The 115,343-nt window shown below is 29.7% G+C and carries 103 protein-coding genes, 1 tRNA gene, 1 pseudogene and 2 CRISPR repeat arrays (1 of these 107 cut by a window edge); of the genes and pseudogenes, 39 read left to right on the plus strand and 66 right to left on the minus strand.

Going from position 1 to position 115,343, the window contains the following annotated elements:
* The 3 genes in view from C4N20_RS14090 to C4N20_RS14100 are tightly spaced (at most 18 nt apart) and all read right to left on the minus strand, a layout consistent with a single transcriptional unit that may run on beyond the window.
* On the minus strand, positions 1–458 hold the beginning of the coding sequence (locus tag C4N20_RS14090; protein WP_005977447.1) for an aspartate-semialdehyde dehydrogenase. Its footprint begins 562 nt before the window's first position; 458 of the gene's 1,020 nt are visible here — the first part of the coding sequence; it begins with the start codon at positions 456–458; the stop codon falls past the left edge of the window.
* Positions 459–470: 12 nt separating this feature from the next.
* On the minus strand, positions 471–1,793 hold the full coding sequence (locus C4N20_RS14095) for an aspartate kinase (protein WP_005977445.1): 1,323 nt from the start codon (positions 1,791–1,793) through the stop codon (positions 471–473).
* Positions 1,794–1,811: 18 nt separating this feature from the next.
* Positions 1,812–2,984, minus strand: coding sequence for a homoserine dehydrogenase (locus C4N20_RS14100; protein ID WP_005977443.1), 1,173 nt, complete (start codon positions 2,982–2,984; stop codon positions 1,812–1,814).
* A gap of 114 nt (positions 2,985–3,098) precedes the next feature.
* Here C4N20_RS14100 and thrC point away from each other — a divergent pair, with 114 nt between their 5' ends.
* From thrC to C4N20_RS14115, 3 genes are read left to right on the plus strand one after another with little or no spacing between them, the layout of a single operon-like run.
* Positions 3,099–4,577 carry a threonine synthase gene (thrC, locus tag C4N20_RS14105; RefSeq protein WP_005977441.1) on the plus strand — a complete coding sequence of 493 codons (1,479 nt, stop codon included), beginning with the start codon at positions 3,099–3,101 and terminating at the stop codon, positions 4,575–4,577.
* Entirely contained in the window at positions 4,574–5,449 is an 876-nt protein-coding gene (gene thrB, locus C4N20_RS14110; protein WP_005977439.1) for a homoserine kinase, read from the plus strand. The genes thrC and thrB overlap by 4 nt, the downstream gene beginning before the upstream one ends.
* A 9-nt stretch (positions 5,450–5,458) precedes the next feature.
* Positions 5,459–5,896, plus strand: a complete 438-nt coding sequence (locus C4N20_RS14115; RefSeq protein ID WP_005977437.1) for an ACT domain-containing protein — start codon at positions 5,459–5,461, stop codon at positions 5,894–5,896.
* 84 nt (positions 5,897–5,980) lie between these two features.
* Here the strand turns inward: C4N20_RS14115 and ptsG are convergent, their stop codons facing one another.
* Positions 5,981–7,474, minus strand: coding sequence for a glucose-specific PTS transporter subunit IIBC (ptsG, locus tag C4N20_RS14120; RefSeq protein WP_005977435.1), 1,494 nt, complete (start codon positions 7,472–7,474; stop codon positions 5,981–5,983).
* A 206-nt stretch (positions 7,475–7,680) separates the two neighbouring features.
* On the opposite strand from ptsG, the gene C4N20_RS14125 reads away from it, so the two are divergent.
* Positions 7,681–8,799: a Mu transposase C-terminal domain-containing protein gene (locus tag C4N20_RS14125; RefSeq protein WP_005977433.1), complete on the plus strand. Its 1,119-nt coding sequence runs from the start codon at positions 7,681–7,683 to the stop codon at positions 8,797–8,799.
* Positions 8,800–9,099: 300 nt separating this feature from the next.
* A CRISPR array of direct repeats spans positions 9,100–10,223; the repeat unit is 29 nt; unit sequence ATTTAAAAACTTCAAAGTTACTGTTATAC.
* 170 nt (positions 10,224–10,393) lie between these two features.
* Here C4N20_RS14125 and cas2 read toward each other — a convergent pair.
* The 16 genes from cas2 to C4N20_RS14205 all read right to left on the minus strand — a co-directional run bounded on the left by cas2 (position 10,394) and on the right by C4N20_RS14205 (position 30,075).
* Positions 10,394–10,678, minus strand: a complete 285-nt coding sequence (gene cas2 / locus C4N20_RS14135; protein WP_005977429.1) for a CRISPR-associated endonuclease Cas2 — start codon at positions 10,676–10,678, stop codon at positions 10,394–10,396.
* Entirely contained in the window at positions 10,679–11,680 is a 1,002-nt protein-coding gene (gene cas1b / locus C4N20_RS14140; RefSeq protein WP_005977427.1) for a type I-B CRISPR-associated endonuclease Cas1b, read from the minus strand.
* A gap of 9 nt (positions 11,681–11,689) precedes the next feature.
* Positions 11,690–12,172: a CRISPR-associated protein Cas4 gene (cas4, locus tag C4N20_RS14145; protein WP_005977425.1), complete on the minus strand. Its 483-nt coding sequence runs from the start codon at positions 12,170–12,172 to the stop codon at positions 11,690–11,692.
* 13 nt (positions 12,173–12,185) lie between these two features.
* Positions 12,186–14,771, minus strand: a complete 2,586-nt coding sequence (locus C4N20_RS14150; protein ID WP_005977423.1) for a CRISPR-associated helicase/endonuclease Cas3 — start codon at positions 14,769–14,771, stop codon at positions 12,186–12,188.
* Between the two features lie 7 nt (positions 14,772–14,778).
* On the minus strand, positions 14,779–15,534 hold the full coding sequence (gene cas5b / locus C4N20_RS14155; protein WP_005977421.1) for a type I-B CRISPR-associated protein Cas5b: 756 nt from the start codon (positions 15,532–15,534) through the stop codon (positions 14,779–14,781).
* 2 nt (positions 15,535–15,536) lie between these two features.
* Entirely contained in the window at positions 15,537–16,481 is a 945-nt protein-coding gene (locus C4N20_RS14160; RefSeq protein WP_005977419.1) for a type I CRISPR-associated protein Cas7, read from the minus strand.
* A gap of 2 nt (positions 16,482–16,483) precedes the next feature.
* Positions 16,484–18,268 (minus strand): hypothetical protein, encoded by a 1,785-nt coding sequence (locus tag C4N20_RS14165; RefSeq protein WP_005977417.1) that lies wholly within the window; start codon positions 18,266–18,268, stop codon positions 16,484–16,486.
* A gap of 18 nt (positions 18,269–18,286) precedes the next feature.
* On the minus strand, positions 18,287–18,982 hold the full coding sequence (gene cas6 / locus C4N20_RS14170) for a CRISPR-associated endoribonuclease Cas6 (RefSeq protein WP_005977415.1): 696 nt from the start codon (positions 18,980–18,982) through the stop codon (positions 18,287–18,289).
* A gap of 205 nt (positions 18,983–19,187) precedes the next feature.
* Positions 19,188–20,703: direct repeats of the CRISPR family, unit length 29 nt; unit sequence ATTTAAAAACTACTCAGTTAATATTCTAC.
* A gap of 181 nt (positions 20,704–20,884) precedes the next feature.
* A complete protein-coding gene (locus C4N20_RS14175) occupies positions 20,885–21,496 on the minus strand; it encodes a hypothetical protein (protein WP_005977413.1) in 612 nt (203 codons plus the stop codon).
* The gene (locus C4N20_RS14180) at positions 21,493–22,146 is read right to left on the minus strand and encodes an epoxyqueuosine reductase QueH (RefSeq protein ID WP_005977411.1); all 654 of its coding nucleotides are present in this window, start codon (positions 22,144–22,146) and stop codon (positions 21,493–21,495) included. The genes C4N20_RS14175 and C4N20_RS14180 overlap by 4 nt, the downstream gene beginning before the upstream one ends.
* Positions 22,147–22,223: 77 nt before the next feature.
* On the minus strand, positions 22,224–22,652 hold the full coding sequence (locus C4N20_RS14185) for an N-acetyltransferase (protein ID WP_005977409.1): 429 nt from the start codon (positions 22,650–22,652) through the stop codon (positions 22,224–22,226).
* Positions 22,645–22,812 carry a hypothetical protein gene (locus tag C4N20_RS16545; protein WP_005977408.1) on the minus strand — a complete coding sequence of 56 codons (168 nt, stop codon included), beginning with the start codon at positions 22,810–22,812 and terminating at the stop codon, positions 22,645–22,647. Before C4N20_RS16545 ends, C4N20_RS14185 begins: the two co-directional genes overlap by 8 nt.
* A gap of 99 nt (positions 22,813–22,911) precedes the next feature.
* Positions 22,912–23,262 (minus strand): arsenate reductase family protein, encoded by a 351-nt coding sequence (locus C4N20_RS14190; protein WP_197712123.1) that lies wholly within the window; start codon positions 23,260–23,262, stop codon positions 22,912–22,914.
* Between the two features lie 6 nt (positions 23,263–23,268).
* Positions 23,269–26,067, minus strand: a complete 2,799-nt coding sequence (locus tag C4N20_RS14195; protein ID WP_005977406.1) for an AAA family ATPase — start codon at positions 26,065–26,067, stop codon at positions 23,269–23,271.
* Entirely contained in the window at positions 26,054–27,235 is a 1,182-nt protein-coding gene (locus C4N20_RS14200; RefSeq protein WP_005977404.1) for a metallophosphoesterase family protein, read from the minus strand. The genes C4N20_RS14195 and C4N20_RS14200 overlap by 14 nt, the downstream gene beginning before the upstream one ends.
* A gap of 2 nt (positions 27,236–27,237) precedes the next feature.
* A complete protein-coding gene (locus C4N20_RS14205; protein ID WP_106878599.1) occupies positions 27,238–30,075 on the minus strand; it encodes an ATP-dependent helicase in 2,838 nt (945 codons plus the stop codon).
* A 153-nt stretch (positions 30,076–30,228) separates the two neighbouring features.
* Here C4N20_RS14205 and C4N20_RS14210 point away from each other — a divergent pair, with 153 nt between their 5' ends.
* The 4 genes from C4N20_RS14210 to C4N20_RS14225 all read left to right on the plus strand — a co-directional run bounded on the left by C4N20_RS14210 (position 30,229) and on the right by C4N20_RS14225 (position 32,038).
* Positions 30,229–30,420 (plus strand): hypothetical protein, encoded by a 192-nt coding sequence (locus tag C4N20_RS14210; protein WP_005977402.1) that lies wholly within the window; start codon positions 30,229–30,231, stop codon positions 30,418–30,420.
* A 211-nt stretch (positions 30,421–30,631) separates the two neighbouring features.
* On the plus strand, positions 30,632–31,315 hold the full coding sequence (locus C4N20_RS14215) for a YoaK family protein (RefSeq protein ID WP_227371751.1): 684 nt from the start codon (positions 30,632–30,634) through the stop codon (positions 31,313–31,315).
* 11 nt (positions 31,316–31,326) lie between these two features.
* Complete coding sequence (locus C4N20_RS14220; protein ID WP_005977398.1) at positions 31,327–31,521, plus strand: hypothetical protein; 195 nt, start codon at positions 31,327–31,329, stop codon at positions 31,519–31,521.
* 10 nt (positions 31,522–31,531) lie between these two features.
* Positions 31,532–32,038, plus strand: coding sequence for a GAF domain-containing protein (locus C4N20_RS14225; protein ID WP_005977396.1), 507 nt, complete (start codon positions 31,532–31,534; stop codon positions 32,036–32,038).
* 43 nt (positions 32,039–32,081) lie between these two features.
* On the opposite strand, the gene C4N20_RS14230 is transcribed toward C4N20_RS14225, so the two are convergent.
* The 4 genes from C4N20_RS14230 to C4N20_RS14245 form a co-directional block, all read right to left on the minus strand.
* Positions 32,082–34,253: a transglycosylase domain-containing protein gene (locus C4N20_RS14230; RefSeq protein WP_005977395.1), complete on the minus strand. Its 2,172-nt coding sequence runs from the start codon at positions 34,251–34,253 to the stop codon at positions 32,082–32,084.
* A 26-nt stretch (positions 34,254–34,279) separates the two neighbouring features.
* On the minus strand, positions 34,280–35,335 hold the full coding sequence (rlmN, locus tag C4N20_RS14235; protein WP_172453956.1) for a dual-specificity RNA methyltransferase RlmN: 1,056 nt from the start codon (positions 35,333–35,335) through the stop codon (positions 34,280–34,282).
* A 52-nt stretch (positions 35,336–35,387) separates the two neighbouring features.
* Positions 35,388–36,512 carry an alanyl-tRNA editing protein gene (locus tag C4N20_RS14240; protein ID WP_005977392.1) on the minus strand — a complete coding sequence of 375 codons (1,125 nt, stop codon included), beginning with the start codon at positions 36,510–36,512 and terminating at the stop codon, positions 35,388–35,390.
* Between the two features lie 269 nt (positions 36,513–36,781).
* Positions 36,782–37,573, minus strand: a complete 792-nt coding sequence (locus tag C4N20_RS14245) for an HAD-IIA family hydrolase (protein WP_005977391.1) — start codon at positions 37,571–37,573, stop codon at positions 36,782–36,784.
* Between the two features lie 267 nt (positions 37,574–37,840).
* Between C4N20_RS14245 and C4N20_RS14250 the strand changes: the two genes are divergently transcribed.
* Positions 37,841–38,452 carry a nitroreductase family protein gene (locus tag C4N20_RS14250; RefSeq protein WP_005977390.1) on the plus strand — a complete coding sequence of 204 codons (612 nt, stop codon included), beginning with the start codon at positions 37,841–37,843 and terminating at the stop codon, positions 38,450–38,452.
* Positions 38,453–38,493: 41 nt separating this feature from the next.
* Here C4N20_RS14250 and C4N20_RS14255 read toward each other — a convergent pair whose 3' ends face one another.
* Positions 38,494–39,507: a toxin-antitoxin system YwqK family antitoxin gene (locus C4N20_RS14255; protein WP_005977389.1), complete on the minus strand. Its 1,014-nt coding sequence runs from the start codon at positions 39,505–39,507 to the stop codon at positions 38,494–38,496.
* 113 nt (positions 39,508–39,620) lie between these two features.
* Positions 39,621–40,193: a hypothetical protein gene (locus tag C4N20_RS14260; protein WP_005977388.1), complete on the minus strand. Its 573-nt coding sequence runs from the start codon at positions 40,191–40,193 to the stop codon at positions 39,621–39,623.
* Between the two features lie 295 nt (positions 40,194–40,488).
* Here C4N20_RS14260 and C4N20_RS14265 point away from each other — a divergent pair, with 295 nt between their 5' ends.
* Both C4N20_RS14265 and C4N20_RS14270 read left to right on the plus strand, forming a co-directional pair.
* Entirely contained in the window at positions 40,489–41,373 is an 885-nt protein-coding gene (locus tag C4N20_RS14265; RefSeq protein WP_005977387.1) for an RluA family pseudouridine synthase, read from the plus strand.
* 51 nt (positions 41,374–41,424) lie between these two features.
* Positions 41,425–41,511, plus strand: a tRNA-Leu gene (locus tag C4N20_RS14270).
* Between the two features lie 360 nt (positions 41,512–41,871).
* Here the strand turns inward: C4N20_RS14270 and C4N20_RS14275 are convergent.
* Positions 41,872–42,159 carry a hypothetical protein gene (locus tag C4N20_RS14275; RefSeq protein ID WP_005977386.1) on the minus strand — a complete coding sequence of 96 codons (288 nt, stop codon included), beginning with the start codon at positions 42,157–42,159 and terminating at the stop codon, positions 41,872–41,874.
* A 2-nt stretch (positions 42,160–42,161) separates the two neighbouring features.
* Entirely contained in the window at positions 42,162–43,226 is a 1,065-nt protein-coding gene (locus C4N20_RS14280; RefSeq protein ID WP_005977385.1) for a hypothetical protein, read from the minus strand.
* 290 nt (positions 43,227–43,516) lie between these two features.
* Here C4N20_RS14280 and C4N20_RS14285 point away from each other — a divergent pair, with 290 nt between their 5' ends.
* Positions 43,517–45,064, plus strand: a complete 1,548-nt coding sequence (locus C4N20_RS14285) for a HEAT repeat domain-containing protein (RefSeq protein ID WP_005977384.1) — start codon at positions 43,517–43,519, stop codon at positions 45,062–45,064.
* A 381-nt stretch (positions 45,065–45,445) separates the two neighbouring features.
* Here the strand turns inward: C4N20_RS14285 and C4N20_RS14290 are convergent, their stop codons facing one another.
* The 7 genes from C4N20_RS14290 to C4N20_RS14315 all read right to left on the minus strand — a co-directional run bounded on the left by C4N20_RS14290 (position 45,446) and on the right by C4N20_RS14315 (position 50,333).
* Complete coding sequence (locus tag C4N20_RS14290) at positions 45,446–45,958, minus strand: toxin-antitoxin system YwqK family antitoxin (RefSeq protein WP_005977383.1); 513 nt, start codon at positions 45,956–45,958, stop codon at positions 45,446–45,448.
* Positions 45,959–46,286: 328 nt separating this feature from the next.
* A complete protein-coding gene (locus C4N20_RS14295) occupies positions 46,287–46,892 on the minus strand; it encodes a hypothetical protein (RefSeq protein WP_005977382.1) in 606 nt (201 codons plus the stop codon).
* Between the two features lie 183 nt (positions 46,893–47,075).
* A complete protein-coding gene (locus tag C4N20_RS14300) occupies positions 47,076–47,582 on the minus strand; it encodes a hypothetical protein (protein WP_005977381.1) in 507 nt (168 codons plus the stop codon).
* Positions 47,583–48,195: 613 nt separating this feature from the next.
* Positions 48,196–48,318 carry a hypothetical protein gene (locus C4N20_RS16805; protein WP_005977380.1) on the minus strand — a complete coding sequence of 41 codons (123 nt, stop codon included), beginning with the start codon at positions 48,316–48,318 and terminating at the stop codon, positions 48,196–48,198.
* 374 nt (positions 48,319–48,692) lie between these two features.
* Positions 48,693–49,187 (minus strand): hypothetical protein, encoded by a 495-nt coding sequence (locus C4N20_RS14305; protein WP_005977379.1) that lies wholly within the window; start codon positions 49,185–49,187, stop codon positions 48,693–48,695.
* Positions 49,187–49,759, minus strand: coding sequence for a chromate transporter (locus C4N20_RS14310; protein WP_005977378.1), 573 nt, complete (start codon positions 49,757–49,759; stop codon positions 49,187–49,189). Before C4N20_RS14310 ends, C4N20_RS14305 begins: the two co-directional genes overlap by 1 nt.
* A gap of 1 nt (position 49,760) precedes the next feature.
* Complete coding sequence (locus C4N20_RS14315) at positions 49,761–50,333, minus strand: chromate transporter (protein WP_005977377.1); 573 nt, start codon at positions 50,331–50,333, stop codon at positions 49,761–49,763.
* 131 nt (positions 50,334–50,464) lie between these two features.
* Here C4N20_RS14315 and C4N20_RS14320 point away from each other — a divergent pair, with 131 nt between their 5' ends.
* Positions 50,465–51,337, plus strand: coding sequence for a LysR family transcriptional regulator (locus C4N20_RS14320; RefSeq protein WP_005977376.1), 873 nt, complete (start codon positions 50,465–50,467; stop codon positions 51,335–51,337).
* A gap of 87 nt (positions 51,338–51,424) precedes the next feature.
* The gene (locus C4N20_RS14325; protein ID WP_005977375.1) at positions 51,425–52,009 is read left to right on the plus strand and encodes a DUF4240 domain-containing protein; all 585 of its coding nucleotides are present in this window, start codon (positions 51,425–51,427) and stop codon (positions 52,007–52,009) included.
* Positions 52,010–52,117: 108 nt separating this feature from the next.
* Here C4N20_RS14325 and C4N20_RS14330 read toward each other — a convergent pair whose 3' ends face one another.
* The 5 genes from C4N20_RS14330 to C4N20_RS14350 all read right to left on the minus strand — a co-directional run bounded on the left by C4N20_RS14330 (position 52,118) and on the right by C4N20_RS14350 (position 56,973).
* Positions 52,118–52,645, minus strand: coding sequence for a Hint domain-containing protein (locus C4N20_RS14330; protein WP_005977374.1), 528 nt, complete (start codon positions 52,643–52,645; stop codon positions 52,118–52,120).
* An 88-nt stretch (positions 52,646–52,733) separates the two neighbouring features.
* On the minus strand, positions 52,734–54,749 hold the full coding sequence (locus tag C4N20_RS14335) for a hypothetical protein (protein WP_005977373.1): 2,016 nt from the start codon (positions 54,747–54,749) through the stop codon (positions 52,734–52,736).
* A 19-nt stretch (positions 54,750–54,768) separates the two neighbouring features.
* On the minus strand, positions 54,769–55,170 hold the full coding sequence (locus C4N20_RS14340) for a hypothetical protein (RefSeq protein WP_005977372.1): 402 nt from the start codon (positions 55,168–55,170) through the stop codon (positions 54,769–54,771).
* 483 nt (positions 55,171–55,653) lie between these two features.
* Positions 55,654–56,436, minus strand: a complete 783-nt coding sequence (locus C4N20_RS14345) for an SDR family NAD(P)-dependent oxidoreductase (RefSeq protein ID WP_005977371.1) — start codon at positions 56,434–56,436, stop codon at positions 55,654–55,656.
* 18 nt (positions 56,437–56,454) lie between these two features.
* Complete coding sequence (locus C4N20_RS14350) at positions 56,455–56,973, minus strand: shikimate kinase (protein WP_005977370.1); 519 nt, start codon at positions 56,971–56,973, stop codon at positions 56,455–56,457.
* A 146-nt stretch (positions 56,974–57,119) separates the two neighbouring features.
* Between C4N20_RS14350 and C4N20_RS14355 the strand changes: the two are divergent.
* The 4 genes and pseudogenes from C4N20_RS14355 to C4N20_RS14370 all read left to right on the plus strand — a co-directional run.
* Positions 57,120–58,151, plus strand: a pseudogene (locus C4N20_RS14355) (asparaginase); the annotation flags it as partial.
* 607 nt (positions 58,152–58,758) lie between these two features.
* Entirely contained in the window at positions 58,759–60,180 is a 1,422-nt protein-coding gene (locus C4N20_RS14360; RefSeq protein ID WP_005977368.1) for an aspartate ammonia-lyase, read from the plus strand.
* Positions 60,181–60,661: 481 nt separating this feature from the next.
* Positions 60,662–62,236, plus strand: a complete 1,575-nt coding sequence (locus tag C4N20_RS14365) for a sulfatase family protein (RefSeq protein ID WP_005977367.1) — start codon at positions 60,662–60,664, stop codon at positions 62,234–62,236.
* Positions 62,237–62,275: 39 nt separating this feature from the next.
* Positions 62,276–63,997 (plus strand): solute:sodium symporter family transporter, encoded by a 1,722-nt coding sequence (locus C4N20_RS14370; protein ID WP_005977366.1) that lies wholly within the window; start codon positions 62,276–62,278, stop codon positions 63,995–63,997.
* Between the two features lie 446 nt (positions 63,998–64,443).
* Here the strand turns inward: C4N20_RS14370 and C4N20_RS14375 are convergent, their stop codons facing one another.
* Positions 64,444–65,625: an ROK family transcriptional regulator gene (locus C4N20_RS14375; protein WP_005977365.1), complete on the minus strand. Its 1,182-nt coding sequence runs from the start codon at positions 65,623–65,625 to the stop codon at positions 64,444–64,446.
* 191 nt (positions 65,626–65,816) lie between these two features.
* Between C4N20_RS14375 and C4N20_RS14380 the strand changes: the two genes are divergently transcribed.
* From C4N20_RS14380 to C4N20_RS14415, 8 genes are read left to right on the plus strand one after another with little or no spacing between them, the layout of a single operon-like run.
* Positions 65,817–66,779 carry an AAA family ATPase gene (locus C4N20_RS14380; protein ID WP_005977364.1) on the plus strand — a complete coding sequence of 321 codons (963 nt, stop codon included), beginning with the start codon at positions 65,817–65,819 and terminating at the stop codon, positions 66,777–66,779.
* A gap of 17 nt (positions 66,780–66,796) precedes the next feature.
* The gene (locus C4N20_RS14385; RefSeq protein ID WP_005977363.1) at positions 66,797–67,609 is read left to right on the plus strand and encodes a DUF58 domain-containing protein; all 813 of its coding nucleotides are present in this window, start codon (positions 66,797–66,799) and stop codon (positions 67,607–67,609) included.
* Positions 67,606–68,322 (plus strand): hypothetical protein, encoded by a 717-nt coding sequence (locus C4N20_RS14390; RefSeq protein WP_005977362.1) that lies wholly within the window; start codon positions 67,606–67,608, stop codon positions 68,320–68,322. The genes C4N20_RS14385 and C4N20_RS14390 overlap by 4 nt, the downstream gene beginning before the upstream one ends.
* Positions 68,322–69,281 (plus strand): vWA domain-containing protein, encoded by a 960-nt coding sequence (locus tag C4N20_RS14395; protein ID WP_005977361.1) that lies wholly within the window; start codon positions 68,322–68,324, stop codon positions 69,279–69,281. The genes C4N20_RS14390 and C4N20_RS14395 overlap by 1 nt, the downstream gene beginning before the upstream one ends.
* Before the next feature lie 6 nt (positions 69,282–69,287).
* Positions 69,288–70,265: a vWA domain-containing protein gene (locus C4N20_RS14400; protein ID WP_231940507.1), complete on the plus strand. Its 978-nt coding sequence runs from the start codon at positions 69,288–69,290 to the stop codon at positions 70,263–70,265.
* Positions 70,255–71,331, plus strand: coding sequence for a tetratricopeptide repeat protein (locus tag C4N20_RS14405; protein WP_005977359.1), 1,077 nt, complete (start codon positions 70,255–70,257; stop codon positions 71,329–71,331). Before C4N20_RS14400 ends, C4N20_RS14405 begins: the two co-directional genes overlap by 11 nt.
* A 9-nt stretch (positions 71,332–71,340) precedes the next feature.
* Positions 71,341–72,975 (plus strand): BatD family protein, encoded by a 1,635-nt coding sequence (locus C4N20_RS14410; protein WP_005977358.1) that lies wholly within the window; start codon positions 71,341–71,343, stop codon positions 72,973–72,975.
* Positions 72,972–73,163 carry a DUF4250 domain-containing protein gene (locus C4N20_RS14415; protein WP_005977357.1) on the plus strand — a complete coding sequence of 64 codons (192 nt, stop codon included), beginning with the start codon at positions 72,972–72,974 and terminating at the stop codon, positions 73,161–73,163. The genes C4N20_RS14410 and C4N20_RS14415 overlap by 4 nt, the downstream gene beginning before the upstream one ends.
* Before the next feature lie 34 nt (positions 73,164–73,197).
* Here the strand turns inward: C4N20_RS14415 and C4N20_RS14420 are convergent, their stop codons facing one another.
* Complete coding sequence (locus C4N20_RS14420) at positions 73,198–74,469, minus strand: sensor domain-containing diguanylate cyclase (RefSeq protein ID WP_005977356.1); 1,272 nt, start codon at positions 74,467–74,469, stop codon at positions 73,198–73,200.
* 309 nt (positions 74,470–74,778) lie between these two features.
* Between C4N20_RS14420 and codB the strand changes: the two genes are divergently transcribed.
* Together codB and codA are read left to right on the plus strand one after the other, a co-directional pair.
* The gene (codB, locus tag C4N20_RS14425) at positions 74,779–76,032 is read left to right on the plus strand and encodes a cytosine permease (protein WP_005977355.1); all 1,254 of its coding nucleotides are present in this window, start codon (positions 74,779–74,781) and stop codon (positions 76,030–76,032) included.
* Between the two features lie 195 nt (positions 76,033–76,227).
* Positions 76,228–77,463, plus strand: a complete 1,236-nt coding sequence (gene codA, locus C4N20_RS14430; protein WP_005977354.1) for a cytosine deaminase — start codon at positions 76,228–76,230, stop codon at positions 77,461–77,463.
* 335 nt (positions 77,464–77,798) lie between these two features.
* Here codA and C4N20_RS14435 read toward each other — a convergent pair whose 3' ends face one another.
* The 3 genes from C4N20_RS14435 to C4N20_RS14445 all read right to left on the minus strand — a co-directional run bounded on the left by C4N20_RS14435 (position 77,799) and on the right by C4N20_RS14445 (position 80,528).
* Positions 77,799–78,236, minus strand: a complete 438-nt coding sequence (locus tag C4N20_RS14435; RefSeq protein WP_005977353.1) for a GNAT family N-acetyltransferase — start codon at positions 78,234–78,236, stop codon at positions 77,799–77,801.
* A 120-nt stretch (positions 78,237–78,356) separates the two neighbouring features.
* On the minus strand, positions 78,357–79,742 hold the full coding sequence (locus C4N20_RS14440) for an aminopeptidase P family protein (RefSeq protein WP_005977352.1): 1,386 nt from the start codon (positions 79,740–79,742) through the stop codon (positions 78,357–78,359).
* A gap of 27 nt (positions 79,743–79,769) precedes the next feature.
* Positions 79,770–80,528 carry a YdcF family protein gene (locus C4N20_RS14445; protein WP_005977350.1) on the minus strand — a complete coding sequence of 253 codons (759 nt, stop codon included), beginning with the start codon at positions 80,526–80,528 and terminating at the stop codon, positions 79,770–79,772.
* A gap of 140 nt (positions 80,529–80,668) precedes the next feature.
* On the opposite strand from C4N20_RS14445, the gene C4N20_RS14450 reads away from it, so the two are divergent.
* Positions 80,669–83,029 carry an autotransporter outer membrane beta-barrel domain-containing protein gene (locus tag C4N20_RS14450; protein ID WP_005977348.1) on the plus strand — a complete coding sequence of 787 codons (2,361 nt, stop codon included), beginning with the start codon at positions 80,669–80,671 and terminating at the stop codon, positions 83,027–83,029.
* A gap of 126 nt (positions 83,030–83,155) precedes the next feature.
* Here C4N20_RS14450 and C4N20_RS14455 read toward each other — a convergent pair whose 3' ends face one another.
* Together C4N20_RS14455 and fusA are read right to left on the minus strand one after the other, a co-directional pair.
* Positions 83,156–83,617, minus strand: coding sequence for a GNAT family N-acetyltransferase (locus tag C4N20_RS14455; RefSeq protein WP_005977346.1), 462 nt, complete (start codon positions 83,615–83,617; stop codon positions 83,156–83,158).
* Between the two features lie 71 nt (positions 83,618–83,688).
* Positions 83,689–85,749, minus strand: a complete 2,061-nt coding sequence (gene fusA, locus C4N20_RS14460; RefSeq protein ID WP_005977343.1) for an elongation factor G — start codon at positions 85,747–85,749, stop codon at positions 83,689–83,691.
* A gap of 310 nt (positions 85,750–86,059) precedes the next feature.
* Here fusA and C4N20_RS14465 point away from each other — a divergent pair, with 310 nt between their 5' ends.
* From C4N20_RS14465 to C4N20_RS14480, 4 genes are read left to right on the plus strand one after another with little or no spacing between them, the layout of a single operon-like run.
* Positions 86,060–86,563, plus strand: a complete 504-nt coding sequence (locus tag C4N20_RS14465; protein WP_005977341.1) for a GNAT family N-acetyltransferase — start codon at positions 86,060–86,062, stop codon at positions 86,561–86,563.
* A complete protein-coding gene (locus C4N20_RS14470) occupies positions 86,563–86,976 on the plus strand; it encodes a YchJ family protein (protein WP_005977339.1) in 414 nt (137 codons plus the stop codon). Before C4N20_RS14465 ends, C4N20_RS14470 begins: the two co-directional genes overlap by 1 nt.
* A gap of 59 nt (positions 86,977–87,035) precedes the next feature.
* Positions 87,036–87,398 (plus strand): hypothetical protein, encoded by a 363-nt coding sequence (locus C4N20_RS14475; protein WP_005977338.1) that lies wholly within the window; start codon positions 87,036–87,038, stop codon positions 87,396–87,398.
* 42 nt (positions 87,399–87,440) lie between these two features.
* A complete protein-coding gene (locus C4N20_RS14480; protein WP_005977336.1) occupies positions 87,441–87,938 on the plus strand; it encodes a toxin-antitoxin system YwqK family antitoxin in 498 nt (165 codons plus the stop codon).
* 89 nt (positions 87,939–88,027) lie between these two features.
* On the opposite strand, the gene C4N20_RS14485 is transcribed toward C4N20_RS14480, so the two are convergent.
* The 8 genes from C4N20_RS14485 to C4N20_RS14520 all read right to left on the minus strand — a co-directional run bounded on the left by C4N20_RS14485 (position 88,028) and on the right by C4N20_RS14520 (position 97,241).
* Complete coding sequence (locus C4N20_RS14485) at positions 88,028–89,089, minus strand: alanine racemase (RefSeq protein ID WP_231940508.1); 1,062 nt, start codon at positions 89,087–89,089, stop codon at positions 88,028–88,030.
* 1 nt (position 89,090) lies between these two features.
* Positions 89,091–89,825 carry a transporter substrate-binding domain-containing protein gene (locus C4N20_RS14490; protein WP_005977331.1) on the minus strand — a complete coding sequence of 245 codons (735 nt, stop codon included), beginning with the start codon at positions 89,823–89,825 and terminating at the stop codon, positions 89,091–89,093.
* Positions 89,826–90,154: 329 nt separating this feature from the next.
* The gene (locus tag C4N20_RS14495; protein ID WP_005977329.1) at positions 90,155–91,894 is read right to left on the minus strand and encodes an ABC transporter ATP-binding protein; all 1,740 of its coding nucleotides are present in this window, start codon (positions 91,892–91,894) and stop codon (positions 90,155–90,157) included.
* Entirely contained in the window at positions 91,887–93,677 is a 1,791-nt protein-coding gene (locus C4N20_RS14500; protein WP_005977327.1) for an ABC transporter ATP-binding protein, read from the minus strand. Before C4N20_RS14500 ends, C4N20_RS14495 begins: the two co-directional genes overlap by 8 nt.
* Positions 93,678–94,031: 354 nt before the next feature.
* On the minus strand, positions 94,032–95,243 hold the full coding sequence (locus C4N20_RS14505; RefSeq protein ID WP_005977325.1) for a diaminopimelate decarboxylase family protein: 1,212 nt from the start codon (positions 95,241–95,243) through the stop codon (positions 94,032–94,034).
* A gap of 26 nt (positions 95,244–95,269) precedes the next feature.
* Positions 95,270–95,620 carry an antibiotic biosynthesis monooxygenase family protein gene (locus C4N20_RS14510; RefSeq protein ID WP_005977323.1) on the minus strand — a complete coding sequence of 117 codons (351 nt, stop codon included), beginning with the start codon at positions 95,618–95,620 and terminating at the stop codon, positions 95,270–95,272.
* A 109-nt stretch (positions 95,621–95,729) separates the two neighbouring features.
* Complete coding sequence (locus C4N20_RS14515) at positions 95,730–96,032, minus strand: MGMT family protein (protein ID WP_005977321.1); 303 nt, start codon at positions 96,030–96,032, stop codon at positions 95,730–95,732.
* A gap of 255 nt (positions 96,033–96,287) precedes the next feature.
* Complete coding sequence (locus C4N20_RS14520) at positions 96,288–97,241, minus strand: helix-turn-helix domain-containing protein (protein ID WP_005977319.1); 954 nt, start codon at positions 97,239–97,241, stop codon at positions 96,288–96,290.
* Between the two features lie 154 nt (positions 97,242–97,395).
* Between C4N20_RS14520 and C4N20_RS14525 the strand changes: the two genes are divergently transcribed.
* Positions 97,396–97,758, plus strand: a complete 363-nt coding sequence (locus C4N20_RS14525) for a YbaN family protein (RefSeq protein WP_005977317.1) — start codon at positions 97,396–97,398, stop codon at positions 97,756–97,758.
* Between the two features lie 118 nt (positions 97,759–97,876).
* On the opposite strand, the gene C4N20_RS14530 is transcribed toward C4N20_RS14525, so the two are convergent.
* The 10 genes from C4N20_RS14530 to C4N20_RS14575 form a co-directional block, all read right to left on the minus strand.
* Positions 97,877–98,767, minus strand: coding sequence for an ABC transporter substrate-binding protein (locus tag C4N20_RS14530; RefSeq protein ID WP_005977315.1), 891 nt, complete (start codon positions 98,765–98,767; stop codon positions 97,877–97,879).
* The gene (locus tag C4N20_RS14535) at positions 98,764–99,555 is read right to left on the minus strand and encodes an ABC transporter ATP-binding protein (RefSeq protein WP_005977313.1); all 792 of its coding nucleotides are present in this window, start codon (positions 99,553–99,555) and stop codon (positions 98,764–98,766) included. Before C4N20_RS14535 ends, C4N20_RS14530 begins: the two co-directional genes overlap by 4 nt.
* Entirely contained in the window at positions 99,555–100,526 is a 972-nt protein-coding gene (locus tag C4N20_RS14540) for a FecCD family ABC transporter permease (protein ID WP_005977311.1), read from the minus strand. Before C4N20_RS14540 ends, C4N20_RS14535 begins: the two co-directional genes overlap by 1 nt.
* Before the next feature lie 26 nt (positions 100,527–100,552).
* On the minus strand, positions 100,553–102,583 hold the full coding sequence (locus C4N20_RS14545) for a TonB-dependent receptor (protein WP_005977309.1): 2,031 nt from the start codon (positions 102,581–102,583) through the stop codon (positions 100,553–100,555).
* 36 nt (positions 102,584–102,619) lie between these two features.
* Positions 102,620–103,888, minus strand: coding sequence for a coproporphyrinogen-III oxidase family protein (locus C4N20_RS14550; protein ID WP_005977307.1), 1,269 nt, complete (start codon positions 103,886–103,888; stop codon positions 102,620–102,622).
* Positions 103,889–104,297: 409 nt separating this feature from the next.
* Positions 104,298–105,194: an ABC transporter substrate-binding protein gene (locus tag C4N20_RS14555; RefSeq protein ID WP_005977305.1), complete on the minus strand. Its 897-nt coding sequence runs from the start codon at positions 105,192–105,194 to the stop codon at positions 104,298–104,300.
* Positions 105,191–105,982 (minus strand): ABC transporter ATP-binding protein, encoded by a 792-nt coding sequence (locus C4N20_RS14560; protein WP_005977303.1) that lies wholly within the window; start codon positions 105,980–105,982, stop codon positions 105,191–105,193. Before C4N20_RS14560 ends, C4N20_RS14555 begins: the two co-directional genes overlap by 4 nt.
* The gene (locus tag C4N20_RS14565) at positions 105,982–106,953 is read right to left on the minus strand and encodes a FecCD family ABC transporter permease (protein ID WP_005977301.1); all 972 of its coding nucleotides are present in this window, start codon (positions 106,951–106,953) and stop codon (positions 105,982–105,984) included. The genes C4N20_RS14560 and C4N20_RS14565 overlap by 1 nt, the downstream gene beginning before the upstream one ends.
* Before the next feature lie 22 nt (positions 106,954–106,975).
* Positions 106,976–109,069 (minus strand): TonB-dependent receptor family protein, encoded by a 2,094-nt coding sequence (locus C4N20_RS14570; RefSeq protein ID WP_005977299.1) that lies wholly within the window; start codon positions 109,067–109,069, stop codon positions 106,976–106,978.
* Between the two features lie 46 nt (positions 109,070–109,115).
* Positions 109,116–110,384, minus strand: coding sequence for a coproporphyrinogen-III oxidase family protein (locus C4N20_RS14575; RefSeq protein ID WP_005977297.1), 1,269 nt, complete (start codon positions 110,382–110,384; stop codon positions 109,116–109,118).
* 218 nt (positions 110,385–110,602) lie between these two features.
* On the opposite strand from C4N20_RS14575, the gene C4N20_RS14580 reads away from it, so the two are divergent.
* Genes C4N20_RS14580 through C4N20_RS14595 form a run of 4 tightly spaced genes read left to right on the plus strand, consistent with a single transcriptional unit; the run spans position 110,603 to position 112,910 of the window.
* Entirely contained in the window at positions 110,603–111,109 is a 507-nt protein-coding gene (locus C4N20_RS14580; RefSeq protein WP_005977295.1) for a flavodoxin family protein, read from the plus strand.
* Positions 111,110–111,136: 27 nt separating this feature from the next.
* Complete coding sequence (locus tag C4N20_RS14585; protein ID WP_005977294.1) at positions 111,137–111,757, plus strand: MotA/TolQ/ExbB proton channel family protein; 621 nt, start codon at positions 111,137–111,139, stop codon at positions 111,755–111,757.
* 2 nt (positions 111,758–111,759) lie between these two features.
* Positions 111,760–112,155 (plus strand): ExbD/TolR family protein, encoded by a 396-nt coding sequence (locus C4N20_RS14590; protein ID WP_005977292.1) that lies wholly within the window; start codon positions 111,760–111,762, stop codon positions 112,153–112,155.
* Positions 112,156–112,172: 17 nt separating this feature from the next.
* Positions 112,173–112,910, plus strand: a complete 738-nt coding sequence (locus C4N20_RS14595; protein WP_005977289.1) for an energy transducer TonB — start codon at positions 112,173–112,175, stop codon at positions 112,908–112,910.
* Positions 112,911–112,980: 70 nt separating this feature from the next.
* On the opposite strand, the gene nagE is transcribed toward C4N20_RS14595, so the two are convergent.
* Positions 112,981–114,432, minus strand: coding sequence for an N-acetylglucosamine-specific PTS transporter subunit IIBC (gene nagE, locus C4N20_RS14600; RefSeq protein ID WP_005977287.1), 1,452 nt, complete (start codon positions 114,430–114,432; stop codon positions 112,981–112,983).
* Positions 114,433–114,809: 377 nt separating this feature from the next.
* Here nagE and C4N20_RS14605 point away from each other — a divergent pair, with 377 nt between their 5' ends.
* Positions 114,810–115,202 (plus strand): adhesion protein FadA, encoded by a 393-nt coding sequence (locus tag C4N20_RS14605; protein ID WP_005977285.1) that lies wholly within the window; start codon positions 114,810–114,812, stop codon positions 115,200–115,202.
* Positions 115,203–115,343: the final 141 nt, after the last annotated feature.

A 115,343-nucleotide genomic window follows, 5' to 3' on the forward strand; every position in this document is an offset into this window, starting at 1 on the left:
GATACTATCATTCTTTCTATTTCAGAATATTTATTTAGTTCATTTACTGCTACCAGCCCTATTATAGTTGCACAGTTAGGATTTGCAATAAGCCCTTTATGATTTTCTACAGCTTCTGGATTTACTTCAGGAACTATAAGAGGAACATCATCTGCCATTCTGTAGGCACTGCTGTTATCAATTACCACTGCACCATTTTCTATTGCAGATGGTATAAACTCCTTAGCCTGTTCATTCTCCACTGCTCCCAGTAATATATCTATTCCTGTGTAAATTCCTTTTTTAGCTTCCTCTATCTCATATTCTTTTCCTTTGAAAAACATTTTCTTACCTGCACTTCTCTTACTTGCAAAAAGTCTTATATTTTCTACTGGGAATTCTCTTTCTTCTAATACTTTCAGCATCTCTCTTCCTACTGCTCCAGTAGCTCCCAGTATTCCTACATTATATTTTTTCATCTCTGCATCTCCTTAAATAACAAAGTTATTGTATATAACATTTATAGCCTTTTCAAAGTCTTCATTTTCAACTCCAACTATAATGTTTATCTCGTCTGACCCCTGAGATATCATTCTGATATTTACTCCACTGTTTCCAATTGCAGCAAATAGTTTTCCAGACATTCCAGGTCTGTCAGCCATATTTCTTCCTACAGTAGCTATAAGACTTATGTTGTCTATAACTTTTACTTCTGAAGGTTCACATTCCTTTTTAATCTCTGCTACTATCTCATAAAGATATTTCTTTATATTTTCAGTAGCAACAACCAAGGAAAATGTATCTATTCCAGTTGGAATATGCTCTATGCTTACCTTATATTTCTCAAATATCTCCAAAGCTTTTCTTATAGCTCCTATCTCCCCTGACATATGGTCTTTATATATTGATATAACAGAGAAGTCCTTTTTTCCTGCTATTCCAGTTATAAAATAGTTTTTAGCATTTTTCAGCAGCTCATTATTCTCATCAACAATTATAGTTCCAGGGTTTTCTGGAGCATTTGTATTTTTTATATTGATAGGAATATTAGCTCTCTTTGCTGGTGCTACTGCATCTGTATGGAGAACATTAGCTCCCATGTATGAAAGCTCTCTCAATTCACTGTATGTTATTATTTCTATTCTCTTAGGGTCTTTAACTACATTAGGGTCAGCCATTAGTATTCCTGATACATCAGTCCAGTTTTCATAGATGCTGGCGTTTATACAATCTGCAACTATTGCCCCTGTTATATCTGATCCCCCTCTTGAAAAAAGTTTTATCTCACCATTTGGCAATGTTCCATAAAATCCTGGAATAACTCCCTTAGGGCTTCTTTCTACAGCTTTCTCCATTGCTTCTCTTGTCTTTGCTATATCCACTTTTCCATTATAATCAAAAAATATTACATTTTCAGCATCTATAAAATCATATCCTAAGTATTCTGCCATGAGCATCCCAGCAAGATATTCTCCTCTGCTCACCAGATAATCTCTGTTCATTCCCTTTTTCATTCTGCTTTTTATTATTCTGAATTCACTTTCCAGATTACATTTTAATCCCAGCTCATCCCTTATTTCCAGATATCTGTTTTCTATAATAGCAAACATACTCTCATAAGAAACTGAATACTTTATATGTGCATAACAAAGATACAGCAGATCAGTTATTTTGTTGTCCTCTTTAAATCTTTTTCCTGCTGCTGATACTACTACAATTCTTCTATTTTCATCATTTTCTATTATATTCTTAACTTTTTTAAACTGCTCTGCATCTGCTAATGATGATCCACCAAATTTTGCTACTTTTATCATTCTATTCTCCTTTAATTTCTAGTCCTCAAATCTAGCATAAAATATTCCCTCTTTTATATACTTTTCTGCTGTCTTTCTCATAGTATAACAGTCAATTTTTTTTGTTATATAAATAAGGTTTCCTGAATTCTCCAATTTTCTCTCAATAATATCTGAATTTTCTTTTTCAAATTCTTCATTATTAATTCTTACATAATATTTTCCAGATACAAGAGAACTGTCTTTAGTGAGTTTCTTTTCAAATTTTCTCTCTTTCAGCTTCCCTTTAGCCTCAATAATATCAATTATATCTTGTACTATTGCATTTCCAGTTGGGAGTTTTCCTGCTCCCTGTCCATAGAATTTAAGTTCTCCTATAGTTTTTCCATAGATAGTACCTATATTAAAATTTTGTGGTACTGCTGCTTCTATTCTTTCATTTTTAAAAATTACTGGCTCTACCACAGCACAATATTTATCTTCATATTTTTTACCTGCTGCAATAAGCTTTACTGTACAGTTAATATTTTTAAAATATTCTATATCTGTTTTCTGTATATTTCTTATTCCAAAGACATCTATTTCTTTTTCTGATACCTCACATTCAAAAGCCAGACTGGAAGTTATCAATAGTTTTCTCATTATATCTATTCCATCTATATCAGCAGAAGGATCACTTTCAGCATATCCTTTTTCCTGTGCTTTCTTCAATATTTCCTGAAACTCATATCCTTCCTTAGTCATATTATCTAATATAAAGTTGCTTGTTCCGTTAAATATTCCATATACCTCAGTTACTTCATCTATTCTCTTTACCTTCTCTAAAGACTTTATCCATGGAATACCCCCACAGACACTTGCTTCATATTCAAATGATACTCCATTTTCATAAGCTGTCTTGGTAAACTCCTTCAAATATGCAGCTACTACTGCTTTATTTGCAGTTACTACACTCTTTTTATTCTTCAAAGCTTTCATTATATACTCATATGCTGGGTGAATTCCTCCCATTACCTCAACTACTAGATCAATTTCTTTATCATTCAATATCTCTTCTGCATCTGTAGTTATTATATCCATAACTTTATCTTTCTCATCTTTTACAAGAATTTTTTTTACTTCTATGTCATCAAAAAAACAGGTTGAGGTGCTCTTAACTATCTCATATACTCCACTTCCTACTGTTCCAAAACCTAATAAACCTATTTTCATATTTTACCCCTTTCAAATTATTTTTTGTTTTTATCAGAAAAACACTTGTATTTATTTGAAAAACATTATATCATAGCAAGTAGGTAAATGCAATAAGAATTTGGAGGAAAATTTATGAACAGCAATTTTGAAAGTACAAGAGAAAAGAAAATACAATGCTCAGCTTCACAAGCTGTAATAAAAGGGATTGCCAATGATGGAGGCCTTTTTGTAAGAAGAGATATGGACAGTTTAAAAATAAATATCTCTGATTTAAAAAATAAAAAATACACTGAAATAGCTGAGATAATTATTTCTAAAATATTAGATGATTATCCAAAAGAGAGTATAAAATATTGTGTAGAAAATGCTTATGATAAAAAATTCAGCTCTGATGATATCACTCCACTAGTTAAAGTTGGAAATGATTATGTGTTAGAACTTTTTCATGGGCCTACTTCTGCTTTCAAAGATATGGCTCTGTCTATACTTCCTTATCTTTCTACAGAAGCTTTGAAGTTAAATGAAATAAAAGAAAAGATCCTTATACTTACAGCTACTTCTGGAGATACTGGAAAGGCTGCACTGGAAGGATTTAAAAATATTGATGGAATAAAAATATTAGTATTCTTCCCAAATGATGGTGTAAGTAAGGTACAAGAAAAGCAGATGGTATCACAGGAAGGAAATAACACATATGTCTATGCTATAAATGGTAACTTTGATGATGCCCAAAGTGAAGTAAAAAAAATATTTACTGATGAAGAAATCAGAGAAAAATTAAAAAAGAAAAATTATTCTCTTTCATCAGCCAACTCTATTAATATAGGAAGATTGGTTCCTCAAATAGTATATTATTTTTATTCATATATGAAATTAGTTGAAATGAATGAAATTACTTTAGGAGAAAAAGTTAATTTTACTGTTCCCACTGGAAACTTTGGAGATATCCTTGCTGGATATTATGCTGAACTTATGGGACTTCCTGTAAATAAACTTATATGTGCTTCCAATGAAAATAATGTCCTCTATGACTTTATAAAAACTGGTACATATGACAGAAACCGTCCATTCCACAAGACATTGTCTCCATCTATGGACATATTAATTTCCAGCAATCTGGAAAGACTTATCTATCATTTGAGTGGAAGCAATAATGAATATATCAAGTCACTTATGGACAAATTAAAATCCGAAGGAAAATACAGTGTATCTGATGAGATAAAAAACAGTATAGATAATTTATTCTATGCTGGATATACTAAGGGTTTACAGACAAGTGAAACAATTAAAAAAGTTTATGGAGAATATAATTATCTTTTAGATACTCATACTGCTGTGGCATATAGTGTTATGGAAGAATTTAAGCAGAAAGATCCTCACCATAAAAATATAGTCTTGGCTACTGCCAGTCCATATAAATTCAGCAAAGCTGTTTATGAATCTCTTTTTGGAGAAAATAATGCTGATGAGTTTAAAATTATGGAGCTGTTAAATGAAAAAACTAGAGTTCCTATCCCTGAAAATCTTAAAACTTTAAAAGATAAAAAGGATATACATACTTCTGTTATAAACAAAGAGGATATGAAAAACTGCTTTGAGGTGATATTATGATTACTATAAAAGTGCCTGCTACTACAGCAAATATAGGTCCTGGATTTGATACTTTGGGACTTGCTTTTAAGCTCTATTCATATTTTACATTTAAAAAGATAGAATATGGCATAAGAATTCTTGGATGCGAAGAAAAATATCAGAATGATTCTAACCTTGTATATACTTCATTCAAAAAAACTCTGGAAATTTTGAAGTATCCTGTACCTGGTATTGAGATAACTATAAAAAGCGACATTCCTGTATCAAGAGGACTGGGAAGCAGTGCTGCCTGTATTGTTGGGGGTGTAATGGGTGCAAATATAATTGCTGGAAGCCCACTATCTAAAGATGAAATATTTAAAATATGCAATGATATTGAAGGGCATCCAGACAACATAGCTCCAGCTCTTTTTGGAGGACTTACAGCTTCTTTGGTGGAAGAAGGTATTCCTTATACTGTTCAGTATAATATCAATGAAAATCTTTACTTCTGTGCATTGGTACCAGATTTTAGATTATCTACAGCAGAAGCAAGGAAGGTACTCCCTTCTGAAATTCCATATAAAGATGCAATATACAATATATCAAGGATTGCTGTCTTATTGAAAGCTCTTGAAAATGGAGACGACCTTCTCATAAAGAAATCACTTTCTGATACACTTCACGAAAAGTATAGAAATATTCTCATTCATGAATACGAAGAAGTAAAAGAAATTTGTGAGAAAAATGGAAATACTGCTCTTTTTATCAGCGGTTCAGGTCCTACTTTAATGAACATTGCTAAAACTAAAGATTTTCAATGGAAGATAGAATATGAAATAAAAAATCTAAAAAACAGCTGGATTATCAGAACATTAGATATAGATATGAAAGGAGCAGTTGTTTTATAGGAGGATATCATGAAAGAAAAATACCTTATAGTCAATAAAAAAATCCTTCCAGATTATTTTGAAAAAGTAGTTGAAGCAAGAAATCTTTTAACTGAAGGAAAGGTAAAAGGAATAAGTGATGCTGTAAAAATGGTTGGAATCAGCAGAAGTACTTATTATAAATATAAAGATTACGTTTTTCTTCCCTCTGATAACAGTATAGGGAGAAAAGCCCTTGTATCTATGATGCTTGAACATAAAAAAGGAGTGTTGTCTGAAGTTTTGAATTATCTTTCTTCTGTAAATGGGAATATAATCACAATAAATCAGAATATTCCTATTAATGAAGTGGCATCAGTTGTTATATCTCTGGATATTTCAGATATAACTATTCCTATTGAAGATATTATCAGTGGAATAGAGCAGATAAATTATGTAGGTTCAACAAAACTTCTTTCTTTAGAATAAAAATAAAAGAGGAGAATTTTAAAATAAAATTTATTTTAGTTCTCCTCTTTCTATTTAATGGAACAATCCCATTTCCCTTTTTTCTTAAATTCCTGTCATCTTTTTCAAATCATTACATATAAATTGTGCTTTTGAACCAAAAATAGCCTGAACTCCATTAGTTCCTACTTTCAGCACCCCAGAAGCTCCCAATTTTTTCAAATCTTTGTCACTTACTGTTTTTGTATCTTTTACTTCTACTCTCAATCTTGTTATACATGAATCAAGAGATACAAGATTATCTTTTCCACCTAAAGCTTCTAAAACTCCTACTGCAAGTTCATCTGATTTTATTTCATTACCTGAAGCTGAAACCTCTTCTATCACCGCATCTTCTCTACCTGGAGTCATCAGATTAAATTTTCTGATAGCAAATCTAAATCCAAAAAAATATACTACTGACAGACATAGTCCAACTACTATTACTAAATACCAGTTATTCTGGAATCCACTTGTTCCTGGAAGTACTCCAAAAGCTATATAGTCAATAAGTCCACCAGAGAATGTCATTCCAATTCTTACATTAAGCATATTCATCAACATAAATGACAGCCCTGCAAATATACAGTGTATTCCATAAAGAATAGGAGCAACAAATAGGAATGAGAATTCCAATGGCTCTGTTATTCCAGTCAGAAATGAAGTAAGAGCTGCTGAGAACAATATTCCTCCTACCAGCTTCTTATTAGCCGGCTTAGCTTCCTGATACATTGCTAAAGCTGCTGCTGGCAGTCCAAACATCATAAACACAAATTTTCCTGTAAGGAATTTCCCTGCCCCTTGATAAGTAGCACTTGAGAAATTAGTAACTCCATCTTTCAACATAGCAAACCATATTGCCTGATCTCCATTAACCACTTGCCCTGCTGCATTTGTATATTCCCCAAACTGATACCAGAAAGGTGCATAGAAAATATGGTGCAATCCAAATGGAATAAGTGATCTCTCTATTACTCCAAATATGAAAGTAGATACATTTGTATTTGTTTCATTAGCTAAATACGATAATTTTGCAAGCCCTATTTGAACTGGCTGCCATATAACCGGCATTGCAAGCCCTATTACAAAAGCTGCTACTGCTGTAACGATAGGTACTAATCTTTTTCCTGCAAAGAATCCTAAAAATGCTGGAAGTTCTGTTTTATAAAACTTCTTATAACATACTGCTGCAATTATACCAGCTATCAATCCTCCAAAAACTCCTGTCTGAAGTGTAGGTATTCCTAATACCATTGCATAAGACATATCTCCTGCTGCTATTCCAGCAGCTGCCCCTGATACGATTCCCATTGTTGTATTCATAATAAGTATTGCTACTACTGCTGATAGTGCTGCTACTCCGTCTCCTCCTACGAGACCAATAGCTGCTCCTATTGCAAATAGTAATGGAAGGTTGCTGAATATTACCTGCCCTGCTTGTTCCATCAGTGTAAATTGCAACTTGTTTCCAAAAGCAAGGAATAGTCCAGCAGCTGGTAATATAGCAACTGGTGTCATCAATGCTTTTCCAATTTTTTGTACTTCTGCAAAAATTTTCATTTCTCCTCCTGTTTATTCTACCCTTTTTTTATTTATTCTCTGTAATTGAAATAATAATATTTTTTCAAAAAAATGTCAAGTTTTTTTCAAATAAAATGAGCTCTTTTCAAAACAAACTATTCATTATAGAATGATTTGCATTTTTTCCCTAAATATAGTATTATCTATATAAGCAATATTTCAAAATATATTCTGGGAGAAAATAAATGGATACAGAAAAAGAATTACAATTACAGCGTTTCAAAATAATTGAGCCTTTTTTAAGAAAAGAAAAAAAATTAAAAGAGATAGAAGAAGAAACTGGTGTGTCATATGCTACACTAAAAAGATGGGTTAATGCCTACAAGAAAAACGGTATACTTGGACTTGATAAAAAACAAAGAACTGATAAAGATTCATATAGAGCTATTGATGAAGATGGAGTAGAATTTATAGAACAAATTTGTCGTGAAAGTAAGGAAACTAAAATTTCAAAACTTTATTCTTTCTGCAAAGAAAAGCTTTCAAGTAAATATAATATAAGCTACCCTACCTTCTATAGAATAGTTAGTAATTTAGATGGGTTTTTCAATAAATCTTCAAGCCTTCATATGAAGAAAATAAAAAAGGAAAATCAAGTTTATCTAGTTCTTGAAATTCCATTATATATCCTAGTATCTGAAGAGGAAAGTGAGCATAAAATAGTTCCTCAATTATTAATTTCTATTGATGTGGCTACATTAAAACCTATCAATCATGCTTTAAACTACAATACTTCAAGTATATATACCCTTTTGAGTTTTATCAGAGAGAGTATGCTTAAAGTATCAGTTAAGTCTGGAAAACTTGTAAAGCCGCAAGAAATTCTTGTTTCCTCTGAAAACATAAACAACAAGAAAATATTAAAAGAAATATATGACAGTACCTCAATAAAAATTACTGAATATTTTAGTGAAAATGAGGAAATCAGAAAGTTTGTTTCTTTTCTGGAAGAGGATATAGAAAAATTCTATTACCAAAATAATAAAATACTTTCTTATCAAAATTTAAAAAGTTTTCTTGATTCATATATTTATTTAGATAATCAAAAATATGATTTTGCTCTTAAATATGAGATGATAGAAGTTATTCCTTCTATTCGTGAACTTGATATTTTTCTTCAGGAAGCTAGTAGAAAAATAAGTAAATCTTCTTTGAGATTTAATAATTTTATCTACACTAACAATTCTTTAAATACTTTAGAAGGAAAAAAGGTTATTGTTAAATACAGCCCTCTTGATACTGAGATTTTGTATTTGTTTTTTAGAAATCAATTCTTAGGAACTGCTAATATTTCAGCTGGATAAAAATATACTGCACCTAAAATCTTAGATGGCTAAGATAAAGAGTGCAGTTTTTTAGTTGATTTAAAATAGCATATTTATTGAAACTATGGTAATATACCTTAAAGAGGTGAAATTATGAAACTATTAAAAAATATATTGATAGGTTTAGCAATCTTATGGTTTGCATGGGTATTCCTATTGCAAAGATTAGGAGAACTCCTGTTCTTTTTTAATGCCCCACCAGCATTACAAATAATAATAGTAGTTGCTATAATTATTATAATAAGGCTAATATGGGTAGATAAAAATAATAAACATTATTAAGAAAAACTTCAAAGTTACTGTTATACTCTGCATATACTCTTGTGGATCAAATGGATTTAAAAACTTCAAAGTTACTGTTATACAAAATTAGAAGTGCTGATGACCCAGCTCCTGCTGCATTTAAAAACTTCAAAGTTACTGTTATACTATATCTCAAAAACCTGTAACTTTAAAATGTTTAAGATTTAAAAACTTCAAAGTTACTGTTATACTTGGAGTAGAAACAGATGTAAATGAGCTAGATGATATTTAAAAACTTCAAAGTTACTGTTATACCAGTCTTTCCAGTTGAATGTCCTGAGGTAACAACAGATTTAAAAACTTCAAAGTTACTGTTATACTTTACCATAGCTCTATACCTACCTTTTTGTCGGTCATTTAAAAACTTCAAAGTTACTGTTATACTTAGGAATAGATATAATGCTGAATCCTGAAGCAGAAGATTTAAAAACTTCAAAGTTACTGTTATACAATTTTCACAAAGGATATCTTCCAATAGATGATTAATTTAAAAACTTCAAAGTTACTGTTATACGATATTTTGCTGCATAGTGCATAGAAAGGAGAAATAAATTTAAAAACTTCAAAGTTACTGTTATACTGGAGAAGAGAATTCAAGGGAAGTTGAAAATGATAAATTTAAAAACTTCAAAGTTACTGTTATACAAAGTCTTATTTTCCAACCTCTTTCCCCCAAAAAAGATTTAAAAACTTCAAAGTTACTGTTATACATAGTTACTTGTAAAAAAGAACTTGAAGAAAATGCTTATTTAAAAACTTCAAAGTTACTGTTATACTTTACACTGCTTTTTAAAGCAGAAGCTCCAAGAAGATTTAAAAACTTCAAAGTTACTGTTATACCCTTACAGTTAAATTTATATAGTTTATTATTTCTGATTTAAAAACTTCAAAGTTACTGTTATACAAGCAGAAGAGGTGGAAATTAAAATATCTGAAAAATATTTAAAAACTTCAAAGTTACTGTTATACTAGTAGAATATTAACTGAGTAGTTTTTAAATGCCAAATTTAAAAACTTCAAAGTTACTGTTATACTAGAAAATAATCTTACTTCACATTTTAAAAATATTATATTTAAAAACTTCAAAGTTACTGTTATACCTTCATCAAATAAGCATTTTATTTATTCTTTTCCATTCTTAACAAAGAATTTAAGAATTTTTTACCACTTTTTTTCCAAGAGAGAGAAAAAATTCAGCAATTAATTTTTTTCTTCTCATTCTCCTTTAAAATCATCACTTCATAAATTCATCTGTTTTTTAACTTGGAAATCATATAAACATATTTTCATCATCTTTCCAAGGTGTTCCTATTATTTCCTCATCAAAATAATGTTCACTTACCAGTTTCACAATGCTTATAAAATCTTCCTTTTTATCAATTATATCCTTCAATTCTAAACGTAGTTTTATTAAATTACTAGGTGTAATCTCTCCACGAAATACAGATCTTTGATGGTGACTCAAATATTTTTTACATATTTTGAAAACCTTATTTACTCTCTTTTCATTTATATCATAGAAAAGAAATATATAGTTATAGTTTTTACCTTTCATCTACATCTTTTCCTTTATAGAGAACGGAACAAACTCTTTTCCCTCTAATAAAAATTTTATTAGCTTATATGCATCATATTTTACAGCAGTTATATAGCTAACCTTTCTCTTCAAAATAGGGTGTTCAAAAGTTTCATTCATCCTATCTTCCAAAGCACCTAAAAATATTTTTTTACCATCTTCATTTAAAATACAATAATTCAAACTCTTTTCAAAATGTTTTTCTACATTCAATTTTCTGTTATTTACACATTCAAAAATTGTTCTGAATACAATGATTGGTTTAAAAACCTCTGATAAATCTAAAGATAATGAGAATCTTCTCTCAGATGGTGAATGTAAAAAGCTTATTGTCTGCTCTAAGTGTGTTTGATAAATTTGCCCAATAGTTTTAGTATATAGAATTGAATTTCCAAAAGAAATTAAAGCATTTATCGGATTATCTGGTGGCCTTTTAACCCTTTTATTCATAATAAAATCCTCTCTTAAAAAGATTTTAAAACTATCATAAAATTTTGCCCAAATCTCTCCTTCTACTGCCATTATCTCATTTATATCATTACTCTCATTCAATCTTCTTTCTACATCATTAGAAAGCCACTCTAAATATTCTTTTAACTCTTTTTTATCATGACGATAATAGTGATAAAGTAGTTCATAAATATTTTTACCAATTCCCTGTACAATACTTTTTGCTATAGTTTCTTTATGATTCTTATGAGCTTCTACCTGTTTTATTACTAACTTTCCACTGACATATTTCTCTCTTGGATAAAATGTTCCAGAATATCCCTCGTAGTGATTAAAAAAATGTAATGTAATACCATGCTTAGCTAAAAAATCAAAAAGCTTTGTATTCACAGAAATTTCGTCTAATGCAAATATCTCTTTAACTCCTTCAATAGGAATATATGTTGTTTTACTTTCGTTTTTAAAACACAGCGAATTGTCTTTTCTTTCAAGACTTCCTTTACTCAAAATATACTTTGTTCCAGCTCCCATATACACTCCTTAAATATAGCAATATGAATAATATGCACATTTTTTACATTTATTATTTTTTTCAACTGGTGGTAATTCATCCTGCTCAACTAATTTTTCTATTTCCTCTATTATATTCTTGATATATGTCTCATTTTCAGCAGTAAGTTCAATCTCATAGCTTTTTTTCGAAGATTTATTTTTTTCTATTACTTCTATTTTCCCTTTTTTATCTATTCCTTTTTCTTTTAATTTCAAGAGATAATAAAGTACCTGCATTTTTGCTGCTTCAATATCTGCATCTGATTTTTTTATCTCTATTAAATAATCTTTTTTTATTTTATCTACTTTGATATTTTCTACAGTTATTTCATCAGTCTTTTTCTCTTCATGCATAGCTTTTCCAATTTTTACTAATTCACTTTCATCTTCCATATTTATTCTATTGTAATGCATATAGCATTGCCTTTTACAATGAATAAAATAATTTATAATTGTTCCATTTATAGGCATAGACCCTCCATAGTTACAATATCATTTCAGTATCTTCATCTGATTGTAGCTTCTTTCTATCAAATTTTCCATTTACAAAATATTTTTCTCCATCTCCAATATACCTAATATTATCTCCAATACTTTCCTGATAAGATAATTTACGTGTCATTTCCACAGGAATATTATATGAAAATAGATCTACTTTCTCCATTACTTTAGATAATTTTACCCTTCTTTCAGCATATCCCATTTCATTATTTAAAAGTATTTCTTTAAAATCATTCCATACTTTATTTCCTAATATCTCTTCTCCTTCTATATTTATGTTTCTAGAGAGAAATATCATTTTTGTTCTTCTATCATCTGCTATTAATTTTAATCTTTTATATATTTCCTCAAAATTTAGTTGGACAACTTTGTCTTTTCTAAAATCATCTATATTTTCTTCTTTATTTTCATCCTTAGAAAATTTTTCTAACGCCTCTAGAATTATAGTATAGTATTCATTAAAATTCTTATTTTTAAGAATCTCTCTCATCTCTTCATTCATGAGTGTAAATCTATCCTGTATTCTCACATCTCCTTTATAGATATCTCCTCCATCATCTAATTTGAAAAAATAGGCTTTACAATTTTTTTTCTTACAAGAACGATTAATTCTTCCTAAAAATTGTTCATCAGCATCCAATATAGATATATTTTTGAATCCAATATCCATATCTATATCCACTCCTGCTTCAATTACCTGAGTTGCTACTAATATCATACTTTTTCTTTCTTTATTTTTTGCTTCTTTTATTATTCTTTTTCTTTCAGCTTTATTATCATCACCAGTTATTAAGAAAATATCTTCTTTGCATACTTCATTGCTTTCTAATAATTTCTTGTAGAACTCAAAAGCAGAAGCTTTTTTAATAAATTCCACTACTACTTTTTGGTTCTTATGTTTTTCAAAAATAATTTTTTCTATTTTTTTTAATAGTTCTTCTCTCCCATATTCTTTCTCTAAAAGACAGAAATCCAAAGACACCCTTTCTCTAAATATTGAATTACTATAGTACTTTTCTCTGTTAGTTATAAGAGATGGAATTTTTGCCTCTTGGTCTAGTAAAAATGATAAGTTTGGAAGTGTTGCAGACATAATAATTATTTTAATATTTAAAATATCTGCATATTTTTTTAAGAATATAATTATCTCTTTCCAGATTTTATTTTTATAACTTTGTATTTCATCCATTATCACTACACTATTAGCTAAATGTGGGAGAGCAAAACTACTCTCCCTGTCAATTCCAAATAAAGTTTCAAAAAAATGGACATGAGTTGTCAAGACTATTGGAGAATGTATAAATTGTCTGTTTAATAGTGATCTTTCATAATCAATATTATCTTTTTTATACTCTTCTTCACTTTCAACTTCTTTTATAGGAGTTATTGAATTTATTACTGAAATACTCTCTTCTAAAGGTGAATTTTGAAATATTTCCCTCAAAGATGAATTTGTTTGCTCTACTAAAGTATTAAATGGAAATATGTAGAATATTTTATTCAATTCTCTATTTTTTTCCAATAATCTCAATGCCAGATTAACAGAGGTAACAGTTTTCCCCGAACCAGTTGGAGCTTCTAAAAACACAATATTCTCTTTATTAACCATTTCTAAATTTTTTTCTGCTTCTATAAACATTTCGCTTCTATAGCAGTTTATATTATCTTTTTTAAAATATTTCCCTGTTTCCTGATGTAATTTGATCCCTTTATATATTTCTGTACTATTAAAAACAGATCTATATTCATCAATATTTGTCAAAAGATTTAAGTTATCTATTGGCTTTCCAGAGCTATACTCACTTGTAGCATAGAAATCTGATGATACTAATAAAGAATACAATAGTTTTGTGTAAATATAGTAGTCAATAGAATTCCAGTCTTTATTTTCAACATATTTATTCCATTTTTCCCCATTTATTTTTAATTTTTCAAATATTTTAAAAAACTTTCTACTTGCTTTTATTGAAAGTTTTAAATTAGGACAATAATTATTTACCTCATCAAACAGTTCTTTATATCTTTCATAATTTGTTGTTATCTCACAAAAGAAATCCTCATTTAAATTTTTAGTTGAAGAATGGTGTCTTGATATAACATAAGAATTCAATACAATAAAGACAAAACATTTAAAAATATCATCATTATTCAATTTATTTTCTGAACATAACTTAATAAGCTTATTAGCAAAATAATCAATATATATTCTTGCAGATAAGTTAGAGTGTCTTTTACTTTGACATAAAAGAACTCTTTCAAATATATCATTTCTCATTTTATCAATTTGGAAATTTATATTTAATTTACCAATATCATGCATACAAGATGCATTAATTATCATTTCATTCCAAAATTTTTTCACAGTTTCATTTTGACCAAAAAATTTTTCTGCGAGTTTATCAAAAACTATTTTTAAATTTTTATCTTCATATATTTTTTTATTATATTTTACGACTAAATCGGAATGTTCTAATAATGTCTCTGAATTCTTTCTATCTGATATATGAGCTAAAATTTTATCTTCATCTTTTACATATTTTTCTATTGAAAAAAGTTCTTCTTCAAACATGTTCCTCCTAATAGAATTCTATTATTTGATTATTTACTTTTGCAAAATTACTTTTATCCTTTAAAATACATTTTTTATTAGTAAAAATTAAAGTCTCAACCACATATTGATTAGAAATATTATGAAGGGAAAGAGGTAATTTTTCTTCATATTTATAATCATATTTTATCTCATCTTCTTCTGGTGCCAGAAAATCAAGTTCCTCTTCCTCAGAAAATCCTTCTATACTTTTTTTCATAAATAGAGAATTTATCTCACTTTCATCTTCTAAAAAGTTTTCTCCTTGAAGTATCTCTACATCATTTATTGTTGCCAAATGATCATTCTTTCCAAGATATACTGTATATTCAAAATTATAGTTCTGCATTCTTTCTTTCAATTCTTTATGAATATCTGTATCCTCTATTTTTATAAAAATATCCCATTCTACATCTTCCAGCCACTGCTCTTTAACAATCAGATTTCCACCCTCTTCGTTACTTGCATATCCTACTGAATTATTAAAAAACTGGATTTTTTTTGAAAAACTTCCATTAGTATTTTTAGGCATGATAGAAATTTTGATATCTTTTAATTTTTCATAAAACTCTGGATATTCCTTTTCTCCTTGTGAATTATATCCTCCATAGCCCATTACAGCTCCTAATAGCCCCAATAATGAAACCTTATGTATGTGTCCATAAGAAAAATATACATAAGAATTGACTTCTGGAATTTTAAAAAAAGCTGTTCTTCCACTTAAGGTAAATTTTAATATCTCCATGATTATACCTCTTTTCTAGTAAAGATATTATATTCTTTAGCTCCTTTTATATCATGTTTTACTTTCACATTTAAAGTATTGTAATATATCTCTACAGATAAAATATTATCTTTGAATTGATTTATAAGCTCATCAAATCCTAATTCTATTACATCACAATTTTTTTCTTTAGAAAATTTTATATATTGAGCCAGTTCTGGAAGATAATATCCCTCTTTTACTTCTATAAACAACGCAAACTCATTTTCACATCCTAATTTTGAGTTTGAATTAAAGAAAGTAGCTGAAGTTAGAGCTGCATCTTTAAATTTCTTATAGTCCTCTTCTGTGTATCCTTCAGTCATTCCCATTTTTACAAAATCTCTATACACTTGTGGATTAATCACAAATGGATAAAAATAGTGAGCCTCATTGCTTACTATCTTTGTTCCCAAAGTTGATTGACTAGCTTCTCCCATTATTCCATCCTTGCTACCATCTCTAAATGGTGACAATATTTGTTGTTCTTCTGTATATGTATCTGCATATTTATTAAATCCTTGTCCTATCTGAACTGCCCCTGTAATAGATACATTATTTTTTTCTTCCGCAAAAGTTGCCCCAAAATTCTTTACATCTATTGCTTTAAAAAGATTTTTTATTACATTAGTTTTATCTTTTTCTACTTTTAAATTAGCTTCAAATATTTCATCATATCTCTCTCTTAATGATTTAGGTCTTACTCCTATTTCTCCTTTTTTTCCTTCTCCACTATCTACCTTCATACTTTTTATATATAGAACCTTTTCTCCCATACTTTCCCACATTTTTTTCATTGGATATTTCAGGGCCTTATCACTTCCAAATACTTCTCCTGATGAAGTTGTTTTAGGAAATCCTGTAAAATCTGCATTCCAATTGGCCATCATTGATCTTATTCCTATTACACCATATATTCTATTTTTCATAATTATTCATTCTCCTCCCCATTAGTTTCTTTAGTTTCATTATTAGCTTCATTTTCTTCTTTAGCTGATTTTTCATAAATCAATGAGTCAGCTAAATATCCTCCTAATAACCTATCCATATTTATTTTTTCACTCTCAGTCTCATATCCTAATACTCTTTCATAAAGAGTATTAAATTTTATACTGTAAAAACCTATATCATAAGCATATTTTCTAAAAAGTTTATAAATTTCTCTTTTTAACCCTTCAATATCTCTATTTTCAATAATTCTTACTGCCAATTCATGTGTTTTTACAGTTATTTTATTTCTAGAAATTAAAAATTTTGCTAATTGCCCTAAAGCGAAGAAATATTCTTCATCATTTTCTATTTCTCCTACACCAGTTTCAAATATATTTCTAAACTTTTCTTTTATTTCTTGATGTTTATTCACAGTCATACCCCTTTCTTTTTTTATACTATCGTCTATACTAGTCATTAAATTAAACATGTCATATGCTTCTGTTATATAATCTTTTTTACACAAAGAATTTTTTATAAGTTCTAAAAATATTTCTTTATAATTATCAGCAAATTTTTTCATGTCTCCTTTATATATTAGTTCAAAAAAGATTTCTCTATATCTATTTGCCACATTTCTTATTCTTTCATCAAATACTTCTAATTCTCCAAAAATCATTCCATAAAGTTTTCCATCAAATAAAAGACTATTCAATCTAGCAGCTAATTCAAAGTTTTTACTTATTGAAATTCCATATTCTAATTTACTATTTTCCCCATTTCCTAAGCAGTCTAATATTTTTATTTCAGGATAAATTTCAGCTTTATAATTTGGAATAATATCATATCTCTCTATTGCACTTTCACTTTTATCTTTTCTTATTCTTAGATAGTACCCAGTGAAATCATCACTCAAAGACTCTCTATTTCCCAAAGGAATTATTTCTTTTTTATCAGATGAAATATATATATTTCTTTTTCCTGAATTTGCCATATTATAGATATAGTCAAAGAATTTTTTTTGCTTAAATACCTCTTCTTCATTCAATAAATAAGGAACAGTATATTTTTCTTTTCTTGTTTTATTTTCTAAATATGGTTTTTTAGAATTCAAATTGAGATTATTATTTGGCAATCCATAAGTTTCATCATTTATTATTACATTATAGTCTACACTGTTGTATATATTAGGAATAACATATCTCTCATTCTCTTTCTTATACTCTTCTATATCTTCATCAAAGAATATCTTGATATATTCCTTCCCATCTTTTATTTCTTCTTTTATCTTATATAGATTTTCTTTAATCCATTCATAATTTTTTTGAATCTTTTCTTCTGAAGGTTTTCCTAACTTTTCTTCAAGTTGTGCATATACCCTTTTCTTTTCCCCTTTATCATATTTGAGAAATGGATTTTTTAAAATTTCATAATACTTCTCTATACTTTCTTCTAATTCTTTTTTCTTTTCACTTAGAACATTATTCTTAACAAAAAAAGATAGATAATTGTTAGAATGAATTTGTTTTTTTCCATCAATTGGTTTATTCATATCTAATAATCTACTTAAATAATCTCTTTCTGCTAAATATTCATAATCTTCTATAGTTCTTCTATTTAAATTTTCTTCTATTTTTTTTGTTCTTTCTATTTTTGTATGCCTATAACTTCCATTACTTTTAACTATAAAATAGTCACCTGGCTCTAATTCATAGCTGTCTGTTATAAATCTTTCTCCTTTTTCATTGTATATTTCAGTAAAGATTTCAACACATTCTCGTAACAAATAATCTCACCTCCTCTATTATACCCATCTTGGATTCACATAAGAAAATCCTCTTGCATTCATCTCTCCCAGCCCTACGCTCAGGCATAGAAAAGCTAATTTTTGAGCAGTTTCATTTTTAGCAATTCCCAGAACAAGCTTATCTCCAAGTAGATTAATATTCTTGTATTTTACTTTCACAGGAACTCTATTTTTAAATTCAATAAAATTAAATAAATCAATATTTTCATCTAATTCCTCATTAAAAATAGAATTATATTTTTTTATTATATTTAGCTTTAATCTATTTTCATACTCTTCCAATGTAATATTCTTTTTCCAATATCCATTTTCTGTTTTCAGTATCGTAGGTGTAACAGAAACAAGCTTATCAATATATCTATATTCCATTTCCCTCTCTTTGATTACTAATCCTTTTAATTCCTTCGTTATATTATCTTTTAAATATTTCATAAAATGCTCTTTTAATTTTTCAGAAATAGTTCTTATCTGTATTGTATATATTTCTCCAGCATTATACTTTTTAGTATTAACTTTTACTGGATAAAAAGAATTAAAACAATACTCTTTCACTTTTCTATCTTTATGATACTCTTTCCAGTACTCATCCTTATCAAAAGTAGAATCTATAAAAGCAGCTATTTTTTCTATGGTTTTATATGGTTCTATATCTTCTAATAAAAAGACTTTCAATTCTAGAATCCAACTTTTCATTTAATCCCTCCCTTTTAGTCCTCAATAATAATTATACCTCATTTTTTGATAAATAATAGACTTTAATTCGAAAATTTTAATTTTTTTTATTTGGTTTATCCTCTCCTTTGATTTTAAATTTTTTAATGTGAAAAAGATTGTTTCACACTTTTTCTTTACTATTCTATTTGGCTGTTTTTTACAAATAAGTTTTTGCTTAAAGTATATTTAAAAACTACTCAGTTAATATTCTACTCAGAAGCTTTTAAAAATCTAGAATTTGGAATATAATTTAAAAACTACTCAGTTAATATTCTACTAATTATAGTTCAGAAAATTTTAATAAAGAATTGAAATTTAAAAACTACTCAGTTAATATTCTACTGGCTACATATTTACTAGAATAATCTATAAGCGAATTTAAAAACTACTCAGTTAATATTCTACCCCTCTATAAAATAGAGGAGATAGCTTCTAAAACTTATTTAAAAACTACTCAGTTAATATTCTACAATAACTGCCTTTCAAGAGTGCTTAATGTTAACACAATTTAAAAACTACTCAGTTAATATTCTACTGCTTCACAATTCCGAAAAAGCTTTCTGGAAAGATAATTTAAAAACTACTCAGTTAATATTCTACGTGTACTCATAGCCAAAGTACTTCATAGAGCTTTTTATTTAAAAACTACTCAGTTAATATTCTACGTCATTGATCCACTTGCCATGGCCGTTGCTATAGAATTTAAAAACTACTCAGTTAATATTCTACAGAGAAATAATCATGGACACTCTACCCTAAATACATATTTAAAAACTACTCAGTTAATATTCTACTTTTACAAATTTTTTCTCAACAGAACTTTTTTTCTCATTTAAAAACTACTCAGTTAATATTCTACGAACTGATATAAACGAAATTTTAAAGGTATCTACATTTAAAAACTACTCAGTTAATATTCTACGTTAGGAATAGGATTTGTTTATTTATATAAAAAATCATTTAAAAACTACTCAGTTAATATTCTACAGCTACTGGAGCAGTAAGGACAATAGGAGATTTTTTATTTAAAAACTACTCAGTTAATATTCTACTTTTTTGCTTTTTCTCTCTCTTTTCCCCAGTAATAAATTTAAAAACTACTCAGTTAATATTCTACACCTTTTAGATTCTCTAATTTGTCAGAATTTTGTTTATTTAAAAACTACTCAGTTAATATTCTACAGAAGAGAAGTTATCAAGACAGCAAAGAACTTTGGCATTTAAAAACTACTCAGTTAATATTCTACTATGAAAGAGATTAAACATGATGATGAATGGCTTTGATTTAAAAACTACTCAGTTAATATTCTACATATTAAAAAATTAAATTTATAAAAAAATTAAGGAGATTTAAAAACTACTCAGTTAATATTCTACTAATAATATAAAATAATTATTTAAGAGACTAAAAAATTTAAAAACTACTCAGTTAATATTCTACGGGTAATATCCCCAGATAAACTAGCAGATATAGAAAATTTAAAAACTACTCAGTTAATATTCTACTTAGTCCATGTTACAGGATTGTTCAAAGTTCCTAATATTTAAAAACTACTCAGTTAATATTCTACTGGAGAATATAAGTTTATAAATGCAATAGAAGTCAAATTTAAAAACTACTCAGTTAATATTCTACTCTTCACTTGTAACATTCCCAAGTGCCTCTACCCCATTTAAAAACTACTCAGTTAATATTCTACGCTCATAAAATCAAACTTCACAATATTTATCAATCTCTCTATTCATGATTTTATCAAGCTTTTCCTTCTTTTTTTCCAAGTGCAGTAAAATTTTTATAAAATAATTTTTTCCTTCCAAATTGCTCTTAAAATATACCTTAGAAAAAATATTCAATTTTCCAGCTTGGAAACTTCTTTATTTTTAATCTACTAAATTCACTCCATACATAATTCCTAGTGACCCTTTTTTTATCTTAATATTCATAGTCTTTTTCCCTAAATATTTATCATAAAAATCCTTTTCAATAAGGAATTTTACTTCCTCGCCATTTACATCTGCTATCATATAGTAAAAATTTATATAATATTTACTTCCTGGTTTTTTAAAATATTTTTTCTGCTCTATAATCATTTTTATAATTTTATAGTCTTTTTGCTCTCCCTTGCTCCCTATTCTATTGATAAAAAACTTTATTCTCATATAGATATATTTAGCAATAAAGCTTCCCAGCCATAATCCTATACAGAGTGATATCGTTCCTTTTAATGCAATTACCTCTTTTGTTGATACAACCTCTCCCTGTAAGTAATACTGGCAGTAGAAGATAAAGGCTGAAACTAAAAGCCCAATTACAATAGGGGAAAATCTTCCTATTCTGTCTTCAAACATAACTACTTTCCATGTAGAAAAATATATCATTATTGGGATTATCATCAATCCAAAGTAATAGTGATGATTAATACCTAGTAATAAAAATAGCAATAAAAAGCAAATTGAAATGTTTTTTACAGTTTTTTCTGAAAAGTTTTTCATCTTTCTCCTCCATCTTTTTCTTTCTTCTCTTTTTCTATTTTTTCTCTTTCTACCTTGGAAAATATACAGCCACAATAGTCTTGTCTGTACAATTCATATTCCTTTGAAATTTCAATTGATCTCAAATATCTGCTTTTCTTTTTGAAATCTCCATTGAGAAATTTGATACCATATTTTTTTCCAAGTTCTTCTCCTATTTCATTTATCCATTGAGCATTTTTCATAGGACTTATGCTCAACACAGTTGTAAAATAGTCATAACCCAACTCCTGAGCTTTTTTCGCTGTTTCTTCCAGCCGGAGATTATAGCACTGATGGCACCTTTTCCCTCCTTCTCTTTCATTTTCCAGTCCCTTTACCTTTTGAAAAAAATCAATCTCAGGATTATATTCACCTTCAACTACATTTATTTTATATCCTCTTTTTTTATGATACTCTTTCTGTTCCTCAAGTCTTTTCAGATATTCCTCTTCAAAGGTTATATTAGGATTAAAAAAATATACTGTTATTTCAAAATACTCCTGTAAAAATTCTAAAATTGCAGAACTACATGGAGCACAACATGAATGAAGTAAAAGTCTAGGCTTATTTTCACTTTTTTTTATTTCTTGCAATTGATTTTCCATTGCTAAATCATAGTTAATTTTCATTATTTAAACCTCCAATATTGATTATATCATAGGTTTGTTTTTTATCAAAGTTCTCCAACACAAAAATGGAAGAGAGTTTATCTCTTCCACTCCATTAAATGTTCTTTTTCATTTGTCTTTTCATCAATCTCTGTATTAGTTATTTTAAATCCTGATTTAAGATAGAAATTCATTGCTCTTACATTTCTATCATATACTGCCAGCTGTAATTTATCATGATCTGCCTTTAAAAAATCAATTATTTTACTTCCAATACCTTTTCTCTGGCAGTCTACTTTTAAGAATAATCCACCTATGAATATATTTTCTATCAAACTTACAAAACCTTTTATCTCTCCATCTTCTTCAGAAACATAAGTATCTGAATTTGGCAGATAATTATTTTTTACATTATCATAATTTTCCAGCCAATATTCATCTGGAATAAAGTTTTGAGCCTCCATTGTTGATTCTTTCCATAATTCCATAACTATATCAATATCATCATTTCTTAAATTTCTAATCATTCTTCTCCTTTTTCATCTTTTTTAATTCTTCTATTTGGGCACTTAATTTCTTATATTTTTTGAGAAGAGCATTTCTTTCTGGTTCATAATCACACTCATGTAGTTCTTCTTTCAGTTCATCGATCATTTTTTCCAGTTTTTCAATTTCTTCTTTACTCATCTTCATCATCCTCCACAAGATTATTTACCCTAATATCTTATATACCTTTGGAAATGTAAAAAATCAATAGCCTTTCTTAATTTATTTTAAATAAAAATTTTACTTTAATTTTGCTATCCATTCTTTCCATATTTCAGGCTGATAACCTAATGTTGCTTCATTTTTAAATCTTCCAATAGGACTTTTAAATAAAATCGGATTTTCCAGTAAAGTTTCTTCTAAATCAAATACCATATACTGAAGATTTCTTTTTTTATATTCTGTTCCCTCTGTATCAATTAATTCTTCAAGAGGATATTTATTAATTATACTTTTTAATTCTCCTTTAGATGGAGCTTTTTCTTTTAAGTTTATAAATTGGATTTTTATTCCTCTCTCCTTAAAAAATCTCTCAGCTTTCTTTGAATCATTGCAATTTTTCTTTCCAAAAATCTGTATTATTATATCAATCCCCTCCTATAGCTCTATGACTTTCTGTGCCATCTCCCTAAAAGTATCATCATGTGTTACTATTATGCTCTGTTCCAGATTTTTTAATATCTCTCCAATAGAATCAGCCAAACTTCTTCTTCTTTCTGTATCCAGATTGTTAGTAGGCTCATCAAATATTGAAAATTTGCTTTCTGTAAATAGCTCGCTCATTGCTCCTCTTATGGAAATAGCTACTGCAACCTGTTCTCCCCCTGAAAGCTGTTCAAATTTTAATTCTCCTCTGTCTCCATCTAAAAATACAACATATTTATTTTTATCTTCATTAGACCAGACTATCTTTTCTCCTCTTCCAGTTATTTTTCTAAAATTTTCAGTTGCAAGTATTTCAATCTCTTTAAGCATATTTTTAGAGACTTCCTTACCCATTGATTTTATTTTTTCTCTAAATATCTTAGTAAGTTCCAATTTCATATTTAATTTTTCTAAATATTTTCTTTTATTTTTCAGTAAATCTTCATATTTCTTTATTTCATCTAATTTCATTTTTAAATTTTCTATTTCCCTGTTTACTGCCCCTAATTTCTCTCTTATTTCTTCAATATCAAATGTAACTTTGAGGTCTTTCTCTTGAAGGGTTTTCAGATCTATCTTTTCCATCTCTTCTCTTTTTAATTTTATCAAGATATTTTTTTCCTGAAATCTCATTTCACTATTCTTGATGGTAGTTTTGATACTTTCAAGATTCTTTTCCAGTTTGCTCTTCTCCATAGCTTTTTTATAGTTTTCAAGATAGAGATTATTACTATTTTCCAAAGTATCTATTTTCTTTTCTATTTTATCAATTTTTTCATTGATACTTAGAAGTTCATCAGAAAAAATTCTATTGTCATTAATGAACTTTCTCTTTTCATCTATAGATTCTATATTTTTTCTGATTTCTATATTCTGCAATTCTATATTCTTTAGTTCCATCCCTATACTTTTATTCAAACTATCTATTTCTTTTTCAAGTTCATTTTTTACAGCTTCAGATTTTTCTAAATCTAAATTATCAATTTTTGTTTTCAGTGTTATTTTTATCTCAGAAAGCTTTTCTTTATTTTCAATACTGTTTTCCAGCTTAAAGTTTTTTAATTTTAACTTTTCATTTTCAATTTTAGATTTCCCTGTTTCCAGCTTTAACTTCTCTTGGATGAATTCTACTTCTTTCTCAGTTATTTCTTTAGATAAAGTATCTAATCTTATTATTTTTTCTATGATTTCATTTTTATTTGTGAGATTTTCATTTATTTCTTTTACAGAATTTTTCTTGCTTTCTATCTCTTCTATATATTTCTCTCTTTTATCCTTAAAATACTCATCTATATTTTTTCCATCAAGGTTTTTACATTGTTCTTTTAAATATGGACAATATGAAGTTTTCAACATCTCAAAAGCTTCTTCATTCTCTTTTAGTAAGAGTTCCTTTTTCAATATGTCGTCTTCCAAAATCTTTTTCTTCTTTTCAGACTCTTCTATTCCAGAAAGCTGTTTATCAAGATTTTCATCCGTGAGATATTCTCTTTTAGCTTTTTCTTTATTAATCTCTTCCAGTTTCTCTTCTAATTTTATTTCAAAGGTTCTGATATTATTTTCTCCAGCTTCAAGTTTTCTTTCAAACTCTTCCAACTTTACTAAAAGAGGTATTATTTTATCTAATTCAGATTTATACTCAACAGCTTTTTCCTTTTTCTCTATTATTTCTTTTTCTATTTCAAATAATTTATTTTTTCTTTCTAGGAGCAGAGATTCATTATTCTCTTTTTTATTCTCAAAGACTTTGATCTCTCCATCAATTTCTGAGTTCAATTTCTCCAGAATATTTATCTCTTTTTCCTTTAAAAGACACTCTTCTTTTATCTTTTCTAACTCTTTTTTTCTAATTTTTAATCTATTTATTTCTAAAGAATATTTTTGATACTCCTCATATTTTTCTTTATTTTCTTTTACTATTTTTTCTGAAATTTCACTCTCTTTTATAGAGGCAGAAATCTTCCCCAGCTCTTCATTTTTATTTTTTATATTTTCAGATAGAGCATTTATTTCTCCAGTAAGTTTTTCTATCTCTAAATTTGTAATATTATATTTATTTAGGAGTTCTTTTATTTTATTTTTTTCCTCATTCAATAGATTTAGACTTAGATTATATTCTTTAGCTCTTTCTTTTTCAAAGTCCAGTTTTTCCTTTATATCAGCAGGATCTTCCATTATCTCTGATATATTTTCCATACTGTTTTTTTCTATTTCAATATCTTTCTCATATTTATTTACAGCATCTCTTGAGTATCCTTCATATATTTTTTTATATATGTCAGTATTAAAAACTTTATTAAATATTTTTTCCCTCTCATTATCCTTTTCTTTAAAGGAAGATATAAATTCATTTTGTTTAGCAACTATTACATTGTCATATATTCCTTTTAGATCTCCTTTAATACCACACAACTCTCTTATTCTTTCTTCTTTTCCTACGAGCTGAAGTTCAGGATTATCTTTTTTGTATATACTGGTAGCTCCAGGAATTTTTCTTGTAACTATATATTCTTCTCCATCTATTCCAGTAAATTCTATTTCTATCTTTGCACTTTTCTTTCCATATTTTATAGCTTCTCTTTGATTTCCTCCTCTCAATTCAGAATCAAAAAGAGCATAACCTATTGCTTCAAGAATAGATGACTTCCCTTTTCCATTTTCTCCAAGAAGAAGATTTATTCCACTATCAAATTCAACATCTAATTTATCATGAATCCGGTAATTTTCCAGATGTATTCTATTTATTTTCATTTCCTATCTCCTCCTCAAGCATGGCATCGAAAAGCTCAAAGAAATCTTTTTCTCTGTCATTTTCCTCTTGGTATTCTTTGAATTTTTGAAGATAAGCTGTTACCTTTTCAGCATCAGAAAATTCTTCCCATTGATTTATAATTTCCTTCTCTACATCTCTTACAGAATAGCATCCCTCTTCTCCCAGATTCCTGTCAAAAATAGAGTTAGGATATCTCAATTTTATATAACCTTTCAATGCTCCACTATTTTCCAGTATCTTTTCCAGTTCATTTACATTTATATAACCACTGTCTTTCAGTTTTACATTGACAATAACCAGCTCTTCTCCAGTGAGCTCCAAAGCTTTTGTAAACTCTTCAAACTCCTGTAAAATATCCCCCTCATATATAAATTCCTTTTCAATTCTCTTTCTTGGGGATAACTCGGAAAATTCATATTCTAAAGTATCTGTATCAAAAATTATAACTCCCTTAGAGTTATTTTTTTCATTTAAAACATTCCAGAACTCAGTAGAACCGGGAATGAAAAAATATGGGTTATCCTTAGGATAACTTACAAAGGAATGAAGATGCCCCCCTGCCATATATATGACTTTATCTTTAAATTTCTTTATTATATCAGTATTTACCAGTCCCGGAAGAAACTCTGAGCCTCCCAATGCAGTATGCACCATTACTATATTTTTTTCATTTTCATCTAAATTTTCACTTAACTTTTCAAGGACTTCATCTACAGCAAACCCAGGATATCCTACTCCATAAAAATTAACATCTTCTATTGTTATTTTTTCAAAGTCATATCCTTCATTTGAAGCTTTATATTTTCCTCGTCTTACATACCCTTTTCTTTCCAGATACCCAAGCCATGAATTTATCTCATCATATCCTGATATATTATCATGATTCCCTTCTATAAGCAGAACTTGAATATTATTATTTTTTAGTTTCAAAAATACTTTTTCACATCTATCTAAAGTATCTGGTGAAAGTTCTTTTTTATCAAACAAATCTCCAGTTATTAGAAAAACATCTACTTTTTTCTCTATTCCTCTATCTGCTGACTGTTCAAAAGCATTGAAAAAATCCAGATATCTTTTTTGAGAAAATTCTTTTGTTCCAAAAGGTCTTTTTCCTAAGTGTATATCTGAACAATGAAGTATTTTCATTTTTACTCTCCTCTGCAATAATCTTTAAATTCACATTCACTGCATTTTTCTTCTGAATATTCTCGTCTATTAAACTCTTTATTCAGTATTTTTTTTACTGTATTATCAAAATTTGAAATAGTTTTATCTATCTTATCTTTTTTCAGTGGTATTTCTACCATAGGTTCATTTCTATTTCCAGTGTAGTAGAGATAAGCTTTCAGATTTTCCAAATCATATTTTTCTCTCAGCATATGTGAATATATTTCTATCTGTCTCTCATAAGAAATATATCTGGCATCTTCATATCCTGAAAATCTTCCAGTTTTAAAATCTATCAATTCTATTTTATCTCCCTGTTTTCTCAAAAGGTCAATTGTCCCTTCTAAGATATAGCTATTTTCTACACTATACTCTTTTTCTTCTGAGCTTATTATATTAGCCCAATTATTTTCTGCACTGTCTACATATCTCTTAATCTGCTCAAATGCTCTTTCTCTTATATTCTCCCCAAGAAACACTCTGATATTTTTCTTTAACATATTATAGTTCTTCTCAATAAGCTCTTTTAGTTCTTCATCAGAATATTTCTTTTCAGTATCAGCTTTTACCTCTTTATGAATATTTTCAATGGATTTATGCACCAATATTCCAAAAGATGTCTTGTTAGTTTTTAGAGGTTTAAATTCAAATTCCTTATAAAATCTATATCTCAAAGGGCAGTCTTCATAGATCAGTATATGCCCTGTATATGATAAAAATTCCTTAGTATCTGCCTCTTTTAATTTAGAAATCTGAAGTCTTTCAAAATGAAAACTTTCGTCGTTCCAATAAGGTATAGTTTCATAAACAGGTTTAAAAATCTTTGATGGAAGTTCCTTTCCTCCTGCTCTATTTTCTATACTTGTAAGCACAAGAAGATTCTGAGCTCTTGAAAAAGCTGTGTAAAACACTCTCCAGAAATCAAAAATATTCTTCCTGTCTTTTGGCTCAAAATCATTTCCTAAAGTGATGATATCTTCCAGTCTGTCTTCCTCTGTAGGCTCTCTGTTGTCAGGTTCAGACTCTAAAGATCCCACTATGACCACTGGAAATTCCAATCCTTTTGCCTGATGAATAGTCATAAATGACACTGCTCCCAGCAAAGTCTCTTTATTTTCATATTCATCTATCCCTTTTTCAAAAAGGAGTCTGATATGTGTTACAAATAGATATCTTACTACCTTCTCTATATTTTCCTTTGTAATATATTCTATTCTGCTCAAATTTTCAAATTTATCAAATATCTGTGAAAGAATTCCCAGATTATATATCTCTCTTCCCTCTTTAGCACCATTTTTATTTAAGTCTATCAATTCTTTAAAAGTTTTAAATTCAAAAAGAGAATAAAAGATTCTGCTTATATTTTCGCTTTTCTCTTCTCCTAAATCTCTGTTTTCCTCTCTCTTCTTTAGTATCCACTCATATAGCTCTTTATCTTTGCTCAGATGTTTTTTCAATACATTGATGCAGTCATTATAGTATGCAGCTGTTTTTCTTATATAGACATCATCCAGCACCAGAGGTTTACTTTGTGGAAACAATACAAGCAAGGCTCCCAGTACTAGCTTTACCTCATTTCTGTAGAAAAAGTTTTTAGAACGAGGAGAATAAGCTGGTATTCCTCTATCCTCAAGGTAATCTATCAGTTCCTTTACTCTTGAAAATCTCACTGATTTAAATAAAAATGCCACCTGACTGTAATCTTCAATCTTCCCTGTTGTCTTTAAGTTTTTTATAAACTTGTATATATTTTCTTTCCATTGAGTTTCAGAGCCTCCACCTATTCTGATGACTCCAGGATTATCAACAAATTCCTTCTCTGGTGGGGGCTGTATATCTTTTTGATATCTGAAGTTTTTCCAGTTTATAAGACTTATCCATCTATTACAGAAAGTTATTATATCTCTGTGAGAACGATAATTTATATCCAGTGTTATTATTTTACATTGATTTTCTTCAAATTTCTCTGGAAATTCTAATATATTTTTTACTGACGCCCCTCTGAATCTATATATTCCTTGGTCGTCATCTCCTACTACACATATATTTTTTCTGGTTCCTCCTAGTTCAAAGATTATTTTCTCCTGAATAGAGTTTGTATCCTGATATTCATCTATCATTATGTATTGGATTTTTTCTCTTATCTCTTCTGCTACAATTTCATTATTTAGAAGCATTCTGTAAATTTCTCTTTGTATAGAAGCAAAATCTATCACATTGTCTTCAATTAATAATTTCTGATACAACTCATGAGCATTCTTCAAAAATGTTATTTTCTTATCCTGTTCCTCTTTGACATAGTCCAGACTTCTTCCCTCTTCATTTATTCTGTTTACCCATTTTTGAATTTTTCCAGCTTTTCCCCAGTTATTAGCTGATGGAATCTCTTTAAAAAACTCATTATATCCTTCCAGTTCCTTAAATTCTTTTGTCTTGGAAAAAATAAAAAAATGCTGCTCTAACTCATCCAATACCTGATAACCTTCAGAAAAATCAGAATATTCTATATATTCATCTATCAAACGAAGACATATAGAATGTAAAGTTCCCATATATATGTCATTTATATTTACTTTTAAATCATAATCTTTTATTCTTTCAGAGATTCTTCCAATAAGTTCTTTTGAAGCTCTATCTGTAAAAGTTGATACCATTATTTTTTCTGGAGAAATTTCTTTTTCTGTAAGCATATGGACTACTCTTTCCACCAATGTCCTTGTCTTTCCAGAACCAGGTCCTGCAATTACCAAAAGAGGCCCTTCCGTATGAGTTACAGCCGCCTTTTGCTCTCTATTTAAATTTATCTCTCTATTTTCCATATACTCAACTCCATATTTTCTCTACCTCTATCTATATACAGATTATATCATATATTCTCTAACTAAAAAATTTTATTTTGCTAAAAGTGTTGACCTAATCTTAAAAAAGGTCTACAATATATTTACTGGAGAAATACAGGGAGATGGTCTTAAATGAAAGAACATAAATATGTAAATTTTTCTCAGGATTATGATGTAAACTATATTATCAATAGGTATCCTAAGAAAGCTCATGACACAGTCAAGGAATACCTTGAAACGTTAAAATCTCAAAAAAATCTTACTCACGAAGATGTTTTTAGTCTGATAGAGAAAAATTTAAAGTTAAAAAAAATAACTAAATAATCTATCTTTGATTGATTTTAATATTTTGATAATTTTTAAATAATATCTCCAGTTACAAAAGAGCAGTCTAAATATTTGGACTACTCTTTTTTACACTCAGCATAATTCAATTGAAAAATATTTTTGTTCAATATAAATTAACTATTGTCAATTTTGATAAAAAGTTGTAATATCTAATTGTTAGAATAATCATATGCTGGGGATGATTTAAATGAAGGTATTAAACAAAATGTTGCTCAATTGGATTTATATGCTTTGTTTCTTGGGTGGGTATATTAATGCTATCTGTATTGTAAAATATTCCTATACAGTTTCACATTTTACAGGAAATATTTCTAAAGCTGCTATCAATATTTCTCAGGGAAACTTTAGTGAAGTATTTAAAGTACTGACTATTTTAATAGCTTTTGTTATTGGAACTACTATTTCTGGCTCACTTGTAGATGGGAGGGAATTTAATCTCAAAAGACGTTACGGATATGCTTCAATAATTTTAGGAACTGGGCTTTTGGTTTTATATTCATTTCTCTATGATACTCTTCCATTTTTTTACTATCTGCCATTTATGGTTGGAGTAGAAAATGGGTTATTTATCTCATATAAAGGAGTAGTAGTAAGAACTTCACACATCACAGGAAGTCTCACAGACATGGGAGTATATATAGGACATTGTATCAAGGGAAAAACTGAAGATAAGTGGAAAGTATATTTTTGCTTATTTACTATTCTGGCTTTTATGGCTGGAGGTTTTTTTGGAATAGAGGCTTTCTATATATTTAAAAAAGAAGCTTTTCTCATTGCAGCTTTCTTATATATTGGTGTGGGATTGACTTATTTTACAATCAGACAGAGATATCAAAAAGTAATAGGATACCCTGATTTAAAATTATATTGAAAGGAAATAAAATGGAAAAATATTTAATAACAAAAGAAGAAAAAGAAAATTATATGAAAGAGTTTCCAGTACTGAATTGTGCAGAGTCTATTGGAATTGATTATGATGGATATGTTTCTGTCAAATGTAAAAAACTTTCTGGTACTTGTACTTATAGGATAAGCCAGAAAGAAGAGTATAAGAATTGCAGACTTTTAACTAAATAATGGAGGTAATATGGCTTTTAATATAACTTTGTATAAAGATTTAAGCTTCAAAGAAAAATATTCAGCTTTTTTAGAGGAGCTTGAAGGTTATCTTTCAAAAGAAAGTGATCCCATTGCTAATCTTGCCAATGCTTCAGCATTTATTTCAGCATTTTTTGATGATATAAACTGGAGTGGATTCTATCTTCTAAAAAATAATGAACTGGTTCTAGGACCATTTTGCGGAATGCCTGCTACAACAAGAATTCAAATAGGCAGTGGTGTATGTGGAACTGCTGTGGAAAGAAAAGAAAAAATAGTAGTAGAAAATGTATGTGAATTTCCTGGGCATATTACTTGTGATGTAAGATCAAAATCCGAAGTTGTTATCCCTCTTATTAAAAATAAAAATATATATGGAGTACTGGATATTGACAGTGCTGTTTATTCAAGATTTTCTTTAGAAGAGGTAGAAATTTTAGAAAAAGCCATAGATATTATTAATAAATATACTGATTATGAAAAAATAACTTATTAAAAAAATGGAACTCAGAATTTTACTTTTGAGTTCCATTTTTATATTAATTACCTAAAAGTCTTTTGAATAAAGAATCATTTGAAGTTGTATTTTCAGGAGCTATATTATTATTTGTTTTTTCAATAACTGGATTATATCCTCCGCTTCCATCTGTTCCATTTTCTTTCTTTAATTCTCCAAATATTCCTGCTATTCCATTTGCATACTTCATTTCACTTTCCATCTGCAATTTACCTTTTCTTACAAGAAATTCTCTTCCTGCTCCAGAAATAAGCCCATTATTTACAGTCAGCGTCTGCAAATTAAAATCTCCATTTTTTAAATGGTTTTCAAGGAAAGAGAAAGTACCAGGAGCATACAGTCCTTTATCTATCAAAGTCTGATAATATTTTGCCCATAGAGGAGCCACTCCAGTTCCTCCAGTAACATTTCCCTTTATAGCTCTGTTATCATCATAACCTATATAGATAGTTGTTACATAATCAGGAGTTATTCCAGCAAACCATATAGTTCTATTATCATTTACAGTTCCTGTTTTTCCTCCCTGTTCTATTCTTTTTTTATCTTTAGTATATACAGAGGCTCTGTTAGAACTTCCATATTGTACAGAACTTTTCAGCATAAAAGTTATTATACTTGTATCAATACTGTCAAATACCTTTTCTTTTTTAGGAGTATTTTGATAAATAGGATTTCCATATCTATCTTCTACATCTATAACTGTTATAGGTTCTACTACATATCCACCATTTGAGAATATTGCATAATCTATGGCATGCTGCAATGGCGTATTTTCAAATGAACCTAGTGAAGCAGTCAAATCATCAGGTATATTTAAACTAGGATCAAATTTTGCAACATTTTCTTTAAATGTTTTTGTTCCTATTTTTTGAAGTAATTTTATAGAAACTATATTTAATGATCTATCTAAGGCATTAAGCAGAGTAACATTATTTGAATATCTGCTTCCATAGTTCTTTGGTGTCCAGCTTCCAAATGAGATAAATGAATCTTCTACTACTGAATTCATTTCCATTCCATTTTCTATAGCTGTAAAATACAAAAATGGTTTAAATGAAGATCCTAGCTGTCTTCTTGCCATAGTTGCCCTGTTGAAGTTTCCAGATTTAAATCCTCTACCACCAATAAGAGATATTACATGCCCATTATTTGGATCTATAGTTGCCATTCCACCTTGCAGTTCATCATTCTTTTTAAAAAACTCATAATTTTCAAATGTTTCCTTTGCAACTTTCTGCATTTCTAAATCAAGAGTAGTATGTACTTTCAATCCTCCAGTATATACCATATTTTCTCCAAATTTATCCACAAGGAATTCTTCCACCATGTTTGAAAAATCAGGATAATTGATTGCTACATCACTTTTTTTGTTATATATAATTGTTGTATTATCATCCATTTTAAAATCTTCTGGAAGTTTATCTTCGTTTATAAATTTACGGTTTTTAGCCTGCTCATATTCTTCTTTTGTTATAAGCTTATCTTTATACATTTCAGACAAAATCAGATTAGCTCTCTTTAATGAAGCCTCTAGATTTCTTCTAGGATTATATTTTTCAGGTCTGTTAGGTATCCCTGCTAAAAGAGCAGATTCAGCTATATTTATTTCTGATATATCTTTTCTGTATAACTGCTTGGCTGCTGTTTTTATTCCATAAGATCCAGCTCCAAAATATATCTCATTTAAATATTTTTCAAATATCTCATCTTTAGTATATCTTCTTTCTATTTCAAATGTTATTATAGCTTCTTTTATTTTTCTTGAAAGTTTTCTCTCATGAGAAAGAAAGGCATTTTTTGCAAGCTGTTGAGTTATTGAACTGGCACCCTGCACAGCACGGCCACTACGAATATTTGCTACAATAGCTCCTATCAATCTCTTCATATGTATTCCATGATGTGAATAAAACTGCTTATCTTCTATTGCTAAAAAAGCATTTCTACTATAAATAGGAACTTCTTTTAGTTTTACTGTGTCTCTTGATTCTCTGTATATAGTATCAATTACTTCACCATTTCTATCATATAACACAGTTGGAAGAGATGGAGCATAATCTTCTATTAAAGTCACTATATCAGGAAGTTCTTTGGAATATTTATTTATAACTCCTAAAACTACTCCCACAGATGCAATACTTCCAACAATAAATAAAACTATCATTATTTTTATTATTCTTTTTACAAGTATTTTCATAGTTTCAGTACTCCTTCTAAATCAAACTATTTCTTAGGAGCTTTTTGTCTCAGCTGACCGCAAGCACCATCTATATCAGTCCCTTTTTCTCTTCTCAATGTGACATTTACTTTTCTTACATCTTTTAAGAAAGTAAAGAACTTTTCTATTTTCTTTTCAGAAGGTCTTTCAAATTCTGTTCCAGCCACAGGATTATATGGGATAAGATTTACCACATGATCAAATTCATGTACAAAATCAGCCAGTGCATTAGCATCTATATCTGATACATTGAAATCATTGATCATAATATACTCAAAACTTATTCTACGTTTAGTCTGTCTTTGATATTCCTGTAATATTGCATAAAGATCCTCAAGAGGATAACTTCTGTTTACAGGTATTATCATATCTCTTTTTGCATTTATTGCACTATGAAGAGATATAGCCAGTTCAATTGGAAGTTTTTCCAGTAATATTTTTTCTATATTAGGTACTATTCCTGATGTAGAAATAGTTATTTTTCTCTTAGAAATATTTATTCCATTTTCATTAGAAAGTATATCCAGAGCTTTCAATACATTTGAAAGGTTAAGCAAAGGCTCTCCCATTCCCATGAAAACTATATTATTTATATTGCTTCCTTGTTTTGTAAGTCTTCTTTCTACAGTATAAACTTGATTGATTATTTCATTTACATCAAGATTTCTCACAAACCCATCTTGTCCAGTTGCACAGAAAGCACACTTTACAGGACATCCTACCTGTGATGATATACACAAAGTATTTCTTTTATCTTTGTGTCTTAAAAGTACAGTTTCAATTGTATTTCCATCTTCTAATTTAAAAAGAAATTTTTCTGTCTTATCAATTTTAGACACTTGCTGTTTTAAAAGATTTAAAAATGGTATATAAGCTTTTTCAGATAAAAGCTCTCTATCTTTAAGTGAAAGATTTGTTATCTCATTAAGGTCTCTTACTATTTTTTGATGAAGCCAATTAAATATTTGCTTTCCATAGAATTTTTTCATTCCAAGAGAAATTACCAATTCCTCTAACTCTTGTTGATTTAAATTTAATAAATTAATTTTTTCTGACATTATTCCTCCGATTATAAAATTACTAACATGATATTATATCAAAAAAAATGCACAATTACAACTTATTAAGAAAAGTTTCAAGTTGTTTTTTTAATTCCTCTTTTGATATTTTTCCTTTAAAATTTCCCTTTATTTGATTTCCTCCACCTTTAATATTATTACTGGCAGAAGTCAATTCTTTCAGAAAATCTTTACAGTTAATTTTATTAGAAATAATTGAATAACTGTCCTCACTTCCAGTTATCAATAAATACTCTTCTGGATTTATATGTCTTGGCAAATATTGTACTGTTGTTTTATCTCCCACATATATGATAAACTTATAACCATTTATTTCCTCTGCTTCCTTCATTAATTTCTCTCCTAAAAGCTCAGAAAATTCAGAAGCAATCATTTTCATTTCTGTTTCTATTTTTTTCTTTTCATCTAAACTTTTATTCAGCATTGTAAGAATTTCGTGATCCTTACAACTGAATATATGACATAGCTCTTTTGATAATTCATGTTTAAAAGCATAATCTTTTAAAGCTCTGTCTCCAGCTATAAAGAAGAATCTTGTATAATTTCCCTTTATTTTTTCATGAGATAATATTTTGAATAATTTTATATCTTTGGTATTTTCCACATGAAACCCAGCACAAGCTCCTAAATCAGTATCTGGTATCTCTACAAATCTTACATCTCCAGTTACTTTATCTTTGATAGCCTTTCTCAATCCCTCTATTTTCATAGCCTCTTCATGATTAAGTGTATATATTTTCAATTCTATCGCTCTTCTTATAACCTCATTAGCTTTATTTTCCAGTTCTTTTATAGTTTCCTCTGTTATTGTATTAGAATCTAAATCTACTGTTGTATATTCTTCAGCCATTCTAAATCCCATAGTATTCAATTGATAATCATTGTATGCCAAAGCAGAAAAAAGATGCTGAGCTGTATGTTGAGAAGCTATATCTTTTCTTCTTTCCATATTTATACTGCATTCCTGCTCTCCTAGAGCTACTTCTTTATCAACCAGTATACTTCCATCTTTCACTTCAAGAACAATGCTCTCTCCTATTGTTCCTCTATCTCCTAATTGTCCCCCTTTTCCATCTATGTAAAAAGGTTCATTTCCATCTTTTAATTTTACTATATATCCTTCTTTAATTTTTTCACAACTTAAAACTTCTACTTTCATTAAAATATACCTCCAGACATCTAGAATTTACCACTCTATTATATCACATAACAGATTAAATTCTTAATAAAAAATAGAGGATAATCAAAAGCCGAGTTAAAATTTTAGAAGTTTATATGTTAGAGAAATTTCTCTTCTTTCTCTGGTAAAAAATTTCTAAAATTATATTCCTGCTTGTGAGCTATCCTCTAAGTATAAAATTTTAATTTAAAAGTTTTTTAGGCAATATAAAATCAATATAAGAAATTACTATAAAATAAATATCAATTTTATATTTTTATATCTTTTATGCTTTCTAATACAAAATCAGGTTTATATGGGCTGTCCTTTATATCTTCCCTTTTGCTCTCTCCAGTCAAAACCAGTATAGTGTCGCAGTCATTATCATAACCACAGGCTATGTCAGTGTATAATCTATCTCCTATTATCACAGTTTCTTCTTTAGACACTCCATTTTTTTTAATGCAATAATCTAATATTTCTCTTGAAGGTTTTCCTAGAAATAAAGGTTTTCTTTTTACTGCATACTCCAGCATTTTACATATAGATCCACAATCAGGAAGAAATTTACCTCCTTCTACAGGATATACAAAATCTGGATTGGCAGCTACATATTCCACTCCTTCACTAAGCAGTTCACATGCTGTTGTTATCTTTTGATAATTAAGTTCGCTGTCTAAGGCAACTGCTACATAGTCTACATCATACTTTCCATTAATCTTCTGAGGCTCCTCTACTATTTTTACTCCCATATCCTTTAAAAGTTTTTTCAAAGATTTAGTTCCCACCAAATATACAGAAGGGCTGGTCTTTTTTTCTATAAGATATTCTCCAAGCATATATCCAGCAGTGACTATTTCCTCTTCAAAAATTTCAATGTTCATCTTTTTAAATTTCTCCACATACTCTAATCTAGTTCTTGAAGAATTGTTTGTAAACAGCATGAATTTCTTCCCTTTTCTTCTTATCTCAGTAATTATATCCTCTGCTCCATTTATAGGTTTATTTCCTAAAATTAATGTTCCATCAATATCAAATAAATACAGTTTTTTATTTTTCATTTTATCTTCCTCATTTCAATTAAATTTTATTTTTTATTATACAATAATTTTTCTATGTTTCCTACAATTTAGATATCATAATTTCTTTTTAAATAATTTCAGGTCCTGTTTAGACTTTAACATATCTATGTAAAAAAAATACAAAATCTATGTTAATTGTAAGTAAAAATTAGAGAATATTATTGAAGGTATCTCTATTGACATAATGCATTTTGTAAGGTATAAAAAGAATAGATGTTTAGATAAAAAATCAAAAGGGGGAAAATTATGTCAGAAATTTCAAAAACGTTATTAGAGAAGTCAAAGAAACGTCGTACTTATCGTGAATTTTTAGAAGAACCTGTAGATATTGAAATAATCAAAGATTGTATCATGACTGCTGCTACTGCTCCAAGCGGTGCTGACAAACAGCCATGGCACTTCTCTATTGTTGTTGACCCTGCTATGAAAAAGAAGATAAGAGAAGAAAGCGAAAAAATAGAAAAAGAGTTTTATGAATCAAAAATCACTAAAGAATGGCAGGAAGATTTAAATAAATTGACACTTACTTGGGAGAAGCCTTTTCTTACTCAGGCACCTTGCCTTATTGTAATATTTAAAGAATTTTATAAGGAACTGGAAAATGGAATTATTGATAAAAATTATTACGTTAATGAATCTATTGGTATTTCTATTGGTTTTCTTATCAATGCACTTCATAATGCTGGATATGCAAGCCTTACATATACTCCAGCACCTGTAATGTTTTTGAGAGATTTATTAAAAAGACCATCTGGAAAGACTCCTGTAATGGTATTGGTTGTTGGAAAACCAGGCCCAAATTATTCTCTTCCTGTTTTAACTAAAAAAACTTTTGATGAAATAGCTGAAATAATTTAAAATAAACAACCTCAGAAAGATATCTCTCTGAGGTTTTATCTTTATTTTATTACTTTTATAATCTCATCATTTTTGTATTTTACTTTCTTCTCTTCTTTTCCACTGGAAGTGTAGAAAGTTACAGTTCCTTCAGTTTTTCCATTTTTATAATTTTTTTCAAATATAAGCTGCCCATTTTTATAGTATTCCTTATGGCTTCCTTCTAATTTACCATTTTTATAATGACTTTCATCTGCTATTTCTCCTGTTACATAATAACTCTTATAGCTTCCATCTTTTTTTCCATCATTATATGAAGTTTCTATATTTAATTGCCCGTTATTATAATACTGTCTATATATTCCTTCTTGTTTTCCATCTTTATATTTTGTCTCACTGTAAAGCTGTCCATTTTCATAATAAACTTTATATGCCCCTTTTATCTTGTTTTCTTCCATATTAGTTTCAATATTCAAATTTCCATTTTCATAATATTTTTTATATATTCCATCTTTTTTTTCATTTTTTATATTAGCTTCAACACTTATATTTCCATTTTCATGGTATTCTTTAAAAATTCCTTCTATTTTTCCATTTTTAAAATTTGTTTCATATTTTAAATTTCCATTCTCTATATACAATTTATAAATTCCATCTTTTTTCCCTTTTTTATATTCAGTCTCACTTTTGATTTTTCCATCTTCATAATATTCTTTGAATATTCCTTCAACTTTATTATCTTTGTAGTATTTCTCTGTAGAGAGTTGCCCGTTCTCATAATATTTTCTCTGTTCACCATCTAAATGATTATCTTTATAATTCCATTCGTTGTGAACCTGCCCATCTTCATAGTACTCTTTTACTGTACCTTCAAGTTTCCCATCTTTATATTGAGATTCCATTTTTATTTGACCATTTTCATATTTTGATATAATTTTTCCTGTAAATGGTTTTTTTTGATTTTCAACATATACTATTCCATTTTTTTCCTCTTTTTTAGATATGTCTACTTCTTTCATTCCTCCACATCCAAATAAAAGAATCACTAAAGATAGCAGTACTAAGCTTTTTTTCATGGCTTCCCTCCATAAACATTATATTATTTGTATTATATCATATATTTATAAAATAATGTCTTTTCTTTTGTGAATTCAAAACCCCAGAAATATTATCTGGGGCCTTTCATTCATTATTTTTTTATTATCTCTTTAATTTCTTTTAATTTTTCTTTGTCTTTTTCTATTCTATTTTTTATTTTTTCAGCTTCACCTTTTAGCCCTTTTTTCAGTTCTTTATTACATTCTTCTATATCTTTTTTTAAATAATCTAGATTTTTTTTCAATTCTTCAACTATTTTTTCAGTTTCTTCTGAAATTTCTTCTTTTGTTTTAGATGCTAAATCCTTAACCTTTACTTCAATTTCTTTTTCTTTCAAAAATACTTTAGGAGTTTCTTTAGTTTCAATATCTGGTCTTAATCTAAGCATTTCTACATTCCCATCATAAGGAACATATATTATTATATCTTTGTCTGATTTCTCTCTTTTTATTTCTTTTTCATTAATTTTCACTTCTTTAACATGGTACTTATCAAAATATTCTTCCATTTTTTCTTCAAGAAGAGCTTTTAGCTCCCCAGTTGTCAAACTATTAGCACTTTTAGCAACTTCACATCCAAAAGCTTCTATAGCTTCTTCTCTTTTTTTCTCTGAATAATCATTAATTTTTTCCTTTGAAAAAGCATGAAATTCTTCGTGTTTCATAATATCATTCCTCCTAAAATTATTACAATCACGTTTTCAACTCAAATAAATATTCCTACTATAAAATAATACTTCTAAGCAATAATATACTTTTGTATTTTCTTACACTCAATATTCTATTGCTCATTCAAACTTCCTCTATTATTTATTAATATTTTTTCGTTATCCAACATTTATTTTAACTTTTTTCTTTTCTTAAAATAATTAAATTTAAAATTTAAATTCTAAAAGCTTTAATTTACTTAGTAAGACAACTATGGTATAATACTCTTTGATATAAATTAGGAGGAATATAATGATAAACAAAAGTAAAAAAAATACTGTATTTAAAGTTACAGAAAAAAATGAGTTAATGAACTTTTTAATAGAAAAAATGCCTGAAAAAAGTCGTACAAGTATAAAATCTCTTCTTACTAAAAGAAAAGTTTTTGTAGGAAATGATGTAGTTTCTCAATACAATCATCCACTTCTTCCAGGACAAACAGTCACAGTTGATTGGGGAAAAGTAACTATTGATACAACTATGAAGGGAGTGTCTATCATTTATGAAGATGATGATGTTTTGGTTGTAGAAAAAGAAAGTGGAATTCTTTCAATTGCTACTGACAATGAAAGAGAAAAAACTGCATATAATATGCTGAAAGAATATTTAAAAAACAAAGATCCTAAAAACAAAATTTTTGTTGTACACCGTTTAGATAGAGATACTTCTGGAATTATGATATTTGCTAAAACAGAAAAAGCTCAGGATATACTTCAAACTACATGGAACGATTCTGTAAAAGAAAGAACTTATGTAGCATTAGTTGAAGGTGTTGTTTATAAAGAAAAAGATACTATAATATCTTATTTACAAGAAAACAAAGCTTTTATAACTTATTCAAGTCAAAATCCTAAAGAGGGTAAAAAAGCAATTTCTCACTATAAAGTTTTGAAAAAAAATAAAAACTATTCACTTCTTGAAGTAAATATAGAGACTGGAAGAAAAAATCAGATTCGTGTACATATGCAGGATCTTGGACATAGTGTAGTTGGAGATAAAAAATATGGTTCTGGTAAAAGCCCTATCAACCGTTTAGGACTGCATGCTAATACTATTGTTTTTGTTCATCCTATTACTAAAAAAGTGTTACATTTCTCAAGTAAGATTCCTGCGGTTTTTACAAAAATATTTAATTAAAAAAAGTATTGACTTTTTTTGATAAATGTTATATTATAATTGAGTAACGATGCCTGGGTGGCGGAACGGTAGACGCGACGGACTCAAAATCCGTTTCCTGTCAAAGGAGTGAGGGTTCAAGTCCCTCCCTAGGCACCATTCAATCCCTCACTTTTTATAGTAGATGATTGAAATATATATATGTTAGCAATGCCTCTGGATCAAATGGTCTGAGGCCTTTTTTTTACTTAAAAAATTAGTACAAAGTGGCAATGGGGAAGAAGATATATAATATTTTATTGTATTATTATTTTTCTGCTGTTCGATTCAGTAAAAGGGGGGATGTCTATGCAGCTTATTTTAAGTTTCACTAGTTTTATTTCAGCTTTAATAACAATTTGGGATAAAGCTTCTTCTCTTTTGGGTAGTGAGGGGATACGCCCCTTGGCCAGTTTATATTAATTAAAAGAAAAGAGAAGAAATTAATCTTCTCTTTTCAAAAATTCATTTTTTATCTTTTTAAATTCTTCCTGTAGATTTATATAAATATATCATAATAATAGCTGCTATTATGAAGATTATCCTCTGACTCCATGATCCATTCATCAAATCTCCTGTTACATTTTGAGCAATTTCTAAAATGCCCCAAAATACTGCTACACCAAATAAGAAAAACAGAAATAAGAAAAAATCTTGTATTCCCAAAGGTACAAAAATCCCTGAAGTCACATATGCCCAGATTACAAAAGCAATAAATAGTAATACTGCTGGAAGAAAATATTTTAGTAAAAATACTTTTTTTTTCATTTCTATTCTCCTTTTTTTATTTCTGTTTTAATAGCTTCTTTTGTTGTATATGTATCTGGTAATATATTTGCAAAATCTCCTAATAATGCTTTTAAAGTTGTAGCACCATATTCTCTATACGGAACTGACTCTGTTCCCCAAGTACTTACTGCTACATCTTTAAATTTGATTTTATAATACATTTTATTATCTCCACTATGTTGAACTAAACCTTTTAAACTTTGGTATGACTTATTCATAGATTCATACAGCGTCAAAATAGACAAAGCTAAGTTTATATTATTATATGTATCTATTCCTATATTTTTATTTATATTAATTTTGGAACTTCTTCTTTCTAAAAAATCAATAAGAATTTCTCCTAATGGTTGATAAACCCAATCACGTGTCATATTAAAGCTACCCATTTTTTCAGGTTCTCTTTTTATGGCAAAAGTAACATCTGCCATGAATTCACTTATCATTCCTGTTCCATGTGCTATAAAAAAGAAAATTACTACTCCACTAGCAGTAGTTAAAGTACTAGCTCCAACTTTCCCTAGTAATCCCATTCCTCCAAGACCATTCATCCCACTTAAAAAAGAATTGTTCATTGTCTCTCTGAAATTAAAATCTTGTGGCATTATTATCATATCACCTTTTACACCTTTTAATGTTACAGTTCTTATATATGCCCCTTCTCTATTTATTTGTCTATGTTCTCTCAAAATAAAATGAAATCTATAACCCTTTGCATTGTCATAAGATTCATGATAAGATGATAAATACCCTTCAAATATCAAATGCCTTAATACATATCCATTTCTTGATATTTTAATTTCTATATCCCTTAATGCTCCTTTTGATGTTCCAGTAATCATACTCCATTTATTTAGTTTCATAATTTCAGCTAGATTTTTTTCATCTTCTCCTCTTAAATAACCTGTTATGATGAAAATTCCTTTTTTAAGAAACATTTTTATATTAGAAAAATCTATCTGTTTCAGTTCTATTTCTTCATCATTAATTTTAGATTTTATAAATATTTCTGTTTTTATTGCTTCATCTTCATAATGGTATAACTCCATAAATCAATCCCCCTTTTATTAAAATAGTTTTAATATATAAAATATTATACCATATAAATTTACTATTTAGTTTTTGTTAAAATTATAGAGATGCAATATAATTCTTTGCTGCGTTTTTATTTCTTTCAAATTTTTTTATAATATATTCTAAGATAGCATTTTTTATAAAAATAGCTTATTATATATAGATAAATTAATATTTTATAAAACTACTAAACACACTACTAAACATTTGTTTTTACCTTTATTCACATAAAATTATCTCATTAATTCTAATATTGGAGGACTGTATGTTGTTTCATAAAATATTTCATAAAAAGCAAAATTTTTTCTCATCAAGTCTTGATTCACATATCCAAGATTTTTATGCTGGAGATCTTAGAGCATTAGCAAAAATTTTTTGTGTTTTTGCTGAAAATATTTCAACCCAAAAATTAAAAGCTTCCCAAGTGTTAAATGAAGCTCTGATTTCATCCTCATTTGATGATATATGTAAAATTGATATACAAATGCGTGAGACCACTTCAATGGAATGGAATATTGACTGGAAAACTTTAAAAATTGAAAATTTTATTACAAAGCAAATGTCAAAAGATGAACAGCGAGCTATGCTTATCTTCTCTTCTTTCAATCCGAATGGATACATTAGAGAACAAGCTTTAAAACTTCTGGTTTTTTATGAAGAAACATTGCCATATCTTGTTCTAAGATTAAACGATTGGGTTTACAACGTGCGTCAAACTGCCTTAACTATGTTTTCAAAACGGTTGGTAGAGGCTACTGATGAAGAACTTATCAATACACTTCCCTTTCTCCATAAGCTTCAAAAAAGTAAAAGAGGTGATAATTTTATAATTTCTTCTCTTATGCAGGATAAATTTTGTGCCAATGAAAAGCTTTTAGAAAAAGGATTGGCAAACTCTGATGTAAGAACAAGAAAAACTTGTCTTTCTTTTCTTTCAAATACTTCATTGCCTAAAGCTGCATTATTATTGAAGCATATAAAAAAAGAAAGTGATCCATTTGTAAGGAGAATGATTTTTCAAATACTTTTCAAAGAAAATATAAAAATTGAAGAATTGAGTAAACAGTTTTTAAAAGATAAGTATCCTGCAAATCGGCTTCTTGCTTTACAATATTTATATGATTATAATATTGATCTTGCTTTTATAAAGGCATATCAGATGCTTTTAGATCGAAATTTGCAAGTCCGTATTTTATCCCGCGAAATTATTAAAACTATTAAAAAGACTGATAATTTTCATCAATTTTATCTTGAAAACCTTTCTTCAAACACTACAATTGCTGTCTATGGATTGGGAGAAGTAGGCTCCAAAGAAGATTGTTATATTATTGAGCCTTATTTGAAAAATAGTAAAATAGCTGTCGTTCGTGCTGCAATGATATCTCTAATGCATTTAGATTCTGAAAAATATATTACAATAATTACTGAAATGTTGTATTCTGAGCATTCAAGTATCGTTAATACTGCTTTTATACTTCTCAAAAAATATAAAGACTATGATTATAAAAAAATATTGAAAGCATACCAAGAAATAGACTATGAAAATGCAAAAATAAAATGTGCTTTGTTACTATTTCAAGCATCTAAATGGAAGACTTTACTATATATATTAACAATAATTGGAAGTAATTATGAAAAATTAGAAGCTATATGTCAAGCACAGCTAAGTAGATGGCTTTTATTATACAATAATTCTTTTCAGTCACTATCAAAAAAAGACTCTGAAGAAATTAAAATACTTATTAATATTAAAAAACCATTTTTAACTTCTAAGATAGAAAAAGAATTAATATTTTTGCTAAAAAATAATTGATTTTTTATTATTATATTTTTAATTTTATATAATAAATTAAGTAGATAAATTTTCATTTTTTACTTTTATTTTTTTTAACATTTTTATTTAAATAAGAGGAAAGCAATATATTTTAAGAATAATGATATATCCATGAAAAAATCTTTCCTCCAAAAGATATTTTTATTGTTTAAAAAAAGGGAGTTTCAATATAGTTGAAATTCCCTTTTATCTTTTTCCTTATTAGACTACTTTAATTCTTACTTATTTTCATATTATTCCAATTTTAATTCCAGATTTTCTAACTTAGATATTTCTGATATAGCCAAATTATTTTAATATAGATAAAACTCTATGGCAATCTCAAATATTAGATGTTTAAATTTTTAAATCAATCAAATTTTAACTTTTTCTTACGATTTCTCCATTCTTCCATAAAATTTTTTCTTTTATTTTTCCTTCTAAATCATATATTAACTCTATTCCTTCTTTTTTTCTATTTTTATTATATACAGATTCTGATTTTTTAATATTGTTTGGGTAATATTCAATAATCACTTCTAAAACTCCCATATTATAAATCTCCTCTCTTTTATCACCCTCATAGGAATATTCTATTTGAGGTCCATCTTTAAGTCCTTGCTTTAAATTTCTTTCATAGGCCTTTCTTCCATTAAGGTAATAATCTATCACTTTCCCATCTGCTAATCCATCAACAAAATAATATTCAGTGGCTGTGCCTGAGATAGAATATTTTTTAAGTACTCCAGTAAATGCTTCTGTTTCCTCTTTAACATAAACTCTTACTTCTCCATTTATTCTTCTTTTTTCTATATCCCCTGGAAAAACAATTCTAGTTTCACTATAAGATAATGTTCCAAATAAAAATATTATTGCTGTTATTAGCTTTTTCATAAAATTCTCCTTCAAGTGTTGATGTACTCTTATTGTAAAATAAAATTAATTTATTCCTGAAAATAGCTTTTTAAAAATTTTTTCTCTTCGAATATCTATGTTTCCATATAAATTTCTCTTTATTTCATATAAAAATATAACATGAGAAGACAATGCCATTCACAAGGTATTGGTTATGCTCTTATTTTTTGACTTGGCTCTATTTTTATATTAAGGTGCAATTATAAAATTATAATTTCTATCACTTATTTTTCTATTTAAAAAAATAGCTGCCAGAAGGCAGCTTTTCCATTAATACTTGTTTTAAACAATATATTTATTAACAAAATTATTCTTTATTGCTTTTCTCTATTTGTTCCAATTCTTCTACAACATCATTTAATGTTTTATATATTTCTTTTTCTGTTCCTTCTTTAATTTTAGTATTATCTATTTCAAAATTCACTCCATATAATTTTAAATTAGAAGGAATTCCTTCCATTAAAAATCTAAAGTTTGCTCTTACTCCACTTTCTTCTGGAATTGTTATATTTAAAATAGGATGTAAAGAATATGAAACATACCCTTCTTTGTCTTTTAACTGTAACACTTTTTTTTCTGATAAATTAGCAAGTCTTACTGTTTCCTTTGATTTATTTTTTAATCCCACTTTTATCTCATAATATTTTGCAGTTTTTTCAACTGAAAGAATAGTACAGTCAATATATTCATTAAAAGCTTTTTGATCCAATATTATTATTGCTTCGTCAGTACTATTTCCTTCAACCCTTCCTTTGTCTATTCCTTTTTTCAATCCCTTTAATATATTTTTTCCTGTAGATACTGCTCCTGAAACAGCTTCTGTTACTCCATCAGTAACCAAAGATTCCTTTTTTTCTGTTGAATATCCACTAATAGACAATCCAATAAATAGAATTAATATTATTTTTTTCATAATCACTCCTCAGATGTTTTATTAAATTATTATAGCATTTATTTCTTATTTTAAAAAACAATAAATAATAATTTTTTATAATAAAAAATCAATTATTGTTTCTTATTTCAACCATTTTATTTAATAAAAAATAAAGTATATATTTTAAAATTTCATTGAACTTTTAAAACTATCAAAAAAACCTTACCAACCTCTAAGAGATATTTTTTCATATAACCTTTCACCTTTTTTCTTAAGCCTTTCTAAAAGATCTTTATTATGCTTTTCAACTTTTATTTTTAAAGCTTCTGAAACCTCTTGAAGATTTTTCAAATATTTTTTAAGTTTTAAATTGATATCAATTTTATTTTTTTTCAAAACAAATACTATCTCTCCTTCTTTTTTTATAATAGGTAATTTGAGTGGTTTTATTGAATCAGGAAAAGTTTCTAATAATTCATCATTTCCTGTAAATTTAAGATAAAATATTGCAACATCTTTTTTATCTATTTTTTTTATTTCCTCATATAAAAATTCAAGAGGTTCTATTTTATTTTTTTCATGTACCTCTTCTATAACTTCAGAAAATTTTTTTAACCCAGTTCTCATTTTTTTAGCTTCATCTTTTAAGTCTCTTAGTGCATAATTTCTCATCCTATTAAGATAACACTCACAACTAACTCCATTAAAAATAACAAATTTATCTCTCATGTCATCTTCTAACTCCTTATAATGTATTTTTTATGATCAATATATTTTTACATATTGTTTATATTATACCATACTTTTTAAATTTTTATTCGTTTTTAAATAAATAAAAGATTATTTATAAAAAATACATTATTTTTTGTTTTTTATTTTGAAAAAATAACAATATTTCATTTTATAGTATTCTCAATTATAAAAAAACTGTACCCAAAATCTTAAATACCTAAGATAGGGTACAGCATTTTATGTTTATAGTATTCCTGATTAAATAACAAGTATTGTAGTTCAATTTGTTAAATTAATATTAAGAGCTATATAGTTAAAACATCTTTTAATATTTATACTATACCACTTTTAAAATTTTCTTTAGCAAAGTTTTAAGTATAATTTATTTCATACTAAAATTGAATTTAGTCTGCCTATAACTCTTCAATTGAATAAATTAATGTTGTTCCTTTAACTTTTAGAGCTAAACTTTGTCCATTTTCTGCAAATTTATATGCATGTTCATTACTTGATTTTGTTTTTCCTAATTTTGTATGTACTTTTACCCAAACAGGAGCTCCTGCTGCTATAGTTCCTTTATATTCAGCTAAATCTATTGTTCTAGACTGTCCTACTGGAAAAGAGTCACTTGACCATAATTTTTTTCTTTTCCATCCTCTGCATACATAACATCAAAACTCATTACAAAAGCAGCACTGTTAACACATGATATTTTTTGAATTTCTTTTGACATTTTTATCACTCCTTGTTTTTAATTTAACATTAAAATATATATTCCGAGTATATGCTGTAAGTTGCCTTAAAAAACTTTATTTTTCTCTTTATCTATCCTTAATTTTAAATTATACTCTGATATTTTTGTTTGTCAATCTATAAATATACTTTATATATTTATAAAAATTTTATTAAAAAATAATTTTATTTTTAATTTAATAATATTTTCAAAACTATTATAAAATTATATTAAAAAGTATACATCAATGATTCTGAAACTTTAACTACTAAAAACAGTTAAATAAAATTAATTTTCAATATATCCTTTTAATATTTATTTTTCCTATTTTACTTTTAGTGCCAGCTCTTTATTAATAAAGTATATTTTCAGATTTAAACTGTAATAATATCATTTTCATGCACCATATAATAACTTAAAACATAAATAGCTGACCAAAATTCTGCTGGAAAGTCATCTGATGAGGAAATTTCTTGAGAATGAAAACTAAAGAAAGGTGAAATTTTTCCAATAACTTTATTTTTCGAAATAAATGAAATACTAAAATCTTTTTCTTGCACAGCTTTCCATTCACCATAAGGAGTGTTTATAATCATATATTCAACTTTAGGTGAATGAACAATTGAACTTTTTTCATCTTCCTTAAATTTTAATTCTGTTGTAGCTATTATTTCATTATCTTTATTTTTTATAATATATTTATCCTCTTTATTTTCAATAATTATATCTGTTTCATATACAATGGAATTATCTTTTAATATTAATCTTGCTGAATCCATAAAGTTTTTTGATTTTATACAGTCTATTACAATCCCTTCATTGTTTTCAATTTTATATCCCATTAAAGTGCTTTTAACATATAAGTTCATTACATCCCTCCCATAAAACCATATACAATTCCTCCAACAATACCACTTCCAATCATGACATAAGTTGGGTTTAATCTAAATTTTCTTAAAAAAAACATCCCCACAGCAAATAAAAATACAGAAAAATAATTCAAATGAATTTTTCCAATTTCTATTTCACTTTCACCAAAAAAAGCCAGCAAAACCATTGATACTCCAGCAGATGCTATCAAAGAAACCACAGCAGGTCTCAATCCATCTAAAATTCCATTTATAACAGTCAATTTTCTATATTTGAAATATACCATTGCTATTGATAAAACGATTATAAATGAAGGAGTTACACATCCTAATGTTGCTATTACAGCTCCCGGAAATCCTGCTATTTGTATCCCAACAAATGTAGCACTATTTATAGCGATTGGACCAGGTGTCATTTGAGAAATAGTTATTATATCTGCAAATTCTTTCATAGTAAGCCAGCTATGAATAGTGACGACTTCATTTTGTATAAGAGGCATAGCTGCATAACCACCACCTATACTGAACATTCCTATTTTGAAAAAACTTAAAAATAATTGTATATATATCATTTTATTTTCCCCTTTTTAATCTGAAATTACTATGAATAGCACCAACAATTCCACAAACTATTATAATTAGAATTATATTTATTTTAAGAAAATAAGTCGCAATAAAAACTAATATCATCATACTGATAGGAAGAAGTTTTTTTGATTTTACTACTTGTGAAGCCATTGAATAGACAACATCAATAATTACTGCTGCTACTCCAGCCTGCATGCCTTTCATCACTGCATTTACAATTAGATTTTCTTTGAAGGCTAAATAGAAGAGGGAGATTACTGAAAGGATTATTAATGGAGGTAAAACTGTGGCAACTGTGGCAATTACTGCCCCCATAATTCCGCTGAGACGATAACCTATTATTATTGAAGCATTTACAGCTATTGCTCCTGGAGAAGACTGTGCTATTGCTATTAGATCAAGCATTTGAGTATCCTTCATCCACTTGTATTCCTCAACAAATTTTTTTCTCATCAGGGGAATTATTACAAATCCTCCCCCAAAGGTGAAACTACTAATGTAAAATGTTGATAAAAATAATTTTCGATAAAAATTTTTTTCCTGATTTTTGGTAGACATTTTTTTCCTCCTTAAATTCTTATTTATTAAATTATACTCCTTGAAGATATATAAATAAAATAGTATAATCTTATATTATATATAAATGATTAGTTATCTATTTTGATTAGTTATAAAACTAAGGAGAAAAAATGACAGTACGACACATGAAAATATTTATAATGGTTTGTGAATGCAATAGTATCACTTTAGCTGCAAAAAAACTTTTTGTTGCACAGCCAGCAATAAGTTTTGCTATAAAAGAATTAGAAGAATACTATGGAGTTAAATTTTTTGACAGAATATCTAAAAAACTATACATTACAGAAAAAGGAAAAGAGTTTTTCAGTTACTCTTCTCAAATAATAAATTTAGTTGAAGAAATGGAAAACAAAATAAAAAACAATGATACACTAGGTATATTAAAGATAGGTTCAAGTCTGACTATTGGAAAGTATTTTCTAAATGATTATCTAAAAAAATTTCAGCAAGCATATCCACTTATTCAAACAAATATATGTGTTGAGAATTCAAATATAATAGAAGCTAGAATACTGGATAATCTTTTGGATATTGGTCTCATAGAAGGAATTGTTCACTCTGACAGCATTGTATCTGAAACATTTTTTGAAGATAGATTAGTTTTTATCTGCAATAAATCTCATCCCTATGCAAAAAAAGAAAAATTATTATTTAAAGATATTTTAAAAGAAAATTTCATACTGAGAGAAAAAGGAAGCGGAGTCAGAGAAATATTTAATAGTTTCATTACCTCTAAAGAGTTAGCAGTAAAACCCGGCTGGGAAAGTATAAGTACAGGAGTAATAATTAATGCAGTAAAAAGCAATATGGGAGTCTCCCTCCTTTCATATCAGATGGTGAAGAAAGAAATAGAAGAGGGAAAATTAGCAATTTTAAATGTAAAAGATGTTGAATTGAAAAGAAAATTTAATATAATTTATCACAAAAATAAGTTTATAACACCATCAATAAAAAAATTTATTAATATATGTAAAAATATCTAGTTTATTTTAATATCCCTTAATTGCTTTTGTTTAATTTTTACTATATACTAACATTAGGTACTAATAAAATTTACTGGAGGAGAGATTATGACTAAGATGGAATTTTGGCAGTTAATGGATGTATTTAGAAAAGACAGCAATGGAGATAATGAAATATTTCTTCAATCTGCACAAGAATACCTAAGCAGTTGCAATATAGAAGATGTGTGTTACTTTGGAGGATATCTTGGAGCATACATGGAAGCTGTAAATGAATGTGTATGGGTAGATATGGCTTGTAAAGTAATCAATGGTTATGTAAGTGATGATACTGGATTATATTTTGCTCTATGGCTTATCTCTCAGGGAGAAGAGGTCCTAGTTAAATCTCTTATTGATCCTGATTCTTTAGCAGAAGTGCCAAATATTCCTTTTGGAAATGCTGAATTTGAAATGCTTATGAGTATTACTTATGAATTAATAGGTGAAGAAATGGATATTGATAAAGTTAGCTCTTTTCAAAGGGAATGCTTAGAAATAATAACTCCAGATATTCATTATAAAAACAATGATAAATATGGTAATTATGAATACTTTGAAGAGGCAATGGAAGATATTCCAAATGTTCTCCCTAGACTTATTGAAAGAGCAGCCTCGGAAAATTTTGACTGGAAAAACTTGTATGAATTTTAAATTTTCCTATTTTTTAAAATAAATGATTTAATTTTTTCAGATAAAATTGCCAGAATATGAATATAATATAAAAACCTCAGATTTTATTCTGAGGTTTCTCTTTAACTGTTACCCTTTCAATTTTTCAAATTCATCCATTAATTTTTTCATCTCTGTCTCTATCTCATTTATTCTTTCATTATTTCTATATCTAGTACTTTCTAAATTATTTTGAACTTGAAAATCTCCAACCCAAATGTCATTGCAAATGATAGTACTCATTTCTTCTAATAGTACATTATATACTCTAGTATCAGCTTCAACTTCAGCAATAATTTCTATACTTTCCAATTGATTTTCTCTTATAACTACTTTATCCAATGGATTTACTTCTTTAAGTCTTTTATACCCTTTTTCTGTCATAATTGGATGATTAGATGTTGCTTTTAATATTATTCCATTCACCAGTTTTAACTCACTGATCTTTTCTTCATATCCTGTATAAATATCTACAATTCTTTTAGCTCTGGCATCTGGGACTGCTACCATATCACCTATTTTTACTTCTTCAATTCTTTGTTTACTTCCATCAGCCATTGTAAGTATAGTTCCTTCTGCAAGACATCCGTTTAAGCATTTGCTTTTTAGGTTATTCATATATTCCTCCCTCTATAATGAAGATTATAAATTCATTATAACACCATCTCTAAAAGAAAGATACTCTATTACCTAATCAGCTCAAACCTTATCCATTCAATCCTTTAATATACTCATTATATTTTTTTCTCAAATCTTGCAGTTTTTCAGTTGTTTCTTTTATTTTTGTATCAACATTCTCTATATTTTTATCAAGTGATATCAGCTTTATAATATATTCTTTTCCTTGTACTGAAGTACTTCCAACAGTATCAATATTTCTTCTCATTCTGTCTTGTTCTTTTATATAATTTTCACGTAAATCAGACATTTCTTTATGTTTCATTTGAATTTCTTCCATTTCACCATACATAGTTGCAGCTTTTACAAAAAACTCTCGAATATTGGGAGATATTTCTTTATTTGTTGAATAGTATACTAAGTTATCCTTAGAAAAATTGGCAATACTTGTACTGGTTAGCTTTACCACTTCTTCTTTTACAAGAATTTTTGCTTCACTGCCATTTTTTATTTTCACATCAAAACGATATAAAGCACCAGTTTTCTCCATATATTTTTGCGGTTCTATTAATTTTGAATTATTCATAATAGGATGCTCTACCACAATATTCTTATCTTTAGTACTATTATTTTTGAATGTATAGACTTTTTCATAAACATGTTTTATGCTTATATTTAAAACGCCTTTAACCACTGTTACAGTATCTGTTTTAGCTGTTTCTGAAGCTGATACTGTTCCAGTTACAGAAAGATCATCTCCATAAGCTATCATTCTTTCATCATTCTCAGGTAAAAATTCTAAAAGTGCATCTCCTACATATGTCCCATCATCATATATTGTAATAGGGCCTGCTGGTAATTTCATTCCAGAATTATTTTTAAATTTCACTCCAAGTGCTGGATTAGAACTGACACCATATCCTGCATTTCTTCCATCAAATATAGATACTTTCTTTGCATCAAAATTAGTCTGTACTAATGGAATCATTGCACTTTGCTGTCTCTCCAAAGTAACGGGTTTTGGTGTTGTAAACACAAACATATCACCAGCGTTTCTAGTATTAGTTACTTCTTGATGAACATTCCCTGCAAAAGCCATAGGAGACTTCATCATTTTCCTTCCATTTATATTAATTTCTGAAGCAAGAACTTCCTTGCTCATCTCTATATTATCCTCTCCAACATAATATGTATCCACCATACCGCTTTCATATGTCCTAGCTTGTGCAAATCCAGCAATTGACAGAGGAATAATAGGTCTATTCAGATGATATGGTGCATATAGTTCTTGTATAAATGATACAGGTTTTCCTGTGACAAGAGATAGTTCCACATTATCCCAGTCCATTTCGCCTACATTGTCCACTATTGCCCAACCTTGAAGATATGGTTTTTCACCAGCCAAATCAAATCTATAAGTAGCTTTCCATACAGGAGCTGCTATTACATAACTAAATTCTATATCTCTTTTTTTATCTCCAGAAAGATTGATATTTATATTTTTTATATTGCTATTTTTAGAATTCAATATTAGATCAAGTGCCCTGTTCATATCATCAGTTATTTTTGGATCTGTAAAACTATAGGATATAATTTCATCTGTTTTTATAGTTTGAATTTGACCTTCACTTAATATAGAAAGACTGGATATTTCTGCTGCCTCATCTCCTATTTTTACTTTTTTAATTCTAGCTCCTATTATTTTTCCTGTTATTTCTCTAGTGGCTGTAATCTTTACCTCTGCTCCTCTTAATGAATTTAATATCTCTTCAATAGAGGGATTATTATTAAGATCAATACTCAAGCTGGCAAGAGTCCTTTTCACAGTCTCTTCTGAAGGATAATTTATCACTGGTAAAGCAGTATTAGGATCATATATAATAATAGATTTTAATACATCATTTAAAGCACTTGTTTCAAATGGCAATGTTAATTTCGATGCATTTTCAATAGTTCCCTTGTGCTCAAAATATCCTACCCCTGATGAATATAATGTTACTTTCTTTATTGGTACATCTGCATTTTTTACTGTGTTATTAGCTTCTAGATTCATGGTTCCTCCTATTATTAGACCTGCTAAAATTAATAAAACCTTTGATTTCATTATACCTCCTATCATGTTATTACAACAGAGATTTTTTATATGAAATTTTTTTAAAAATTTGATACAAAAAACCTTCTAAATAACAAACTAAAAATGTAACAACAAAAGCAAATGAAAGTATTTCTGTCATTTTTACTTCATTTGTATATCCTTGTTCAGAAAAAACTTTTGTCATAAATCCTATAGATTTTCCTGTTATAAAACTAATGATTACATATCCAAGAAAATATTTTATTTTAAAAGATTTATCTTTTAGTTTATATAAGAAAATAATAATGTAAAAAATAACATTTCCGTAATTTCTTATTTTATCTAAATCCACTTCTCCATAAAGTACTGAAAATAAAACACTTAAACCTAGTGCAATAATATTAAAGCTTACTCCACTCCAAAATACAAACATATCAATTTTTTTAAACACAAATTCCTCCTAAAGATTAACAAACTTTATTTATATAATATCCTATTTCACTCAAAACATCTACTATTATAATAATTTCAATAACTTAAAAAAGTATTTCTTTCAATCTTTAAGACTATGACACAATCAAAGTTAAATATAATAAAAATAAAATATATTAATTATTCCCTAAAACAGCAGCTAAAAATATAATATCTGAAAGAAAAATTATAAAAATGAGAACTATTCCTTAATTTATTTTTTTGATTTTATAACTATCTCCTAGAAAAGTATATAAAAGATTATTCAGAAAAAAATAGAGGGATAGAATATGTTTATCAACTTCTTATTTTTAGAAGAAATTTAAAGTTGGGCGAAATATTTTATTTGAAACTATAAAAAAAGTTGGCATCTTGCCTTTAATAGAATGGATGCAGAGCATATACGAATAAATTATTTAAAAAAAACCACAGATTTAATATCCGTGGTTTTTATAAAGAAAATTTATTTTTTATATACAGTACGTCCATCAGCTTGGAACATAGGAGTCATAACTATCTCTGGGATTTGTACGTTATCAGGAAGATTACAGATATATGTAACTGTATCAGCTATATCATCTGGAGTAAGAGCTTCTATTCCTTTATATACTTTCTCGGCTTTATCCTTATCTCCTTTAAATCTTATTACACTGAAGTTAGTTTCAACTAATCCAGGTTTTATATTAGTTACTTTTACTTTTGTATCAACTAAATCTATTCTAAGTCCATCAGAAAGAGTTTTTACAGCTGCTTTAGAAGCACAATATACTGCTCCTCCTGCATATGCAGCATCTCCAGCTACTGATCCCATATTTATTACAAGAGCTGGTTTATCTCTTTCAATCATTCCAGGAACTACTTCTCTTATCATATAAAGCATACCTTTTACATTTGTGTCTATAACTGCATCTATATCTTCTGCTGAATTAGAATACACTTTTTCCATACCTAGAGCAAGTCCTGCATTATTTACAAGAATGTCTATATTTTTCCATTCTCCTTCAAGAGCAGCTATCTTCTCAGCGACTTCATTATAGTTTCTTGCATCAAGTTGTATAGGCAATACTTTTACACCATATTTTTTTTCTATTTCATTTTTAACTTCATTTAATACTTCAGTTCTTCTTCCAGTAAGAATAAGGTCAACTCCCATTCCTGCAAGCTTTTCCGCACAAGATTTTCCTATCCCACTTGTAGCTCCAGTAATTAAAGCAAGCTTCCCCTTTAAACGATTTTCATTGCACATAAAAAATCCCTCCTTATTTTAACTGTTATAAATATAAGCTTCTTTTATCTTTTCCGCAGTATCGTACATATTACTTTCTACATCTATTCTCACACTGAAATCTGCTGATATTCTATAAAGTATCTCTCTTTTAGAATGAAGCTCCTTTATCTTCTCAAACATATCCTCTACATTGAGAAGAGGTCTTCCCTTACTATGTCTTACTCTTTCATATATACATTCAATCGTACAATCAAGATACACAATAAACGAAGTTTCCCTTAGAGTTTTGATATTTTCATTGTCTATTATGACTCCTCCACCAGTAGCAATAACTATATTATTATCTAAAGATTCCTCATAAACAATCTCTCTCTCTAATTTTCTGAAATAAGCTTCTCCCTTTTCCTCAAATATTTCAGGGATTGTTTTTTTCTCTCTTGCAGAGATCATTTTATCTATATCAATAAATTTCATATCTAAGTATTTGGCTAGAACTCTGCCTATAGTGCTTTTTCCACTTCCCATAAAACCAATTAGAGCTATATTATCCTTCATTCGTTCCTCCTTCGGTAATTATACCATTTCTTTAGTATAATTTAAAGTTTAAATCTAGAAATATTTTGAAATTATTTGTCTATTGTTTTTTTTCCGATTTATAAGTATAATTTAGGAAATAATATCAATTTTGTTTGGAGGAAAAAATGCTAGATAAAGTTTTGATTATCAACACTGGTGGAACTATTGGGATGGTAAATAGTGAAAAAGGGGATCCAAATAGTCCGTTAAGACCAGCTAATGACTGGAATGAAATTGCAAAAGAACACCCTATTCTTGAAAAATTCTCAACAGATTATTATCAGTTCTCTCCATTGATCGATTCATCAGATATGTCCCCAGAAGTATGGATTAAAATAGCTGGTATAATTGAAAAAAATTATGAAAACTACAGAGGTTTTGTTGTCCTACATGGAACTGATACTATGGCCTTTACAGCTTCTGCTCTCTCATTCATGCTTAAAAATCTTGATAAGCCAGTGGTTCTTACTGGATCACAAGTACCTCTGCAATTTCCAAGAAGTGACGCTCTTCAAAATCTTATCACGGCTATACAAATAGCAGGTAATGACCTGTATGGTGTAAAACTTGTTCCTGAAGTTTGTATTTTCTTTAGAGATACTCTAATGAGAGGAAACAGATCAAGAAAAATAGATGCTACTAATTATTTTGGATTCTCTTCTCCTAATTATCCAGCTATTGGAGAAATTGGTGGAGATATTAGAATAATAAAAGATAGAATTCTTGACAGACCAGCAAGTAAAAATTTTTATGTAGATGGAAAAATGAACAGCAAGGTTATTATTCTTGAATTATTCCCTGGGTTAAATCCACAATATTTAAAAAGTATATTTGAAAATACCAATGAAATAAAAGGAGTTATCTTAAAAACTTTTGGAAATGGAAACGCCCCTACTAGTGAAGAATTTTTGAATGTGCTTAAATATATTTCATCTAAAGGCATAGTTATAGTAGATATCACTCAGTGTACAAAAGGTTTTGTAAAAATGGGATTATATGAAGCAAGTGCAAAACTGACAGATGCTGGAGTAATAAGTGGTGTAGATTTGACTCCAGAAGCTGCTGTTACAAAATTGATGTACCTTATAGGAAAAGGATATGATACTGAAGAAATAAAAAGACTTATGCAGATAGATATGTGTGGAGAACAAACTATCAGCCAGTATAATTTTGTTTTTGAAAATACTTCCTCTGCTCCTTCAGACAACTTTGAACTTGAAGTATCTATTCCAGATACATTAAGAGAAGAGGATCTATTTGAAGCAGTAGTGAGAATGAAAGAGATAGCAGACAGAGAATTTATTGATAAGGAATTAAATATTTCTGTTGCTATTGAGGGAAAAAATCATCATGAAAATGAAAAAATGCTAAAAATAAATAACAAAATAAGTAAAATAATTGCTGCTGATAAGAAAAGCCTTCATACAATTTTCAATCATTCTATAAAAAGTATTATCGATGAAAATGATACATTGAAGATAAAAATAAATAGCAATATGAAAATCAGTTGGAAAAAAATTAATTTTTCTGTTTACTCTGAATGCCTAAAATGATATAATAATTTTGTGACAAGATATTTTCATAACATTAAAAAAAAATATGTTTATTTTCATTTTTATTAAATAAATATATAATTATTTAATTGGTATATTCTTATGGCGAACTTCATATATTTTTTGAAGCTTTTTTTGGTACTTTCTATCTTGAAAAATATTCATTTACCCTGTATCATTATTGTGAGGATAAAATTTAGGAGGGGTAAGAATGATAAAATACAGATTAGAAAGTGATTCAATTGGAACTTTAGAGGTGCCAGCAGACGCATATTATGGAGTACAATCTCTTAGAGGACAAAATAACTTCCACATTACTGGTTACAAAGTAAGTGATACTTTTATAAAAGCATTAGCATATGTAAAAAAAGCAACATCAAAAGCAAACTATGAAGCTGGAGTTATCAGTCAAGAAGTAGAAGCTGCTATGATAAAAGCTGCTGACGAAATCATCGCTGGAGGATTCAGAGATCAATTCATCACTGATGTTATCCAAGGTGGAGCAGGAACTTCTATGAACATGAACATGAATGAAGTTATTGCTAACAGAGCTAATGAAATATTAGGTGGAGAACTTGGAAAATATGACAGATGTCATCCAAATGACCATGTAAACTATGGACAATCAACTAACGACGTTGTTCCAACTGCTGGAAAACTAACAGTTCAATTTATGATAAAAGATTTATTAGTTTCTTTACAAGAACTTTTCGATACATTACAAGCTAAAGGAGACGAATTCGACCATGTAATTAAAATGGGAAGAACTCACCTTCAAGATGCTGTACCTATTAGATTAGGACAAGAATTCAGAGCATTCTCTGGACCAGTAGCAAGAGATATCAAAAGAATCAAAGGAGCAGTAGAAGAGCTTACTTATGTAAATATGGGAGCAACTGCTGTTGGAACTGGTATCAATGCTGACGTTAACTATGTAGGAAACGTTGTAAGAATTCTTTCAGAAGTTTCTGGATTTGATTTCAAACAATCTCCAGACCTAGTTGATGGAACTAGAAACCTTGACAGTTTTGTATGGTTATCTTCTGCACTAAAAACTTGTGCTGTAAACCTATCAAAAACTGCTAACGATTTAAGACTTATGGCTTCTGGACCAAAAGCTGGACTAGCTGAAATCTCTTTACCTCAACAACAGCCTGGTTCTTCAATCATGCCTGGTAAAGTAAACCCAGTTATTCCTGAAGTATTAAACCAAGTATGTTTCCAAATATTCGGAAACGACATTACTATAGTAAAAGCTGCTGAAGCAGGACAATTAGAATTAAACGTATTTGAACCAGTTTTATTCTTCAACTTATTCCAATCAATAGAAATATTGAAAAATGGAATCAACACTTTCATAGAAAACTGTTTGAAAGGAATCACAGCTCAAGAAGAAAACTGTAAAGGTTGGGTAGATAGAAGTGTTGGTATCATCACAGCTCTTAACCCACATATTGGATATAAAAATGCAGCTGAAATAGCTAAATTATCTATAAAAACTGGAACTCCAGTTGCACAAATAGTTCTTGAAAGAGGATTATTAAGCAAAGAGGATCTAGATATTATTTTAAATCCGTTTGAAATGACTAAACCTGGAATCCCTGGAAAAGAACTTTTAAACAAAAACAAATAATAGCTCACAAACCGTCAATCATTCATAAAAAAAACTCCCTGTCCATGCAGGGAGTTTTTTTATTACCTCTATATTTTATTTGTTATTCTTATTCAATTACTTTTCTTCATTATTTTTCTATGGTTTGTGTATTTATAATATTTCTTTTATAACATTGGTAGTTTCTCATAATTAATTCACTCTCCATCTTTTATTCCTCACAGCACTTCATTTAACAAACATTTCATAAAACAGCCAAATAATTAATAATAATTGTAACACACAATTCTTATTACAATTTTTAATGAAACAACTCTTCCCTCAAAAAATATTTCGTCATAAAAAATAAATATTTATTTTTTATTTAACGGTTTATATCGGTACAAATAATATAGTTATAAAATATTTTCATATTATTTATTGACATATTTTAAGAAATATTATATTATAATCTTATAATTAATTCGTAATATAAATCAATTATTTTCAAGGAGATATTTTTATGAAAAAAAGACCTAATATTTTATTGATAACAAGTGATCAGCAGCACTTTGATACAATAGGTGCTTTTAATAAAGAGATTCTGACTCCTAATCTTGACAGGTTAGTTAAGGAAGGAACTACTTTTGACAGAGCCTACTGCCCAAATCCTACTTGTACCCCTACCAGAGCATCTATTATCACGGGAAAATATCCAAGCCAGCATGGTGCATGGACTTTAGGAACTAAATTATCTGAAAATGAAACTACCATTGGAGATGTACTCAGAGGAAATGGATACAAGAGTGCTCTAATAGGAAAAGCACATTTTCAGCCGCTGGCATCTACAGAGGAATTTCCTTCTTTAGAAGCTTATCCATATTTACAAGACCTTGAGTTCTGGAAAAATTACAGAGATAGATTCTATGGATTCGACCATGTGGAGCTTGCAAGAAATCATACTAACGAATCTCATGTAGGACAGCATTATGCAATATGGCTTGAAGAAAAAGGGTGTAAAAACTGGAGAGATTATTACCTGAATCCTACTGGTAATATGAGCGAAGAAGAATATCCAAGATTAGAAATATTAGTAGAAAAAGAAGGAAACATTCTCAACAGCAAGAGAAACTGGGGAAAATGGGAAATTCCAGAAGAATATCACTATAATTCATGGATAGCTGAAAGATGCAGCAGTATGCTTGAAGATTACAAGAACAATGATGAAAATTTCTTTCTTTGGGCAAGTTTCTTTGATCCTCATCCTGAATATTTTGTACCTGAACCTTGGGCATCTATGTATGACCCAGAAAAACTCTCTATAGATGAAGAGACAATAAATGATGATCATAAATATAATCCACCACATTTTAGGAAAACACAGGAAGAAAATCCTGATTTCAGTGAATATAAAGAAACTGGATTTGGCATCCATGGTATGCACTCACATCTGCAAAAAAAAGAAGATATCAAAAAAGACCTTGCACTATATTATGGAATGGTATCTATGATGGATAAATATATTGGTAAAATTTTGGATAAACTGGAAGAATTAGGACTTGCTGAAGATACTATAATAGTATTTACAACAGATCATGGGCATTTTGTTGGACAGCATGGACTTATCAGAAAAGGTCCCTTCCATTATGAAGATCTCATCAAAATACCTTTTATTGTTAAGTATCCTAAAGTTGTTCCTGAAAACAAAGTTTCTCATTCTCTTCAATCATTGGTAGATCTTGCTCCTACTTTTTTAAGTATGTGTGGAATAAAAATACCATATGATATGACTGGAATTGATCAGACTAAAGCATGGGCAGATGAAAATGTAAAACTGAGAGATCATGTTATTTGTGAAAATCACCATGAACCTACTACTATACATTTAAAAACTTATGTTGACGAAAGATACAAATTAACTGTATATTACAATCAGACTTATGGAGAGCTTTTTGATTTAAAAGAAGATCCAAAGGAATTAAATAATTTATGGGATAATGAAAAATATAAAGAACTGAAAAGTGAGCTGCTTTTAAAATATATTTGGGCAGAACTAGGAAAAGAACCAATGTGGATGCCAAGAATAAAACAGGCATAGTAAAATATCTTAATAATACATATTCAAAAGGGGTGAAATATGAATCTATTAGCAGTGGTTACATTTATTTTTTTTACTGGATTGGTAGCAGTGATATCTTGGTATCTTACAAAAAATGAAAATCTTGATTCTAACAGTGGGTATTTTTTAGGTGGAAGAAGTTTAAGTGGTGTAGTTATAGCAGGATCGTTATTACTTACTAACCTTTCTACAGAACAGTTAGTAGGAATGAATGGAAATGCTTTTATGGGAGGATTATCTGTAATCGGATATGAAGTGACATCAGGTATAACTTTGATATTTATGGGATTGTATTTCCTTCCAAGATATTTAACAAGCGGATTTACAACAGTTCCTCAGTTTCTTGAAGAAAGATATGATAAAGGTACAAGAAATATAGTGGCTATTCTTTTTTTAATAAGTCTTGGGGTTATTTTTCTTCCAGTTGTGCTGTATTCTGGTGGAGTTGCTTTAAACTCTCTTTTCAACATATCAGCAATGTTTGGAATATCAGAGCAGGCTGCTCTTGTACTCACTATATGGGGAATAGGTATCATTGGTGGAATTTATGCTATATTCGGTGGGCTGAAAGCAGTTGCTGTTTCTGATACTATCAATGGTGTAGGACTTATAGCTGGTGGTATACTTATTCCAGTTCTTGGATTAAAAGCTTTAGGTGATGGAAGTTTTTCACAGGGAATAGAAAAATTAATTATAAATCATCCTGAAAAATTAAATGCAATAGGAGATGCTGCTGCACCAGTTCCATTTTCTACTCTTTTTACAGGAATTATATTGATAAATACATTTTACTGGTGTACAAATCAGGCAATAGTACAGAGAGCATTTGGTGCTAAAAGCTTGGCAGAAGGGCAAAAAGGAGTTATCTATGCTGGATTTTTAAAAATATTTGCACCAATTATTCTTGCAATTCCCGGTATAATTGCTTTTCACCTATATGGAAGTGAAATAGCTAAAGGAGACTTTGCTTATCCGATACTTGTAAATAAAGTTCTTCCTACTCCTTTAGTAGGGTTCTTTGGAGCAGTTCTTTTTGGAGCTATACTAAGTTCTTTCAACTCTGCTTTAAATTCAGCTTCTACATTATTCTGCTTAGATTTGTATAAGCCTATTGTCAATCCTGATATAGAAGATAAAAAACTGGTAACTGTTGGTAAAATATTTGGAACTGTCCTTGGTATCCTTGCCATCTTAGTAGCACCATATATAGTAAATGCACCAAATGGACTATTTGAGTTTATGAAAAAATTTATGGGATTCTTCAATGTTCCAACTCTTGTAATAGTATTTGTAGGTTTCTTCTCAAAAAAAATACCTGCTGTTGCAGCTAAAGTTGCCATCTTTGTATTTATGTTCCTTTATGGAATGATGCAGTTTGTGTACAAGGTAAATATAAGCTTCCTTCATGTATTGGGAATGCTCTTCCTTCTTTGTGTAATAATCATGGTTGCTATTGGATATATAGCTCCAATGAAGACTCCTTATGTACAGAGCAGAAAAGAAGAAATTTCTCTGGTACACTGGAGATATGCAAAGCCTATGAGTTCTCTTATAGCAACAACTACTATCTATGTCTATGTTCTTCTTTCTCATAGAGGATTAGTTGGTCTTACAGAAAATATCGGAAGCAGATTTACTATGATAACAGCTGTTTATATTATTTTATCAGTGATATTATTTGTTATAGTAGATAAAATGGGAGTGGCAAAGGAAAAAGAGGTAATAAAACAGACTGTATAAAAATATGAACTGCAACAATTTCAAAATAATATTGTTATATAAAAGTTAAAATTACATATTACATAAAAGTTATCATATAAAAATTAAAGATACACATTACATAAAAATTATTATATAAAGTTCAAAGTTAGCTATTATACAAGAGAACATTTTATATAAAACTTGATAATAGTCATTATAAAAAATGCTGAAGTGAAGATTTAATTTCCTCATTTCAGCATTTTTTTATTAATTTTCTAATATATTTTTATGCTTTTATGTAAAAAGCAAAGAATAATTGATCAAAAAATAAAGTAAAATTTTCTTAAAACAATATCTTCAAAAATAGAGAGGTATAGATTTTAATAAAAAAACTTATATTTTTATATAAAAAAACTGAGAAACGAATGATTAAAAGTCAGATTAAGTTCCTGCTTATTAGTCAATCTTTTCACAGTTTTATTTTTTTATAATAGATAAAATTTCTCTTTCAATACTGAAAATATTGGGGCACATCTCTCTTCCTTTTCAGAAATGCTGCTCACTGATATTATCTTTTTAAAATCAAATATCTGCTTATTATGAATATATCCAAAAAGATAATTTATGAATACATCATTTTTAAAAATATTTCCACACAAAACAATTTTCTTTGGGTAGAACAGTGTAAACATATTTAAAATAAGGATTGCCAGATAATCTGCTGCCTCCTGAAGAGTTTTAAGCACAGCTATCTCTCCTGACTCTCCTGCTTTTAAGATAATATCAAAAGAAATATTCTCCCTATCTCCAGATGTCAGAGAAAATATAATCGGAGTACTCTCTTTAGAATATATCTTTTCCATTTTCTCCAAAATAGCTCTTTCAGAATAGTTATTTTCAAAGCATCCTTTTCTTTTACAGATAGGGCATATATTTTCATCATTATTGATTATTGAGTGTCCTATCTCTCCACTTAATGAAGATTCTTTTTTAAAAAGTTCACTTTGAACAACCAGACTTCCTCCTACCCCTGTTCCATATTTCAGAAAAAAGAAATCTGAAAGCTCCTCTTCTAAAAACATTTGATAAATAGCCAGATTTTTTACATTATTATTTACATAAATTGGAATTCCCAATTTTTCTTCCATTATTTTTTTTAGAGGTACAGATTCATTCCAGAATCCGATAAAACTCATAGTAGAACCAGTATTAAAATCAACTGCTCCAACTATACTTATTCCTATTCCAAGAAGTTCTTTTTTATTCAGATTATTTTCATTTATAAAGCTTTTGATCTCCTTTATAAGCTCATCTAAAAAAATATATGCTTCAGAAGTATCCTTATCAAAATATTTTTGAGCCTCTACCTCTCCTTTTAAATTAGTAAGAGTAAGAGAAAAAAAGTTGTTTTTTATATCTATCCCTATAATTTTTTTATAATCATAATTTATAGATAAAAGCACTTTTTTTCTTCCCGGCTTGTCACTGTTTACTTCCCCAAGCTCCTTTATTATCCCCTGCTCCAGCAAATCAGAGCATATTTCTGTCAAAGTACTGGGAGCAAGATTTATAATCTCAGAAAGATCTTTTTTAGATATGCTGTTGCTTTTCCTTAGTGCATTTAAGATTTTAGAAATATTTCTTTTCTTTATATCTTTTATTTTCATTGAAACCACCCTTTTATAATGCTAATATATTATATCATAGAGAAAGGGATTAGTGTAAAATAAAAATTAAGCTCAATTTAAAAAAGTTTCAACAATTTAGTGTTTTTCTTCGTCTAATATATTGTTGTAAAAAAGGATTCGCTTTATAACTTATTAATATAAATAATAGAAACACTCAACAAGGAGGCATCATGGAAAATCTAAAAGAACAAATTGAAATTGAAAGAGAGAATATTATCTCTCTGAAGAAAGAAATTGAAAAAAAGATAATTGGACAAGAGGATATGGTAAGAAAAATCCTTATTGGTATTCTTACTGGCAACCACATCCTTCTGGAAGGACTTCCAGGATTAGCAAAATCTCTAACTGTAAATACTTTAGCTCAAACTTTGGGTTTAAAATTTGCAAGAATACAGTTCACACCAGATTTACTTCCCAGTGACATTATAGGAACTGAAATATATAATGAAAAAACTGGGGACTTCTATACTAAGAAAGGGCCTATCTTTGCAAATATAGTACTTGCAGATGAAATAAACAGAGCTCCTGCCAAAGTACAGTCAGCATTGCTTGAAGCTATGCAGGAAAAACAAATCACAATAGCCAGTGAAACATTTAAGCTGGACAGACCATTTATTGTTCTTGCTACACAAAACCCTATTGAACAGGATGGAACTTATCCTCTTCCTGAAGCACAGCAGGATAGATTTTTAATGAAAGTAAAAATTGAATATCCTACAAAAGCAGAGGAAAAAGATATGCTTAAACTTCTTACTTCTGTATCTGATTTTGATTCTATTCAGATAAATGAAATATTAAACAAGGATAAAATAGAAAAAATCAAACAGATTATAAGAGAAATTCATATAGATGAAAAGCTTATGGACTATATCCTTGATATTGTATTTAAAACTAGAGAAACTAATAACTATATTGCCTGTGGAGCATCTCCAAGAGCTTCTATAGCCCTTGTCGTATCTGCCAAAGCAAATGCTTTTCTGGAAGGAAGAGATTATGTCATCCCTCAGGATATAAAAAGAGTCATCTTTGATGTACTTCGTCACAGAATGATACTTACATATGAGGCAGAAGCTGAAGGGAAAAAAGCAGAAGATATCATTACAGATATACTTGAAATAGTTGAACTGCCATAGTCTGAACAGGAGGAGTTATGAACAGAGCAGAAATTCTAAAAAAAATAAAAAAAATAGAAATAGCTTCTTCCATACTTGCTGATGAATTATTTGCAGGAAAATATCGTTCATATTTCAAGGGAAATGGAATGGAATTCTCTGATATAAGAAGATATGCCCCTGGAGATGATGTTAAGAAAATAGACTGGAAAGTTAGTGCAAGGCAGAGAAAAACTTATGTAAAGGAATTTACTGAAGAAAGAGAGCTTGCTATTTTCCTTCTTATTGACATTTCCAAGTCAAACAGCTTTTATGCTAAAAAAGATCTGTTGTGTCAATTAGTGGGAAGTCTTGCATTCAGTGCCAATAAAAATAGTGACAAGGTGGGAGCAGTTCTATTTACAGATAAAATAGAAAAGTTCATTCCTTTGAAAAAAGGGAGAAATCATTCTCTTGTCATACTGGATAATCTCCTTAGCTTTGAACCTCAAGGTAAAAGAACTGATATATCTAAAGCACTTGATTTTCTAAACAAAATAGCAAAAAGAAGAGCTATAGTATTTTTAATCTCTGACTTTATAGATAAAGGTTATGAAAAATCCATGGCTATTACAGCTCAAAAACATGATCTTATTCCTATAAGAATAGCAGATAGAAAATATGAAACACTTCCTAAGGGAGCTATATTCAACATGATAGATTCTGAAACGGGAGAAGAGATAGTAATAGAAAATTTTGATAAGGATATTGCACTTAATGAAGATATCCCTAAAAATATACTTAACATTTACACTGATGAAGACTATATTGTTACTCTTTCTAATTTTTTCAAGAGAAGGAGGTCATTATGAAAAAAATATTAGTCATTCTTTTTATAACATTATCCTTTGCACTCTCTGCAAAAGATATCAATATAGGAGACACAGTAACTTTACAGATAACAGGTGTATCTAAAGAAAAAATAATGGATTCATTTAAAAATACAGATTTTTCCATAGAGAGTATGAAAGATGGAAAAGATGGTGCAGTAATTCTTTCAGTAAAAGGATTTAAAACAGGTGAAAATATAATAAATATAGGAAATAAAGAGGTTACTATTGATATAAAATCAGTTTTAACACCTGATGATAAAGAGATATTCATAAATCTTTCTGATGAAAGCGACAAAAACTTATTTCTTCACCAGTTCCCATATGGAGCTGTTATAAGTACAGCAGCTGGAATTGCAGCTCTTGTGATTATTCTTCTTGGAATAAAAATAAAAAAAGATAAAACTATACATCTGACTCCAGAAGAAAAATTTGAAAATGAAATGAATATGCTATCTGAGGATAAATGGTTCTACGAAATGAGCTATGCTCTCAGAGAATATATAGACAAAAAATATGGTTCTCATTTTATCAATGGTATTTACTTTCCATTGAAAAATCTCAATGATGAGGATATCCAATTTATTGAGTGGCTGGATAATTATAAATTCTCTAAAGACAGGGATGACTACTTCCAGCAGAGTAAAGAAAAAGCTTTTGAAATATATGGAAAAATAAAGGAGGTAAAAGAATAATGTTTAAATTTGCAGCACCATACTTCCTTATTCTGATACCTGTTGTCCTTTTTCTTTTTCTGATGAAAAGAAAGAAGCAAGGTATTGAAGTTCCCGGAATAGAACCTATCAAAAACTTTAAATTAAAAACAAAAAAATATCTTATTGGAAAATATCTTATTCTTCTTTCATTGATATTGATGATAGTTGCTCTGGCAAGACCTCAGCTGTTATCAGAAAATAGAATTGTAAAGAAAGATGGAATTGATATTGCAATATCTTTGGACCTTTCACAATCTATGCTCCAAGAGGATTTTACTCCAAACCGTCTGGAAAAAGCTAAAGAGGTTCTCAGTGAATTTATAGATAAAAGAACTGATGACAGACTTGCCCTTATTGTTTTTGGTGGGGATGCCTATACAAAAGTTCCTCTTACATTTGATCATAATGTAATAAAGGAAATGACAGGAAAGCTTACTGTTGATGATATAACAAGCAATACAAGAACTGCTATTGGTATGGGAATCGGAGTGGCCCTAAACAGATTAAAAGATTCTGAAGCTAAATCTAAGGTCATAATACTTTTGACAGATGGAGAAAACAACTCAGGAGAAATGAGCCCCTCTGCTGCTGCTGATATAGCTAAGGAACTTGGTATAAAAATATACACAATCGGTATTGGAGCAAAGGAAATAAAAGTTCCTTCATTCTTTGGATACACAACAGTTAAAAATACAGAACTTGATGAAAATATGCTGAAAAGTATAGCTGAAACTACTGGAGGAGAATATTTCAGAGCCAGTGACAGCAAAGAGTTTAAAGAAATTTTTAATAAAATAGATGCCTTGGAAAAAACACAGATAGATGGAAGATCATTCTATGATAAACATGAGCTCTTTGAAAATTTATTAAAACTTTCTCTAATACTTTTAGTTTTAGGAATATTTTTTGAGTATGTTTTTTACATCAGAATACCATAATAAGAGGTGAATAACTTGGAATTTGGAAATATAAAGTACACAGTATATATAATAGTTCCTGCTCTCATCCTCTTCTTTATGATAATTGGTATGAGTAAAAGAAACAGGATACTTGATATACTTAAACTAAAAAAATATAATTTTGTACAGATAATTAAAACTATCCTTATGACTTTAGGTGCATTTATGGTAGTTATAGCTCTCCTTTCTCCTCAAGAACTTCTGAATGAAGATACTGTTGAGGTAAAAGGATTGAATATATACGCCCTTATTGATACTTCTAGGTCTATGATGACAGAGGATGTTTATCCTAACAGGCTGGAGGCAGCAAAGAGAACTCTGGAAAATCTTCTTCAAGGTTTGAAAGGGGACAGAATTGGATTTATTCCTTTTTCTGACAGTGCATATATACAGATGCCTCTTACTGATGATTATTCCATTGGTAAAAACTACATCAATGCTCTGGACACTAATTTGATCTCTGGAGGAGGGACAGAACTTTATCAGGCTCTGGAACTTGCAGAGAAATCATTTAAAGAAATCAATAGTGACAACAAAACTATTATTGTCCTATCAGATGGGGGAGATTTTGATGATAAGTCTCTGAAATTTGTAAAAGATAATAAGATGAATGTTTTTTCAATAGGTATTGGTACTGATGAAGGAACTATAATTCCAGAATATGTCAATGGAAAAAAAGTCGGTTTCATAAAAGACCAAAAAGGATCAGCTGTTATAAGCAAACTTAATTCTGATTTCTTAAAAAAACTTTCTTCAGAAAGTAATGGAAAATACTATGAAGTAAATAATCTGAAGGATGATACATCTAATTTCTTTAGAGATACTGCTAATCTGGAAAGAAAAAATCAAAGAAATGAAAGCATGAAAGTGTATAAAAAATACTTTCAAATACCTTTAGGTATTGGAATACTTCTTATTCTTCTTGGTTATTTCATAAAAGGAGGGGCAAAAGATGAAAAATAGAATAATATGCCTTGTTATCCTTATACTTTCGCTTGTTGCCTTTGCTGCTTCCTTTAACAGCACACAGGCTTATTATCACAACAGCAGAGGAAACTCTTTCTTTAAAGAGAAAAAATTTGATGAAGCTCGTGATGAATATAATAAATCTTTAAAAATAAAAGAAAGTAATGAAGTTAGAAATAATATCATAAAATCACTTTATGAAGAAAAAAAGTATAAAGAGATTACTGAAACTCCAAGTACAGAATATTTTATCAGAGGAAACTCATATGCTTTCCTTGGAGATGAAGCGGTACAACAAAATCCTGAAGAAGCTATAAAAAATTACAAAGCTGCTCTTGAAGAATACAAGCTTGCTATGAAAACTTCTAGTGATATTAATATTAAAAAGAACTATGAGATAGTTTTGAAGAAGATAGAAGATTTAAATAATCAAAATCAACAAAACCAAGACAATCAAAAAGATAAGCAAGATCAAAACAAAGATCAAGATAATAAACAAGATCAACAAAACAAGGAAAATCAGCAAAATCAAGATAAGCAAAATGATAAGCAAGATCAAAATAAAGATCAAGATAACAAACAGGATCAACAGAACAATCAAAATCAACAAAATCAAGATAAGCAAGACCAGAACAAAGATCAAGATAACAAACAGGATCAACAGAACAATCAAAATCAGCAGAATCAAGATAAGCAAGACCAGAACAAAGATCAGGATAATAAACAGGATCAACAGAACAATCAAAATCAGCAGAATCAAGATAAGCAAAATGATAAACAAGACCAGAACAAAGATCAGGATAATAAACAGGATCAGCAAAACAATCAAAATCAACAGAATCAAGATAAACAAAATGGTAAGCAAGATCAAAACAAAGATCAGAATGATAAACAGAATAGTATTCCTCAAGGTGAGGTACAGCCTATAGACTCTAAAGATGATGTAAGAGAAGGAGAAGTCAGAGCTATTTTAAAAAGATTGGAAGGTAACGAGAAACAATCTTTTAAAAATAATGAAAGAGTCATAAATATAGATACTGGAAATTCAAATAATAGATGGTAGAGGTGAAAAATGAAAAAACTTTTTAATTTACTGCTGTTTTTATTTATCAGCAGTTTTACATTCTCTGAAATAATCTTAGATGTCAACAACAGTGATCCATCTATAAATGAACCTATATCTCTACAGGTAAAATTTTTAGACAGTGACAAAAAAGATTATACAATAGATGGAATAGAAAATTTTAAGATAGCTTCCAAAGGAAGTCAATCAAGCTATTCCATAGTAAATGGAAAATCTACAAGTTCAAAATCAGATATATATACTCTTATTCCTCTTAAAGAAGGAAACTTTACTTTAAAGGTGAATGGAAAAAAAGAAACATCAAATTCTATAAATATAAATGTTGCTAAAGAAGCAAAAGTCAATGTTGAAGGAAAAATGACTCTTCAGGATAACTTAAAAGAAAAAAATACTTTTTACTTTGGACAAAAAATTCCATTTGAAGAAAAATTATTAACAACTGTTCCTTTAAGAAATTTGCAATATATAGACAGACCAAACTTTGGTGATCTTTCTGTAAAAGATATAACTCCTGTAAATAACAGAGGTGGGTATACTGAGAAATATTTCACTGATGAAAATGGGAGAAGAGGATTAGAAGTAATTCTTTATCAAGGTATACTGCAAGCTAATTCTTCTGGAAATAAATCAATAAAAGGAGGATATGCTGCTGTAACAGAAAGTGGTCCTAATGACAGCTTTGTATTTGGAAATACTTCTACCCCAGTATATTTAGGTTCTAAAGAGATGGAACTTACTATTCTTCCTCTTCCATCTGGTAAACCTGCTGGTTTTCAAGATGTTGTAGGAGAATTAAAGGGAGACTATTCTTGGAATAATGATAAAGTAAAATTTGGAGAATCTGTGGTTCTTACTTTAAAACTTTCTGGAGATGTTAATTTAGATATGCTTGAAAAAGTAGTTTCTAATAATATTCCAGACTTTAATGTTTTTGAAAGTTCTAAAGAGAGCGGAGAAAAAATTGTAAATGGACAGTACTATACTGAAAAAACTTTTGATATAGCTTTTATTCCAAAAGTAACTGGGAAGGTAACTATTCCTGCTGTTAATATTCCATATTTCGATACAGCAGAGAAGAAATACAAAGAATTTGAAGTCCCTGCAAAAGTAATAGAAGTAACAGGCACAGCTAATGGTGCAGTTATTCCACCAGCAATGACTACTGCTGCTCCACCTGTAAATAATACCACTGCTGCTGTAACTGCTCCTTCTACACCAGCAGAAAAAATAGCAATCTCTTCTATTCCAGACTCACAGATAGAAGAAATTAATAAGGCCGATAACAGACTCATGATAGGAGTAATAATTCTTGCATTATTAGAGGCTGGTATTATTATATTCCTTATCTTAGATAGAAAAATATTAAAAAGTTCTTTTAATCCTAAGTTAAAACAAATGAAAAAAGCAAAAGATGACAAGGAGTTTTATAGTCTTTATTGTGAACTTATGAAAGAAAAATTTGATTTCAGTCCAAAAGCTCACTTAGAAGATAAGCTGGTAAAAAATGGAGCCAGTGAAAAAATTATTGAATTGAATAGAGATATAGAAAAGAAAATCTATGCTCTTGAATCATTAGATAGAAACGAAATATTAAAAACGCTTAAAAAGGAGTTAAAAGGATGAGACACAATTATCTTACAATGGATATAAATATTGCTTACAGTATGCTGAATATGAAGTTAAGGGATTTTTATTCATCTATTGATGCTCTGTGTGAAGATGAGGAAGTGGATAAAGAAGCTCTTATCGCACGCTTTAAAGATAATGGATTTATTTATAATAATTCTATAAATCAATTTACAAGTATATAAACCAAAAGAGGATAGCAGGGTGCTGTCCTCTTTTTTAATCCATTGCTTTATCATCATAGAAATAAAAATGGTTCTTTCCATTTTTCTTAGCTATATACAATCCTCTGTCAGCACGTTCTACAGCTGTTAAATACTCATCATCACTCTTTGCAAAACAAGCTCCTCCTATAGAAACTGTGACATTATAGTTTTTTCCATCCACCACATATTCTATATCTTCCAGCCTTTTTAAAAGTTCATTTCCAAATTGATTTATATCAATGTATGGAGAAATAGGACATATAAGTAAAAACTCATCTCCCCCTGTTCTAAACAGCATATCCTGACTTGATATACTGTTTTTTATTCCTTCCACTATTTTTTTTAATATATTATCTCCTAAATAATGACCATAAGTATCGTTTATCTTTTTAAAATTATCCACATCAATTACGAGAATCAATGGAGATTTTCTGTTTATTTTATATCTTTCAAAAAGATCATTCATGTACTTTTCCATTCCTCTTCTGTTATGAGCCTCTGTAAGTACATCTATTTCCGTTTCTTCTTTTACCTTTTTAGATATTTTTTGATTATATATTGTCAACATGCTGAATACTGCAAAGAAAAATAGAGATAAGGCAATAAGCATTTTAAAAGTCAGGTCCATATAAAAACTTTTATTTATATCATCTACTATAGCAGTATATTCATCTATCTCTTTTAGCGGACATCCCATTGAAATTATCCAGTTATAGTCCTTATACAGCTTTGCAAAAACAATTTTTTCAGATACTATTTCGCTTTTCAGTTCTTTAAAATAATATTTGTAGAAAAATTCTCCTTTGCTGTTTATTCCATTCAATTCTATCTGATTCATTTTATTTCCATTGGAATCTAATATATTTGTAGATAACGATATATCTTTTCCACTAATAAGATTATCAGGATGGACATGCTGAAGAGCATAATTTTCTCCCCCATTATAATTTAGTATTTCTTTTATTCCAATATATTGTCCACTGGCAAATTTTATCTGATGAATTTCATTTTTTATTTTTTCTTTAACTGTTTCTTTCATTTCTACTTTGGAAATATCTGAAGTTATTTTAACCTCTTCTTCTATTTCAACAATTCTCTCAATTATTTTATTTACATTTTCTTTAAGAAAGTCTTGCTTTCTCTCTAAATATATTATTCTGCTGTTGCTATGATTAACATTCATAACTATTCTTATAGAATTATACAGAAACAAAGATATGGAAATAAATATAAATACGAAAATAAATATTACAAATCTCTTATACTGTGCAAGAAGCTTTTCCATACTTTCCCCTTTTCTAAAATTTTTAATCTGATTATCTCTTCCGCCCAAAGTTATTTAACGTCTTTAATACGTACTACTTAATTGTAGTATTTAATATAAGATTAGTCAAGGATAAATTTAAAATTTTAATGTTATTTTAAGAATTAATATCCTTTAAATATATAATATATCATTGAATTTTTTATATTTTTCTGATATAATCCTACATTGAAATAAAGTTTAATATTTGTATATATTTATTCTTTATCCCTTCTTAATTTTTAACTTTTATATAGTTTTTAACAAAATAATATATATGAGGAGCTGAAAATGAGTAACTTAAACAATCAAAAAAACATTGAAAAAGATTCTGAATATTCTCTTTCTGCTGTTCCATCTTCAAAAAAGACACAGGGGTTATGGGCAGCAATGGTGGTATTAGTAGGATTTACATTCTTTACTCCTAGTATGACTGCTGGAGGAAATCTTGGTATTGGTATGAATATGATGAACTTTTTCACTGCCATGATTATTGGAAATGCATTTCTTGGGGTATACTGTGGAACTTTAGGGTATATTGGACAGAAAACCGGTCTCACTCTTGATCTTCTTGGACATCATTCTTTTGGTACAACTGGTTCTTTTTTATCTTCTGCACTTATTAGCTTTACACAAATAGGATGGTTTGGAGTAGGAGTTGCAATGTTTGCTATTCCTGTATCTGGACTTACTGGAATTCCTGTATGGCTTCTTATTGTCATTACTGGTATTGTTATGACTCTTACTGCATATTATGGTATAAAAGCTCTTGCAGTATTAGGTTCTATAGCTGTTCCGCTAATTGCACTGCTTGGAGTTTTCTCATTAAATTGGGGAATAACAAAAGTTGGTGGATTTATGAATATTTTCCCTGAGAATCCTGCAACACCTTTGAGCCTTGCCACTGGTATAGCTATCGTTGTTGGTTCTTTTATCTCAGGAGGTACTGCAACACCTAACTTTACACGTTTTTCAAAAAGTGCTAAAATAGCTGTTGTTGCAACTGTAGTTGCTTTCTTTGTTGGAAATTCTATTATGATGATATTTGGTGCTGTTGGGGGAGCTGTTACTGGAGTTGCTGATATTTTTGATATCCTTATTCTTCAAGGGCTGGCTATTCCTGCGGTAATAACTTTGGGACTTAATATCTGGACTACTAACAACAATGCACTTTATACTGCTGGACTTGGAGTTTCAAATATAACTAAAGTTCCAATGAAGCCAATGGTGCTTTTAGGGGGAGTAGTAGGAACTGTAACTGCTGTATGGCTGTATTATAATTTTGTTGGATTCCTTAATCTATTGAGTGGTATGATTCCACCAGTTGGAGCAGTTATTATTCTTCATTATTTCACTCATAAAGCTGAATATACAGATAAAAATTATAAATACAAAGACTTCAACTTTGCTGGTATCTTAGCTGTTGTATGTGGAGCATTAATTGGAATATTTGTTCCTTGGGGAATAAAACCTTTAAACTCTCTTGTATCTTCTGGTATAATATTTATAATCCTTGATAATATGCTTAATAAAAAAGAAAAGTAATTAGCCGAATCAAATTCATCTATAACAATGTGAAAAGAAGTATAATAAATAATTTAGAAATGCTTGAAGAAAATTGGGAAGAAAATTTTAATAGAGAAATGAAAAATAAAGAAAATGAAAGATAAAATTAAGATCTGTTAATTTGAGAGAAGTATTTCAATTAACAGAAACTATTATTATACTAGGAGGTAATCAATGCTTATCAAAAATATATTTATTGAAAATAGTAAAACTGCTTCTGATATCCGTGTAGAAGATGGAATATTCAAAACTATTGCTCCATCTCTTGAAGCCCTTCCAGGAGAAGAGGTCATAGACTGCACAGGTAAATCAGCCTTTCCTCCATTTATAGAAAGCCATGTACATCTTGATACATGTCTTACAGCTGGAGATCCAGTATGGAATATGTCTGGAACTTTATTTGAAGGAATAGAATGCTGGTCTAAGAGAAAAGAGAAACTGAGCAAAGAAGATGTAAAAGATCGTGCTCGTCGTGCTATAAAAATGCAGGCTTCAAATGGTATTCAACATGTACGTACTCATGTGGATGTTACAGATCCTACTCTTATTGCAATGGAAGGTATGCTGGAACTTAAAGAAGAACTTAAAGATTTTGTAAATCTGCAAATAGTTGCTTTCCCACAAGAAGGAATTCTTAGTTATCCAAATGGAAAACAGCTTCTTGAAAATGCTGTAAAAATGGGTGCTGATTGTGTAGGAGCTATTCCTCATTTTGAATTTACTCGTGAATATGCTGTTGAAAGTGTAAATTTTTGTATGGAACTTGCTGAAAAATATGGACGTCTAGTAGATGTACATTGTGATGAAATAGATGATGAGCAGTCAAAAGGACTGGAAGTATTAGCTTGCCGTGCTCTTGAAAGCGGTATGAAAGATATGGTAACTGCCAGCCATACTACTGCTATGCATAGCTACAACAATGCTTATTGCAGCAAATTATTCCGTCTTTTAGGAATGAGTGATATTAACTTTGTGTGTAATCCTCTTGTTAATACTCATCTACAGGGTAGATTTGATACTTATCCAAAACGTCGTGGAGTTACTCGTGTGAAAGAACTTCTTGCCAACGGAAATAATGTTTCTATGGGACATGATGATATATTCGACCCTTGGTATCCTCTTGGAGATGGAAATATGATGACTGTGGTACATATGGGGCTTCATGTGTGTCAAATGATGGGATATGAAGAAATTCTTAACAGCTACAAGCTTATTACTCATAATGCAGCTCGTACTCTTCACCTTGGAAGTTCTTATGGTATCAAGGAAGGAAATCCTGCCAGCTTTATAGTATTAAATAATGATAACTTCTATAATGTACTAAATAAACAAAGTGAAGTATTATACAGTTTCAATCGTGGAAGACTTATAGCTTCTGCTGTTCCTGCTGTTAAGAAAATATTATTCTAAAATAAAATGAGGGTAACTACAATTAGATTAAATTTTAGAAACTTGGATGACTAAAAAGCTAGATTAGATTTTAAGAATTTGGAAATTAGAAACATTTGTGTAATTAATGAAGTGAGTAAAACGTAAAAAACAGTATGTTTGAGCAAAGCGAGTTTCCAGTAATTAAGCAGTTAGAATTTTAACTGCTATAATTACTGAGATGCAACAGTGGAACTTAAGAACAAAATTAATAACAAATATTTCTACTGGAAAATTCTAAAATCATATGTCTATTTTTAAGTTGTCTAATTAAAAAGTCTAAAACTATATTTCTAATAAGAAGTTACCCTCATTTTTTATTTTACAATATATATAAATTCTTGACAGGGATAATCGAACACTGTTATAATATCTCCCTCTGAGAACCCAGCCTTTTTATATAATTTTCTAGCTCCCTCCCCCTTTATATCTCCATCTCGATAAGTAATTACAGACAACTTTGTCCCTACCTCAAATAGAGAAGCAAATTTTTTTACAAGTTCTGTTCCTATATTTTCTTGTCTATATTCAGGGTGTACTGCTAAAAAGCTAAGTTCTTTTTCTTCATATGAAAAAGCTAGAGCTCCTACCACCTTTTCTCCATCCTTCACTACCAGAGTTTCTTTCTTTTCTATTTTTTCAATCAATACATCTTTATAGCATTTCAAATCTAAGCCTGGGAAATTGCCGCTCACAAGTTTAACAAGCTCTATCCAGCTTTCAAAATCTCCCTTTTCTCCAAATACAGCTCTCATAACATCCCTCCTCTGCCACTAAAGACTAATGTATAAAAGAGAGAATTTAAAAATCAATGATTTCCTTATTCTCTCTTCCAGACTTTATTATATATTTTGATTATTTCTTAATATTTACCCTTATTTTTTCATTATCTCTTCAATTTCATTGTAATATTTAGGCATTTTATCTCCTAATCTTCTAGCACCATCAGCAGTGATAACAAAGTCTCCTTCATATCTCATTCCACCAAATCCGAAATATTCTTCTATTTTCTCATAGTTTAAATATTCCATGAATTTTCCTGCTGCTTTCCATCTTTTTACTAATTCAGGAATGAAATAAATTCCCGGTTCAATAGTAAATACATATCCCTCTTTTAATACTCTTGCAAGTCTTAAAGATTTTAGTCCAAACTGCATATCTCTAGGGAAGCTTTCATATCCTACTAAATCTTCTCCTAGATTTTCCATATCATGTACATCTAATCCCAGCATATGCCCTAATCCATGTGGGAAAAATACAGCATGAGCTCCAGCTTTCACTGCTTCATCTGCATTTCCTTTCATCAATCCTCTTTTTATCATACCTTCAGTCAGTACTTTTGCCACAGCTAAATGTACATCTTTGTAGTTTATTCCCGGTCTTACCATTTCTTCAGCTTTCTCAAACATCTCTATCAATAAAGAATACATATCTTTTTGCTTATCACTGTATTTTCCATTTACAGGAAAAGCAGTTGTCATGTCTCCACAATATCCCTCTCTGCTCTTTGCTCCACAGTCAAGGACAATCATGTCTCCATCTTCTACAGTGTTATCATATCCATGATTATGAAGTATATGTCCATTTTTAGTAAATATAGTAAAGAATGAAGTTGATCCATAATATTTCTTTGCCACAGCTTCAATAGCAGCTACCACTTCATATTCTTTCATTCCTACCTTTACAGTTTTCATAGCAGTAAGATGCATCTCTTTTGTAATATTTACAGCTTTTTCCAGTTCATCTATCTCTAACTGTGATTTTACATTTCTTTGTTCTATAATAGCTTTTATCAAGTCTAAAGATGTATGCTCATCATACTTAAATGGATCTAGTCCTAAAGCTTTACTTAATTTCATTACATTGTCTGCTTTATATTGAGGTATTAACAAAACCTCTCTTTTATCTGCTTTTAATTGAGCTGCAAATTTTTCAAACTCTGACATTTCAATAAAATTTTCTACTCCAGCCTCTTCTGCATAAGATTTAAGAAGTTTCTGTTCTCCCATCCATACTATGTCATCCAGTGTAAAATCTGTTCCAAATATATATTCCTTATCATTATCTATATCTATTACTCCAACAAGGCTTGGAATATCCATTCCAAAATAATAAAGGAATGTAGAATCCTGATCAAAAGAATAACAGTTATCTTTATAATTTCTAGGTGATTCATTATTTCCTGGAAGAATCACAACTCCTTTTCCCAATTTTTTCTTAAGTACTTCTCTTCTTTGAACATAAATTTCTCTTCCCAGCATTTTTCCCCCTTGGTATCTTTTATTTTTTTAATATCTTATTCTATAATACAACATTCCAATGTATTCTTTCAAGAGTATTCCTAATTTTTTAAAATTAGTGTATTCAGGGATGTAGTCAAAGAAGTTCTCAGCTTCTTTTTTAGCCATGAAATCACAAGGAGCTGGATAAAATATTAATCCTCCCTCTCCATCATCAAAAGTTTTTACACTTCTTGGAATGTGAAATGCCGATGTAATTAAAACTGCTTTTTTCTCTTTTGATCCTTCCATCATCTTTCTTATATATAAAGCATTTTCTCTTGTATTTCTGCTTTTTTCCTCTATTACAATATTTTCAGATGGTATTCCTAAAGCTACCAGTTCTCTTTTATATACTGAGCTTTCACTCTCTTTATTTTGAAGAGGGCTTCCACCAGAGATATATATTTTTTTGGGATACTTATTATAAAACTGTGCAGTTTTAATTATTCTTGCATTGGCACCTTCTGATGGCACATTTCCTCCAGCACTATTGGGCACTATTCCCCCTCCTAAAAGGATGTATACATCTCCTTCCTGAAGCTTTACTGTGGAAATCGTCGAGTACTCGCTTTCCAATTTAAAAAGAAATCTATCTACAAAAAAGTCACTTGTACCTAAATAAGTTCCCACACCAATAAAAATTAAAAGAAATCCTGATTTTATCCTTCTATTTAGTATATTTTTTAATCCAATATAGATAAAAATTAAAATAAATGGTAATGGTGACAACAATGTTAATGAAATTATTTTTTCAAGAATAAACATACGCAGCTCCTTTATATCCGTGTTCTTTCTTAATATATTACTATAATTTATTAAAAAATAAAAGGATTTTTAAAATTTTGTCTAATAACTGTAAAGTGTAGGGGAAAATCAATTAATATATACTTTACAAGGAGAGAAAAATGAAAAAATATCTATTAATTTTCATCTTTCTTGGTATGTACTTAAATAGTTCTGCTGAAGAAAATGAAAGTATAACTAATTCGGAAACAATCTACAATGGTCTGGTGGGATCTAACCACACAAATATAATAAATACTGGAATAATTAAAAATGACGGCTCCCATGGAATAACAGGTTCTTCATTTTCAACGATACAGAATTTGGGAACAATAGAGAATAATGGTGATTATGGAATTGATGTCTCTGGCGATTCAGCAATAGTTAATGAAAAAACCGGAATAATTTCTAACAAAGGAAATTTTGGAATACGATTGATTGATGGAGAAAAGGTATCTAACTTCGGAAAAGTGGAAAACAAAGGAGACTATGGAATTTCTGCTTATTCTACTAAAGATGCAGTAAATGAAAAAAGTGGAGTAATCTCCAATGATGGAAATACAGGTTTCTATATACATAATAGTTATGGTGCAAATGATGGAACTATTTCCAATAGTGGAAATTATGGATTCACAATAGACTCTAAAAGTCAGGGAATAAATAAAGGAATTATTGCTAACAAAGGAAGATTTGGAGTAGCTGTATACAACAGTACATTTACAAATTCACCTACTGGTGAAATAAGAAATGGTTCAAGCTATGGACTTGCAATACAAAATGGAGGACATGGAGTAAACTATGGTATAATTGCCAACAAGGGAAATGTTGGAGTCTCCGTAAGTAACTCATCATCTTTTGTGAATCACGGAACAATAGAACAAGGTGGAAAAATAGCTATTCTCATGGGGAATGGTGACAATACTCTGGAACTTGGTACTGCTTCTAAAATAAAAGGAATAGTGGAAGGAAACAGAGGTACTGATACTCTTATTCTATCTAAAACACCAGTAACTGTAAATCCTATTTCAAATGGTACAATAGATTACACTATCAAGAATTTTTCTAATATAGCAGTAAAGGGTGGAACATGGAATCTAAATAAAGATATGGTTCTTGTAGCTCCTGATAAATTTAAAGACAACCCATCTTCTGTTTCTATGCCTCCAGTATCAAGAGATAAATTAGATGGAACTTTAATTATCAATCCAAATATAAAGCTGACATTAAATATTCAGGTAAGCGACCTTCTTACTCCTACATTGAGTACTAATAAGCTTGTGAACAATGGTATAATTAATGAAAATCCTATGGATTCTTTATATGTTACCAATGATACTGTAATTAAAATTCCTACACTATATATTAAAGATACAAACAACAGCAGTATTGGACAAGTAGATGTAAATAATGTGGCTGAAGGATGGCTGGGAAATTACGAATACGACAGAGATAATGGTATACTCTATCTCGTTCTAAATAAAAAACCTGATGATCCTGCCCCTAGCAATGATATAGTTGGTGGATTTTATGATTCTATATATAATTATCCAAAATCTAATATCCATGAAATAAATAATATGGAAGCCAGAGAAAAAAACTACTCTTTAAACAGAGAATTTAATTTAAACCCTAATTCAAACACACAATCTGGTGAACTTATTACATCTTATGGTAAATATTATGGAAATTCCTACCATCCAGCTTATTCATACAGATCATATGGTTTCAATGGCCAATCTATTTTCCCTTATAATAATTTTGCATTTGGTCTGAACTATGGATATATTGGAAGCAAAGTTGACTTTAAGGATAAAGGAAGCAGCAGAGAAGATATTGATTCGTTTACCCTTGTTGGAAGCGTCTCTTATCTGTATAATAACTGGCTGAATATTTTTCAGACAGGATTGGGATATTCTCGTCATGATCTGAAAAGAAGAATATTAGACAGAGAGGATAATTACAACAAAAGAGAAATAAAAGGAGATTTCAATTCTTTCCTTACTTCTTTTGGATGGGAGACAGGATACATATTAGCAGGAGATAACAGAAAAAATTATGTATATCCTTATGCTGGATTGGACTATATCTGGAATAAAGATCAGGGATACAATGAGAAACAAGATACAACTACTGATGAAGATAACTATGCTTTAAATGTTAAAAAGAATACTTCTCCATCTCTTGTATCGAAAGCAGGGTTGAAATACAAATACAGCATTTCTGAAAATTGGAATATCAATGGAGATTTTACATGGTATCATTCAAGTAAAAGTCCTAGAAATACCCATGCTGACTTTATTTTCAAACCTGATGTACATTTTACAATTCCTCCATTGAAAGTATCAAAAGATACAGAGGTTATAAATCTTAATGCTTCATATACTACAAAAACTCTTTTAGAGTACAACATTGGACTTCATGGTTTAATCAATAGAAATCATTTTGAATCTTCTGTATCTCTGGGAGTAAAATATACATTCTAAATAAAAGGAGAGAATATCTGCAAGTAGAAATATAATTTTAGAACTTTTTCAATAGAAAATTGGGCTCTTTCTAATTTTCAAATCTCTAAAATATACTTCTCTTGATTGTATTCTCTCTTTTTTTATTTACAGTATACATTCCATCTTTATATCTGCTTCTTCATATTTATTTTCATCATACTCTAAATCTACAAATCCATACTTTTTATACAAATGAAGTGCCGCTTTCAACTGATGATTAGAATAAAGCAGAAGTTTCTTTGCTCCTTCCTCTCTTGCCTTTTCAAAACATTTTTCCATAAGAAGACTTCCAATTCTTTTTCCATGATATTTATCTGAAACAGCAAGTTTTAATATTTCAAAATCTCCATTTTCTATTTTTCCCAATGAAACAGTCCCTACACACTCTCCATCTATTTCAGCAATATATACAAATCCACCTTCATCAATTATTTTTTCTTTAGGATTATTCAGCATCTCTTCATCTACAGGCTCTAGTAAATCATATTTTAAAAGCCATTCATATCCTAATTTCTTAAAATCGTTAAGGTGTCTTTCCTCAAAATCAACTATAAATACTTCTCCCATTTATCCCCTCCTTAAAAAAAGAGACCACTCAGCAAATTTCTTTACTGAAAATGGTCTCTGCTGTCACAATATTATGCCTTTCTGCTTTCAATTATCTTTTTAGCTAATACTTCTGGCACTTCCTCATATCTTGCAAATTCAAATCTATAATGTCCTCTTCCTTGAGTCATCGCTCTAAGATCAAGAGCATATTTCAATATTTCAGCCTGAGGCACTTCCACATTCAATACCTGTTCTCCATACTGATTAGGCTCCATTCCTAAAATTCTTCCTCTACGTTTGTTCATATCTCCCATTACATCTCCCATGTAACTTTCAGGAACTACAATTTCAAGCTTCATTATAGGTTCTAAAAGAACTGGTTTAGCCATTTCTATTCCTTTTTTGAATGCAAGTACAGCTGCCTGTTTAAAAGATATCTCGTTAGAGTCTACTGGATGGTAAGATCCATCAAATATAGTTGCCTTAAAGTTGATAACTGGATATCCCGCAAGGATTCCTTTTTCCTTTGCTTCAAGAAGTCCTTTTTCTACTGCTGGCATATATGTTTTAGGTACTACTCCACCTTTTACTTCATCTACAAATTCAAACTCTTTTTCAGATGGTTCAAATCTAATATGAACATCTCCATATTGTCCTGCTCCTCCAGATTGCTTCTTATGTTTTCCTTGAACTGAAGCTGTTCCTTTTATTGTTTCACGATAAGATACAACTGGGTCTGTAAGTACAGCATGAACTCCAAATTTATTTTTTATCTTACAAAGGATTACATATAGATGTTTTTCTCCCTGTCCACCTATCAGCAGCTGTTTAGTTTCAGCATTTCTATACATAACAAATGTAGGGTCTTCCTCCATCATTCTTTGAAGGCAAGTACTTAATTTTTCATCATCAGCCTTTTGTGCAGGCTCTACACTTGAATATAGACAAGCTTCTGGAAGTTCAATACTATCATATACTATAGGTTTATCTTTGTCACATAATGTATCTCCAGTCTGTGTAAACTGAAGTTTAGTAGTAGCTCCAATATCTCCTGCTACAAGTTCCTGAGCTTCTTCCTGTTTATTTCCTCTCAGATATATAATCTGAGCTATTCTTTCTTTTTTATTCTTATTAGGATTTAATACTTCTGTATCTCTTTTCAATGTTCCTGAATTTATTTTAAATAATGATATTTTTCCAATAAACGGGTCAACAAGAGTTTTGAAAACTATAGCTGAGAAAGGCTCATCTTTACATATTTTTCTAGCTTCAGGTTCTCCAGTTACTGGATTAGTTCCAACTCTTTCACCATTGAACATCTCAGTTGGTGTAGGCATATAGTCAGATATCATTTTAAATAAAGTATGAACCCCTATTCCCTGTATAGCTGATCCAACTATTACAGGAACTATATCTCCAGAAATTACACCTTTATGCAATCCAGTTTTTATCTCTTCAAGAGTAAATTCCTCACCATTAAAATATTTATCCATTAAAGCTTCATCAGTTTCTGCCACAGCTTCAAGCAATAAATTTCTTACTTCTGATATATCTAAATCTTCAGGTATAGGTCCATCTACACATTCTACACCATTGAATATTCTTCCTATTAATTCCACTATATTTACAAATCCTGTAAATTCTTCTTTATCTCCAATTGGTACACAGAAAGGAGCAATTTTCTTTCCAAATTTTTCTTTCATTTCACGCAGCAATTTTTCATAATTAATATATCCCTTATCCATCTTGTTGATGAAAATTATTCTTGGAAGTTTCTTTTCTTCTAATATTCTCCATGCTTTTTCTGTTCCTACTTCTACTCCTGATGTAGCATCCATTACTATAACTGCACTTCCTGATACTCTGACAGCTGAGTATACCTCACCTGAAAAGTCAAAATAACCTGGAGTATCTAAAAAATTGTATTTGCAGTCTCCATATTCTACAGGAACTATTGAAGTGTTTATCGAAAATAGTCTACGAGTTTCTTCCTTATCAAAGTCAGATACTGTTGTTCCTTCTTCTACAGATCCCATTTTGTTTGAAAATTTAGAAATATACAGCAAAGCTTCTGTAAGAGTAGTTTTTCCACTTCCTCTATGTCCTAAAAGAGATATATTTCTTATGTTGCATGTTTCAAAGTTTCTCATAATTATGCCCCCTTATTGTTTTGGAAAGTTCTTTCTGATATTTTGTTCCTAAATCATTGTACTATTGTATATAGCTAATAAATCTCAAATAGTCAATAGGTAAATTTAAATTTATTTTAAAAAGTCTCTTTCATATATCTCAAAAGTTTGTGAAAATTTATATTTTCAGAGGAAATGAATTATAATTTTTCTATATATATGATTTATATATTTTTTCAATACTTATGGCTTCAAATTGACTTTTACCATTGAGTTCGAGTATAATATATAAAATAAGTGTTATACTTACATTGTTCTTTCAGGAGGGAAAATGGAAAAATTTCAGACAAAGTTAGATGGATTTAGTATAAGGTTTGCAACTGAGGATGAGTGTCCTCTTATTTTAAAGTTTATAAAAGAGCTTGCAGATTATGAAAATCTTTTAAATGAAGTGGTAGCAACTGAAGAAGTACTTAGAGAATCTATATTTGTAAATAAAAAAGCTCAGGTAGTTTTTGGTGAGTTAAATGGAGAGCCTGTAAGTTTTGCTCTTTTCTTTAACAATTTTTCTACTTTCTTAGGAAGAGCAGGAGTATACCTTGAAGATCTTTATGTAAAGCCTGAATACAGAAATAAGGGAATAGGAAAAATCATGCTTTCTTTCTTAGGAAAAGTAGCAAAAGATAATAATTATGGAAGAGTAGAATGGTGGTGTCTTGACTGGAATAAATCATCTATTGAATTCTATAAGAAAATGGGGGCTGTTCCTATGGACGAATGGACAGTATTCAGAGTTACAGGAGAAAATTTAGATAAATTAGCAGGAGAATTTTAATGGAAATCAAAACAGCAGAAGAATTAATGAGAGCAAGATATAATGCCTATGTCACTGGTGATATAGAATTTATCAAAAGTACACATGACCCTGACCACATGGTTGGTATAGACTGGGCTGAGTGTGAAAAATGGTCTAAAGAATCTGAATGGATGGGACTTGAAATCGTAAATACTGATAAAGGAACTGAAACTGATGATGAGGGAATAGTTGAATTTAAAGCTACATACAAGGAAAAAGGAAAAACTGTAGTCCATCATGAGAAAAGCTATTTTGTAAAAAAGAATGGTACATGGTACTATCAAAAATGGCTTCCATTACAAGGAACTATAGTAAATAATAGTAAAGTAGGAAGAAATGATCCATGTCCATGTGGAAGCGGAAAAAAATATAAAAAATGTTGTGGAAAATAAAGTTATATTATACATCTGGGGAAGATTATAATACACATAATTTTAAGGAGGAACCCAAAATGAAAAAAACACTATTAGGTATGTTCTGCCTTTTATCTGCAATGAGCTTTGCTGGAGATTTTGATAGAGAAGAGCATATATTAGCTGGTGAAATTTATAAAAATTTCCCTGTTCTTGAAGCTGGTAAAAAAATAACTTTAAAAGAAATAGACGTGGACATCGAAGATGACAGAGTTGTAGAAGTAGATGTAGAGTTTGCAGCTGGTTCAGAAGTAAATGTTGCAAATTATGATGCTTATGCAAAAAAAATCAGTGCTGAAATAAATAACAGCATCAAGTCTACAATAGGAGATAATTTCAAGCTTATTAAACTTGAAATAGATACTTCTGGTATCAAAAATGACAAAAAAATATATAGATAGTAATCTTTCTTAAAAATGTATAAAAACAAAAAGGGGTAGGATATGAAAAAAATTGTATCACTTGTTTTTTTGTTTCTTTCAGCAGTTAGTTTTTCTGAAAGATTAGTAGTGAATCCCAATCTTTATATAGATTCCAGTATTATTTTCATAAAAGGAGAAGATAAAGCTTATACTGGAACCCTTGTAAATAAAGATGAAGAGGGGCGTTTATTAAATTCGGTAGATTATAAAAATGGCAGATTAAATGGACAGGCTGTTTTTTATTATCCCTCTGGCTGTATAGAATATCTTGGTATCTTCAAAGATGAAGAACCTCTTTGTATTACACTATATTATACAAATGGAAATATATTTCAGAAGAGATATATAAATCAAGATAATAGTGAAGTTTTAGAAGAATACTATCTCAATGGAGAAAAGGCTAAAGAGTATGTATCTCCATCAAAAAATGAAAATCTTATCTGGAATAATATCTATTATTCTGGAGGAAAAATCAAAAAAGATGAATTTACCGATCCAGAATTTGAGGTAGCTGAATAAAATGAAAATGAGGAAAACCAAGACTTGATTAATTTTAGAAGTTTGGTCTCCTCATTTTTTTATTTAATTATCTGTTTCTCTTTTAATACCTATATTTTTTCTCTTACTATCCTTGAACTTATTACAGGAAGAACTTCACATATATGAAGTCCTGTATCTTCTCTCACTTTTGATACATCAGAATACAGTGCCACATGATCTCCCTCTTTTATTGACTCATCCACTTCTATAAAAGTATTGTCCATAGTTACCAAGAGTATTTTGTATGATTTCCCATTTATCAAACAGCAGCTTTTTTCATTTGCTTTAGAAAACCCTTCTCCATATCCAATTTTTATCTTTGCTGCATAATTAAAATCATTCTCAGATAAAGTAGTTTTTAAATTGTAAGCTAAGTATTTTGATTTACTCACATCTCTTACTCCTGCTATTTTCCCCTCTAATTTAAATACCTGCTTTAATCCTTCTTGAAAAAAACCTTCTTCCTGCAACCCATAGATATATATCCCCGGTCTAAGATGCGTCATCATATCACAATTTCCATATAATAATATACCTACGCTATTTTGTATATGAATCATTTGAAATCTCTCTTTACCTAAATATTTTACTGTCTCTGTAAATTTTTCAATAAGCTCTGCTCCCTCATCATACTCCACTGCATAAAGATGTGAATATATCCCTTTGAAAGACAAGTTTTTTTTCTCAATATATTTCTTTAAATTTTCAATATCCTCTTGAATTATTCCATTTCTTCCGAAGCCAAAGTCTATCTTTAATTGTATTCTATCTGGAGAGATTCCATTTTCTATAAATTCTTTTAATTCTGCCAGAGTATTGGCTGATATCTCTATGGTATTATTACTTTTTACAACATCAAAAAATTCTCTTCCAATACTTTCAAATACAAGTATTCTGCTGTCTGTAACTTTTTTATTTTGCAGTATTTTTTCAGCTTCATTTAAGCGAGCCACTGCAAATTCTCTGTATCCATTATCATAAAGTATTTCTGATACCATTTCTATACTATGCCCATAAGCATTAGCTTTAAGCACTGGAAGTATTTTCTTTGCATATTTCTTCTCTAAATACTTTATATTTTGAATGAGATTTTCTTCTGAAATCAGCATTTTTATAGAATTAACTGCCATTTTAAATACCATACTTTGCTTTTAATTTATCAATAGTTCCATCTTCCATCATTTCTTTTAAGACTTTATCAAATTTATCTTTCAATTCAACATCCTCTATATTAAAAGCCATTGCCTTATTTTCTCCTTCTACTGTTACTACTGTTTTCAAGTCTGGGTTATTTTCCAGATATTTTTTAGCTACTGTAGCATCTAACAGCATAGAATCTATTTTCCCTGATTTCAAAGCAAATAGAGCTGCTGTATGTCCTGAAAATGGTACTATTACTGCTCCAGGAACTTTCTTTACAATATCTTCTTCAGTTGTTCCTAATTCTATTCCAAATCTCTTATTTTCCAAATCTTCTATAGTTGTCATAGGACTAGTTTTCAGTGCTATATAGCACATTGCTGGTGAGATATATGGAGTAGAAAAATTAATATATTTTTTTCTCTCATCACTGATACTCATACCTGCTATTATAATATCCACTTTTCTAGTTTGTAATGCTGAAATCAACCCATCAAAATTCATATTCGCCCATTTATATTGAAATCCCATTCTTTTAGAAAATTCTTCCATAATATCTGGATCTAATCCAACTATCTTACTGTTTTCCAAATATTCAAATGGCGGATACTCTGCATTTGTTCCAATTACATAGACTTTCTCTGTAGTTTTTACCTCTTTTTCTTTTCCACACCCTACAAATACTACAACCATTACTACTGTTAATAAAGCTAAAATCTTTTTCATAAATCTTCCTCCTCGATTTTTATATAAAAAAAACACCAGCCCCAAAAAGACTGATGTTGATTACAAATAAAGACATCTTAATCTATAAATTAGTTAGATACAAAATGCTATTCAAACCACAAACTTTCTTTAAGGAACATATAATTATTATTTATTTTTAATCTGTTCCTTAATCTCCTTAGCATTCTGCTCTCCTCCTATGAAATAATTTTCTCAATTATATCCCTATCTCCTATTAAAGTCAATAATTTTTTTAAAATATTTTTTTATTTTTTATATTTTTGAACTGTTTTTTTTAATTTTTTAGAATACAATTATTCTATAAGTATCTATTCCCTAAATTCCAACTCTAAATTCTGATTTTGAAGTTCCACCATTTTATAGTACATCCCTTTTATTTTCATCAGATTTTTCGGACTTCCCTGTTCTGCTATCTTTCCATCTTTCAATATTATTATCTTATCTGCTGATGCTGCTGTTCTCATACGATGAGCTATAAGGAGTACAGTTTTATTTTTTATCAATTTACCTAGAGCAGATTGGATAAGAGTTTCATTTTCAACATCCAGTGAAGCAGTTGCTTCATCTAAGAGAATTATAGGTGCATCTTTTAATAATGCTCTTGCTATTGATATTCTCTGTCTTTCTCCCCCTGAAAGAGTTGAGCCGTTTTCTCCTATTACAGTATTATATCCTAGAGGGAACCTTTTTATAAATTCATCACATTGTGCTGCTTTAGCTGCCATATAGACTTCTTCATCAGATGCACCTCGTTTTCCTATCCTTATATTTTCCAATATAGTTCCATTGAATAATACTACATCTTGAAATACTATAGAGAATTTTTCAAGAAGTACCTCTGGGTCAACAGTACTTATATCTACACCACCTAAAGTTATTTTTCCATTTGTAACATCCCAGAATCTAGCTGCCAGTTTGACAGCAGTACTTTTCCCTCCTCCTGATTCTCCAGCCAATACAGTTATCTGCCCTTGTTCTGCTACAAAAGAGATTCCATTTAATACTTTTTCATTATTATTATATGCAAACTCTACATTTTCAAAAACAATATCATAATTATCACAAAAAAATTCCTTTGCTCCCTCTTGAATCTTCTGATCGTTTATATCCTTCATTCTTTTTATTGTAAGCAGAGAATTGAATATATCTCCAATCTGTATCAATACTACTGATAGGGGATCATACAGCCTTGAGATTGTAAACAGATACATAAGATATACCAGAAAATCTATCTCTCCATTTAAAAATAGTTTTATACCTGTAAGGGTTACTGCTGCAAAGCCTAATCTCAATATTCCCTGAGCTGATACTATCAAAGTTCCTGTTGTGAGCTCTGATATCAAAGAAGCTTTTATGATTTTAAAGAAACTATCATCTAAATCATTTAAATATTTCTCTTCTATATTATATGACTTTATCTCTCTAATATTTTCCAGATATTCCTGTACTTTGTCTGAAGCTGCCAGTTTTGCATCTATCTTCTTTTTCCCCATTTTATCCTGTAGAAATTTACTTCCAACAGTTATTATAATAGCTATTGGAAAAACAAATACTGCACTTAAAGCCATTTTCCAATTGACAACAAATAAGCCTATTCCAACTAAAGTCACTGAAATCAAGCTTCCAAAAAGCTGTGGAACCGAATGAGAGAAAGTATGCTCAAGGTCTGTACAGTCTCCCATAATTGTAATTGTTAATTCTGAAAGATCCTTCTTTCCAAAGAATGATAAAGGAAGTTTGCGAAGCTTCTCTGCCAATGCCACCCTTCTATCAGCACTCTCAGAATATGCTGAAAAATATGTACTGTCATATTGTATTCTGTGGGTAACTAATATAATGGCTGAAAATACCACTGAATACCCTGCATAAGCTAAAATATTTATATTATATGCACCATTCTTTTCTATATACATCATCAAATCTCTTATTGATAAAAGAAGTAATCCGGCTGGAAACAGGAAACTTATATTAGCTGCTGCACTAGCCAGTATCCCTTTTTTCAAATCCTTTTCCCCCTGATTGCTGAGAGCAAATATTTCTTTAAGCATTTTTTTCACTTCCCTTTTTAATATCCCATTTCACAGAAGTTTGATAATTTTTCCACATTTCTGCATAGATTCCCTTTTTCTCTACAAGAATATTATGCTTACCTCTTTCAGCTATTTCTCCATCTTTCAAAACTATTATCTGATCTGCATTTTTTATTGTAGAAAGTCTGTGAGCTATCATCACCACTGTCTTATTTTTAGTAAGAACTTCCAATGCTCTCTGAATTTTATACTCATTTTCTGGGTCTGCAAAAGCTGTTGCCTCATCTAGTACTATTATAGGAGAATCTTTTAAAATAGCTCCCGCTATGGCTATTCTCTGCATCTCTCCACCTGAAAGATATACCCCTTTTGCTCCAATTACTGTTTCTATTCCATCAGGAAATTTTTTAATTATATCTTCACATTGTGCAGCTTTTACTGCTTCCATTACTTTATCTATAGATGCTTCTGGCTTTGAGATGCGAATATTATCCAAAATACTTCTTTTAAAAAGATGAATATCCTGAAAAACAAAAGATACCATCTTCATCAATTCAGACATTTCTATCTCTTTAATATCCACTCCGCCTATAAGGATTTTTCCTTTTTCTATATCCCAGAATCTTGGAATTAATGCTCCTGTTGTTGTCTTTCCACTTCCTGATTCTCCTACCAGTGCTGTTGTTGTTCCCTGTGGAATAGTAAAGCTCACATTATTTACAGCTGGATTATCTTTTCCTTTATATGTAAAAGACACATCAGAAAATTCTATCCTATAATTATCTGGAAATTTAGCTTCCACTGGTTTTCCCAATTTCTTCTCTTTCAGTAGAGAGGCAATACGTTTTACAGATTCATCTGCTACAGATTTAGCTTCTCCTATGTACATTATCTTATTTATCATCATTGAACACAGTGGAATGAAAAGAATATAGAATATGAAGTTCTGTAAAAATTTTAAAGGATCATATGAACTTTTTATCAAGATTATTCCAGCTGGTATCAGCAGTACAAAAGTTCCATTAATCACAGTTGTAAATAAGGTCATTGGATTTTTAAATTCCTGACAGAATTTTATTACAAATTTCTTGTATTCCATTATAGTATTATAAAAACTTTTAAAGGAATATACAGTCTGCTGAAATACTTTTACCACTGGTATTCCTCGTACATATTCTACTGCTTCATTATTCATATTTTCAAGAGAATCCTGATACTGTCTTATATATTTTATAGAATCCCCCGTTATTGATTTATACTGTATAAAAAATCCCACTCCCATAGGAACCAGACAAATTATTCCCAGTCTCCAGTCAAATACGAGGAGTATCACAGGCATTACAGCAAAAGTCGTCACTGCTCCAGTTAGATCTGGAAGTAGATGAGCTATAAAGCTTTCTGTCATTTTTGAGTTTTCATCTATAATTTTTCTTAATTTTCCACTTGGATTATCTATAAAATAACCTAATGGAAGTTCTGACATGTACCTCAATGCCTTCGATTTCATATTAAATGCAGTATAAAAAGCTGCCACATGAGTACACATGAGAGCTATAAAATATACAGCAAATCCTATCAATGCACTAAAAACTGCCCACTGCCCATATTTTATTACTGCTTCTCCATCAATTTTTGATACATCTGCTATCCCCTTTAATACTTCCTCTACTACTTTCCATAAAAGTATAAAGGGGCACATCATAATTAATGCACTTGCCCCTGACAATACACACCCTGCAATTAATAAAAATCTATGCTTTCCCACAAAATACATCATACTCATTTTCCCTTCTTTGAACATATGTATACCTCTTTTCATTTATGATAATTCATTGTATTTTATTTCAAAATATCTTTCTACTCTGAAAAGTTTCCTATGCTCCAAAAAGACAATTATTTTTCCTCTCTACATATCCTTTTCTTAGCAGATTGTATTATCTAAATTCCTTTGCAAGTTTCATAAATAAATTTAAATTTTATAATATAAAAAGGACTAGGTCGCAGCTCCTAGTCCCACAGTGTGACAGCTTATATAATAATAGTGATCTTACCTAATAGGTTTTATGTACTATCAGGAAAATAATATTCCATTTTCAAGTTCAAGAGCATATTTTGCAATAAGTTTTATATTATATCAATTCTATATAATCACTATTTATAATAATTCATCCTCATAAATTTTATCTTTATATAAATAATATTGTTTTGGAATTTTATGACTTGAAAACAAAAGTGGAGATAACGAATATGCATAACTTCCTGCATTAGTAATCTCAATAATATCTCCTATTTGTGCGTGATTTACTTCTGCATTTTCACGAATAACATCTAAGGCTGTACAAAGATTCCCTACAATATTAACCTTTTCTTTTTCAACTGACTCATTTAATACCTGAACACTAAACTCATCCTGACAAGTATATAGAGGTTCATAACCTGTAAGAATTTCTCCAGCAGCTTTATAAATCAGATTCGCTATAGCTGGACGCATAAATCCATTCATTGCATTTTCTACAATTAAATATTTCTGCCCCAAAGATTCTTTTATATCTACAATTGGTGTATAATATTTTCCTGCATTACAAGTAATAAAACGCCCTGTTTCAATTAAAAGCTTTGCATTCAATACAGCATGATTTTCTTCTGCAATTTCAGAAATCATCTTGTTGAGTTTTTCTAAATCTACAGACTTATCTTGTGTTTCTCTATATAAAGCACCTATTCCACTTCCAAAATTAATAAATTCAATATTAACATTCTTCATAGAATGAATTTTTTTAGCAAGCTCAAAGCAGTTCTTATAATATTTTCCTAATATTTGAAAATCCAGTATTTGTGATTGAATATGGATATGAATACCAGTAATTTTAATGTTTGAATATTCTGCTAAAGTATCTTCTACCTTTAAAAGCTGTTCTATATCAATTCCAAATTTGCTGGAAGTTCCACATTCATTCTTCATTGAAAAATTAGAATTCACACTAATTCCTATCTTTACAATTTCCTTGTGCTTGGCTGCTATCGCATTGATATGTCTAATCTCTGATATACTGTCAGCAATAATTGTACATTTTCCATAGCATATTTCAATGGCTTCTTCTGTTTTTCCCGGAGCAGAGTAAAATATCTTCTCTGGTGCTATTCCATTTTTTAGTGAAAGAAACACTTCCCCAGCAGAAGCTGCATCTGCACCAAACCCTTCTTTTGAAATATTTTGAATTATATGTGAAAAAGGATTTGTTTTAATGGAATATAAAAATTCAAAACCAGAAAGTTCCCTTTTTAGTTTTTGACATTGGCTTGCAATCTGCTCTCCATTATAAATATAACATGGAGCATGACCCTTTAAAAAAGCTAGTAAATCCATCTTTCCCTCCCTAAAACTGCTGACTGTTAATTAAAGTATTCATTTGAATCCACAGGTGCTTCATCTCGTTCTTTGTCCGAATATTCCCTGATTACTGAGCAAACTGTAATCTTATATGATTCAAATAAATTATCTCTGCCTTCCTTCTGGCTCATACGATGCTCCATCACATTACGCCAACGCTCTACAGCTGTTTCATCTGTCCATACATTCATAGATAAGAGCTTCCCTTCTTCATTCAGACTGGCAAATCGTTCTGCTCTAATGAATCCTTCAAATCCTGACAGCATGGGTTTCAACATTGCTGCCAAATCTAAATATTTCTGCATACCTTCTTTAGTAGGTTTCACTTCAAATAAAACAATCACATCTGCCATCTATATATTCCTCCATTTTAAGTTACTGAGATTAAGGTAATATCAACTTTTGTTTTTTTATTTAAACTACTGAGATAATCATAACTATATTATAGTTTAATATCTCTGTTTATTCTGAATAATCCCACTGATATTTTTTCAAGTCTACATGAGTTTTATTTTTTAAAACAACACCCTCTTCCTCTAACAACAGCCTCTGTGCTCCCCAGCCGGGAACAAGTCGTCCAGCAGAATTAACTACTCTATGGCAAGGATACTCTCCATAATATTCTGCCATACTGAGAACTTTTCCCACAAGTCTTGAATTTTTATCTCTGCCGATTAACTTTGCAATCTGCCCATAAGTAGCAACACGACCTTCTGGGATCTCATCTACCACAGAAAGTATCTCATATATTAAATCTTCCTCCATAATATATCTCACCCCTCATTAATACTGCTCTTTACCAATACACCATAGATTATATTTTTTATGGATAAATTTCCAATGAAAAACCCCTTTATCAAATCTATCCAAAATGTTATCCATTCTCTTATAATACTACTATTATATCATAATTTCTATTTGAGGTCTTGTCATATTCGGACATGATATTTAATTTTTTATTAGACAAAATATATGATGAATTTTAATAGATAACTTCAGAATTTCAGTTAAATGCTATAGTTATTTTTTTCTATATTCAGAGGGAGAGCAGCCTATCACTTTCTTAAAAACAGATGCAAATTTACTTGGATTGTCATATCCCATCTTTCCTGATATTTCAGCTATTGTCATATCCGTTTCTTTCAGCATAGATGCAGCCTTATATATACGATACTCTCTTCTCCATACAGAGATAGATTTTCCATATATTCCCTTAAAGCATTTCTTCAAAGTAGTCAGTCCTATTTCATGCTCTTGTGCCAATTCCTGAAGTGTTACATTTTTCTCTAAATCATCTATTAAATGTTCTTTGATATGCTTTGCTTTTTCTACTTGATTTTTAGGAAAATAAGGAGATAGGAGATTGGATTTTTCTATTGGAACTATACTGAAAAACAGCAGAAGCTCTAATACTTTTATTTTAAAATATCCCTTTTGGATTCTCTCATCCACATTATACAGCTCATGAAATATATGTTCTATCTCATCTGTTGCCCTGACTATAAAATAATCTTTATTTGAAAACAGCCTTTTCTTCATTTTGTCAAAGTCTATTTCTATCCCTTCCATTATTCCCCTAAGAAATTCTTTTGCTGTTTCTATATCAATTAATACTTCTACCCCCTCATAATATCCTAGAGGGAAGCCAGAAGTTTCTCTTTGAATTTGACAGCTGTTTACCTCTAAATCTCCTTCGCCAAGATATATATATGAATCATTTTCGACTTTACATTCAAATCTTCCCTTTCTGCAATGATTTATCTCTATAATATCTCTGGAAATATTTTCAGGTTCAAAGGAGTGAAATGTATTGAAATTATTGTAAATAATATCTATTCCGGGGAATACATGATGGCATATTATCTCTCCATCTCCATCTAGGCATTTTACTTTATATATGACCTTGTCTTTTGTTTTTTTTATTACCTTTAAATTATCTCTATATAGATTATTCTTTTCAATTACAGATTCCAAAGCTTTTCACCTCCAGCTGAATTTATTATTTTATATTTATACTTATATCATATTAATTTAGAATATCAAAATATTTCGAAATAAAATTTTATATATTGACATAAATCTGATTTAATATTATTATTTATGTAGATATTAAAAAAAGGAGTTAGTCATGGTTAAGAAAAGATTATTATTTGTTTTAGGTTTTGTTTCATTGATATTGGGAATAGTAGGGATCATACTTCCATTACTGCCAACTACCCCATTTTTACTGCTTAGTGCTTACTGTTTCAGCCGTTCTTCTGAAAAATTTCACAATTATATTTTGAACAACAAAGTTTTTGGACAATATATCAGGGATTACAATGAAAAAAAAGGAATAACATTAAAAAATAAAATAACTGCCATTTCCTTTTTGGTTTTAAGTATAGGATTTTCAATGTATAAAGTAGATCACTTTCATGTGAGAATAATGCTTGCTGTTGTGTTTATGGGTGTTAGTTTTCATATTTTAAAACTTAAAACATTAAGATAAAAAAAGGATAACCTAAAATTTATCTCAACTTTTGTGTTTCCAGTAATTAAGCAGTTAGAATTTTAACTGCTATAATTACTGAGATGCAACAGTGGAATTGTTGGAATCCTTTTCTTCTTTATTTTTTAACTTTTAAAAGTTCTTCATAAAATTCTTCCACTAATTCAAAAATTCTAGGGGATCCTCTCAATATCTTATTAGAATCTACAATAAAGATATTATCTTTCTGTCCTGCTTTTATCTCTTTTATCGCTGGATTGCTGTTCTTAATATCATCAGTTGATTTTATGCTCATAGCTCCTGCTAAGAAATCTGGATTCTCCTTCAAAAGAAATTCCTGTGATATTATAGGTCTCTCTCCTGTCAGCTCATTAGTTATATTTTCAACTCCAAGAAGTTCAAGAACTTCTCCTGGAAGAGTCTTGCTGTTGAATCCCATCATTGGTGATACTGAATATAGGACAGTTCCTTTTAAGCCAAGAGGTTTATCTTTAACTCTCTCTTTCAGCTCTTCTACTTTAGCCACACTTTCATTATATAGCTTTTCACTTTCAGATTTTTTTCCAACAATCTCTCCATAAGCCTTTATATTGTCCAGTATCTCTTCTATACTGCTGGCTTCAGTGATAAGATATGGTATTTTTAAACTTTTCAGAGTCTCTCCAGTCTTTGTTGACATTCCATTTAATATTACCAGATCAGGTGTATAAGATAGAATTTTTTCAAGACTTGGTTTTGCTATATTTCCTACACTTTCCAAATCTTTTGTTTTTTCCTCTGGGTATATCTTGCTCATTGCAGTTTTTCCAATGGCTGCTATCTTATCTTCTTCTCCCAGTAAATATATAGTTTCCACTACTGCTGGATCTAATACGATCAATTTATTGTATTCTTTGATTTCAATACTATTTCCATGATTGTCTTTTATATGATTTCCATCTATTTTTAAAGCAAGCATTTCCTGACTTGATATAAGCATCAATGCTGCTATTATTACCTTTTTTATCATTTTTTCCCTCCTTTTGATTTTGGGATTATATAAGGAATATCATCCTCTGTATAAAAAATACTGCATTCTAGTTCATAGATTTCCTTCAAATTAGCAGCTGTAAATGTCTCTTTAGGAGTTCCTTTACAGTAGACTTTTCCATTTTTCATCATGACTATTTCATCACAGAACATTGCTGCAAGGTTAAGATCATGGAGTACTGCTACTGCTGTTATCCCTTTTTCAGCTATTATTTTCTTTACTTTATCCATAAGATCTATAGCATGGTTTAAGTCAAGAGCAGAAGTAGGCTCGTCCAGAAGTATTATATCTGTTTCCTGTGTCAATGCCCTTGCTAAAAGCACTCTTTGAAATTCTCCTCCTGAAAGAGTAACTGCCTTTCTTTTTATAAAACTTTCAAGTTCTAGATGAGAGATACATCTATGAGCTGCTTCTTTATCTTTCTGAGTATATCCATCCCAACTATTCTGCAAATGAGGAAGCCTTCCCATAAGTACAAAGTCCTCTACATCCATAGAAGACATCAGCTGTGATTTCTGTGGAACTAGAGAAATACATTTTGCTTTTTCTTTTTGTGTATAGTCTTTGCTGTCTTTATCTAATATTTTTATCTTTCCTGAATCATTTTTCAAATATCCCAGAATATTTTTCAGCAATGTAGATTTACCACAGCCATTAGGTCCAAGTATTCCAGTAAGTTTTTTTGATTTGATATCTAAATCTATCTTTTTTAGTATCTGTTTATTTCCATAAGAAAAATCTAATTTTTCTACTTTTATTACATCCATTAAAACTCTCTCCTTTTATTTCTTAGAGCTAAATACAGAAAGAATGGTGCACCAAAAAATGCAGTTATTACTCCTATTGGAACTTCTACCGGAGCTAATACTATTCTTCCAAAAGTATCACAGATAAGGAGAAAGAAACCTCCTGCCAGTATAGTACTTGGAAGCATTTTAGTATTTGACGGCCCTACCAGCATTCTTATAGTATGCGGTATTATAAGTCCTACAAATCCTATCATTCCTGAAAAAGCAACTGAAAAAGCAACTATCAATGCAGATACCGTCAAAATCTTCACCTTTAGCCGATTTACATCTACTCCCAGCGAATGTGCCTCTTCATCTCCTGACAGAAGAGCATCCAGCTGATTTCTTTTAGAAAAAAAATAGCCCACTGAAAATATCAATGGTATCAATATGAAAATAACTCTTTTCCATGTTGCGTTTCCTAAATATCCCATCATCCACATTGTTATTTTGAAAGAATCTTCACCTATGAGATACATAGCAAAAGAAGTAAATGCCCCTAAGAATGATGAAACTGCTATTCCAACTATAAGGAGAGTTGCTACATTCACTTTATTTCCTTTTTTAGCCATTTTAAAAATCAACAGTGTACTTGTAAGGCAGGTAACAAATGCAATGACACCGTACATAAAATCCGGCATCCCAAATACAAAAGCTATTACTGCTCCAAAAGTTGCACTTGCTGCTATCCCTATAATATATGGATCAGCCAATGGATTTTGAAATACTGTCTGAACTACAGCTCCGCTTGAAGAAAGCATCATCCCTATCAGAACTGCCATAACAATTCTTGGAAGTCTCAAATTAAATATTATTATTCTCATGTATTCTGGGGCTTTCTCTGGACTAAATATATATTCCAGAGGAACAGGAACACTTCCTAAAGGTATAGAAAGTATTCCTACTATAAAAATTCCTATTGTCAGCACTATAGGTAAAACTTTTTCCATTTTTATTTCCTCTCGTATCTTTTATTTTATAAGCTGTATCTGAATCCTACATAATAATTTCTTTCAGATGCAGGGTCATATGTAAATACTCCTGTAGATTCTGTATAATCTACATCTTCATAATATTTTTTATCAAATAAATTGTTTACTCCAGCATGCAGGCTCAAACCAAAATCAAAGTTATAATTTGCTCTGATATTTGTTACTACATGAGAATTCTTTTTTCCACCTAGATTTTTATTGTTCAAATAAACATCATCTATATATACAACTTCTCCACCTACATTGAACTTGTTAGTGAAAGCGTAGTTTGCTCCTATATTAAATTTATTTCTTGGAACATTTGCCACTCTGTTTCCAGATACATCTACACCTCTTACCTCTCCATCTTTAATCTTTGCATTTATATATGCATATGATTGAGATAAAGTAAGTTTATCTATGTATTGTTCTGCTTTCAATTCAAATCCAACTCTTTCAGTTTTTCCAAGGTTGTAGTTATCAATAGTCATACTTGCACTTCCCATTGTTCCAGAAGTTTCACTTGTTATCTCGTCTTTAGTGATTGTATAGAATACTGAAGCATTTAAACTTGTAAATCCTATGTAATCTGATACTCCAATTTCAAAGTTGTCATATTTTTCTGATTTAAGATCATTCAGATAATATCCAGCTGCATTTTTATTTGTCAATAATGCTGGAGGTGGTGATGTAAATCCTCTTTCATATCTGATGTAAGTTTTTCCTGTGTCTGAATACAGATAATTAGCTGATACTTCATATGCAAAGTTATCATCATCAGTAGTTGTGTTTATTCCCGGACTTGTTGAGCTTGTTCTTTTTACTTTGTAGTCTGCTCTCTCATATCTCACTCCCTGAGCAAATTCAAAATTTCCCCATACATAGTTATTCATTACAAATCCACTTATTGTTTCCTTGTTCAAATCATTTACAGTAAGGATATTGTTCATCATTGGAGGCATATTCATCAGACTTTTTCTCTTAGCATCATTATCAATATATTCCAATCCAAATATTACTGAACTTCCTTCACCATATCCATATCTTAATTTAGATTTTACCCCTTTTTTCTCATCTCTGAACAGAGCATCCTGTGTCATCCAAAGCTTCATAGGCCCCATAGCTCCCTGATAACTTCTGCTTTTTATTTTCATTTCTGTTTCCTGTGAAAACAATACTAAGTTCAAATCAAGATTTTCACTAAGTTTGTTATTGTATGTTAAAACATACTCATCTTTATCTGTTTTTGTTTTGCTGTGCTCTCCATCTATAAGTCCTGATTGTTTTCTGTCATCTTCCACTTGAGCTCTTGTCAGCATTTCAGGATATGTCTCGTCAGCCTTATATTTTGAATATTTAAATCCTATGTTCTGCGTATCTGATATTCTGTATCTGATATCCCCTTGGAAATAGTCAGAATCAGATTCATCATAATCTCTGTATCCTTCTCTGTCATTTTTTGTATAAGCAAGGTTTATATCAAAATTTCCAAAAGTTTCTCCTACAGCTACATTAGTCTTATTGCTTCCATAGCTGCCATGATCGAATCCTACAGAAGCTGTTCTTCCAGTTCCTCTTTTTGTGATGATATTTACCACTCCTCCAGAAGTTCCACTTCCATAAAGAACTGATCCTCCTCCAGGCAATACCTCAATTCTTTCGATATTATCTACAGCTATTGTATTGATAGGAGTAGCAGTCATTGATGTATCAAGTGAATTCATTTGTACCCCATCTACAAGTATTTGTACATTTTGTTTAGCCTTATCTCCCTGCCCTCTCAAGTCGATTATTGAGTCTTTTCCCTGTTTTACAATATTGATACTTGGGATATCATTCAATATCTGATCAACAGTTTTGTAGTTTTTCTGTTGAATTTCTTTTGAAGTCATAACTGTTGGATTACTTGCTGTTTTTCTCATTTCAGTTTCAAATCCAGTAGTAGAATAAATAACACTTTTCCCTAAGTCTACACTTTGTTCTCCATATGCTGTTACTGCCAATACTGCCCAAAGCAAAGCTGTCTTCTTACTCATTTCTAGTATCTCCTTTTTAATGTTTTATATATATTTTTATTTATTAAAAATTTTTTCCATAACATAGATAATAACATCACCTGAAAGATTATTCCCCCAGAATACACCTTCTGTTGTCAGAGTATAGTTATCATCATTTTCTTTTACTAAACCTTTTTCTTCATATTCTTCCATTTTCTCAGCAAAATATTTAAGTTCTTCCTCTTTTAAAATATTTCTTAATGATTCTTTAGATATTACTGGGAACTGCATTATTCCAGATAGTTTTGAAAATCTCTCATGGTACTCTGTCTGTTGTGAATAAAAAGACATATCTTTATTCATTCTGTAGACTCCGATTCCATGCACTGATCCCCCTGCTCCTACTCCAATAGGGAATGTATCTCCACCTGTATTTCTGACTTTGATATATTTATAGTCATCTCCACCGTTTCTTGCTATCTTTGTAAGCTCAAGAATATGATACTCATCTCCTCTCAACATTTCATCTACAAAGTGTTGATACAGAAGATAATCTCTTTTCATATCCTCTTCCATTTTTACCTTTTCAGCTTCAATATCTTTTGACAGTTTTGAGCCTTCATGCACCATCAAAGAATAGAAGCTTGCACTGCTTATTTCCAATTTTTTTACTATTTTTGCATCTTCTACTACATCTTCTATTTTCTGTTCAGGGAAATTGTATATAATATCTACACATACGTCTCCCTTGAAGAAAGCTTTTAATTTTTTAAGCCTTTCTACAGTTTCTTCTTTTCCATAAGTCCTGTTGTAGAATTTTCTTCCCTCATCAGAAAATGTCTGTATTCCCACACTAAGTCTATTTACTCCATACTTCATCATAACTTCAAGCTTTTCCTCTGTAAGATTATGCAGCGTAGTTTCAAATGTAAATTCATAATCCTCAGCTAATGTTACATTTCTTTTTATGCTTTCAAGTATTATTTCTAACTGATGCGGTTTGTACACTGTAGGTGTTCCCCCACCAAAAAAGACTACATCAAAGATTCCCTTTTTAAAATATTCAGTTTGTCCATATTTATCAAATTCATCAGCTATATACTGAGCATATGAATCTAAACTTCCATCTATCTGCTTTCTGTTAAGGTTGCAGAAAGAGCATATCTTATCGCAATATGGTGTATGTACATATATTGCTTTTCTTCTGTCATCTGGAATCTCTCTCAACATGGCTTCAAAAATATCTTTATCTGCCTTCTTTCCAGAAATATATTTGTTAATCAAACTATTGCTATCATGATGTGATTTCAACCTTTTATCAAATAGCATTAAATTTTTCGTCATTCTTTCCTCCTAAATTTCACACTTTAGAACTTCATTTCTTCCTACTGAAAGCATACTTTATTCCAATAGAAAAAAATTCGTACCTGTGGTTATATTAATATTTATTTTTTTTATTGTCAAGAACAAAAAATCATAAAAGCTAAATTAAAGAATTTAAAATATTTTGTATATAAAATTTAATTTGATTATTGTTCTCTATAAGATTAGAATTTATAAAAATGAGAAAAATTTTGATTACAAAAAATAATTTTAAAAAAAATAAAAAAAAATCATCACAACATTTTTCTCAATGTATGATGATAAACAACTATTTATATATGTAATTTTTAACTAGATTTGAACAATAAAAAAAGATGCTCTTAAAGAGAATTCTAATTTTAGAATTTCTCTTTTCACATCCTTTTTTCATTTATTTTTCTATTTTCAATAATTCAGAATAAAATTCTTCTACTGCCTCAAATATTCTTGGGGAGCCTCTTAATATTTTACTTGAATCCACAATAAAGAAGTTTCCTTTTTTTCCAGCTGTTGTTTCTTTTACTGTTGGATTACTGTTCCCTATATCTTTAGGTGATTTTATACTCATAGCTCCAGCGAGAAAATCTGGATTTTTCTGCAATAAAATCTCTTGTGATATTATAGGTCTTTCTCCTATAAGGTTATCAGCTATATTTTCTACTCCCAGCATATCCAGTATCTCTCCTGGAAGTGATTTGCTATTGAATCCCATCATTGGAGATACTGAATATAGTACTGTTCCTTTTAGATTCAAAGGATTACTTTTAGTCTTTTCCTTTAAGTCATTTAATTTCTTTTCACTTTCAAGATAAAGTTTTTCAGCTTCAGATTTTTTCCCTGTTATATCTCCATATACTTTGATATTTGATAATATTTCTGGAATGTTTCCAGCTGTATTTATAATAAAAGGTACTTTTAGAGCTTTCAGATTTTCTCCAGTAGATGCTGCCATTCCTGTAATAATAACCAGATCAGGAGTATATGAAAGTATCTTTTCTATACTTGGTTTTGTAATAGTTCCTACACTTGCCAGATCCTTTGTTTTTTCTGCTGGATAAATTTCGCTCATAGCAGTTTTTCCTATAGCTGCTATCTTCTCTTCTCCTCCCAGCATATAGAATGTTTCCACTACAGCAGGATCAAGTATCACTATTTTATTATATTCTTTCTGTTCTATACTGTTTCCATAATTATCTATTATTCTTCCATCTTTTATTTCCATAGAATATGCATTTATCCCAAGCATAAAAGTAAAAAGTCCAATGACAACTGTTCTTATTTTTTTCATCTCTTCTCCTTCTTAACTTTTGGAATTATATATGGTATCCCCTCTTCTGTACAAAATATTTCAGATTCCAAATCATATATTTTTTTTAGATTCTCTTTAGTCAGAGTTTCTTTAGGAGTTCCTTTGCAGTATACTTTCCCATCTTTCAGCATTACTATTTCATCGCAAAACATAGCTGCAAGATTAAGATCGTGAAGAACTGCAACTGCTGTTTTTCCTTTTTTCTTTATTATATCCTTTACTTTTTCCATAAGTTCCAGAGCATGATTCAAATCAAGAGCAGATGTAGGCTCGTCCAGCAATATTATATCTGTATCCTGTGTAATAGCCCTTGCTAACAGGACTCTCTGAAATTCTCCCCCAGACAATGTTACTGCTGTTCTTCTACAGAACTTTTCAAGCCCAAGCTCCTTTAGAGAATCTTCAGCTATTTCTCTGTCCTTTTTAGTATAACCGCTCCAGTTGTTTTCCAAATGAGGCAGTCTTCCCATCAAAACAAAATCTTCTACATCCATAGCTGACATTAGCTGAGATTTCTGTGGGACTAGAGAGATACATTTTGATTTTTCCTTTTGAGTGTATTTTCTACTGTTTCTATTCAAGATTTCAATGTCTCCAGAATTACTGTGGAGATATCCAAGTATATTTTTTAGAAGAGTTGTTTTTCCACACCCATTAGGACCTAATATTCCTGTAAGTTTTCTATCAGTTATACTTAAATCTATACCATTTAATATTTTTCTTTCTCCATAGGAGAAATTCAATTTTTCTATTTTTATTACTTCCATTAGAATTCTCTCCTTTTGTTTCTAAGTGCCAGATACAAGAAAAATGGTGCCCCAAAGAATGCTGTAATAACTCCTATTGGAACTTCTGTAGGAGCCAATATCAGTCTTCCAAAAGTATCACATATGAGAAGGAAAAAACCTCCAGCTAATATAGTACTTGGAAGAAGTTTTGAATTAGACGGACCTAAAAGCATTCTCATTGTATGAGGTACTATCAGTCCTACAAATCCTATCATTCCTGAAAAAGCTACTGAAAAGGCAACTACCAGAGCTGCAACTGTCAATGTTTTTACTTTTAATTTGTTAACATCTATTCCCAGTGAATGTGCTTCCTCATCTCCTGAGAGCAAAGCATCCAGTTGATTTCTCTTAGAATAAAAATAACTCACAGAGAAAACAAGAGGTACTGCCAGAAAAGCAACTCTGCTCCATGTAGCATTTCCCAAGTATCCCATCATCCACATAGTTATTTTAAAAGAATCTTCTCCTATCATATACATAGCAAAAGATGTAAATGCTCCTAGGAACGAAGATACAGCTATTCCAACTATAAGAAGAGTAGCCACATTAACTTTATTCCCTTTCTTTGCCATTTTGAATATGAGAAGTGTACTTGCCAGACAAGTAAAAAATGCAATAACTCCATACATGTAGTCAGGCATATCAAAAACAAAAGCTATAACAGCACCAAATGTAGCACTAGCTGCTATTCCTATGATATATGGATCAGCTAATGGATTTTGAAATACTGTCTGTACTACTACTCCACTGGAAGAAAGCATCATCCCTACGAGAATTGACATCATTATTCTAGGCAGTCTTAAATTAAAGATTATAATTTTTATATATTCAGGAGCTTTCTCTGGATTAAATATATATTCCAGAGGAATTGGAACACTCCCTAAAGGTATAGAGAGTATTCCTACTGCTAAAGTTCCTATTATTAACAATAACGGTAAAACTTTTTCCATTTTTATTCCTCACAATTTTATTTTATAGGCTATATCTGAAACCTACATAGTAGTTTCTTTCTGCTGCTGGGTCATATGTATATCCTGTACTTGCACTATAATCTACATCTTCATAATATTTTTCATTAAATAAGTTGTTGATTCCAGCATATAAACTCAAACCAAAGTTAAAGTTGTAGTTTGCTCTGACATTAGCTACAGTATGAGAGTTAGTTTTTCCTCCCAAGTTTTGGTTATTTAAGTATACATCATCTACATATACTACTTCTGCACCTAAATTGAAGTTATCAGTAAATCTGTAGTTAGCTCCAATATTGAATTTATTTCTTGGTACATTAGCTATTCTGTTACCTGATAAATCTGCTGCCCCTGTCTTATTTCCATTACTATCATACACACCTTTTTCTCCATCTTTAATTTTTGCATTAATATATGCATAAGATTGAGATAAAGTTAATTTTCCAAGATATTGTTCAGCTTTTAATTCAAATCCAAGTCTTTCTGTTTTTCCTAAGTTGTAGTTATTTATCCATGCTGGCGGCATACCAGAAGCCATTTCATTTGTTATTTCATCTTTAGTTATTGTATAAAATACAGAAGCATTAAAGCTTGTAAATCCTATATAATCTGATACTCCAATTTCAAAGTTATCATATTTTTCAGATTTTAAATCATTCAAGTAATATTCCGCAACACCAGCTTGTGTAACCTTATTTGTCAATAAAGCTGGTGGTGGAGAAGTAAATCCTCTTTCATATCTGATATATGTTTTCCCTGTATCTGAATAAAGATAGTTAGCAGACAATTCATAAGCAAAATTATCTTCATCACTTGTTACTGAAACTCCTTCATTTTTTCCACTACTTCTTATTGTTTTTCTACCAACATCATAGTTAGCTCTTTCATATCTAATCCCTTGAGCAAATTCAAAATTTCCCCATACATAATTATTCATTACATATCCACTAATAGTTTCTTTTTCTAAATCATTAGTTGTTTCACTTAAAGAAGTCTTCCCACTCATAAGAGTTGTTGTTCCACTATATCTTGTTGCTTTATTATTTATATAATCCATTCCAAAAATAAGATTACTTCCCTCTCCATATGAATATCTTAATTTAGGCTTAACTCCCCATTTTTTATCTTCAAATTTCCCATCTTGCCATACAGATACATCCATCATTGCACTTTCTGCAAATGAAGACATTTTGGTATCCATAGTTGTTTTTTGATAAAATCCAGTTAAATTAAAATCTAAATTTTCGGAAAATTTATTATTATAAGTTAAAGTATATTCGTCTTTATCTGTATCTGTTGTCCCTATTTCTTTTCCTAATTTTCCTGAATACATCCCAGTTTGTTTTCTATCTTCATTTACTTGTTCCTTAGTCAGCATAGATGGATAAGTTTCATCTGCTTCATATCTTGAATATTTAAATCCAATATCTTGTGTATCAGATATTCTGTATCTGATATCTCCTTGGAAATAATCAGAATCAGATTTATCATAATCTCTATATCCTTTTGCATTATTTTTAGTATATGCAAGATTTACATCAAAGTTTCCAAAGCTTTCTCCTACAGCTACATTAGTTTTATTACTTCCATATTGTCCATGGTCAAATCCTACTGTTGCTTTTCTTCCAGTTCCTTTTTTAGTAATGATGTTTACTATTCCCCCAGAAGTTCCGCTTCCATAAAGAACTGAACCTCCTCCCGGAAGTACTTCTATTCTTTCAATACTATCAGGTGATATTGTATTGATAGGAGTAGCTGTCATTGATGTATCCAGAGAGTTCATTTGTACTCCATCTACAAGTATCTGTACATTCTGCTTTGCTTTATCCCCTTGTCCTCTCAAATCAATTATTGAATCTTTCCCTTGTTTTACAATGTTAACACTAGGAATATCAGCTAATATTTCATCTACTGTCTTGTAATTTTTCTCTTCAATTTCTTTAGCTGTAACTATACTTGGGTTGCTTGCTGTTTTTCTCATTTCTGTTTCAAATCCAGTTGTTGAATAAACAACACTTTTCCCTAAGTCTACCTCCTGTTGTCCATATGCTGCAACTGCTAGAGCCGCCCAGATTAAACCTATTGATTTCTTGCTCATTTTGTTCTCCTTTCAAGTCTGTTTTATATAGATTTTTATTAAAAACTTATTTATTGAAAAGCTGTTCCATTACATAGATTATGATATCACTTGAAATATTATTTCCCCAGAATATCCCATCTTGTGTAAGTACAAATGAATCTTCTTTTTCATTAAGCAGTCCTTTGCTTTGGTAATCTTTCATTTTTTCAGCAAAATGTTTATACTCTTCCTCAGATAAAATATCTTTTACATCTGCCTTATTTATTACTGGAAACTGCATAAATCCAGAAAGTCTTGAGAATCTCTCATGATAATCAGTTTGTTTTGAGTAGAATGACATCTCTTTATTCATTCTGTAAACTCCAACACCATTTACTGATCCCCCTGCTCCAACACCTATTGGGAATGTATCTCCCCCTGTATTTCTAACTTTGATGTATTTATAATTATCTCCATCATTTTTAGCTATTTTAGTCAGCTCTAAAACATGATATTTATCTTCTCTCAACATCTCATCTACAAAGTGCTGATATAGAAGATAATCTTTTTTCATATCTTCTTCTAATTTTACTTTTTCTGCCTCAATATCTTTAGATAGTTTTGAGCCATCATGTACCATCAAAGAATAGAAACTTGCACTGCTCAGTTCCAATTCTTTTACAAGTCTTGCATCTTCTATCACTTCTTCCAAAGTTTCATCAGGGAAATTATATATAATATCCACACATACATCTCCCTTAAAAAATGCTTTTAGCTTTTTAAGTCTTTCTACAACTTCTTCTTTTCCATAAGTTCTGTTATAGAATACCCTTCCTCTGTCAGAAAATGTCTGAATTCCTACACTTAATCTATTTACTCCATATTTCATCATAACTTCCAGCTTTTCTTCAGTAAGGTTATGCAGTGTAGTTTCAAATGTAAACTCATAGTCTTCAGCTAAAGTAACATTTTTCTTTATACTTTCAAGTATTATTTCAAGTTGATGTGGTTTATACACAGTAGGTGTTCCCCCACCAAAAAATATTACTTCAAATTCACTCTTTTTAAAATAATTAGTCTGTCCATATTTATCAAATTCATCAGCTATGTATTGAGCGTATGAATCCAGACTCCCATCTATTTGCTTTCTGTTAAGATTACAAAAAGAACATATCTTATCGCAATATGGTGTATGTACATAAATAGCCTTTTTTCTGCTGTCAGGTTCCTCCTGTAACATCAGTTCAAAGCTTTCTTTATCAGCTCTTTCACTTTTGATATATTTGTTAATCAAACTATTACTGTCGTGATGAGATTTTAATCTTTTATCAAACAGCAGTAAATTTTTTTTCATGTATTCCTCCTTGATATTTTTTTCTATACTTTAAGTAGTACGGGCATTTGTTTTCTTCAATCCTGTTTTTCTTTCAACGTTTTTATATTAATATTAATTTGTTTTCTTGTCAAGCAAAAATTATTCAATACAAAAATATAGTTTTTGAAATTATTTGACTTTAAAAGTATTTTTTGGTATAACTTATGTGATGATAAAATTTTTAGGAGGTTTTTTTAATGAAAGCACTTGTTACTTATTCTACAAAAACTGGTAATACAAAAAAGGTTGCTGAATCTATTGCTAAAGCTATAGATAATGCTGAAATAAAAGATATTGCAGAAGTAAGCAATCTGGATTACGACTTGATTATTGTAGGAACTTGGATAGATAAAGGAACAGCAGATACGAAGGCTCTTAACTTTATAAAGACTATCAAAAACAAAAATACAGCCTTTTTCTTCACATTGGGAGCTTATCCTGATTCTCAACATGCTTTGGACTGTGTTGAAAACATAACAAAACTTTTCACTGAAAATGACAATAAAGTATTAGGACATTTCCTATGTCAAGGGGCTATTGATCCTAAACTTATAGAAATGATGCAGACTAAATTTGGACCTGAGCATCCTCATGGACCAAATCCTGAAAGAATAAAAAGATGGGCTGATGCAAGTCTTCATCCAGATGAAACTGATTTGAACAATGCATATACATATTTTAAAGACCTTATAGCAAAACTTTAATTAAATTTTTAGGAGGAACATACTGAAATGATGTACTATTTTAAAGTGGGAGGTCCACTGATGTGGATACTTTTCATACTATCTCTTATCTCTACCACTGTTATAATTGAAAGATTATTCTTTTTCTTTAAAAAAGAAAAAACTATGAACAGAAATTTTAGAAAAGAAGTAATACTAGCTGTTTCTAACAGAGATATGTGTAGAATAATTGAAATTTGTGATAAAGAGAGAAATTCTGTTGGATGTACAGTGAAAAAATTCCTTTGCAGATGCAATATATGTGATACTAATCTAAAAGATTTTCACCAGTTCGACCAGATAATAAAAGAAATTGAGATGGATGAAATAAGTCCTCTGGAAAAAAGACTTCATATCTTAGGAATAATAGCTCATGTGGCTCCTATGCTTGGACTTTTAGGAACTGTTACTGGAATGATTGATGCTTTTAAAGATCTTTCTAAATTTGGGGCAGGAGATCCTACTATTGTAGCTGACAGTATATCAAAAGCATTAATAACTACAGCAGCAGGGCTTTCTATCGCTATTCCAGCATTAGTGGTATACAATTTGTTAAATAAGAGAATCGAAGAAATTGAAGAGGAAATAGATAAAATAACAACTAATGTTATTAATATTGTGAGGGGATAAGAATGGCTAGATACAAAAAAAAGAGAGCACTTCTCACTCCTGATCTTACACCGCTTATAGATGTGGTATTTCTGCTTTTAATATTTTTCATAGTTTCTACGACTTTTAACAAATATGGTAATATTGATATCGATCTTCCAACTTCTACTTTAGCCAGTGAAGAGACTAAAGACAAGAATCTGGAAATTATTATTGATAAAGACAACAGATATTTCATTACTCTTGGGGATAAGAAAAATGTAGAAATAACTTTTGAGGAACTCGACAGTTATTTGAACGGAGTAGAAAGTGTCTCTGTAACTGGAGATAAAGAATTAAAATATCAATATATTATAGATATCATAACTAAAGTAAAACAACATGGCATAGAAAATTTAGGAATAAATTTTTATGAGTAAAGAATAAGAGGTTTAATATGAAGAGATACTTTATTATAGCACTTCTGCTGCATGGAATGCTCTTTTTTAAATTGAGTCTTCCCACTGTTACAAAAGATTTAGATACCAAAGAAAATTCTTTGAAACAAAGTGTACCAGTTACTTTTACACAAGTGAGCAAGGCAGCTCCTGTAGCAGCAGCTCCACCTCAACCTGTTGCAGAACCTCCAAAACCAAAGGAGATTCCTAAGAAAGAGGTAAAACCTGAGACGCCTAAACCTGTTCCAAAGAAAACAATTCCTAAAAAGGATATACCTAAAAAAGAAACAGTAAAAGAACCAGAAGCAAAAGAAGTAAAAAAAGTAAAAAAAGCTTCTGAAACCTCAGAAAGTTCTGCTTCTAATACAAGTACTGGTGATCACAATTCTTCTATTCCTAGTATGAACAGCTTACTTACAGCTAATGCTGATGGTACTTACAATGCTGTTTCCAATCATGGAATAAAATACAAGATAACTAGAGAAATTACTCCTACATATCCTAAACAGGCTGAAAATATCAGATACAGGAAAAAAGTAATAGTAAAAGCTAAATTCCTTGTAGATCAGTCTGGTAATGTAAAAAATATATCTATTATTGATTCTCACAGTAAATTAGGATTCGATCAGGCTGTAATAGATGCTCTAGGAAAATGGAAGTTTTCACCTATTGTATTTAATGGGAAAGTTATCAGTGTGTATTTCCAGAAAGAGTTTGTTTTTGAACCAAAATTATAAAACTATATGGGGAAAAATATAAAAAATGGTGTAGTCTTCTACACCATTTTTTCATTTATCTTTTAAATTATTATACTAATTTTTTTAATTCTGTTGCAACAAACTCAACTTCAGGACCAACTATTACTTGAACAGCTGACTTACTTGGTTTTAATACACCAGGAACTAATTTTTTAATTTCTTTATCTTTTATTACAGCACTGTCGATTACTTCAAGTCTTAATCTAGTAGTACAGTTATCAATGTTGATTATGTTTTCTTTTCCACCTAAAAGAGGTAGTAAAGCAGTAGCTAATTCTGTATTAGAAGTAACTTTAACTGTCTCTTTAGTTTCAGATACATCATCATCTTCTCTACCAGGAGTTTTAAGATTGAATTTCTCAATAGCAAACTTAAATACTACATAGTAGATTACGAAGAATACAAGTCCTTGTATTATAAGCATATACCAACCTTGAGCCAGTGGATTTCTTGTTGAAAGAACTAAATCTATAAATCCAGCTGAGAATCCAAATCCTGCCATCCAGTGCATAGAAGCTGCAATGAATACAGATATACCAGTTAATACAGCATGTAATAAATATAATCCAGGAGCAACGAACATGAATGCAAATTCGATAGGTTCTGTAACTCCAGTAAAGAAACTTGCAAATCCAGCTGCTAACATGATAGAAGAGATTTTTGCTCTGTTTTCAGGTTTAGCAGTTTTTACGAATGCAAGACAAGCTCCTAATAATCCAAACATCATAATAGGGAAGAATCCAGCTTGATACATTCCAGTTTTTCCTATTACAGCAGTTCCTTCAGCGATAGATTTTGCTCCACCTAGGAAGTTAGGGATATCATTGATACCAGCAACGTCAAACCAGAATACTGAGTTCAATGCATGGTGTAATCCAACAGGTATTAATAATCTGTTAAAGAATCCATATATTCCTGCTCCAAGTGGTCCTAATTTACTGATTCCTTCTCCAAATGATACCAGTCCAGAGTAAACTGCCGGCCAGATGTACATAAGTATGAAAGAAACCAACATCATAACAAATGATGAAATAATTGGAACAAGTCTTTTTCCACTAAAGAAAGATAAGAACTTAGGCAATTCTACTTCACTGAATCTATTATAAAGTGCTGAAGATATAACCCCGCAAAGAATACCAGTAAATTGGTTGTTTATCTTAGAGAATCCAGCAGGTACTTCATTTGCAGGAATTCCTTTAATCATTCCTACTGCACCTGGAGATAATAAAGTAGTTACAACTAAGAAAGAAACTAATCCAGCAAGAGCTGCTGATCCGTTTTTGTCCTTAGACATACCAAAAGCTACACCGATAGCAAACAGAATAGGCATATTATCAATTATTGCCCCTCCTGATTTAATAAAGAAAGCTGCTAGTACACTTTCTCCACCCCATCCTACAGGGTCGATCCAATATCCTAAACCTAACAATATTGCAGCCGCAGGTAGAACAGCAACTGGCACCATAAGTGCTTTACCTATTTTTTGAAGATAACTAAACATAACTTTCCCTCCTTATAAAAATTTTTTTAAATTATTTTTTAGCATTTTTTGCTTCGTTGAGAATTTATAATTCATTTGACCTCATTATAGCATAATAAAAAAATTATTTCTACTATATTTTTTTCAAAACGGTGTTCTTTTTTAGTGTTAAATACATTGAATAAAATACACTTAGTCTCCTATGCTGAATATTCTACCTTTGCAACATGTTGAGTTAATATATTGTTCTGTAATTTTTTCTTGATTCCTTTAAAAAATTGTGAATTATTTTTTCAAAGTTAATAAAAGGAAATAACTTTTAATAGATAATATATTATATAGTAACAGTTTATATATTTTCTTTAAATTCATCATTTAAAATAATTTTGGAGGTAAAAATGAAAAAAATAATAACATTAATAGGTACTCTGCTTATAACTATTTCAGCTTTCTCTGCTTCTACAGTCGATTTTGAAGCTCAAATGAAGTCTCTGGAAAAAGAATATCAGCTTCTTTTAAAGAAAGAAGACCAAAGATATGCTCAAGAAAGGCAAATAGCAGAAACAGCATCTAGTGTCCTTACAGGGCAAAAAGATCTTTATAAAAGCGTAAATGCCAGTCTTAATGAATTACAGCAAATGGGAAAATATGTTTTTTATAAAGATGAATACAATCAGCTTGTAGCAAAATACCAGACTATATTATCAGATATACAAAAATCTATGAATGATCAGCAAATGATAATTGATAATTTTAAACAAATTCAACTGGAAAAAGAAGGAAATAAATAAGTCAAATGACACTCTCTATTTGAGAGTGTTTAGTTTTAGCTAGACAAAGAGATATCAGAAAATGACCCTGTGAAATAATTCCTATAATTATTTTTAAATCTATAAAAATTATTTCACAGGGTTGAAAGAATAGATAATAAT

Origin of the sequence: Fusobacterium ulcerans (genome assembly GCF_003019675.1) — a bacterium.
Taxonomy (GTDB): domain Bacteria; phylum Fusobacteriota; class Fusobacteriia; order Fusobacteriales; family Fusobacteriaceae; genus Fusobacterium_A; species Fusobacterium_A ulcerans.

Excerpts from the sequence above, each read along its gene's own strand:
- C4N20_RS14480 (WP_005977336.1), top strand. The coding sequence starts at position 87,441 with ATGAAAAAAATTGTATCACTTGTTTTTTTGTTTCTTTCAGCAGTTAGT.
- C4N20_RS14125 (WP_005977433.1), top strand. The coding sequence starts at position 7,681 with ATGGATACAGAAAAAGAATTACAATTACAGCGTTTCAAAATAATTGAG.
- C4N20_RS14445 (WP_005977350.1), bottom strand. The coding sequence starts at position 80,528 with ATGTTTATTCTTGAAAAAATAATTTCATTAACATTGTTGTCACCATTA.
- C4N20_RS14350 (WP_005977370.1), bottom strand. The coding sequence starts at position 56,973 with ATGAAGGATAATATAGCTCTAATTGGTTTTATGGGAAGTGGAAAAAGC.
- C4N20_RS14440 (WP_005977352.1), bottom strand. The coding sequence starts at position 79,742 with ATGCTGGGAAGAGAAATTTATGTTCAAAGAAGAGAAGTACTTAAGAAA.
- C4N20_RS14560 (WP_005977303.1), bottom strand. The coding sequence starts at position 105,982 with ATGGAAGTAATAAAAATAGAAAAATTGAATTTCTCCTATGGAGAAAGA.
- C4N20_RS14380 (WP_005977364.1), top strand. The coding sequence starts at position 65,817 with ATGGAAAATCTAAAAGAACAAATTGAAATTGAAAGAGAGAATATTATC.
- C4N20_RS14310 (WP_005977378.1), bottom strand. The coding sequence starts at position 49,759 with ATGATATATATACAATTATTTTTAAGTTTTTTCAAAATAGGAATGTTC.
- C4N20_RS14465 (WP_005977341.1), top strand. The coding sequence starts at position 86,060 with ATGGAAAAATTTCAGACAAAGTTAGATGGATTTAGTATAAGGTTTGCA.
- C4N20_RS14225 (WP_005977396.1), top strand. The coding sequence starts at position 31,532 with ATGGCTTTTAATATAACTTTGTATAAAGATTTAAGCTTCAAAGAAAAA.
- C4N20_RS14475 (WP_005977338.1), top strand. The coding sequence starts at position 87,036 with ATGAAAAAAACACTATTAGGTATGTTCTGCCTTTTATCTGCAATGAGC.
- C4N20_RS14335 (WP_005977373.1), bottom strand. The coding sequence starts at position 54,749 with ATGAAATCAAAGGTTTTATTAATTTTAGCAGGTCTAATAATAGGAGGA.
- cas6 (WP_005977415.1), bottom strand. The coding sequence starts at position 18,982 with ATGAAAAGTTGGATTCTAGAATTGAAAGTCTTTTTATTAGAAGATATA.
- C4N20_RS14550 (WP_005977307.1), bottom strand. The coding sequence starts at position 103,888 with ATGACGAAAAATTTAATGCTATTTGATAAAAGGTTGAAATCACATCAT.
- thrB (WP_005977439.1), top strand. The coding sequence starts at position 4,574 with ATGATTACTATAAAAGTGCCTGCTACTACAGCAAATATAGGTCCTGGA.
- C4N20_RS14250 (WP_005977390.1), top strand. The coding sequence starts at position 37,841 with ATGTCAGAAATTTCAAAAACGTTATTAGAGAAGTCAAAGAAACGTCGT.
- C4N20_RS14590 (WP_005977292.1), top strand. The coding sequence starts at position 111,760 with ATGGCTAGATACAAAAAAAAGAGAGCACTTCTCACTCCTGATCTTACA.
- C4N20_RS14540 (WP_005977311.1), bottom strand. The coding sequence starts at position 100,526 with ATGGAAAAAGTTTTACCTATAGTGCTGACAATAGGAATTTTTATAGTA.
- C4N20_RS14320 (WP_005977376.1), top strand. The coding sequence starts at position 50,465 with ATGACAGTACGACACATGAAAATATTTATAATGGTTTGTGAATGCAAT.
- C4N20_RS14535 (WP_005977313.1), bottom strand. The coding sequence starts at position 99,555 with ATGGATGTAATAAAAGTAGAAAAATTAGATTTTTCTTATGGAAATAAA.
- C4N20_RS14230 (WP_005977395.1), bottom strand. The coding sequence starts at position 34,253 with ATGAAAATACTTGTAAAAAGAATAATAAAAATAATGATAGTTTTATTT.
- C4N20_RS14095 (WP_005977445.1), bottom strand. The coding sequence starts at position 1,793 with ATGATAAAAGTAGCAAAATTTGGTGGATCATCATTAGCAGATGCAGAG.
- nagE (WP_005977287.1), bottom strand. The coding sequence starts at position 114,432 with ATGTTTAGTTATCTTCAAAAAATAGGTAAAGCACTTATGGTGCCAGTT.
- C4N20_RS14570 (WP_005977299.1), bottom strand. The coding sequence starts at position 109,069 with ATGAGCAAGAAATCAATAGGTTTAATCTGGGCGGCTCTAGCAGTTGCA.
- C4N20_RS16805 (WP_005977380.1), bottom strand. The coding sequence starts at position 48,318 with ATGTCAAAAGAAATTCAAAAAATATCATGTGTTAACAGTGCTGCTTTT.
- ptsG (WP_005977435.1), bottom strand. The coding sequence starts at position 7,474 with ATGAAAATTTTTGCAGAAGTACAAAAAATTGGAAAAGCATTGATGACA.
- C4N20_RS14410 (WP_005977358.1), top strand. The coding sequence starts at position 71,341 with ATGAAAAAACTTTTTAATTTACTGCTGTTTTTATTTATCAGCAGTTTT.
- cas2 (WP_005977429.1), bottom strand. The coding sequence starts at position 10,678 with ATGAAAGGTAAAAACTATAACTATATATTTCTTTTCTATGATATAAAT.
- C4N20_RS14175 (WP_005977413.1), bottom strand. The coding sequence starts at position 21,496 with ATGAAAAACTTTTCAGAAAAAACTGTAAAAAACATTTCAATTTGCTTT.
- C4N20_RS14485 (WP_231940508.1), bottom strand. The coding sequence starts at position 89,089 with ATGGCAGTTAATTCTATAAAAATGCTGATTTCAGAAGAAAATCTCATT.
- C4N20_RS14200 (WP_005977404.1), bottom strand. The coding sequence starts at position 27,235 with ATGAAAATACTTCATTGTTCAGATATACACTTAGGAAAAAGACCTTTT.
- C4N20_RS14160 (WP_005977419.1), bottom strand. The coding sequence starts at position 16,481 with ATGAAAAATAGAATATATGGTGTAATAGGAATAAGATCAATGATGGCC.
- C4N20_RS14405 (WP_005977359.1), top strand. The coding sequence starts at position 70,255 with ATGAAAAATAGAATAATATGCCTTGTTATCCTTATACTTTCGCTTGTT.
- C4N20_RS14205 (WP_106878599.1), bottom strand. The coding sequence starts at position 30,075 with ATGGAAAATAGAGAGATAAATTTAAATAGAGAGCAAAAGGCGGCTGTA.
- thrC (WP_005977441.1), top strand. The coding sequence starts at position 3,099 with ATGAACAGCAATTTTGAAAGTACAAGAGAAAAGAAAATACAATGCTCA.
- C4N20_RS14315 (WP_005977377.1), bottom strand. The coding sequence starts at position 50,333 with ATGTCTACCAAAAATCAGGAAAAAAATTTTTATCGAAAATTATTTTTA.
- C4N20_RS14300 (WP_005977381.1), bottom strand. The coding sequence starts at position 47,582 with ATGAGAGATAAATTTGTTATTTTTAATGGAGTTAGTTGTGAGTGTTAT.
- C4N20_RS16545 (WP_005977408.1), bottom strand. The coding sequence starts at position 22,812 with ATGAGTAAAGAAGAAATTGAAAAACTGGAAAAAATGATCGATGAACTG.
- C4N20_RS14505 (WP_005977325.1), bottom strand. The coding sequence starts at position 95,243 with ATGGATTTACTAGCTTTTTTAAAGGGTCATGCTCCATGTTATATTTAT.
- C4N20_RS14280 (WP_005977385.1), bottom strand. The coding sequence starts at position 43,226 with ATGGAGTTATACCATTATGAAGATGAAGCAATAAAAACAGAAATATTT.
- C4N20_RS14210 (WP_005977402.1), top strand. The coding sequence starts at position 30,229 with ATGAAAGAACATAAATATGTAAATTTTTCTCAGGATTATGATGTAAAC.
- C4N20_RS14365 (WP_005977367.1), top strand. The coding sequence starts at position 60,662 with ATGAAAAAAAGACCTAATATTTTATTGATAACAAGTGATCAGCAGCAC.
- C4N20_RS14260 (WP_005977388.1), bottom strand. The coding sequence starts at position 40,193 with ATGAAACACGAAGAATTTCATGCTTTTTCAAAGGAAAAAATTAATGAT.
- C4N20_RS14515 (WP_005977321.1), bottom strand. The coding sequence starts at position 96,032 with ATGGAGGAAGATTTAATATATGAGATACTTTCTGTGGTAGATGAGATC.
- C4N20_RS14420 (WP_005977356.1), bottom strand. The coding sequence starts at position 74,469 with ATGGAAAAGCTTCTTGCACAGTATAAGAGATTTGTAATATTTATTTTC.
- C4N20_RS14285 (WP_005977384.1), top strand. The coding sequence starts at position 43,517 with ATGTTGTTTCATAAAATATTTCATAAAAAGCAAAATTTTTTCTCATCA.
- C4N20_RS14580 (WP_005977295.1), top strand. The coding sequence starts at position 110,603 with ATGAAAGCACTTGTTACTTATTCTACAAAAACTGGTAATACAAAAAAG.
- C4N20_RS14150 (WP_005977423.1), bottom strand. The coding sequence starts at position 14,771 with ATGTTTGAAGAAGAACTTTTTTCAATAGAAAAATATGTAAAAGATGAA.
- codB (WP_005977355.1), top strand. The coding sequence starts at position 74,779 with ATGAGTAACTTAAACAATCAAAAAAACATTGAAAAAGATTCTGAATAT.
- C4N20_RS14180 (WP_005977411.1), bottom strand. The coding sequence starts at position 22,146 with ATGAAAATTAACTATGATTTAGCAATGGAAAATCAATTGCAAGAAATA.
- C4N20_RS14360 (WP_005977368.1), top strand. The coding sequence starts at position 58,759 with ATGATAAAATACAGATTAGAAAGTGATTCAATTGGAACTTTAGAGGTG.
- C4N20_RS14450 (WP_005977348.1), top strand. The coding sequence starts at position 80,669 with ATGAAAAAATATCTATTAATTTTCATCTTTCTTGGTATGTACTTAAAT.
- C4N20_RS14490 (WP_005977331.1), bottom strand. The coding sequence starts at position 89,825 with ATGAAAAAGATTTTAGCTTTATTAACAGTAGTAATGGTTGTAGTATTT.
- codA (WP_005977354.1), top strand. The coding sequence starts at position 76,228 with ATGCTTATCAAAAATATATTTATTGAAAATAGTAAAACTGCTTCTGAT.
- C4N20_RS14530 (WP_005977315.1), bottom strand. The coding sequence starts at position 98,767 with ATGATAAAAAAGGTAATAATAGCAGCATTGATGCTTATATCAAGTCAG.
- C4N20_RS14100 (WP_005977443.1), bottom strand. The coding sequence starts at position 2,984 with ATGAAAATAGGTTTATTAGGTTTTGGAACAGTAGGAAGTGGAGTATAT.
- C4N20_RS14395 (WP_005977361.1), top strand. The coding sequence starts at position 68,322 with ATGTTTAAATTTGCAGCACCATACTTCCTTATTCTGATACCTGTTGTC.
- C4N20_RS14245 (WP_005977391.1), bottom strand. The coding sequence starts at position 37,573 with ATGAAAAATAAAAAACTGTATTTATTTGATATTGATGGAACATTAATT.
- cas5b (WP_005977421.1), bottom strand. The coding sequence starts at position 15,534 with ATGGAGATATTAAAATTTACCTTAAGTGGAAGAACAGCTTTTTTTAAA.
- C4N20_RS14305 (WP_005977379.1), bottom strand. The coding sequence starts at position 49,187 with ATGAACTTATATGTTAAAAGCACTTTAATGGGATATAAAATTGAAAAC.
- C4N20_RS14185 (WP_005977409.1), bottom strand. The coding sequence starts at position 22,652 with ATGATTAGAAATTTAAGAAATGATGATATTGATATAGTTATGGAATTA.
- C4N20_RS14345 (WP_005977371.1), bottom strand. The coding sequence starts at position 56,436 with ATGTGCAATGAAAATCGTTTAAAGGGGAAGCTTGCTTTAATTACTGGA.
- C4N20_RS14555 (WP_005977305.1), bottom strand. The coding sequence starts at position 105,194 with ATGAAAAAAATAAGAACAGTTGTCATTGGACTTTTTACTTTTATGCTT.
- C4N20_RS14385 (WP_005977363.1), top strand. The coding sequence starts at position 66,797 with ATGAACAGAGCAGAAATTCTAAAAAAAATAAAAAAAATAGAAATAGCT.
- C4N20_RS14215 (WP_227371751.1), top strand. The coding sequence starts at position 30,632 with ATGAAGGTATTAAACAAAATGTTGCTCAATTGGATTTATATGCTTTGT.
- C4N20_RS14470 (WP_005977339.1), top strand. The coding sequence starts at position 86,563 with ATGGAAATCAAAACAGCAGAAGAATTAATGAGAGCAAGATATAATGCC.
- C4N20_RS14525 (WP_005977317.1), top strand. The coding sequence starts at position 97,396 with ATGGTTAAGAAAAGATTATTATTTGTTTTAGGTTTTGTTTCATTGATA.
- C4N20_RS14605 (WP_005977285.1), top strand. The coding sequence starts at position 114,810 with ATGAAAAAAATAATAACATTAATAGGTACTCTGCTTATAACTATTTCA.
- C4N20_RS14240 (WP_005977392.1), bottom strand. The coding sequence starts at position 36,512 with ATGAAAGTAGAAGTTTTAAGTTGTGAAAAAATTAAAGAAGGATATATA.
- C4N20_RS14255 (WP_005977389.1), bottom strand. The coding sequence starts at position 39,507 with ATGAAAAAAAGCTTAGTACTGCTATCTTTAGTGATTCTTTTATTTGGA.
- C4N20_RS14495 (WP_005977329.1), bottom strand. The coding sequence starts at position 91,894 with ATGCTTAAAGAAATATTTGCTCTCAGCAATCAGGGGGAAAAGGATTTG.
- C4N20_RS14500 (WP_005977327.1), bottom strand. The coding sequence starts at position 93,677 with ATGTTCAAAGAAGGGAAAATGAGTATGATGTATTTTGTGGGAAAGCAT.
- C4N20_RS14545 (WP_005977309.1), bottom strand. The coding sequence starts at position 102,583 with ATGAGTAAGAAGACAGCTTTGCTTTGGGCAGTATTGGCAGTAACAGCA.
- C4N20_RS14325 (WP_005977375.1), top strand. The coding sequence starts at position 51,425 with ATGACTAAGATGGAATTTTGGCAGTTAATGGATGTATTTAGAAAAGAC.
- C4N20_RS14585 (WP_005977294.1), top strand. The coding sequence starts at position 111,137 with ATGATGTACTATTTTAAAGTGGGAGGTCCACTGATGTGGATACTTTTC.
- C4N20_RS14565 (WP_005977301.1), bottom strand. The coding sequence starts at position 106,953 with ATGGAAAAAGTTTTACCGTTATTGTTAATAATAGGAACTTTAGCAGTA.
- C4N20_RS14455 (WP_005977346.1), bottom strand. The coding sequence starts at position 83,617 with ATGGGAGAAGTATTTATAGTTGATTTTGAGGAAAGACACCTTAACGAT.
- cas1b (WP_005977427.1), bottom strand. The coding sequence starts at position 11,680 with ATGGGAGCTGGAACAAAGTATATTTTGAGTAAAGGAAGTCTTGAAAGA.
- C4N20_RS14330 (WP_005977374.1), bottom strand. The coding sequence starts at position 52,645 with ATGAATAACCTAAAAAGCAAATGCTTAAACGGATGTCTTGCAGAAGGA.
- C4N20_RS14375 (WP_005977365.1), bottom strand. The coding sequence starts at position 65,625 with ATGAAAATAAAAGATATAAAGAAAAGAAATATTTCTAAAATCTTAAAT.
- C4N20_RS14510 (WP_005977323.1), bottom strand. The coding sequence starts at position 95,620 with ATGGCAGATGTGATTGTTTTATTTGAAGTGAAACCTACTAAAGAAGGT.
- C4N20_RS14265 (WP_005977387.1), top strand. The coding sequence starts at position 40,489 with ATGATAAACAAAAGTAAAAAAAATACTGTATTTAAAGTTACAGAAAAA.
- C4N20_RS14595 (WP_005977289.1), top strand. The coding sequence starts at position 112,173 with ATGAAGAGATACTTTATTATAGCACTTCTGCTGCATGGAATGCTCTTT.
- C4N20_RS14290 (WP_005977383.1), bottom strand. The coding sequence starts at position 45,958 with ATGAAAAAGCTAATAACAGCAATAATATTTTTATTTGGAACATTATCT.
- C4N20_RS14115 (WP_005977437.1), top strand. The coding sequence starts at position 5,459 with ATGAAAGAAAAATACCTTATAGTCAATAAAAAAATCCTTCCAGATTAT.
- C4N20_RS14275 (WP_005977386.1), bottom strand. The coding sequence starts at position 42,159 with ATGAAAAAAAAAGTATTTTTACTAAAATATTTTCTTCCAGCAGTATTA.
- C4N20_RS14370 (WP_005977366.1), top strand. The coding sequence starts at position 62,276 with ATGAATCTATTAGCAGTGGTTACATTTATTTTTTTTACTGGATTGGTA.
- C4N20_RS14220 (WP_005977398.1), top strand. The coding sequence starts at position 31,327 with ATGGAAAAATATTTAATAACAAAAGAAGAAAAAGAAAATTATATGAAA.
- C4N20_RS14435 (WP_005977353.1), bottom strand. The coding sequence starts at position 78,236 with ATGAGAGCTGTATTTGGAGAAAAGGGAGATTTTGAAAGCTGGATAGAG.
- C4N20_RS14195 (WP_005977406.1), bottom strand. The coding sequence starts at position 26,067 with ATGAAAATAAATAGAATACATCTGGAAAATTACCGGATTCATGATAAA.
- C4N20_RS14390 (WP_005977362.1), top strand. The coding sequence starts at position 67,606 with ATGAAAAAAATATTAGTCATTCTTTTTATAACATTATCCTTTGCACTC.
- fusA (WP_005977343.1), bottom strand. The coding sequence starts at position 85,749 with ATGAGAAACTTTGAAACATGCAACATAAGAAATATATCTCTTTTAGGA.
- cas4 (WP_005977425.1), bottom strand. The coding sequence starts at position 12,172 with ATGCCTATAAATGGAACAATTATAAATTATTTTATTCATTGTAAAAGG.
- C4N20_RS14415 (WP_005977357.1), top strand. The coding sequence starts at position 72,972 with ATGAGACACAATTATCTTACAATGGATATAAATATTGCTTACAGTATG.
- C4N20_RS14295 (WP_005977382.1), bottom strand. The coding sequence starts at position 46,892 with ATGAAAAAAATAATATTAATTCTATTTATTGGATTGTCTATTAGTGGA.
- C4N20_RS14575 (WP_005977297.1), bottom strand. The coding sequence starts at position 110,384 with ATGAAAAAAAATTTACTGCTGTTTGATAAAAGATTAAAATCTCATCAC.